This is a genomic window from Acidiphilium cryptum JF-5 (assembly GCF_000016725.1).
In the GTDB taxonomy this organism is placed as follows: Bacteria; Pseudomonadota; Alphaproteobacteria; order Acetobacterales; family Acetobacteraceae; genus Acidiphilium; species Acidiphilium multivorum.
In genome coordinates this window covers 171224-285307 of sequence record NC_009484.1, presented here as the reverse complement: position 1 = coordinate 285307, position 114084 = coordinate 171224, and the positions used below count along the sequence as shown (strand labels likewise).

101 protein-coding genes and 1 tRNA gene (2 of these 102 only partly in view) are annotated in these 114084 nt (G+C 68.4%); 37 read left to right on the top strand and 65 right to left on the bottom strand.

Annotated features, from left to right (window positions below; translation table 11 throughout):
• A protein-coding gene (locus ACRY_RS03690; RefSeq protein ID WP_007422141.1) for a D-alanyl-D-alanine carboxypeptidase family protein crosses the window boundary here: on the top strand, positions 1–315 show its 3' end. Its footprint begins 918 nt before the window's first position; only the last 315 of its 1233 coding nucleotides appear in the window; its start codon lies off the left edge, out of view; its stop codon occupies positions 313–315.
• 46 nt (positions 316–361) lie between these two features.
• Here ACRY_RS03690 and ACRY_RS03685 read toward each other — a convergent pair whose 3' ends face one another.
• Positions 362–652, bottom strand: coding sequence for a PAAR domain-containing protein (locus ACRY_RS03685; protein ID WP_013639273.1), 291 nt, complete (start codon positions 650–652; stop codon positions 362–364).
• A gap of 211 nt (positions 653–863) precedes the next feature.
• Here ACRY_RS03685 and fusA point away from each other — a divergent pair, with 211 nt between their 5' ends.
• On the top strand, positions 864–2951 hold the full coding sequence (gene fusA / locus ACRY_RS03680; protein WP_007422143.1) for an elongation factor G: 2088 nt from the start codon (positions 864–866) through the stop codon (positions 2949–2951).
• A 36-nt stretch (positions 2952–2987) separates the two neighbouring features.
• Positions 2988–3293: a hypothetical protein gene (locus tag ACRY_RS03675; protein WP_007422144.1), complete on the top strand. Its 306-nt coding sequence runs from the start codon at positions 2988–2990 to the stop codon at positions 3291–3293.
• Between the two features lie 9 nt (positions 3294–3302).
• On the opposite strand, the gene ACRY_RS03670 is transcribed toward ACRY_RS03675, so the two are convergent.
• Together ACRY_RS03670 and ACRY_RS03665 are read right to left on the bottom strand one after the other, a co-directional pair.
• A complete protein-coding gene (locus tag ACRY_RS03670; RefSeq protein WP_011941380.1) occupies positions 3303–4157 on the bottom strand; it encodes a class I SAM-dependent methyltransferase in 855 nt (284 codons plus the stop codon).
• A complete protein-coding gene (locus tag ACRY_RS03665) occupies positions 4154–5104 on the bottom strand; it encodes a hypothetical protein (protein WP_007422146.1) in 951 nt (316 codons plus the stop codon). Before ACRY_RS03665 ends, ACRY_RS03670 begins: the two co-directional genes overlap by 4 nt.
• Before the next feature lie 106 nt (positions 5105–5210).
• Between ACRY_RS03665 and ACRY_RS03660 the strand changes: the two genes are divergently transcribed.
• A complete protein-coding gene (locus ACRY_RS03660) occupies positions 5211–6380 on the top strand; it encodes an amidase (protein ID WP_011941379.1) in 1170 nt (389 codons plus the stop codon).
• Between the two features lie 46 nt (positions 6381–6426).
• On the opposite strand, the gene ACRY_RS03655 is transcribed toward ACRY_RS03660, so the two are convergent.
• The 4 genes from ACRY_RS03655 to ACRY_RS03640 are packed head-to-tail and all read right to left on the bottom strand — an operon-like array spanning position 6427 to position 9801.
• Positions 6427–7590, bottom strand: a complete 1164-nt coding sequence (locus ACRY_RS03655) for an iron-containing alcohol dehydrogenase (protein ID WP_011941378.1) — start codon at positions 7588–7590, stop codon at positions 6427–6429.
• A 46-nt stretch (positions 7591–7636) separates the two neighbouring features.
• Positions 7637–8221, bottom strand: coding sequence for a histidine phosphatase family protein (locus tag ACRY_RS03650; protein WP_007422149.1), 585 nt, complete (start codon positions 8219–8221; stop codon positions 7637–7639).
• The gene (locus ACRY_RS03645; RefSeq protein WP_007422150.1) at positions 8221–8841 is read right to left on the bottom strand and encodes a glutathione S-transferase family protein; all 621 of its coding nucleotides are present in this window, start codon (positions 8839–8841) and stop codon (positions 8221–8223) included. Before ACRY_RS03645 ends, ACRY_RS03650 begins: the two co-directional genes overlap by 1 nt.
• 27 nt (positions 8842–8868) lie before the next feature.
• A complete protein-coding gene (locus ACRY_RS03640; RefSeq protein WP_007422151.1) occupies positions 8869–9801 on the bottom strand; it encodes a ribose-phosphate pyrophosphokinase in 933 nt (310 codons plus the stop codon).
• A 158-nt stretch (positions 9802–9959) separates the two neighbouring features.
• On the opposite strand from ACRY_RS03640, the gene ACRY_RS03635 reads away from it, so the two are divergent.
• The 4 genes from ACRY_RS03635 to ACRY_RS03620 all read left to right on the top strand — a co-directional run bounded on the left by ACRY_RS03635 (position 9960) and on the right by ACRY_RS03620 (position 13079).
• A complete protein-coding gene (locus ACRY_RS03635; protein ID WP_011941377.1) occupies positions 9960–10454 on the top strand; it encodes an RDD family protein in 495 nt (164 codons plus the stop codon).
• Entirely contained in the window at positions 10451–11239 is a 789-nt protein-coding gene (locus ACRY_RS03630; protein WP_011941376.1) for an arginyltransferase, read from the top strand. Before ACRY_RS03635 ends, ACRY_RS03630 begins: the two co-directional genes overlap by 4 nt.
• A 97-nt stretch (positions 11240–11336) precedes the next feature.
• Complete coding sequence (locus ACRY_RS03625; protein ID WP_011941375.1) at positions 11337–11852, top strand: cupredoxin domain-containing protein; 516 nt, start codon at positions 11337–11339, stop codon at positions 11850–11852.
• 120 nt (positions 11853–11972) lie between these two features.
• Positions 11973–13079, top strand: a complete 1107-nt coding sequence (locus tag ACRY_RS03620; protein ID WP_011941374.1) for a mechanosensitive ion channel family protein — start codon at positions 11973–11975, stop codon at positions 13077–13079.
• A gap of 15 nt (positions 13080–13094) precedes the next feature.
• Here the strand turns inward: ACRY_RS03620 and proB are convergent, their stop codons facing one another.
• The 4 genes from proB to rplU all read right to left on the bottom strand — a co-directional run bounded on the left by proB (position 13095) and on the right by rplU (position 15903).
• The gene (proB, locus tag ACRY_RS03615; protein ID WP_007422156.1) at positions 13095–14246 is read right to left on the bottom strand and encodes a glutamate 5-kinase; all 1152 of its coding nucleotides are present in this window, start codon (positions 14244–14246) and stop codon (positions 13095–13097) included.
• Positions 14243–15241, bottom strand: coding sequence for a GTPase ObgE (gene obgE / locus ACRY_RS03610; RefSeq protein WP_007422157.1), 999 nt, complete (start codon positions 15239–15241; stop codon positions 14243–14245). Before obgE ends, proB begins: the two co-directional genes overlap by 4 nt.
• A 62-nt stretch (positions 15242–15303) precedes the next feature.
• Positions 15304–15573, bottom strand: coding sequence for a 50S ribosomal protein L27 (rpmA, locus tag ACRY_RS03605; protein ID WP_011941373.1), 270 nt, complete (start codon positions 15571–15573; stop codon positions 15304–15306).
• A 15-nt stretch (positions 15574–15588) separates the two neighbouring features.
• Entirely contained in the window at positions 15589–15903 is a 315-nt protein-coding gene (rplU, locus tag ACRY_RS03600) for a 50S ribosomal protein L21 (protein WP_007422159.1), read from the bottom strand.
• Positions 15904–16101: 198 nt separating this feature from the next.
• On the opposite strand from rplU, the gene ACRY_RS03595 reads away from it, so the two are divergent.
• The 4 genes from ACRY_RS03595 (at position 16102) to ACRY_RS03575 (ending at position 21830) form a co-directional block, all read left to right on the top strand.
• Positions 16102–16191: transfer RNA gene (locus ACRY_RS03595), tRNA-Ser, on the top strand.
• Between the two features lie 352 nt (positions 16192–16543).
• On the top strand, positions 16544–16777 hold the full coding sequence (locus ACRY_RS18915; protein WP_081432867.1) for a sugar ABC transporter permease: 234 nt from the start codon (positions 16544–16546) through the stop codon (positions 16775–16777).
• Positions 16778–17269: 492 nt separating this feature from the next.
• Entirely contained in the window at positions 17270–18232 is a 963-nt protein-coding gene (locus ACRY_RS03580) for an FkbM family methyltransferase (RefSeq protein WP_011941371.1), read from the top strand.
• A gap of 328 nt (positions 18233–18560) precedes the next feature.
• A complete protein-coding gene (locus tag ACRY_RS03575; RefSeq protein WP_011941370.1) occupies positions 18561–21830 on the top strand; it encodes a glycosyltransferase in 3270 nt (1089 codons plus the stop codon).
• Between the two features lie 25 nt (positions 21831–21855).
• Here the strand turns inward: ACRY_RS03575 and ACRY_RS03570 are convergent, their stop codons facing one another.
• The 8 genes from ACRY_RS03570 to ACRY_RS03535 form a co-directional block, all read right to left on the bottom strand.
• Positions 21856–22824, bottom strand: coding sequence for an L-threonylcarbamoyladenylate synthase (locus ACRY_RS03570; protein ID WP_011941369.1), 969 nt, complete (start codon positions 22822–22824; stop codon positions 21856–21858).
• Positions 22821–23243, bottom strand: a complete 423-nt coding sequence (rbfA, locus tag ACRY_RS03565) for a 30S ribosome-binding factor RbfA (protein ID WP_011941368.1) — start codon at positions 23241–23243, stop codon at positions 22821–22823. Before rbfA ends, ACRY_RS03570 begins: the two co-directional genes overlap by 4 nt.
• Positions 23213–25876 carry a translation initiation factor IF-2 gene (gene infB / locus ACRY_RS03560; protein WP_011941367.1) on the bottom strand — a complete coding sequence of 888 codons (2664 nt, stop codon included), beginning with the start codon at positions 25874–25876 and terminating at the stop codon, positions 23213–23215. Before infB ends, rbfA begins: the two co-directional genes overlap by 31 nt.
• Positions 25877–25892: 16 nt before the next feature.
• A complete protein-coding gene (locus tag ACRY_RS18910; protein ID WP_081432866.1) occupies positions 25893–26684 on the bottom strand; it encodes a DUF448 domain-containing protein in 792 nt (263 codons plus the stop codon).
• Complete coding sequence (gene nusA / locus ACRY_RS03550) at positions 26626–28140, bottom strand: transcription termination factor NusA (protein ID WP_035187469.1); 1515 nt, start codon at positions 28138–28140, stop codon at positions 26626–26628. Before nusA ends, ACRY_RS18910 begins: the two co-directional genes overlap by 59 nt.
• A gap of 31 nt (positions 28141–28171) precedes the next feature.
• Positions 28172–28696, bottom strand: coding sequence for a ribosome maturation factor RimP (gene rimP / locus ACRY_RS03545; protein ID WP_007423547.1), 525 nt, complete (start codon positions 28694–28696; stop codon positions 28172–28174).
• 137 nt (positions 28697–28833) lie between these two features.
• Positions 28834–29460, bottom strand: coding sequence for an MlaC/ttg2D family ABC transporter substrate-binding protein (locus tag ACRY_RS03540; RefSeq protein ID WP_007423548.1), 627 nt, complete (start codon positions 29458–29460; stop codon positions 28834–28836).
• 37 nt (positions 29461–29497) lie between these two features.
• The gene (locus ACRY_RS03535; RefSeq protein WP_007423549.1) at positions 29498–30298 is read right to left on the bottom strand and encodes a VacJ family lipoprotein; all 801 of its coding nucleotides are present in this window, start codon (positions 30296–30298) and stop codon (positions 29498–29500) included.
• 226 nt (positions 30299–30524) lie between these two features.
• Here ACRY_RS03535 and metF point away from each other — a divergent pair, with 226 nt between their 5' ends.
• From metF to ACRY_RS03520, 3 genes are read left to right on the top strand one after another with little or no spacing between them, the layout of a single operon-like run.
• Positions 30525–31457 carry a methylenetetrahydrofolate reductase [NAD(P)H] gene (gene metF / locus ACRY_RS03530; protein ID WP_007423550.1) on the top strand — a complete coding sequence of 311 codons (933 nt, stop codon included), beginning with the start codon at positions 30525–30527 and terminating at the stop codon, positions 31455–31457.
• Entirely contained in the window at positions 31454–33640 is a 2187-nt protein-coding gene (locus tag ACRY_RS03525) for an ATP-dependent helicase (protein ID WP_011941362.1), read from the top strand. Before metF ends, ACRY_RS03525 begins: the two co-directional genes overlap by 4 nt.
• Complete coding sequence (locus ACRY_RS03520) at positions 33640–34557, top strand: 50S ribosomal protein L11 methyltransferase (protein ID WP_011941361.1); 918 nt, start codon at positions 33640–33642, stop codon at positions 34555–34557. The genes ACRY_RS03525 and ACRY_RS03520 overlap by 1 nt, the downstream gene beginning before the upstream one ends.
• Before the next feature lie 45 nt (positions 34558–34602).
• On the opposite strand, the gene ACRY_RS03515 is transcribed toward ACRY_RS03520, so the two are convergent.
• Positions 34603–34824, bottom strand: coding sequence for a DUF1127 domain-containing protein (locus ACRY_RS03515; protein WP_007422007.1), 222 nt, complete (start codon positions 34822–34824; stop codon positions 34603–34605).
• Between the two features lie 211 nt (positions 34825–35035).
• Between ACRY_RS03515 and ACRY_RS03510 the strand changes: the two genes are divergently transcribed.
• Positions 35036–36805, top strand: a complete 1770-nt coding sequence (locus ACRY_RS03510) for an aminopeptidase P family protein (protein ID WP_011941359.1) — start codon at positions 35036–35038, stop codon at positions 36803–36805.
• On the opposite strand, the gene ccmB is transcribed toward ACRY_RS03510, so the two are convergent.
• Positions 36798–37451: a heme exporter protein CcmB gene (ccmB, locus tag ACRY_RS03505; RefSeq protein WP_011941358.1), complete on the bottom strand. Its 654-nt coding sequence runs from the start codon at positions 37449–37451 to the stop codon at positions 36798–36800. The genes ACRY_RS03510 and ccmB overlap by 8 nt on opposite strands.
• Positions 37448–38053 carry a heme ABC exporter ATP-binding protein CcmA gene (gene ccmA, locus ACRY_RS03500; RefSeq protein WP_138919157.1) on the bottom strand — a complete coding sequence of 202 codons (606 nt, stop codon included), beginning with the start codon at positions 38051–38053 and terminating at the stop codon, positions 37448–37450. The genes ccmB and ccmA overlap by 4 nt, the downstream gene beginning before the upstream one ends.
• 117 nt (positions 38054–38170) lie before the next feature.
• Between ccmA and acnA the strand changes: the two genes are divergently transcribed.
• Together acnA and ACRY_RS03490 are read left to right on the top strand one after the other, a co-directional pair.
• Positions 38171–40858, top strand: a complete 2688-nt coding sequence (gene acnA, locus ACRY_RS03495; RefSeq protein WP_007422011.1) for an aconitate hydratase AcnA — start codon at positions 38171–38173, stop codon at positions 40856–40858.
• 101 nt (positions 40859–40959) lie between these two features.
• Positions 40960–41661: an SDR family oxidoreductase gene (locus ACRY_RS03490; RefSeq protein ID WP_011941356.1), complete on the top strand. Its 702-nt coding sequence runs from the start codon at positions 40960–40962 to the stop codon at positions 41659–41661.
• Here the strand turns inward: ACRY_RS03490 and ACRY_RS03485 are convergent.
• The 8 genes from ACRY_RS03485 to ACRY_RS03450 all read right to left on the bottom strand — a co-directional run bounded on the left by ACRY_RS03485 (position 41658) and on the right by ACRY_RS03450 (position 51237).
• Positions 41658–43019 (bottom strand): UDP-glucose dehydrogenase family protein, encoded by a 1362-nt coding sequence (locus tag ACRY_RS03485; RefSeq protein ID WP_011941355.1) that lies wholly within the window; start codon positions 43017–43019, stop codon positions 41658–41660. The two genes, ACRY_RS03490 and ACRY_RS03485, sit on opposite strands and share 4 nt — an antisense overlap.
• Before the next feature lie 4 nt (positions 43020–43023).
• The gene (locus ACRY_RS03480) at positions 43024–43680 is read right to left on the bottom strand and encodes a histidine phosphatase family protein (RefSeq protein WP_011941354.1); all 657 of its coding nucleotides are present in this window, start codon (positions 43678–43680) and stop codon (positions 43024–43026) included.
• Complete coding sequence (locus tag ACRY_RS03475) at positions 43637–44479, bottom strand: hypothetical protein (protein WP_011941353.1); 843 nt, start codon at positions 44477–44479, stop codon at positions 43637–43639. Before ACRY_RS03475 ends, ACRY_RS03480 begins: the two co-directional genes overlap by 44 nt.
• Positions 44476–46284: an ABC transporter ATP-binding protein gene (locus tag ACRY_RS03470; RefSeq protein ID WP_011941352.1), complete on the bottom strand. Its 1809-nt coding sequence runs from the start codon at positions 46282–46284 to the stop codon at positions 44476–44478. The genes ACRY_RS03475 and ACRY_RS03470 overlap by 4 nt, the downstream gene beginning before the upstream one ends.
• Complete coding sequence (locus ACRY_RS03465) at positions 46281–47480, bottom strand: glycosyltransferase (protein WP_011941351.1); 1200 nt, start codon at positions 47478–47480, stop codon at positions 46281–46283. The genes ACRY_RS03470 and ACRY_RS03465 overlap by 4 nt, the downstream gene beginning before the upstream one ends.
• Positions 47477–48841 (bottom strand): glycosyltransferase, encoded by a 1365-nt coding sequence (locus ACRY_RS03460; protein ID WP_007422018.1) that lies wholly within the window; start codon positions 48839–48841, stop codon positions 47477–47479. Before ACRY_RS03460 ends, ACRY_RS03465 begins: the two co-directional genes overlap by 4 nt.
• Positions 48841–50265, bottom strand: coding sequence for a glycosyltransferase family protein (locus ACRY_RS03455; protein WP_007422019.1), 1425 nt, complete (start codon positions 50263–50265; stop codon positions 48841–48843). Before ACRY_RS03455 ends, ACRY_RS03460 begins: the two co-directional genes overlap by 1 nt.
• A 159-nt stretch (positions 50266–50424) precedes the next feature.
• Entirely contained in the window at positions 50425–51237 is an 813-nt protein-coding gene (locus tag ACRY_RS03450; RefSeq protein WP_011941350.1) for a hypothetical protein, read from the bottom strand.
• A 177-nt stretch (positions 51238–51414) separates the two neighbouring features.
• On the opposite strand from ACRY_RS03450, the gene ACRY_RS03445 reads away from it, so the two are divergent.
• The 3 genes from ACRY_RS03445 (at position 51415) to ACRY_RS03435 (ending at position 54308) form a co-directional block, all read left to right on the top strand.
• Positions 51415–52248 carry a DUF6502 family protein gene (locus ACRY_RS03445; protein ID WP_007422021.1) on the top strand — a complete coding sequence of 278 codons (834 nt, stop codon included), beginning with the start codon at positions 51415–51417 and terminating at the stop codon, positions 52246–52248.
• Positions 52235–53524: a DUF5666 domain-containing protein gene (locus tag ACRY_RS03440; RefSeq protein WP_011941348.1), complete on the top strand. Its 1290-nt coding sequence runs from the start codon at positions 52235–52237 to the stop codon at positions 53522–53524. The genes ACRY_RS03445 and ACRY_RS03440 overlap by 14 nt, the downstream gene beginning before the upstream one ends.
• A gap of 253 nt (positions 53525–53777) precedes the next feature.
• Entirely contained in the window at positions 53778–54308 is a 531-nt protein-coding gene (locus ACRY_RS03435) for an Hsp20/alpha crystallin family protein (RefSeq protein ID WP_011941347.1), read from the top strand.
• An 81-nt stretch (positions 54309–54389) separates the two neighbouring features.
• Here the strand turns inward: ACRY_RS03435 and ACRY_RS03430 are convergent, their stop codons facing one another.
• Positions 54390–55253: a M48 family metalloprotease gene (locus ACRY_RS03430; protein ID WP_011941346.1), complete on the bottom strand. Its 864-nt coding sequence runs from the start codon at positions 55251–55253 to the stop codon at positions 54390–54392.
• Between the two features lie 483 nt (positions 55254–55736).
• Here ACRY_RS03430 and ACRY_RS03425 point away from each other — a divergent pair, with 483 nt between their 5' ends.
• On the top strand, positions 55737–56450 hold the full coding sequence (locus ACRY_RS03425; RefSeq protein ID WP_011941345.1) for a ribonuclease activity regulator RraA: 714 nt from the start codon (positions 55737–55739) through the stop codon (positions 56448–56450).
• A 28-nt stretch (positions 56451–56478) separates the two neighbouring features.
• Here ACRY_RS03425 and ACRY_RS03420 read toward each other — a convergent pair whose 3' ends face one another.
• Positions 56479–58047 (bottom strand): aldehyde dehydrogenase (NADP(+)), encoded by a 1569-nt coding sequence (locus ACRY_RS03420; protein WP_011941344.1) that lies wholly within the window; start codon positions 58045–58047, stop codon positions 56479–56481.
• Entirely contained in the window at positions 58044–58967 is a 924-nt protein-coding gene (locus ACRY_RS03415) for a dihydrodipicolinate synthase family protein (protein ID WP_011941343.1), read from the bottom strand. The genes ACRY_RS03420 and ACRY_RS03415 overlap by 4 nt, the downstream gene beginning before the upstream one ends.
• A 319-nt stretch (positions 58968–59286) precedes the next feature.
• Here ACRY_RS03415 and ACRY_RS03410 point away from each other — a divergent pair, with 319 nt between their 5' ends.
• From ACRY_RS03410 to ACRY_RS03395, 4 genes are read left to right on the top strand one after another with little or no spacing between them, the layout of a single operon-like run.
• Positions 59287–60684 (top strand): MFS transporter, encoded by a 1398-nt coding sequence (locus ACRY_RS03410; protein WP_011941342.1) that lies wholly within the window; start codon positions 59287–59289, stop codon positions 60682–60684.
• A 10-nt stretch (positions 60685–60694) separates the two neighbouring features.
• A complete protein-coding gene (locus ACRY_RS03405) occupies positions 60695–62434 on the top strand; it encodes a radical SAM protein (protein WP_011941341.1) in 1740 nt (579 codons plus the stop codon).
• Between the two features lie 7 nt (positions 62435–62441).
• The gene (locus ACRY_RS03400) at positions 62442–64559 is read left to right on the top strand and encodes an FAD-dependent oxidoreductase (protein ID WP_007422225.1); all 2118 of its coding nucleotides are present in this window, start codon (positions 62442–62444) and stop codon (positions 64557–64559) included.
• Positions 64556–65179, top strand: a complete 624-nt coding sequence (locus ACRY_RS03395; RefSeq protein WP_231295328.1) for a TIGR04282 family arsenosugar biosynthesis glycosyltransferase — start codon at positions 64556–64558, stop codon at positions 65177–65179. The genes ACRY_RS03400 and ACRY_RS03395 overlap by 4 nt, the downstream gene beginning before the upstream one ends.
• Here the strand turns inward: ACRY_RS03395 and panE are convergent.
• From panE to ptsP, 5 genes are all read right to left on the bottom strand, one after another.
• Complete coding sequence (panE, locus tag ACRY_RS03390) at positions 65152–66069, bottom strand: 2-dehydropantoate 2-reductase (RefSeq protein WP_011941340.1); 918 nt, start codon at positions 66067–66069, stop codon at positions 65152–65154. The two genes, ACRY_RS03395 and panE, sit on opposite strands and share 28 nt — an antisense overlap.
• Positions 66070–66080: 11 nt before the next feature.
• Positions 66081–66521: a PaaI family thioesterase gene (locus ACRY_RS03385; RefSeq protein WP_007422228.1), complete on the bottom strand. Its 441-nt coding sequence runs from the start codon at positions 66519–66521 to the stop codon at positions 66081–66083.
• A gap of 70 nt (positions 66522–66591) precedes the next feature.
• Positions 66592–68286, bottom strand: coding sequence for a PTS fructose transporter subunit IIC (locus ACRY_RS03380; RefSeq protein WP_011941339.1), 1695 nt, complete (start codon positions 68284–68286; stop codon positions 66592–66594).
• Positions 68283–69236, bottom strand: a complete 954-nt coding sequence (gene pfkB / locus ACRY_RS03375) for a 1-phosphofructokinase (RefSeq protein WP_011941338.1) — start codon at positions 69234–69236, stop codon at positions 68283–68285. Before pfkB ends, ACRY_RS03380 begins: the two co-directional genes overlap by 4 nt.
• Positions 69233–71746, bottom strand: coding sequence for a phosphoenolpyruvate--protein phosphotransferase (ptsP, locus tag ACRY_RS03370; RefSeq protein WP_011941337.1), 2514 nt, complete (start codon positions 71744–71746; stop codon positions 69233–69235). Before ptsP ends, pfkB begins: the two co-directional genes overlap by 4 nt.
• A gap of 194 nt (positions 71747–71940) precedes the next feature.
• Here ptsP and ACRY_RS03365 point away from each other — a divergent pair, with 194 nt between their 5' ends.
• A complete protein-coding gene (locus ACRY_RS03365; RefSeq protein WP_007422232.1) occupies positions 71941–72948 on the top strand; it encodes a LacI family DNA-binding transcriptional regulator in 1008 nt (335 codons plus the stop codon).
• Positions 72949–72965: 17 nt separating this feature from the next.
• Here ACRY_RS03365 and ACRY_RS03360 read toward each other — a convergent pair whose 3' ends face one another.
• From ACRY_RS03360 to ACRY_RS03350, 3 genes are all read right to left on the bottom strand, one after another.
• Positions 72966–75251, bottom strand: a complete 2286-nt coding sequence (locus ACRY_RS03360) for an adenosylcobalamin-dependent ribonucleoside-diphosphate reductase (RefSeq protein ID WP_011941336.1) — start codon at positions 75249–75251, stop codon at positions 72966–72968.
• A 99-nt stretch (positions 75252–75350) separates the two neighbouring features.
• A complete protein-coding gene (locus ACRY_RS03355) occupies positions 75351–76238 on the bottom strand; it encodes a CHAD domain-containing protein (protein ID WP_011941335.1) in 888 nt (295 codons plus the stop codon).
• 64 nt (positions 76239–76302) lie between these two features.
• On the bottom strand, positions 76303–77580 hold the full coding sequence (locus ACRY_RS03350; protein WP_231295327.1) for an MgtC/SapB family protein: 1278 nt from the start codon (positions 77578–77580) through the stop codon (positions 76303–76305).
• Between the two features lie 170 nt (positions 77581–77750).
• Between ACRY_RS03350 and ACRY_RS03345 the strand changes: the two genes are divergently transcribed.
• Together ACRY_RS03345 and hemB are read left to right on the top strand one after the other, a co-directional pair.
• The gene (locus tag ACRY_RS03345) at positions 77751–78824 is read left to right on the top strand and encodes a tartrate dehydrogenase (RefSeq protein WP_011941333.1); all 1074 of its coding nucleotides are present in this window, start codon (positions 77751–77753) and stop codon (positions 78822–78824) included.
• 81 nt (positions 78825–78905) lie between these two features.
• Positions 78906–79901: a porphobilinogen synthase gene (gene hemB, locus ACRY_RS03340; RefSeq protein WP_007422237.1), complete on the top strand. Its 996-nt coding sequence runs from the start codon at positions 78906–78908 to the stop codon at positions 79899–79901.
• 49 nt (positions 79902–79950) lie between these two features.
• Here the strand turns inward: hemB and ACRY_RS03335 are convergent, their stop codons facing one another.
• Positions 79951–80226, bottom strand: coding sequence for a DUF2312 domain-containing protein (locus ACRY_RS03335; protein WP_007422238.1), 276 nt, complete (start codon positions 80224–80226; stop codon positions 79951–79953).
• 57 nt (positions 80227–80283) lie between these two features.
• Positions 80284–80598 carry a DUF1244 domain-containing protein gene (locus ACRY_RS03330; protein ID WP_007422239.1) on the bottom strand — a complete coding sequence of 105 codons (315 nt, stop codon included), beginning with the start codon at positions 80596–80598 and terminating at the stop codon, positions 80284–80286.
• A 144-nt stretch (positions 80599–80742) separates the two neighbouring features.
• On the opposite strand from ACRY_RS03330, the gene pyk reads away from it, so the two are divergent.
• The 4 genes from pyk to ACRY_RS03310 all read left to right on the top strand — a co-directional run bounded on the left by pyk (position 80743) and on the right by ACRY_RS03310 (position 83917).
• Complete coding sequence (gene pyk, locus ACRY_RS03325; protein ID WP_011941332.1) at positions 80743–82167, top strand: pyruvate kinase; 1425 nt, start codon at positions 80743–80745, stop codon at positions 82165–82167.
• Positions 82168–82229: 62 nt separating this feature from the next.
• On the top strand, positions 82230–82541 hold the full coding sequence (locus ACRY_RS03320) for an EthD family reductase (RefSeq protein WP_007422241.1): 312 nt from the start codon (positions 82230–82232) through the stop codon (positions 82539–82541).
• 106 nt (positions 82542–82647) lie between these two features.
• Positions 82648–83142 carry a hypothetical protein gene (locus ACRY_RS03315; protein WP_011941331.1) on the top strand — a complete coding sequence of 165 codons (495 nt, stop codon included), beginning with the start codon at positions 82648–82650 and terminating at the stop codon, positions 83140–83142.
• Positions 83143–83149: 7 nt separating this feature from the next.
• On the top strand, positions 83150–83917 hold the full coding sequence (locus ACRY_RS03310) for a tyrosine-protein phosphatase (RefSeq protein ID WP_011941330.1): 768 nt from the start codon (positions 83150–83152) through the stop codon (positions 83915–83917).
• Positions 83918–83969: 52 nt separating this feature from the next.
• Here ACRY_RS03310 and ACRY_RS03305 read toward each other — a convergent pair whose 3' ends face one another.
• The 5 genes from ACRY_RS03305 to ACRY_RS03285 form a co-directional block, all read right to left on the bottom strand.
• Positions 83970–85055 carry an OmpA family protein gene (locus ACRY_RS03305; RefSeq protein WP_011941329.1) on the bottom strand — a complete coding sequence of 362 codons (1086 nt, stop codon included), beginning with the start codon at positions 85053–85055 and terminating at the stop codon, positions 83970–83972.
• A gap of 255 nt (positions 85056–85310) precedes the next feature.
• Entirely contained in the window at positions 85311–86405 is a 1095-nt protein-coding gene (locus ACRY_RS03300) for an OmpA family protein (RefSeq protein WP_011941328.1), read from the bottom strand.
• Positions 86406–86555: 150 nt separating this feature from the next.
• Positions 86556–87137 (bottom strand): DUF2155 domain-containing protein, encoded by a 582-nt coding sequence (locus tag ACRY_RS03295; RefSeq protein ID WP_007422385.1) that lies wholly within the window; start codon positions 87135–87137, stop codon positions 86556–86558.
• Positions 87134–87634 carry an outer membrane lipid asymmetry maintenance protein MlaD gene (gene mlaD, locus ACRY_RS03290; protein ID WP_011941327.1) on the bottom strand — a complete coding sequence of 167 codons (501 nt, stop codon included), beginning with the start codon at positions 87632–87634 and terminating at the stop codon, positions 87134–87136. The genes ACRY_RS03295 and mlaD overlap by 4 nt, the downstream gene beginning before the upstream one ends.
• Before the next feature lie 37 nt (positions 87635–87671).
• Positions 87672–88109 (bottom strand): NADH:ubiquinone oxidoreductase subunit NDUFA12, encoded by a 438-nt coding sequence (locus ACRY_RS03285; RefSeq protein WP_269214168.1) that lies wholly within the window; start codon positions 88107–88109, stop codon positions 87672–87674.
• Between the two features lie 160 nt (positions 88110–88269).
• Between ACRY_RS03285 and ACRY_RS03280 the strand changes: the two genes are divergently transcribed.
• Genes ACRY_RS03280 through eno form a run of 3 tightly spaced genes read left to right on the top strand, consistent with a single transcriptional unit; the run spans position 88270 to position 91596 of the window.
• Positions 88270–89796 carry a hypothetical protein gene (locus tag ACRY_RS03280; RefSeq protein ID WP_011941325.1) on the top strand — a complete coding sequence of 509 codons (1527 nt, stop codon included), beginning with the start codon at positions 88270–88272 and terminating at the stop codon, positions 89794–89796.
• A gap of 3 nt (positions 89797–89799) precedes the next feature.
• Positions 89800–90261, top strand: coding sequence for a RidA family protein (locus ACRY_RS03275; protein WP_007423032.1), 462 nt, complete (start codon positions 89800–89802; stop codon positions 90259–90261).
• Between the two features lie 57 nt (positions 90262–90318).
• Positions 90319–91596 carry a phosphopyruvate hydratase gene (gene eno / locus ACRY_RS03270; protein WP_011941324.1) on the top strand — a complete coding sequence of 426 codons (1278 nt, stop codon included), beginning with the start codon at positions 90319–90321 and terminating at the stop codon, positions 91594–91596.
• Between the two features lie 112 nt (positions 91597–91708).
• On the opposite strand, the gene ACRY_RS20355 is transcribed toward eno, so the two are convergent.
• The 17 genes from ACRY_RS20355 to ACRY_RS03185 form a co-directional block, all read right to left on the bottom strand.
• The gene (locus ACRY_RS20355) at positions 91709–95668 is read right to left on the bottom strand and encodes a translocation/assembly module TamB domain-containing protein (protein ID WP_011941323.1); all 3960 of its coding nucleotides are present in this window, start codon (positions 95666–95668) and stop codon (positions 91709–91711) included.
• Complete coding sequence (locus ACRY_RS03260) at positions 95668–97560, bottom strand: autotransporter assembly complex protein TamA (RefSeq protein WP_231295325.1); 1893 nt, start codon at positions 97558–97560, stop codon at positions 95668–95670. Before ACRY_RS03260 ends, ACRY_RS20355 begins: the two co-directional genes overlap by 1 nt.
• 108 nt (positions 97561–97668) lie before the next feature.
• The gene (locus ACRY_RS03255; protein WP_007423036.1) at positions 97669–98643 is read right to left on the bottom strand and encodes an RluA family pseudouridine synthase; all 975 of its coding nucleotides are present in this window, start codon (positions 98641–98643) and stop codon (positions 97669–97671) included.
• Positions 98640–99974 carry a replication-associated recombination protein A gene (locus tag ACRY_RS03250; protein ID WP_011941321.1) on the bottom strand — a complete coding sequence of 445 codons (1335 nt, stop codon included), beginning with the start codon at positions 99972–99974 and terminating at the stop codon, positions 98640–98642. Before ACRY_RS03250 ends, ACRY_RS03255 begins: the two co-directional genes overlap by 4 nt.
• Positions 99975–99988: 14 nt before the next feature.
• The gene (locus tag ACRY_RS03245; protein ID WP_011941320.1) at positions 99989–100801 is read right to left on the bottom strand and encodes a DUF2272 domain-containing protein; all 813 of its coding nucleotides are present in this window, start codon (positions 100799–100801) and stop codon (positions 99989–99991) included.
• Complete coding sequence (gene mtnA / locus ACRY_RS03240; RefSeq protein ID WP_007423039.1) at positions 100798–101901, bottom strand: S-methyl-5-thioribose-1-phosphate isomerase; 1104 nt, start codon at positions 101899–101901, stop codon at positions 100798–100800. The genes ACRY_RS03245 and mtnA overlap by 4 nt, the downstream gene beginning before the upstream one ends.
• Positions 101902–102024: 123 nt before the next feature.
• Complete coding sequence (locus tag ACRY_RS03235) at positions 102025–102513, bottom strand: UPF0262 family protein (protein WP_007423040.1); 489 nt, start codon at positions 102511–102513, stop codon at positions 102025–102027.
• Positions 102506–102958 (bottom strand): DUF983 domain-containing protein, encoded by a 453-nt coding sequence (locus ACRY_RS03230; RefSeq protein WP_231295403.1) that lies wholly within the window; start codon positions 102956–102958, stop codon positions 102506–102508. Before ACRY_RS03230 ends, ACRY_RS03235 begins: the two co-directional genes overlap by 8 nt.
• A gap of 447 nt (positions 102959–103405) precedes the next feature.
• Entirely contained in the window at positions 103406–104110 is a 705-nt protein-coding gene (locus ACRY_RS20350) for a hypothetical protein (RefSeq protein WP_154653519.1), read from the bottom strand.
• Positions 104111–104298: 188 nt separating this feature from the next.
• Positions 104299–105126 carry a cell envelope integrity EipB family protein gene (locus ACRY_RS03220; RefSeq protein WP_011941317.1) on the bottom strand — a complete coding sequence of 276 codons (828 nt, stop codon included), beginning with the start codon at positions 105124–105126 and terminating at the stop codon, positions 104299–104301.
• On the bottom strand, positions 105123–107309 hold the full coding sequence (uvrB, locus tag ACRY_RS03215) for an excinuclease ABC subunit UvrB (protein ID WP_011941316.1): 2187 nt from the start codon (positions 107307–107309) through the stop codon (positions 105123–105125). Before uvrB ends, ACRY_RS03220 begins: the two co-directional genes overlap by 4 nt.
• 28 nt (positions 107310–107337) lie before the next feature.
• Positions 107338–107811 carry a phasin family protein gene (locus ACRY_RS03210; protein WP_007423045.1) on the bottom strand — a complete coding sequence of 158 codons (474 nt, stop codon included), beginning with the start codon at positions 107809–107811 and terminating at the stop codon, positions 107338–107340.
• Positions 107812–107894: 83 nt separating this feature from the next.
• The gene (locus tag ACRY_RS03205) at positions 107895–108548 is read right to left on the bottom strand and encodes a hypothetical protein (RefSeq protein WP_007423046.1); all 654 of its coding nucleotides are present in this window, start codon (positions 108546–108548) and stop codon (positions 107895–107897) included.
• A 69-nt stretch (positions 108549–108617) separates the two neighbouring features.
• Positions 108618–109166, bottom strand: coding sequence for a demethoxyubiquinone hydroxylase family protein (locus tag ACRY_RS03200; RefSeq protein ID WP_007423047.1), 549 nt, complete (start codon positions 109164–109166; stop codon positions 108618–108620).
• On the bottom strand, positions 109163–109639 hold the full coding sequence (locus ACRY_RS03195; RefSeq protein WP_011941315.1) for a disulfide bond formation protein B: 477 nt from the start codon (positions 109637–109639) through the stop codon (positions 109163–109165). The genes ACRY_RS03200 and ACRY_RS03195 overlap by 4 nt, the downstream gene beginning before the upstream one ends.
• A gap of 95 nt (positions 109640–109734) precedes the next feature.
• Complete coding sequence (locus ACRY_RS03190) at positions 109735–110208, bottom strand: peroxiredoxin (RefSeq protein WP_011941314.1); 474 nt, start codon at positions 110206–110208, stop codon at positions 109735–109737.
• Positions 110205–113114, bottom strand: a complete 2910-nt coding sequence (locus ACRY_RS03185) for a bifunctional [glutamine synthetase] adenylyltransferase/[glutamine synthetase]-adenylyl-L-tyrosine phosphorylase (RefSeq protein WP_011941313.1) — start codon at positions 113112–113114, stop codon at positions 110205–110207. Before ACRY_RS03185 ends, ACRY_RS03190 begins: the two co-directional genes overlap by 4 nt.
• Before the next feature lie 17 nt (positions 113115–113131).
• Between ACRY_RS03185 and ACRY_RS03180 the strand changes: the two genes are divergently transcribed.
• On the top strand, positions 113132–114084 hold the 5' end (the start) of the coding sequence (locus ACRY_RS03180) for a DUF3971 domain-containing protein (protein WP_011941312.1). The gene runs 2122 nt beyond the window's last position; 953 of the gene's 3075 nt are visible here — the first part of the coding sequence; the start codon lies at positions 113132–113134; its stop codon lies off the right edge, out of view.

The window sequence follows — 114084 nt, the reverse complement described above, 5'->3', positions numbered from 1 at the left end:
AATGCCAAGGTCGCGGTTGCCGGCAAGCCGGCGGGCACGCTGAAGGCGCCGCTCTACCGCACGACCGCGGTGGCGGTCGGCCCGGCGCACAGCATCACGATGACGATCCCGGCGCTTGCCGCGAAGACCCTGAAGACCTCCGTGGCGCTGGACCCGCCGCCGGCAGCCGGCGTGCATCGCGGGCAGACGGTCGGCACGATCACCGTCAGCGCCGGCGGCAAGACCCTGGCGACCGTTCCCGCCGTCGCCCTCGCGGACGACCCGCCGGCCGGATTCGTTACAAGGATGATGAGGAAGCTGAAAGCCGCGCTCTGACGGCGACGCTCCGATACAGGCCGCGCCCTGACGGGCGCGGCGCCTCTCAGCCGATCAGGACTGTCGGCATGCCGAGAATGATGGTGCCGCCGTGCGCGGTGGAATCGCCCATCCGCGCCGCGGGCTGGCCGCCGATCAGCACGGTGAACGCGCCGACGACCACCGAGTCGGGGGGGCCCACGCAAACCGCCATGTCGCCCACCCGCGCGGCCGGCATGCCGCCGATCAGCACGGTGGGCGCGCCGGGGCCGATGATCGGCCCGCCGACATGGGGCACAAGCACGTCCACCATCGGGCAGACATGCATGTCGGTCAGGCGTGCGGCAGGTTGTCCCATGGCGAATGGCTAGCGCGAATTCGCCGCGTGCGAAAGGAAAAACCGCCGCCGGGTTGCAAAATGCGGCCCGCCTTGCCATTATGCGGGCGAAGATTGGTCGAAAGCCGGTCGTAATCGGGTGGATTGCCGGGACACTCACCGGCGGTCGCGCCCGTTTTTCGTTGTAATCGCTGTTCGCTGAACCCTGCACAGCCCACCCTGGAGAGACTGCATGTCCGGCACCTCGCTCGCCAAGATCCGGAATATCGGCATCACCGCGCATATCGACGCGGGCAAGACCACGACCACGGAACGTATCCTGTATTACACGGGCGTGTCGCACAAGATTGGCGAGGTGCATGACGGCAACACGACGACCGACTACATGGAGCAGGAGCGCGAGCGCGGCATCACCATCACCTCCGCCGCCGTTACCTGCGAGTGGAAAGACCATCGCATCAACATCATCGACACGCCTGGCCACATCGACTTCAACATCGAGGTGAACCGTTCGCTGCGCGTGCTCGATGGCGCTGTGTTCATCATCGAGGGCGTGGCCGGCGTGCAGCCGCAGTCCGAGACCAACTGGCGCCTGGCGGACCGCTACAACGTTCCCCGCATCATCTTCATCAACAAGCTCGACCGCACCGGCGCCGACTTCTACCGCGCGTTCGACACGCTGAAGGAGAAGCTCGACATCGTGGCGCTGCCGCTGCAGCTGCCGATCGGCATCGAGGACCAGTTCGTCGGCGTGGTCGACCTGGTCGAGATGAAGGCCATCGTGTGGGAAGGCGGCGAACTCGGCGCGAAGTTCCACGATGAGGAAATCCCGGCCGATATGCTGGAAAAGGCCAAGGAATACCGCCAGAACCTGCTCGACACCGCTCTGTCGGTCGACGATGCGGGCATGGAGGAATATTTCGAGAAGGGCGACGTCGCGACCGAGACGCTGAAGCGCGCGATCAAGACCGGTACGATCTCCGGCGCGTTCCGCCCGGTGCTGTGCGGCACCGCCTTCAAGAACAAGGGCGTTCAGCCGCTGCTCGACGCCGTGCTCGACTATCTGCCGAGCCCGGTCGACATCGAAGGCATCAAGGTCGCCCCGCCGGAAGGCGAGGAGGAAGACCCCTCGGCCAACCGCCGCGTGATCCCGGCCAACCCCGACGCGCCCTTCGCCGGCCTCGCCTTCAAGATCATCAACGACAAATACGGCACGCTCACCTTCGTGCGCGTCTATGCCGGTACGCTGCGCTCGGGCGACACGGTGCTCAACACGACCAAGGGCCACAAGGAACGCGTCGGCCGCATGTTCCAGATGCACGCCGACAAGCGTGAGGAGGTCAAGGAAGTCCACGCCGGCGACATCGCCGCCTTCGTTGGCCTGAAGGACACCGGCACGGGTGACACGCTGGCCTCGTCGGACGACCCGGTGGTGCTGGAGCGCATGGCCTTCCCGGTGCCGGTCATCGACATCTCGGTCGAGCCGAAGACCAAGGAAGCCGTCGAGAAGATGACGCTGGCGCTGCAGAAGCTCGCCGGCGAGGACCCCTCGCTCCGCCTCAAGACGGACCAGGAAACCGGCCAGACCATCCTCTCCGGCATGGGCGAGCTGCACCTCGACATCATCATCGACCGGTTGCGGCGCGAATATGGCGTCGAGGCCAATGTCGGCGCGCCGCAGGTGGCCTATCGCGAGACGATCACCCGCGAACACACCGAGACCTACACCCACAAGAAGCAGTCGGGTGGCTCGGGCCAGTTCGCCGAGGTCAAGATCATCTTCGAGCCGCAGGAGCGCAACGAGGGCATCCTGTTCGAGAACAAGGTGGTCGGCGGCGCCGTGCCGAAGGAATACATCCCGGCGGTGGAAAAGGGCATCAAGGTGCAGGCCGATACCGGCGTGCTCGCCGGCTTCCCGACGGTGGACTTCAAGTACACGCTGGTCGACGGCAAGTACCATGACGTCGACTCCTCCGCGCTGGCCTTCGAAATCGCCGCCAAGGCGTGCTTCCGCGAGGGCATGAAGAAGGCCGGCCCGGTCATCCTCGAGCCGATCATGGATGTGGAGATCACCACGCCGCAGGACCATGTCGGCGATGTGGTGGGCGACCTCAACCGCCGGCGCGGCATGATCCAGAACCAGGAAAGCTCGGGTTCGACCGTGATCGTCCGCGCCCAGGTGCCGCTGAAGGAAATGTTCGGCTACATCTCGAACCTGCGTTCGATGACCAAGGGCCGCGCCTCCTTCACCATGCAGTTCCACCATTACGATCCCGTGCCGCGCAACATCGCCGACGAGATCATGACCAAGAGTGCCTGATGGTGTGGCGCCCGCCGGCCTGGCGGAGCTGATGCGATGCGGCTTCGCTGGGTGCGCGGCCGCGACAGCTTCCTGACCGAGACCGGCGCGCGCGCCCGTGAATGGCTGGGACTTGATGACGCGGGCAATGCTGTTGCCCGCGTCATTCATTTGGATGGTCCGATGACGACCGCGCGTGGCCGGTTTCATGCCGTGGCGCTGGATGACGAGGCGCGGCTGATCCGCCTGTTGCCCCGCCCACCCGCCGATGGCGACTGGCTCGCCCTGATCGGCGGGCGTGTCGTTGGCCGCGCCGCCGCCCCGCTTGCGGCGGTCCGCCACGCCGAGGCGGCGCTGCAGTGACCAGCCGGATCAGGCCGGGTTGCGCGCCGTGATCATGTGGATCGTCGCCGGCAGCCAGGCATCGGCGTCGGCATAGCCGGGGAGAGCTTCGCGGAAGGCCACCCGCAGCGCCGCGCGCGTTTCGGCATCGGCCTCCTTCTCGTCGATCAGCGCGCCGGCCGGGCCCATCGTCCCCGCCATTTCGGCCTCGTCGTCGAGTGACCGCCCGGACAGCATGACCCGCTCGGGCTCGATGGCGATCTCGGCAAAGCCCGCCTGCGTCAGCACCGTCCGTGCATGGTCGCGGTCGGCAAAGGCCAGGGGGCCCGGCGCGTGCGGCCGGCGCGGCTTTGGTGGGCCGAGCCGTGCCACGGTGATCTCAAGCGGCACCGACCAATGCGGATTGTCGGCGATCGGCCCCCAGGCGGCGCAGACGAGGCGGCCGCCCGGCACGAGTGAGGCGCGCAGATTGGCGAAGGCGGCCGCCGGATCCTCGAAGAACATCACGCCGAAGCGGGAGGTGACGAGGTCGAACGGCGCTGCGAAGGTCGCGAAGGCGGCATCCGCCTCCATCAGCGTCACTTGCGCCAGGCCGGCAAGCCGGGCGCGCGCCGCCTCAAGCATCGGGCGGGAAACATCGACGGCGGTGACATGCCCGCCCTCACCGACCAGCCCGGCGAGCCGCGCGGTGGTCGTCCCCGTGCCGCAGCCGACCTCCAGCACCCGCTCGCCAGCGCGGGGCGCAGCCCGCTCCAGCAGGCGGTCCTCTACCGCCGTCAGCCTCGATTCCATCGCCGCCTGGACGCGGATCCACTTCGGCCCCGCGACCTCGTTCCAGTAGGCGATCTGCCGTTCGTTGCCGCCGGCCGTGCCGCCGCCGCTCACGCCGCCGCCTTCTGGCGCGGTTTCGGCATGAATTTCAGCGCGATCCGCACCAGGGTCGGCATCGTCGTCGGCCGCAGCAGCCGGCGGTCGTAGCCGGCGAAGCGTCGGTCGTTCTCCTCGAGGCAGATGCGCATCAGTTCCGGCACCGAGATGTCTTCGGCGCTGACCGACTTGCTGCCGGTCACGGTGAAATTGTTGTCCTGCGCCTTGGGTTTGTCCTTGCCCCCGTCGTCCATGCCGCGGGCGATGCCGATCCGCTCCCAGCCGAGGAACGCCCATACCGCCGCGACGCGGAGTTCGAACCAGATCCGCCGGTGCAGCGGCAGCCTCGCGCGGTGCCAGGCGACCCAGTTGGCGAAGAGCAGGATGTGCCGGCACTCCTCCTGCATCACCGGCTCGAAGGTCTCGACCAGTTCGGCCGGGAAGAAGCCGGACCGCTTCGCCAATTCGAACAGGCCGAAGGCGAAGAAACTGTCGACGCACTCGGAATAGCCGGTGACCAGATAGGCCCATTCGGGATCCTTCGGCTGGCGGTATTCCGGCTCCGGTTCGAGCGGAATGTCATAGGCCTCGACCAGCTTGGAGAGCACCTCCTTGTGCCGGTTCTCCTCCCAGCCGTTCAGCTCGATCGTCTTGCTCATGTCCGGATCGGCGATGATCCGCGCATAGGCCGCCATCCGCAGCCGCGCCTTGCCCTCGGTCTGCACCGCGATGTCCCAGATCGGCAGCGAGGTGATCTTGTGCAGGGTTTCGGGGTCGAGCTTCGGCCACTCGATGACCGAGGGTTTGTAAGGGTTGAAGGTTTCGTGGAACATCGCGCAGACGGCGCGCTTGTGTGCTTCCGAGCCCGGTTTCAGTGGTCCGGGATCGGGGCTGACCCAGTGGCGGGCGGCCTTGTCGGCGGCCTCGATCGTCGCGGCATCCGCAGTGATGGCAGTGGCGTTCATCGACCCTCGTCCTTGTCCTCTGCCGGAGATATCGGTGCCGGCCAGTCGATTTTAACCCTGCCGGAAGCCGGTTCAACCCGGCGCCGAACTCTGTTACCCTTTCGCCATGGAAACGCGCCATCCCCTCTCCGAAGCTCCCGATCTCGGCCTGATCAAATCGCTCGACATCCGGGGCAATCCGCACGGCCCGCTTGCGGGGCTCGACGTGGTCGTCAAGGACCTGTTCGACATCGCGGGCGAAGTGACCGCCTTCGGCAACCCCGACTGGGGGCGGCATTTCGGCCCCGCCCTCTCGCATGCCTGGATCGTCTCACAGCTTCTCGAGGCCGGCGCCCGCGTCACCGGCAAGACAACGACGGTCGAACTCGCCTTCGGCCTGGAGGGGCGCAACACCCATTACGGCACGCCGCTCAACCCGGCGGCGCCGGACCGGCTGCCGGGCGGCTCGTCGAGCGGCTCGGTGGCGATGGTCGCGTCCGGCCGCGCCCATGTCGGCGTCGGCTCGGATACCGGCGGCTCGGTGCGGATTCCGGCCAGCTATTGCGGGCTCTACGGGTTGCGCCCGACTCAGGGGCTGCTCAGCCTGGCCGGGGCGGCGCCGCTGGCCCCGAGCTTCGACACGCCTGGCTGGTTCACCCGCGATGCGGAGACCATGCTTCGCGTCGGCGAGGCGCTTTTGCCGCCAGCACCGCCGCTCGCGGCCCAGTTTCTCATGATTCCCGCAGCCTTCGCCAATGCCGATCCCGACGTCGTCACTGCCCTCGAACCCGCGCTCGCCAGGCTGGGCCCGATGGGCGAGGCCGACCCGGTGCCGGAAGGGCTCGACCGGATGCTGGCCTGGCAGAACGCCGTGCGCGGGCGCGAGACGTGGCTGACGCTGGGCGGCTTCATCGAGACGGTCAAGCCGCTGCTCGACCCCGTCACCGCGGGCCGGATCGCGGCGACGCGCGGCTTCACCGCCGAAGCCGCTGCCGAGGGACGCGTGGCGCGCCGCGCGCACACGGCGCGGATGCACGCGCTGCTGGCCGGCGGCGCGGTGCTGGTGATTCCGACCTCGCCCTGCCCGGCCCCGCCGGTTGCGGCGGAGCAGGCGGTCTATGAAGACGTCCGCACGCGAACGCTGCGCGTCGGTATCATCGCCGCCTTCGCCGGCCTGCCGGAACTCACCATTCCGGTCGGCAAGGTGAACGGGGCGCCGGTCGGCCTGTCGCTCATCGCCGGGCCGGGACGCGACCTCGCCCTGCTCGAACTCGCGGCCGACCTCGCACTCGCTTGAGCGCGGGGCCGGAACGCGAATCCAGAAGCGCTTCAGGGACGCGACGTCAAAAGATCTCCTCGTAGATCTTCACGATCTCGGCAGCGTCCGGCACCGCCGGATTGTTGCCGGGGCTGCCGGAGGCCAGCGCCTGTTCCGCCATTTTGGGCAGCAGCGCGTCCCAGTCGGCGCGGGCCACGCCGAAACCCTGCGGTGTGGGCACCTCGAGCTCGGCATTGATCGCCTCCAGCGCCTCGATCAGCCTGGCGCCGGCCAGCTGGTCGGCGTCATCGGCGCGGGCGAAGCCGGCGAGGCGGGCGGATTCGGCGTAGCGCGGCAGCGCGGCATTGAGCGAAAAGCGCGTCACCGCCGGCAGCAGCATCGCGTTCGACATGCCATGCGGCACGTGGAAATGCGCGCCGATCGGCCGCGACATGCCATGCACCAGCGCCACCGAGGCGTTCGAGAAGGCGAGTCCCGCGAGGGTCGCGCCGAGCATCATCGCCTCGCGCGCGTCGCGATCCTGCGGCGTCTGCCAGACCTTGCGCAGGTTGGCGCCGATCAGCCTCATCGCGCTGCGCGCATAGGCGTCGGACACCGGGTTCGCCCGCCGCGAGACATAGGCCTCCAGCGCATGGGTGAAGGCATCGATCCCGGTATCGGCGGTGGTGCGCGGCGGCACGCTCATGGTCAGCTCGTAATCGACCACCGCCGCCAGCGGCAGCGCCCCGAGCCCGGCGATCAGCATCTTCTCGTCGGTTTCGGTATCGGTGATCACGGTAAAGCGGGTCGCTTCCGAGCCGGTGCCGGCGGTCGTCGGCACCGCGATCAGCGGCAGCGCCGCCGTATCGGCGGCGACGGGCACCTTGAAGTCGCGCATGCGCGCACTTGGCGCCGCCGCGAGCAGGATGTTGATCGCCTTCGCCGTGTCGATCGGCGAGCCGCCGCCGAAGCCGATCAGGCAGTCGAACGCGCCGCCCCTGGCGATGGCGACGCCGGCTTCCACCACGGTATCGACCGGCTCGGGCACGGTGTCGCTGAAGATCGTGCAGACGATCCCGGCCGCTTCCAGCGGATCGGTGATGCGGCGGACCAGGCCGAGTTTCACCATGACCGGATCGGTGACGATCAGCGGCCGCGACAGGCCGAAGCGGCCGAGCAGGACCGCAATCCGCGCCGCCGCCCCGCCGCCGATATCCATGTGCCTCGGCGCGAAAAAGCCCATTTCCATGTTACGTTCCCCCACAGGCGATCCGGCCTGGCCGGATGAAGACAATCTACATTGCGCCCGGCGCCACCGCCTCGTCGAGTTCGGCGGCCATCGCCGTCCGCCACCCCTCGCCGTCCGGCGCGCAGAGGATGGGGGCTGCATTGGCGGTGCGGCCTTCCAGACTCACGCCGAGCAGGCCGCGCACCGCGCGGAAGAAGGCGCCGTGCGAGACCAGCAGCAGCGGCCCCGGCCTCGCCAGGATGCTGCGCAGCGCGGTGCCGGCGCGGGCAGTGATGTCGGCGAAGCTTTCGGCGCCGGGCGGCGTCAGCCGTCCCTCGATCCAGTCGCCGAACCAGGGTTCGAGCGGCTGGCCCTCCATGCCGCCGAACACCACCTCGCGCAGGTCCGGTTCGAAGGCGAGCGGCAGGCCGAGGGTCTCGTTGACGATTTCGGCGGTCTCGCGCGCGCGCTGCATTGGCGAGGCGACGATGCCGACGATCCCGCGCCCGAGCAGTAGCGGCGCCGCGGCGCGGGCCTGCGCGCGGCCGGTCTCGTTCAGCGGAATGTCGATCGCCCCCTGCGACAGGCCCTGCGCGTTGTAGTCGGTCTGGCCGTGGCGGAGGAACCAGAACGGGGCGCGCGGCAGCGTCATCAGGACAGCCGCTCCTGCTCCATCGCCCGCGCCACCGCCGGGCGCGCCTTCATCCGCGCATAATGCGCCGAGACATTCGGCGGCAGCGGGATCGTCTGCCGGCCTTCCGCCCAGAAGGAGACGTAGAACAGCGCCGCATCGGCGATCGAGAACGCGCCGAGCAGCCACTCCCGCCCATCGGCCAGCACCGGCTCGATCAGGTCGAATCCTTCGGCGAAGATCTTCCGCCCCTGCTCGCGGACGGCCTCCTTGTCCTCGGGATTCGGCGCGAAACGCTCGGGGCGGAAGATGCGGGCGAACCCCTGCGGATGCATCCAGCCGTTGATGTAGGCGACGAGTTCGTTGCAGCGCGCGGCCTCGACCGGGGAGGACGGCACCAGCTGGGCCGCCGGGTTGGTCGCGGCCAGGTAGTTCGCGATGGCGATCCACTCGGTCAGCACCGTGCCGTCGTCGAGCACGATTGCCGGCACCTTGGCCTTCGGATTGATCGCCTTGTAGTCGTCGCTGAACTGCTGCCCGTCGCGCAGGTTCACCAGCACGCCTTCATGCGGCAGGCCGAGTTCCTCGATCAGGACATGGATGCCGAGCGAGCAGGCGCCTGGCGCATAGAACAGTTTCATTCCGTTTCCTCCCGTTTTCGCGGCCGGTCAGTCGAACAGCGAGCTGACCGAGGTTTCATCCGAGATGCGGCGCATCGCCTCGGCAAGCAAGGGGGCGATGGTCAGCACCTGCAGATTCGACGGCGGATTGCGTGCGGGATCGAGATGGATGCTGTCGGTGATGGTCAGCGTCTCGATCGGGCTGGCGCCGATGCGTTCCAGCGCCTGGCCGGAGAGCACGCCGTGGCTGACATAGGCCGAGGCCGAAGCCGCGCCGTGGCGGATCAGCGCCTCGGCCGCGTTGCAGAGCGAGCCGCCGGAATCCACGATATCGTCGATCATGATGCAGTGCCGTCCCTCGACATCGCCGATCACGTTCATCACTTCCGAAACGCCGGCGCGCGGGCGGCGCTTGTCGATGATCGCGAAGTCGCAGGCAAGGCGGCTCGCCGTGGCGCGGGCGCGGGCGACGCCGCCGGCATCCGGCGACACCACCATGATGTCGCGCCCGGCGAAACGGTCCTGGATGTCGCGCGCGAAGAGCGGCGCGCCGTAGAGATTGTCCACCGGAATGTCGAAGAAACCCTGGATCTGCCCGGCATGCAGGTCGAGCGTGAGCACCCGGTTGGCGCCCGCCTCGGTGATGATGTTGGCGACCAGCTTGGCCGAAATCGGCGTGCGCGGGTTGGTCTTGCGGTCCTGCCTTGCGTAGCCGAAATACGGGATCACCGCGGTCACCCGCCGCGCCGAGCTGCGCCGCAGCGCATCGAGCGTGATCAGCAGCTCCATCAGGTTGTCGTTCGCCGGAAAGCAGGTGGACTGGATGACGAACACATCCTCGCCGCGGACGTTTTCCTGGATCTCGACATGGATCTCCATGTCGGCGAAGCGGCGGATGATGGCGTTGGTCAGCGGCAGATGCAGCGCCTTGCTGACGGCGTCCGCAAGCGGCAGATTCGAGTTACACGCGACGATCTTCATGTGACGGATCCCTGCGGCCGGAACGGGCGGCCCCGATGTCGAAGGAGGTGGACCGGACGATCCGTGGCGCGTGTAGCAACCGCTCCCGCCGCTGTCCATGACGCGCGGGCAGTGCAGGCCATTGCGCGCGCCCCGCCCGGCACACTATCTTGGAGAGCATGAGCCAGTCCCTGCCTTTCGATGCCGAAGCGGCGCGCGACGCCTGGCTGACCCGCGATGTCTGGCCGCGCCGCATCATCGCCTTTCTTGTCGACATGGTGCTTCTCGCCGTGCTGAGCGTCGCTGTCTGGTGGGTGATCGTGGTGCTCGGCATCGCAACGTTCGGCCTCGGTTTCCTGCTGCTGCATTTCACCTGGGCCGTCCCGCCGCTCTATTACATCCTGTGGCTGTGCTCGTCCGCCGCGGCGACGCCGGGGCAGCGCCTGCTGGGTCTCACGCTCCGGCAGGACGATACGCTGGAGGCGAGCGTTGCCCTGCGGCCGAGCTTCGCCCAGGCGCTGGCCTGGACGGTGCTGCTCGGCGTGTCCTTCATGCTCGGCATGGTGCCCTTCCTGCTGGTGCTGGTCACCCGCCGCCGCCGCGCGGGGCATGACCTGCTCTCGGGCCTCACGGTCGTCCACACCTCGGCGCTGGGGCGCCCTGCCGCGCCGTGACCGTCCCTGGCCGCCCGCCGCAGTTCTTCTACGCCACGGCCCCGCTACCCTGCCCTTATGTCGCGGGGCGGACCGAGCGGAAGGTGGTTACCGAACTCACCGGCGCGGATGCCGACGCGCTGCACAACCGGCTCTCGCGCGGCGGGTTCCGGCGCAGCCACAACATCGCCTATGCGCCGGTTTGCGCGGGCTGCCGCTCCTGCATCCCGATCCGCATCGTCAGCGACCGGTTCCGGCAGAGCCGGACCCATCGACGGATCATCGCCGCGAATGCCGGGCTGCGCGCCTATGAGATGCCGCCGCGCGCCACGGCCGAGCAGTTCAAGCTGTTCCAGCGCTACCAGCAGGCCCGCCACGGCGAGGGCGATATGGCTGGCATGAGCTTCTACGACTATCGCGCCATGGTCGAGGATACGCCGATCGAGACCTGGCTTGTGGAGTTTCGCGACGGCGCGGACGAACTGGTCGGCGCCTGCCTGACCGACCGCCTTGCCGACGGGCTTTCCGCCGTATATTCCTTCTTCGCGCCGGATCTCACTCGGCAGTCGCTGGGGACGCGTTCGATCCTGTGGCTGGTGGAGCGCACGCGGGAACTCGGCCTGCCCTATGTCTATCTCGGCTACTGGGTGCCGGAGAGTCCGAAAATGGCCTATAAGGCGCGCTTCCGCCCGGCCGAAATCCTGCTCGGCGGCACCTGGACAGAACTGACGGACAGCCTCGCCGCGGCCGACGATCCCCCATCCTGGCCGCTTCATCTGGCGCCGGTGCAGCAATGCGGCCCCTGAACGCGCCGCTCACGGCGGATTGATGAGCGTGCCCGATCCGGGCCCTTGTTCCGCCATGATGACGATCGAGACTGCCCGCATGCCAAAGGAGAATGCCATGAACAGATCCGCCCTTGCGATCGGCCTCGCCACTGTCACCCTCTTCGGTGCGTCCGCGGCCAGTGCCGCAGCGCCGCCGAAGCCGGTCTACATCCACATGAACGGCGCCAACGAGTTCCTGGAGCGCCTCGTATTCGTCCGTCCGGGCCAGAAAGTGGTCTTCGTCAACGAGGATACCGGGGCGCACGCCATTCTCGGCTACAGCCCGCAGACCGGTGCGGCGAGCAAGACGTTCGACGCCCCGGCGCTGGCGGGCACACCCGGCAAGGGCCACAAGGTTCACACCTACTCGATCAGTTTCCGGCACCAGGGGCCGGAATGGTATTATTGTCCGGTCCATGCGGAACTGGCCAAGGCTCCAGGCGGGGTGTGGCTGCCGAAGGTGCGTCCTGGCGTGCATGGATTCGGCACGCCGATGGCCGGGTTGATCATCGTCACCACCGATCCGGCGCTGCTGAAAGACAATCCCGCAACCAGCGCCTCGAAGATCCTGCCGGGCTATTTCGGCGGCTGAAGCGGCGCGCATTTCCCCGGCGAAGGTTGTATCGCCGGCACGGCGGTCTACCTCCTCACTGAGCCCGGCGGCCGCGATCCCTTGCGGGGGACGCGGCGCGCCACCAGAGGAGGAGGCCGCATGACCCGATCCGCGCCCGGCAACCCCATCGCGCACGCCGCCGGCAACCTTACAATCGTGCTGCACGGCTGGCCGCCTTTGGTCACCACGGCAATCCTGGCCGCCGCCGCGATCCTGGTCGCGATCGTGTTCCACGCGATGCTGTTCCGGCTGCTCCCCCGCCCGTTGCGCGACCGCGGCAGGGCCACGGGGGCGCTGGTCGCCCGCGTGCGGGCCATCGTGCTGGCCTTCCTGATCGTGCTGATGCTGACCACGGTGGTGCCGCAGGCGCCGCTCGGACCGGGCCTGCGCTTCGGCGTGCTGCACGCGCTGAGCGCGGGCCTCGTGATCCTGATCGGCTGGGCCGTGCTGCTCGCGATCGACATCTACACGACGCGCCAGCTTTCCCACCGTCCCGACAACATCCAGGCCGACGCCATCGCCCGCAAGCACGTGACTCAATGGCAGGTGCTGCGCCGGGCCAGCCATGTGCTGACCATCATCATCACCACGGCCGCCGCGCTGATGGTGTTTCCAGCGGTGCGGGATTACGGGGTGTCGCTGCTCGCCTCCGCCGGCGCGGCCGGGCTCGTCGTCGGCCTCGCGGCGCGGCCGGTGCTCTCCAATCTCATCGCCGGCATCCAGATCGCCATCACCCAGCCGCTGCGCGTCGAGGATGCGGTGGTGATCAACGGCCAGTGGGGCTGGGTGGAGGAAATTACCTCGACCTACGTGGTGGTGCGGATCTGGAACTGGCAGCGCATGGTCGTCCCCCTGGCCTGGCTGCTCGAACAGCCGTTCCAGAACTGGACACGCGACTCGTCAGAACTGATCGGCGAGGTGCACTGGAGCCTCGACTATACCGTGCCGATGGACGTGCTGCGCCGCAAGCTCGACGAGATCGTGCACGCGACGCCGCTCTGGAGCGGCAAGGTGGTGGTGCTGCAGGTCACCCACGCGCTGGAGACCACGCTGACACTGCGCGCCCTGGTCTCGGCGCGCAATTCGGGCGAGGCCTGGGATCTGCGCTGCTTCGTGCGCGAGCAGATGATCACGTTCCTGCAGAAGGAATATCCATACGCGCTGCCGCGCCGGCGCGTCGACCTCGAACGGACGGAAGTCGCCTGACGCTTGTGCTCGGGCCTACGACGAAACGGACGGCAACGGGCCGGCGACGAGCACGAGGTCGTCGCGGTGGATCAGCTCATCCCGACCGCGCCAGCCGAGCAGCGCCTCGATCTCGTCGGTCCTGTGGCCGGCGATGAGCATCGCATCCTCGCTCGGATAGGCGGCAAGGCCGCGGGCCAGCGCCGCCCCATCCGGCCCGGCGATCTCGACCGCATCGCCACGCTCGAACCGTCCCTCGACGCGCACCACCCCCGCCGGCAGCAGCGATGAGCCGCGGCGGATCGCCCGCGCCGCGCCGGCATCGACATGCAGCCGCCCGAGCGGCGCGAGCGAGCCGGCGATCCAGCGCTTGCGCGCCGAGCGCCCTCCGGGCTGCGGCAGGAACCAGGTGCAGCGCGCCCCCGCTTCGAGGGACGCGAGCGGATGCGCAACCCCGCCAAGCGCGATCGCCATGGCACAGCCGGCCTGGGTCGCGATCCGCGCGGCGACGAGCTTGGTCCGCATCCCGCCGGAGGAATAGCCCGGCGGCGGCGCGCCGCCCATCGCCTCGATCTCCGGCGTGATCGCGGCGACGACGGGTAGATGCGCCGCCGCCGGGTCGCGCCGCGGATCGGCGGTATAGAGCCCGTCGATATCGGAGAGCAGGACCAGTTGGTCGGCCTCCACCATTTCGGCCACCCGACCGGCGAGCCGGTCGTTGTCGCCGAAGCGGATCTCGCCGGTGGCGACCGAGTCGTTCTCGTTGATCACAGGCACGGCGCCGAGTTCGAGCAGCGTGCGGAGCGTGGCCCGCGCGTTGAGATAGCGCCGCCGGTCCTCGGTATCGTCCATGGTCAGCAACAGTTGCGCCGCGACCAGCCCGTGCGCCGAAAGCGCCTCGCTCCAGGCCTGCGCCAGCCGGATCTGACCCACCGAGGCCGCAGCCTGCTTTTCCTCGAGCCGCAGCCGCTTCTGCGTCAGGCCAAGCTGCCGCCGCGCGAGAGCGATCGCCCCGGAGGACACCACGATAACACCGACGCCGCGCGCCCGGAGGGCCGCGATGTCGGCGGCCACGCTTGCAAGCCAGGCTGTGCGCGGCGCCGCGGCATCGGGATCGACGATGAGGGCGGACCCGATCTTCACCACCAGCAGCCGTGCGCTGCCTGGATCGGGCAGCCCCGGGCTCATTGCCGCTGCTCGCGGATCATCCGCAGGGTTTCGCGCAGCACCGCATCGACCCCCTGATGCGCGGCGGCGGAAATCACCATGACCTTGCAGCCCGAGGCCCGTTCCAGTGCCGAGCGCCGGCCGGCGATCTGGTGCGGCGTCATCGCATCCATCTTGTTCAGCACGATCAGCTCGGGCTTGTCCGCGAGCCCCCCGCCATAGGCTTCGAGCTCGCCACGAATCGTCCGCCAGGCGTCCACCACGTCGCCGGCCGCCCCGTCGATCAGGTGGATCAGCGCGGCGCAACGCTCGACATGGCCGAGAAAGCGGTCGCCAAGCCCCGCGCCGTCATGAGCGCCCTCGATCAGGCCCGGAATGTCGGCGAGGACGAATTCCTCGGTCATCGACAGCCGGACCACGCCGAGCTGCGGGTGCAGCGTGGTGAAGGGATAATCGGCGATCTTGGGCCGCGCCGCCGAGGCCACCGAGAGAAAGGTCGATTTCCCGGCATTCGGCAGCCCGACCAGCCCTGCATCGGCAATCAGCTTGAGCCGCAGCCAGACCCAGCGCTCCTCGCCCGGCCAGCCGGGATCGGCACGGCGCGGCGCGCGGTTGGTCGAGGTCTTGAACATGGCGTTGCCATGGCCGCCATCGCCGCCGCGCAGCAGCACGATGCGCTTGCCCGGTGCATCGAGATCGGCGAGCAGGGTCTCGCGGTCGTCGTCGAGGATCTGGGTGCCGACCGGCACCTTGATCACCACCGGCGGCGCGGCGGCGCCAGTACGGTCCGATCCGGCGCCATTGCCGCCCTTGCGGGCCCGGAAATGCTGGGTATAGCGGAAGTCGATCAGCGTATTGAGGTTCTCGACCGCCTCGAACACGATGTCGCCGCCGCGGCCGCCATTGCCGCCGTCCGGCCCACCGAACTCGATGTATTTCTCGCGCCGGAACGCGACGACGCCGTTGCCGCCATCGCCCGAACGCACATAGATTTTCGCCTGGTCGAGGAACTTCATGGGTGCAGATACGCAAAAGGCCGGCACCGGCCGGCCTTCGCGTCCTTCATGCCGGAGACAGATTACTCCGCGGCGAGCGGCAGCGGCTCGACCGAAACGTGCACGCGGCCTTCGGCCTTGCGGGAGAACTTCACGCGTCCGTCGACGAGGGCGAAGATCGTGTGGTCGCGGCCGACGCCGACATTGGCGCCCGGCTTCACCTTGGTGCCGCGCTGGCGGATGATGATGTTGCCGGCGATCACCTGTTCGTCACCGAACTTCTTGACGCCGAGGCGGCGGCCCTCGGAATCGCGCCCGTTGCGCGACGAACCACCGGCTTTCTTGTGTGCCATGGGATATCCCTCCGATCAGGCGGCGTTGATGCCGGACACGCGCAGCACGGTCACCGGCTGGCGGTGGCCATTCTTGCGACGGCTGTTCTGCCGGCGGCGCTTCTTGAAGATGATGACCGTATCGAGCTTGTCCTGCGCGATCACCGTGGCGGTGACCGTCGCACCCTCGACAACGGGTTTGCCCAAGGTCACGCCCTGTTCACCGCCGATGGCGAGAACGTCGGTGAAGGTGACGGTGCTGCCGGCCTCGGCCTCGAGCTTCTCGACCTTCAGCACCGCGTCCGGCACGACGCGATATTGTTTTCCGCCGGTGCGGATGACTGCGAACATCGATCTGGTCCAATTCTATCTGCAACGCCGCGCGGGCGGACAAAAAAAGCTGCGCGAAACCTTTCGGCATCGCGAGATTGCGGGGTTATAGCGGGATGCGCCCTGCTGTCAATTGATTCGCCCGATGGCAGGGCACCACCAACCGCAAGCCGACTGTTGCCTAGCCGGCGCCAACATGCCTATAAGCCGCGCGGCCGCGGAGAGGTGCCAGAGTGGTCGATTGGGACGGTCTCGAAAACCGTTGTGCCTTCACGGGTACCGTGGGTTCGAATCCCACCCTCTCCGCCAGTTTCGCCTTTTCACACGATCTCAGACGTCTACCTCTTCTATTTCTCCCGTACCGGCGGCCCAATCCGTCTCACGAGACATCGCCTCAAACCTCGGGGCACGAGGGGGCGGACATCGTGTATGGGAATGGGGATATACTTGCGGACGCCGCCATCCGTGAGTCGAAGGCGCTCGACAAGCCTTGCATGATGTTCGATTCCAATGTCTTGTTCCTGCTGTTAACGATGGCAGGAGGAAAGCTCTGACGCTTCCGTTGCCAAAAGATCGGCGGCAAGAAGAGGTTGCTCAGGATCGGTTCCTACCTCGAGGTGACCCTCGCCGCGGCGCAGGCCTGCGCATCCGCGCATGGAATGTGCTGGCCTATGTCATCTCTGGCCCGAAGGGCACCATCGCCGCGATCTTCCTCGCCTCGCGCATTCTCTCCATCGCCCCGCTCGGCAGGCAAGGGCTCAAGCTCGCCGCAATCGCCGCGGCGGTGATCGGCATCGCTAGCCTCTACAGCGGTCACGGCTCGATCATCGGCACGCTGTTCAGCGCTTTCGTCACGATGTTCATCGGCAACGGGCTAAACCTGCTGAACGTCTAGCCCTGCTCGCAGGGCACGGTGATCGGCTCAGCTATTATTATCGCCGTGCTGATCGCGCGCCTGCTGAGCAACGCGCGCCAGAGGGCCTGACCGTCCCTCCAGCTGTGCCTGCTTCCTCGTGCTTGGTCGGATCGGGGATGTCGCCAGACATCCGGGCCAGATCAAGCACGTCGACGGGCATGACCGAGTGTCGCACGCCTCGCCCGGCAACCCGGATCACTCTCCTACACGCTTCGCCCCGCTTCCGTTGGCCAGAATGAGCGCTCATTGCGCTCACCTCCCTCTCACTCGTTCCTTCCCGCCGTTCAGGTGGGTCGATCCTACGAGCGGCGCCGTCCGAATGATGTCCGCCACCGTTCACCCGTAGCCAGGGCCAGCCGTCTGAATTGCGCCGATTGGCTTTCATACCCGGAAGCCGGCTAGAACGACTGCTCCGAAAAGATTATTTCGGAGCCAGCACGTATAGTTCACAGTGATTTCATGTGGGGATTAATGGCGCCTGAAGCCGGCTCCGAACGTCAGTTCATTTCCTATGCCCAGAATTTCGAGGATGTCATGCTCTGGCGCGCGCTCGGGCATGTTTCGCCTGGAACCTATATCGACATCGGCGCACAGGATCCGATCATCGATTCCGTTAGCCTCGCGTTTTACGAGCGCGGATGGCGCGGGGTTCATGTCGAGCCAAACCCGGCTTATGCCGAACGCCTCCGGGTCGCGCGCCCTGACGAGAACGTTATCGAAGCTGCGATCGGGGCGACCAGCGATACGATCGACTTCTACGAAATTGCCGATACCGGGTTGAGCACGGGCGATGCCTTCCTTGCCGATGAGCACCGTCAACGCGGATTTTCCGTCAACCGCATCAAGGTGCCGTGCCGACCGCTATCCGACATTCTCGATGAAATGACGGATCAAGTTATCCATTGGATGAAAATTGACGTGGAAGGGATGGAACGAGAGGTGATTTCCACCTGGGCGCCGTCCGCTGTACGGCCGTGGATAATCGTGATCGAAAGCACCAAACCCAATACGAAAAACCCGACTTTTTCGGATTGGGAAGAAATTATCTCAAAATTAGGCTATAAATTTGTATATTTTGACGGGTTAAACAGATTTTATATCAGTATACGACATCTAGAATTACAATCTTATTTTTGCTACGGCCCAAATATATTTGATAATTTCAGTTTGAGCGGGCTTGCCTCCGCTCCGTTTTGCCGACAAATGCTCGCCGTAATCCAGGCACGAGAGCAGGAAGCTGAGCAGCGGATGGAGCGTGAAAAGGCCCTGCGACATGACGCGGAACAACAGGCGAACCAGGCGGCTTCCAGGCTGCGTGAAGCGGAGCGGCTGATCATGGAGATCCATGCCAGCCGCTCGTGGCGCGTGACGAGTCCGTTTAGAGCCGCAATGAACTTCATACGGCGGATGTCGCGCCAAACTCATGAGGGCTGACCGTGCAACCCGCCTATTTCTTTCGACGTCTTGTGCGTCTTACCCTGAGCGGATTGGCGGATCGGGTACGGGCCATGCCGAGGCTGCGCGCACTCGCAATCAACATCTTGCGACACTTTCCATGGCTGGATCGGGTTCTGCGCGCGGCTTTGCGGCCGACGCCCCCCGGCTCTCCCCGTCCCCGCGGACAGGTGCGGGCCCATGCGGCTCGATCGCGGCTGGCTAGGGCTCGTCATGCGGATCCCGACCTGCCGCTAACGGCGGCGAAGATCTACGCTCAACTCCTTCGCGCCAGCCTCAATGAAGACGAAACGGCCAGGATACGCTGATGCGCATCGTCATTGATGTGCAAGGAGCCCAGACGAGCGGCAGCGCGTTTCGCGGAATCGGGCGCTACACGATGGGTTTGGCCCAAGGCATCGCACGCTGGCGCGGGCCTCATGACGTCATTATCGCTGCCAGCGATGCCTTTCCCGAATCGCCGCCGCTGCTTCGGGCGACCTTCGCGCCACTCCTGCCGCCAGGACATTTTCGCGTCTGGCAATGCCCGAGAGGGATCAGCGCGGCAGATGACACCAATCATGCGCGGAGACGGGCAGCCGCATGCGTCCGGGAAGCCTATCTCGCCGCGCTTCGGCCGGATGTCGTTCTGGTTTCCAGTCTCTTCGAGGGCCTGATCGACGACGCCGTCGCCAGCATCGGCACCTTGCACGACATTCCGACGGCTGCGGTGCTTTATGACCTGATCCCCCTCATCCACCGCGAAACTTATCTTTCGCATCATGCCGTGATAGAAAAATGGTACGAAGCCCAGCTGGACCATCTGCGGCGCGCAGATCTGCTGCTGGCTATTTCAGCATCCAGCTCAAAGGAAGCAAAAGACCACCTCGGCTTTCCGGCGGGTCAAACGGTCAATATCGGCGCAGCTGCGGATCCGCAATTCCATCGGCGAAATCTGCCTCTTTCCACTCTGGATACGGTGCGGGCACGCTACGGTCTCAACCTGCCGTTCGTGATGTACACCGGAGGAATCGATCATCGCAAGAATCTCGATCGGCTCGTTACCGCTTTCGCCCGACTCCCCGCGCACCTACGTGAAGCCCATCAGCTTGCCATCGTCTGCAAGGCGGATGATGACGCACAAGACCGGCTGAGAACTCTCGCTCGACGCGAAGGGCTTGGCGCCTCGACGCTGATGTTCACCGGTTTCGTGCCCGAGGACGACCTCATCCACCTCTATCACGCCTGCACTGCCTTCGTATTTCCGAGTTGGCATGAAGGCTTCGGGTTGCCCGCGCTGGAAGCGATGGCATGTGGCGCGCCGGTGATTGCCAGCAACGCATCGAGCCTGCCGGAAGTCGTCGGCCTGGACGAAGCCCTGTTCGATCCGCTGAATCCGGACTCAATTGCGAACAGTCTCCAACAGGTTCTGGAGGATCGGGGGTTCCGGGAACGACTTGTCTCCCATGGCCTTGGGCAAGCCACCCGTTTTTCCTGGGACATCACGGCGCAACGCGCGGTGAAAGCTCTCGAAGCGCTCCATTTGCGCCATGCGCTGCAGCCGCAAAGACGCCGCGCGCAAACGCCCCGCCCAAAACTGGCCTACGTCTCGCCTCTGCCGCCAGAACAGAGCGGAATCAGCGATTACAGTGCCGAGCTGATTCCCGAACTGTCACGCTTCTATGAAATCGAGATCATCGCCAGTCGGCCGGATATCGGGCCCGAATGGCTCCGCAGCCAATTCCCGATCCGCTCGCCCGACTGGCTGAGCGCCAACCCCTCGTCCTACGACCGGGTCCTGTACCAGTTCGGGAACTCGGCATTTCATCAGCACATGTTCGACCTTCTGCGAGAAGTCCCCGGCGTGGTAACGCTGCACGATTTCTTCCTGTCAGGCGTCGCCTGGTGGATGGAAGGCGATGTCGGCCGCGCCGGCCATCTGGCAAGGGCGCTCTATCGAAGCCACGGTTACGCGGCTGCAGAACAGCGCTACAAGCGCGGGGACATCAATTCGGTCATCTGGGACTTTCCGTGCAACGCGGACGTGCTTTCGGATGCAATCGGGATCATCGTTCACGGCCCCAATGCGGTGCGCCTCGCCAGACAGTGGTACGGCCCCGACACGGCACGAGATTGGGCGATCATCCCCCTCCTCCGTGCACCCGCTTTTGGGTTTCATCGATCGGAGGCACGAAGGCGGATCGGATTGCCCGAAGATGCGATGCTGACCTGCAGCTTCGGCGGCCTTAACGCGACCAAGCTGAACCACGTCACGCTCGAAGCCTGGCTCGCCTCGGCACATGCCGATCGTCCCGACGCCTATCTCGCTTTCGTCGGCGGCCATTCCAACGACGATTATGGCCGCGCCCTGCTTGCGACAGCAAGGAACAGCCGGGCCGCGGAACGGATTCTCATCACCGGCTGGACCGATCAATCGACATATCGCGACTATCTCGCCGCTGCCGATATCGCGGTGCAACTACGCACGTTGTCGCGCGGGGAAACCTCCGCGGCCGTTCTTGACTGCATGAATTATGGTGCGGCCACGATCGTCAACGCAAACGGTTCGATGGCGGACCTCCCGGCGGACACGGTCTGGAAGCTGCCGGACAAATTCGAGCGTGCTCAACTGGCCGCCGTTCTGGACGTTCTGGCGCGTGATACCGGGAAACGCAAAGCCCTGGGCCAGCGCGCGCGCGAACGCATCCTCAGGACGCACGCTCCGCGCGCATGCGCGGCCGCCTATCACGAAGCGATCGAGGTTGCCTATCGGCAGGCAGATGCAACAACCCGCGGTGCGATCAGTTCCATCGGCCGATCCGCTTCGGGACTGACCGCGGCCGACCTCGCGCAGATCTCGGGCTGCCTCGCGCAGAACGGAGCCCAGCCCATCACTCGCCAATTCCTGGTGGATGTGTCCGGTCTCCTGGCACCAGATTCGAAAGACCGAATTCAATCATCCCCCCGGGAACTTCTGCTCGAACTGTTGCGGAGGCCACCGGCGGGATTTCGCGTGGAGCCCGTCCATGCCTCGGTGAAGGTCAACGGCTATCGCTACGCCAGGCGCTGGACAATGAGCCTTCTCGGCGTCCCATCAGAGGGATTCGAGGATGAACCGGTGGACGCGCACGCGGGCGACGTTTTTCTGGCGCTGTATCCGAACCACCGCGCCAGTTCTGGGCAAGCCGACCTATACCGGCGCTGGCGAACGCTCGGCGTCCGGACAGCTTTTATCATCGACGACCAGCCGCCCGCACGCGTGCCCAGGCAGGTTTCGCACGATGGCGAAAAGCCCTGCACCGACTGGCTCGAAATCGTCGCGGAGGCGGATAACGCGCTTTGCGTCTCCCGATCCGTGGCCGACGATTTCCGTGCTTGGCTGGATGAACAAGGAGCGCGGCGGTCCACGCCCATCGAGATCGGCTGTATCCACCGCGGCGGCGATGTCAAGAACACCGCGCCGAGCAGGGACATGCCTGCTGCACGAATAGCCGCGACCTGTCCGCTGACCTTGACGGAAAGCGTCGACATGCTGGTGCAGGCGCTCGGCCTTCCTCCCCGGCAGTCAGCCCTCCCCGGCGGCACAGCAACCGTCTGATCGATGCGTCCCGCGCTCGCCCCTGTCAGGACCGGGGGGCTGCCGCCCGCGCCAGACGGTCGTTGATCGCCGCACCCAGTCCACGTTCCGGAACGCGCGCCACCGCGATGCGTTGAAGCCCGGCCAACTCGGCTGCGGCATCCAACTCATGCAAGGAGTCGAACAGGCGGGCGGCAGCCTCGACCAGATCGCCGGCTGGAGAAAGATTGCGCGACACCGGCGGCAGCGTTGGCGGCTCGATGCCGAAACCAAGCCATGCCTCGCCGTCTTCCGGCGCGGTGGCGCCAAGCCGCATCGGCAACACGGGCGCATAATGCGAGGCGAGCATCCCCGGCGCCTTCACCGCCGCACCCATCTCGGATGCGATCGAGACTGGACCTAGCACGGCCTCCAGCGTCTCGCGGGAAATTCCGCCTGGGCGCAGGAGCACTGGCGTTGCCCCGGTAAGATCGACGATGGCGGATTCGAGTCCGACCTCACAGGCGCCGGATTCGAGGATCGCGGCAATTCGCCCCTCGAGGCCTGCGATAACGTGCGCCGGGCGGGTCGGGCTGAGCCGTCCTGACCGGTTTGCCGATGGCGCTGCCACAGGCCGACCGGTCGCGGCGAGAAGCGCCCGGGCGATCCCGTGGCCAGGCACGCGCACGGCGACAGAGGATAGACCCGCCGTCGCCAGCGCGGCGATATCGCTCTCATCCCGTCGCGGCAAGACCAGCGTCAACGGACCAGGCCAGAAGGCTTGAGCGGCTTCGCGCGCCCGCGCATCTGCGGCAGCGTGGCGGAATGCCGCATCGGCGTCGGGGAAATGGCTGATCAGCGGGTTGAACCGCGGCCGCCCTTTGGCCTCGTAGATCGCGGCGACGGCGCTGGCATTGGTGGCATCTGCACCAAGGCCGTATACCGTCTCGGTTGCGAAGGCCACCAGTTCGCCGGCCCGGAGCAGTTCGGCGGCGTGCGCGATTCCAGCCGCGTCTGCGGCAAGCCGCTCGGTCATTCCTCGTCCGGCTTCAGAAGATCCCGCATTACTTCGGGCCGATGCAGAAGCTCGTTGATCCGCGTCGCTTCATCGAGAGCATGGTCTGGCTGGAAATGCAGATCCGGCACGAACTTCATCCTTAGCCCATGGCCGATCTCGCCGCGCAGGAACGGTGCGATCCGCTTCAAGGCCGGAAGATACCGATCGATATCGGTCGCGCCGAGTCGCGAGACAAACACCGTGGCGTGCTTGAGATCTGGGCTCATCCGGACCTCGGCCACCGTGATATGCACACCGGCAAGCTCGGGATCGCGGAATTCGGTGCGGGCGAAGAGTTCGGCGAGCCGGTGGCGGAGATCCTCCGCCACCCGGCGCTGCCGCTGCGAGGGGCCTTCCGCGCCGCCCCTTACGCCGGAACGGTTTCGGTCTCGTAGCATTCGACCACGTCGCCTTCACGAAGATCCGAGAAGCCGGCGAAGGACAGGCCGCACTCATAGCCGCGCGCAACCTCGCGGACGTCGTCCTTGAACCGCTTCAACTGCGACAGTTCGCCCTGGTGGATGACGACGCCTTCCCGCAGCAGGCGGACGCCGGCGCCGCGCTTGACCAGGCCTTCCGTGACATAGCACCCGGCCACCTTGCCGACCTTGGTGATGTTGAACACCTGGCGGATCTCGGCATAGCCAAGGAACTTCTCGCGCTCGATCGGCGCGAGCTTGCCCTTCACCATCGTCTCGATGTCATCCGACACCTGATAGATGATGCTGTAGTAGCGGATGTCCACGCCGTCGCGGCTGGCCAGCGTGCGGGCCTGGGCATTGGCGCGGACGTTGAACGCGACGATGATCGCATCCGATGCCTTTGCAAGCTGAACATCGCTCTCCGTGATCTGACCGACGCCGGCGAGCAGCACGCGCACGCGCACCTCGTCATTGCCGAGCTTCTGCACGGTCGCCTGGATGGCCTCGGCACTACCCTGCACGTCGGCCTTGATGACAAGCGCCACTTCCTTCTGCTCGCCGGCCTGGATGCGGGCGAGCATCTGGTCGAGCGTGCCACGGGCCGCGGCACCCGCCGCCGCCGCGTGCTCGCGCAGCTTGCGCTGGCGGAACTCGGCGATTTCGCGGGCACGCCCTTCGTTCTCGACGACCACGAACACCTCGCCCGCTCCCGGCACGCCGGAGAGGCCGAGGATCTCGACCGGCGTCGAGGGGCCCGCGTCCTTGAGGGGTTGTCCATGATCGTCGAGCATGGCGCGCACACGGCCCTGCTCTGTGCCGGCCACGACGATGTCGCCCTGGCGCAACGTGCCTTTCTGGACGAGCACGGTCGCCACCGGCCCGCGGCCGCGATCCAGACTCGACTCGATCACGGCACCTTCCGCCGAGCGGTTCGGATTGGCCTTGAGATCAAGCAGTTCGGCCTGCAGCAGGATTGCCTCCTGCAGCGCGTCGAGCCCCTGCCGCTTCAGCGCCGAAACCTCGACATCCTGCGTCTCGCCGCCCATCGCCTCGACGGCGATATCGTATTGCAACAATTCGCTGCGCACACGATTGGGGTTGGCGTCCGGCCGGTCGATCTTGTTGATGGCGACAATGATGGGCACGTTCGCCGCCTTGGCGTGGCGGATCGCCTCGACGGTCTGCGGCATCACGCCGTCATCCGCGGCAACCACGAGGATGACGATATCGGTGACCGACGCGCCGCGGGCGCGCATCGCGGTGAAGGCTTCGTGGCCCGGCGTGTCGATGAACGTCATCTTCGCGCCGGATTCGAGCGTCACCTGATAGGCGCCGATATGCTGGGTAATGCCGCCCGCCTCGCGGGCGGCAACGTCGGTCGAGCGAAGGGCGTCGAGCAGGCTGGTCTTGCCGTGGTCGACATGGCCCATGATGGTGACGACCGGCGGCCTCACCTTCAGATCCGTCTCGGAATCTTCCTGCCCCTCGAGCCCGAGTTCCACATCGGATTCGGAGACGCGCTTCGACCGGTGCCCGAATTCCTCGACCACAAGTTCCGCGGTATCGGCATCGATGGTCTGGGTGGCCGTGGCCATCACGCCGAGTTTCATCAGCGACTTGACGACCTCGGGCACGCGGGCGGCCATGCGGTTCGCCAGTTCCTGCACGGTAATCGTCTCCGGCAGGACCACCTCGCGAACGACACGGACCTGATCCGAGCGCAGACGTTCGAGTTCCGCCTGGCGGCGCTCGCGGTCGCGCTGCCGGCGAACCGACGCCAGCGAGCGAACCCGCTCGTCATCTCCCGACAGGGCGGCCTGGACATCGATGCGGGCGCCGCGGCGGCGATCGTCCCCCACCTTCTTGGGCGCGGGCACGGAGGGCTTGCGACTGGGCGCGGCACCGCTGCCGGGACGGCGCGCGGGGCGGGACGCTTCCTCTTCCTCGTCGCGCCCGGTGCGGGCGGCACGCAGGCGCAGCGTTTCCGATGCCGAGGTGGCGGGGGGTACAGGCGCCGTGCGACGGGCCGGAGCCGCGCCCGGACGAGCCGGAGCCGCGGTCGGGGCAGGCATCGCGGCCCGAGGGGACGCAGCAGCCGCTGGCGCCGGCGGAGCGGCCGTTGCCTGCGAGGCCTCCGCGGCCCTGCGGCGCTCGGCTTCCTCCTCCTCGCGGCGGCGCGCCTCTTCCTCGGCGCGCAGGCGCTCGGCCTCCTCGGCGGCGCGAGCCTCTTCTTCGGCCTTGCGCCGTGCCTCTTCAGCCGCGGACAGGATCGAGATCTTCTCCTGCTCACGCCGCTCGGCCTCGAGGCGCGCGGCCTCACGCTGCTGCTCGACCACCGCCCGCTGGCGCGCGGCCTGCTCGGCTGCGGTCAGGCCACGAGGCGCAGCTGCACCGCCGGAGGCGCGCGACGGCGCCGACGGGCGTCCCGTCTCGGCACCAGCGGCGCCACCCCGCTTCTTCCGCACCTCGACCTGGACAACCTTCGAGCGCCCATGACTGAAGCTCTGCCGGACCGAACCGGCATCGACGGTCCGCCCCAGTTCGCCCCGGTTCACCGGCCGCAGCGAGAGCCGCCCTTTGGTTTCGCCTTGATCCTGCTCGTCGCTCATTCAATCCGGTCCGTAATCAATTCTGTGTCTTCGTCTGAGTCATATCTGCGGGCGGTCGAGCCTCGCGACCACCCAGGTCGGCGTTCTCTCTGCCCGCTCCCTGCGGAGCTTGCAATCGTCTGGCCGAAGGTTCTGCGCCCAGCACCCCTGCGAGGCGGAGGGAATCGGTCTCGATCATGCCGGCCAGGCGCCCAGGCCCGATAGCCACATGCACCACACGGTCACGGCCGAAAACGGCTCCCAGCCGAGCCGCCGAAATCGGCCTCACCACATTTGTCTTGCGGTGCTGGATCAGCCGATCCTGCTCGGCCAGGCTACCATCCGCCGCCTCGACCAGCAGAGCGCATTGCCCGGCGGCTATTCTTTCCTTCACCTTCTCGAACCCGCAAACGGCATCGCCAGCGCGGCGCGCCAGGCCGAGAAGTTCCACAATCCGCTTTTCCAGCGCCCTGCCTGCAATCTCCACGAGACCGGAAGGCAGAGCAATCCGCCGACCGGCAGCGCGGGAAAAGATATTGGCCTTCATCGCCTTTTCTATCACATCCCGCCGCGCACTCAACCACATGCCGCGACCGGGCAGGGTTGCAGCGACATCGAAGACGAGCGCTTCGGCCGCCACCGCCTCCGGCGCGACGACGAAGCGCAGCATCGCCTCGCGCTGCTGGCGCTCGCGCGTCACGAGACACCGGCGCAGCGGGCCGCTTTCGGCCGCCGCGTCATCGTCGGCGAGATCGGCGGAGAAATCCGGATCAGCCAGCGTCTTCCTCTCCCTCGAACCAGTGAGCGCGCGCCGCCATGATGATGGCATTCGCCGCGTCCTCGTCCATCGCATCGGCGCCGACGATCTCGATCAGTTCGTCAGAGGCAAGATCGGCAAGATCGTCCAGCGTCTTCACACCCTTCTCGCCGAGCGCCACCAGCATGGCAGGCGATAGCCCCTCCAGCCCGGCAAGATCATCGGCGACACCCAGCGCGCGCCGCTTGTCCTCAAGTTCGGTGGCCTTGCGCTCGAGCGCCACCTCGGCGCGGCGCTGCAGTTCGGCGGCGATCCCCTCATCGAATCCCTCGATCGCCGCAAGTTCCTCGACCGGCGTCGCGGCGAGATCCTCGACGCCCTCGAACCCTTCGGTGACCAGCAGGCCGGCGATCACGTCATCGACATCGAGCGCCTCGACGAACAGGCCGGAGCGGCGGCGGAACTCTTCCTGGCGCCGTTCGCTTTCCTCGGCCTCGGTCAAGATGTCGATATCCCAGCGGGTAAGCTGGCTGGCAAGGCGGACATTCTGGCCGCGCCGGCCGATCGCGAGCGAGAGCTGGGTGTCGGGCACGACGACCTCGACCTTGCCGGCCTCCTCGTCGAGCACGACCTTCGAGACCTCGGCCGGGGCGAGCGCGTTGACCACGAAGGTCGCCGGATTCGGGCTCCACGGAATGATGTCGATCTTTTCGCCCTGCAGTTCGGCCACCACCGCCTGCACGCGCGAGCCGCGCATGCCGACGCAGGCCCCGACCGGGTCGATGGAGGAATCGCGGCTGATCACCGCCATCTTGGCGCGCGAGCCAGGATCGCGGGCCACCGCCTTGATCTCGATGATCCCCTCGTAGATTTCCGGCACTTCCTGGGCGAAGAGCTTGGCGAGGAAGCCCGGATGGGTGCGTGAGAGAAAGATCTGCGGGCCGCGCGGTTCCTCGCGCACGTCGTAGATGAAGGCACGCACCCGGTCGCCATTGTGCAGGTTCTCGCGGGGAATCGTCTCGTCGCGCCGGAGCAGGGCTTCCGAGCGGCCGAGATCGACCATGAGGTTGCCGTATTCGGTGCGCTTGACCACGCCGGTGATGATCTCGCCGACACGGTCCTTGTATTCGTCGTACTGGCGCTTGCGCTCGTATTCGCGGACGCGCTGGACGATCACCTGCTTCGCCGTCTGCGCCGCGATGCGGCCGAAATCGATCGGCGGCAAAGGATCGACCAGATGCCCGCCGACTTCGATATCGGGCTTGAACTTGCGGGCGATATGGATCGGGATCTGGGTTTCCTCGTTCTCCACAGTCTCGACCGCCTCGGTCCAGCGCGAAAGGCGGACATCGCCGGTCTTGCGATCGATCGTCGCCCGAATGTCCTTCTCGTGGCCATATTTGGCGCGACCGGCCTTCTGGATGGCCTGCTCCATCGCCTCGAGCACTTCCTCGCGATCGATCTGCTTTTCGCGGGCCACCGCATCGGCGACAAGAAGGAGTTCGGGGCGGGCTATGGCGGTGTCCATGGTCATCTCGCTCTGTTCACGGATGGGTTTGTCAGTTGGCGGCCGGCGGCGTTTCCGTCGCCTTGATCAGTTCCTCGGTCAGCACCAGCTTGGCGCGCCGGATATGGGCATGCGGCAAGTCGACCGTCTCGCCGGAATCGAGCTTGACGCGCGCCTGGGCCTCGTCGGCGCCAAGCACCGTGCCGGTCAGGCGCTTGCGGCCCGAGGCGGTCGGAACGTCGAGATCGATGCGGGCAAGATGGCCGGCATAGCGGTTCCAGTCCTTCACCCGGGTCAGCGGCCGGTCGATCCCGGCGGAACTGACTTCCAGCGTCCAGGCCGAGCTGATTGGATCGTCCACGTCGAGCACGGCGGAGACGAGATGGCTGATACGCTCGCAGTCGTCGAGCGAGAGCGGCGTCTGGTCGGCGCGATCGGCCATGATCTGCACCGTCGGCGTCTGCTTGCCCATGATGGCGACACGCACGAGCTCGTAGCCGATCGACTCGAGCCCGGGGGCGATCAGTTCGGCGATGCGGCCTTCAAGGCCGGTATGCTGGGGGCGGGTATCGTTCACGGGGAAACTCTCGGGGTATCCTGGCAACAAAAAAGGTGGCCGGTTAGGGCCACCTCCATCAGTCTGGAGATTTATTTGCACGATATATAGGACGGACGCCGCTGCCGGGCAAGAGCGGCGTCCGCCCCCCGTGTGGGTCAGCCAGCTTCCATCCGGGCGATCTGCTTCTTCATGGCGTCGAGCAGGGCGCTCACCTGGCCGCCATTGTCGTTGATCACGCTCGAATAATCCGATCGTTCGGTAATCCTGAGCGAGGTTCCCTCGACCACGACATCGACGATCCGCGGCTTGCCGCCGACCGTATCAACCACCCACTGCACATCCGCCGGCGACTGGCCGGGCCGGGTGACCGTGGTCGACACCATCTCGCCCTCGGGCCCAGGCTTCGTGCCATCGACGGCGAACTGGACGCCCTTGTAGGCGCGGATCTGGTTGGTGATGTTGTAGGCCAGCGTCTGGTGGAAAAGTCTGAGGTATTCCTGTTGTTGTGCCGGTGTCGCCACCCGCCAGTAGCGGCCGAGCACGAATCGGCCGATCTGGTCGACGGCAACGATACGGTCAACAAGCTCGCGCAGCTTGTCCGCCTTCACCTTGGTCGAGTCGGGACCATTGACGATCGCGACCAGATGGTCACCGGATTGCTTGATGAAACTCTGCGCCACCGAGGCGGCCGGCGCGGCAGCGAGGGCGGTTGCAGGCAGCGCGCCCAGAACCGGCAATACGGCGAACGCGCCGAGCAGAACCCGGCGAACGGAAGAAGCCATCAGAAAATCCTTTCTGCAGTGCGTCGTCTCGAATGCCCTACGGCGAGCCATAGGGGCGCGGTTTCATCGCTTCCCGTTCCTTCGCCGGATACCAGGCCGGTGGCGTCGCGATATCGCGCTCGTTGATTGTCCTCAACTGTGCGGCACGATGTTGGCGATAAAGGCTCCGGAATGTGGCATAGGGATCGAGCGACGACTTTTTGATATTGCTGATCGTGCCCAGCAGGTTTGCCCGTTTGTTCACAACGTCGAGCGCATCCGAGCTGTAGTTGAAGATGGTCAGGCCGGTCGAGGGCGGGGCCGCGACCGTGGGCGTGAGAAAGAAGCCCGCAGGAAGGACGGAGGCATCGCGCACATCCGAGGGGCCGGCGAATGGCAGATAGAGATAGGGGCCCTCGGGCACGCCATACCCGGCGAGGGTCAGGCCGAGATCGGTGTAGACCCGCTTGTAACCTATGGCGCTCGCCGGGTCGAAAATGCCGCCGATCCCGACCGTCGAATTGACGATGAAGCGGACAAGCGTGGTGCCGGCGTCGCGCGGCTTGCCGGCGGCCATGAACTCAAGCAGTTCGGCTGGGCCGTCCATGTTTTGCATGAAATCGCTCACATGCTCCCGAATCGCCGGAGTCGTGATGTGGCTATATCCGACAGCTACCGGGCGCAGCACGTAAGTGTCGAGCACGTTGTCGAAATGATAGAAGACCTTGTTGGCGGGCTTCAGCGGGTCGTTCTGCTGCTGATAGGCCTCGAACGCGGCCTTGTTGGAGCGCGGCGGCGGCGTCGCGCAGCCTGCAAGCAGAACGGACGCCGCAACCAACGGCAGGATCGATGTCTTCACGTTGCCTACAGGCCTCCTTTTTCGGCATCCTCTTACGGATGCCGCGTTGTCTTTTGCCGCAACGGCGCGCACGACGCTCCGGCAGGGCGTGTCCGGACGGAGCACACCCCCTATATCAAGCGGTATGTAGCGCAGCATCCGGAGCGATCAACAGCACGGCCCACCGGAGGCTGCCGGCCTTGCCACCGGCGGCGCTTGCTGCCACGAGACGCCCGAGGAGTTTCCGATGAGTCACACCCCGCCCCGCGCCGTCCTGGAACGCTGGCTGTCCGGTCCGCGCGTTGATCCGCTGCCAACGCCTGCGCTGCGCGCCCCGGCCCCGGCGATCTCGTTCGAATTCTTTCCGCCCAAGACCGAAACACTGGAAGCCCAGCTCTGGGCCTGCATTCGCCGGCTCGAACCGCTGGCGCCGCGCTTCGTCTCGATCACCTACGGCGCCGGCGGCTCGACCCAGGAGCGCACCCACGCCACCGTCACCCGCCTGGTGCGGGAGACCACCCTTGTTCCGGCAGCGCACCTGACCTGCGTCGGCGCCTCGCGCGGCGAGGTCGATGATGTCGCCCGCCGCTACTGGGATGCCGGCGTGCGCCACATCGTCGCCCTGCGCGGCGACCCGCCGGGCGGCACCGCCTATGCGCCGCATCCCGAGGGCTACGCCTATGCGGCCGATCTCGTCGCCGGGCTGCGCCGCGTCGCCGATTTCGAGATCTCGGTCGCCGCCTATCCCGAAACCCACACCCAGGCACCAAGCCCGCAGGCCGATCTCGACAATCTGAAGCGCAAGCTCGATGCCGGGGCGACGCGGGCGATCAGCCAGGTCTTCTTCGAGACCGGCCATTTCCTCGACTTTCTCGACCGCGCGCTGGCCGCCGGCATCACCGCGCCGATCATCCCCGGCATCATGCCGGTCTCCAATTTCGGGCAGGCGAAGCGGATCAGCGAGATGGCCGGCACCCATGTCCCCGCCTGGATGGGCGAGATGTTCGACGGACTCGACGACGATGCCGAAACCCGCAAGATGGTCGCCGCGAGCATCGCCGCCGAGCAGGTCCGCACGCTGCAGGCCAACGGCATCGACGAGTTCCATTTCTACACCCTCAACCGCGCCGACCTCACCTACGCCATCGCGCGCATCCTGGGCGTGAAGCCGGCCAGGTGAGCGACTATCTCGACAGGCTGAACCCCGCCCAGCGCGAAGCCGTCGAGGCGGTGGACGGGCCGGTGCTGGTGCTTGCCGGTGCCGGCACCGGCAAGACCCGCGTGCTGACCACCCGCTTCGCCCATATCCTGCTCACGCGCCGCGCCTTTCCGAACCAGGTGCTCGCCGTCACCTTCACGAACAAGGCGGCGCGGGAGATGCGCGAGCGCGTCTCCGCCCTGCTCGGCGAGCCGGCGGAGGGGCTCTGGCTCGGCACCTTCCACGCCCTCGCGGCACGGATGCTCCGCCGCCATGCCGAACTCGTCGGCCGCACGTCGAATTTCTCGATCCTCGACCCGGACGACCAGCTCCGCCTGCTCAAGCAGGTGATGGAAGCGCGACGGATGGACGTGAAGCGCTTCACCCCGCAGGGGCTGATGGGCACGATCCAGCGCTGGAAGGATCGCGGCCTGCTGCCGGACCAGGTGCCGCGCGAGCTCGATATCGACTGGGGGGCCGAATCCGCGCGCGACCTCTATGCTGCCTACCAGGAACGGCTGCAGGCGCTAAACGCGATGGATTTCGGCGACCTGTTGATGCTCGCGACCGACCTGCTCAAGCGCGAGCCCGAGATCCTCGCGCAGTATCACCGCCGCTTCCGCTACATCCTGGTCGACGAATACCAGGACACCAACCTCGTCCAGTATTACTGGCTGCGCCTGCTCGCCCAGGCCTCGAAGAACATCTGCTGCGTGGGCGACGACGACCAGAGCATCTATTCCTGGCGCGGTGCGGAGATCGAGAACATCCTGCGCTTCGAGCAGGATTTCCCGGGTGCGAAAATCGTCAGGCTGGAGGCGAATTACCGCTCGACCGCGCCGATCCTGCGCGCCGCCTCGGCGCTGATCGCGCATAATGAAGGCCGGCTCGGCAAGACGCTGCATGCCGGGCGGAACGATGCCGAGGGCGAGAAGGTCGAGGTTCTCGCCTTCTGGGATTCGGACGAGGAAAGCCGCGCCGTCGCCAGCCGGATCGAAGGGCTGCGCGCCGACGGCCACAAGCTCGCCGAATGCGCGGTGCTGGTCCGCGCCGGCTTCCAGACCCGCGGCTTCGAGGAGCGCTTCATCACCATCGGCCTGCCCTATCGCATTGTCGGCGGCCTGCGCTTCTACGAGCGGGCGGAAATCCGCGACGCCATCGCCTATCTGCGGCTGCTGGCCCAGCCGGCGGACGACCTCGCTTTCGAGCGCATCGTCAACACGCCGAAACGCGGCCTGGGCGACACCGCGCTGCGCACCCTGCACGAGCGCGCCCGCGCCGATGGCGTCCCGCTCGCCGAGGCCGCGAGCCGCGTGGTCGCCGAAGGCGGGCTGCGCGGCAAGGCGCGGGACGGGCTGCGCACCCTGCTCGCCCAGTTCGCCGAATGGCGCGAGACCCTGCGGCTCGATGGCCATGTCGTCGCCCTTTCCACCCTGCTCGATGCCAGCGGCTACATCGCGATGTGGCAGGAGCAGAAAACCCCCGAGGCGGCCGGCCGGATCGAGAACCTGAAGGAGTTGGTCCGCGCCGTCGCCGAGTTCGAGACGCTCGGCGGCTTTCTCGAACATGTCGCCCTCGTGATGGACAACGACAATGAACCGGACGACGACAAGGTCGTGCTGATGACGCTGCACGCGGCGAAGGGGCTGGAGTTCGACACCGTGTTCCTCCCCGGCTGGGAAGAGGGCGTGTTCCCCAACCAGCGCGCGCTCGACGAGGGCGGCGGCCGCGCGCTGGAGGAGGAACGCCGCCTCGCCTATGTCGGCATCACCAGGGCGAAGCAGCGCGCCATCATCTCACACTGCGCCAACCGCCGGATCTACGCCAACTGGCAAAGCAGCGTGCCGTCCCGCTTCATCGAGGAACTGCCGGAGGATGCGATCCGTACCGGCGGCTCCGCGGCGCTTGAGCAGCGCAACGCACCGCCCGTCTTCGCCACCGCGCGCCCGCTGGTCGCCGCCCGGCGGGCGAGCGGCGAACACGCCGATGCCTGGGCCGCCACCCCGCGCCCGCCCCGCACCGACAGGATCACCGAAGGAACCCGCGTGTTTCACCAGAAATTCGGCTACGGCGTCGTGATCGACGCGGAAGACGACCGGCTCGACATCCGTTTCGACAATGCCGGCGAAAAACGCGTGCTCGACCGTTTCGTGGAGCGGGCGTGATGGCGCGGGGCGGCGTGGAAATGCTCGAGCGCGTCACCGTGACGGTGCCGGAGGAAGCGCTCGAAACCTTCGAGGCGGCGCTGGAGACGTGCTGCCGCAGCGTCGGCTTCTTTCTCGACGAGGCGAACGGCACCTGGATCGTCGAGGGGCTGCGCGAGCCCGGCAGCGCGGATGGCGACCTCGCCGCCGCCCTGCTGCTGGCCGAGGCCGCGAGCGGCGTCAGCCCCGCGGTCGAGCGGGAGCTGGTGCCGGCCGGCGGCTGGCTCGCCCGCAGCTACGAGGGCTTCCCCGAGCAGCTGATCGGTCACCGCTTCGCCATACGCGGTACCCATGTCACTACACCGCTGGCGGCGGGGCGCATCACCATCCTGCTCGATGCCGGCCTCGCCTTCGGCACCGGCGAACACGGCTCGACGCGCGGCTGCCTGCTGGCGTTGGAACGCCTCGCGAAACGGCGCGCGCCTGGCCGCATTCTCGATCTCGGCACCGGCTCGGGCATTCTCGCCATCACGGCAGCGAAAATCTGGGGAAAGCCGGTCCTCGCCACCGATATCGACCAGCGGGCGGTGCGGGTAGCCAGCGCCAACGCGGCGCTCAACGGCGTCGCCCCGCTGCTGCGGGTGATCGGCTCGGATGGCTGGTCGGCGCCGATGCTCGCCCGCCGCGCCCCATACGATCTCGTCTTCGCCAACATCCTCGCCCGGCCGCTGGTCGCCATGGCGCATGAACTCTCAGCGCATCTTGCCCCGGGCGGCACCGCCATTCTCGCCGGCCTGCTCGGCCGCCAGGCGCGCTGGGTGATGTCGGCGCATCGCCGCCACGGCCTCGTCCTCAAGGGCCGGATCGACGATGGCGAATGGACCACCCTCATCCTCGGCAAGGGGCGCGCGACCCCGGATGGCAAAAACCCGGGCTGACGATGATCGTCAGCCCGGGTTCTTCTTGCCATCCACCGTCAGACGTCAGATCGGACGCTGATAGGTTCCGTTCACCACGGCGCGAATATCGGCCCGGCTGATGCCGAGATCGGCGAGTTCGCGATCGCTCAGGCTCTGCAGTTCGCGGTAGGCCTCACGCGCCGCGCGGCGCTCGGCGAACCAGGCGCTAACGCGGGCGAAGCTGTTTGCCGCCCGACGGGCGCTGTCGGCGAGAGCCGCATCGATTGCCGCGGCGTGAGCCGCCATGGAGTTGGCAACCGGGAGGGAATGTTTGTTATGGGTCGTGGAAGACATGATACTTCACCATCGTTTAAGGAGCGAAACCCGATGCGGCTGGTCCTTTAGTGCCATCCATCATCGTCTTTTCGCAGTGCAACATAATCCCGCAACAAAGGTTTGGGGAGCGAGACATTTCTCTGTCAGACATGCAAAAAACGGATGGGTTTTTGGTTAAGATATGATGAAAACGCAATTCGACTCCCTGAGAAATGCGCTTCACGATCAGGGGTTGGATGGCTTCATCCAGCCCCGGAATGACGAGTTTCTCGGCGAATACGTGCCCGAATCGGCGTCCCGTCTTGCCTGGCTCACCGGTTTCACCGGCAGCGCCGGCCTTGCCATCGTGCTCGCCGACCGCGCCGCCGTCTTCTCCGATGGCCGCTACACGCTGCAACTCGTCGAACAGACCGACCCGGCGACCTGGGAACGGCGTCACATCGTCGAGACCCCGCCGGTCGAATGGCTGAAATCGGCCGCGCCCGGCGCGCGGATCGGCTACGACCCCTGGCTAATGACAGCCAACGCCGTCGCCACCTATGCCGATGCCGGGTTCACCATGGTCCCGGTGGACAACCCGATCGACCAGCTCTGGGCCGACCGCCCAGCGCCGCCGGCCTCGCCGGCCCTTGCGCATCCGCCGGAATTTGCCGGGGAATCCGCCGAATCCAAGCGCTCCCGCATCGCCGAAGCCATCGCGCGGGACGGAGCGGACGCGGTGATGCTGACCGATCCGCACGCCGTTGCCTGGCTGTTCAACCTGCGCGGAGCGGACCTGCCGCATACGCCGATCGTGCTCTGCTTCGCCCTGCTCCGGCGCGACGGTTCGGCAATCATCTTCATTGACCCGGCGCGGGTTCCGCCGGCAACGCGCGCGCATCTCGGCGCCGGCGTCGAGATCGTCCCCCGCGCGGCGATGGAACGGAGCCTCGCCACGCTGCGCGGCAAGCGGGTCCTCCTCGATCCGGCAACGGCGCCGATCCGCTTCAGCCAGTTGCTGGGGGATGCCGGGGCGATCACCGTCTCGGGCGGCGATCCCTGCGTGTTGCCGCGCGCGATCAAGAACCCCACCGAGCAGGAAGGCGCTCGCGCCGCGCACCGGCGCGACGGCGTGGCACTGTGCCGCTTCCTCGCCTGGTTCGCCGAAGCTTCGCCCGCGGGCGGCCAGACCGAGCGAAGCGCCGCGGCGCAGTTGTTCGCCTTCCGCAGCACCGCTCCCGAGTTCCATGGCGAAAGCTTCCCTGCCATTTCCGGCGCAGGCGAGCACGGCGCCATCATCCATTACAGCGTCACCGCCGCCTCGGACCGCCCGATCCGCCACGACGAGGTCTACCTGATCGACAGCGGCGGCCAATACCCCGACGGCACGACGGATGTGACCCGCACGCTCTGGACCGGGCCGGGCGAACCGCCGCCCACGTTGCGCGACCGCTTCACCCGCGTGCTCGCGGGCCATATCGCCCTGGCACGCGCGCGCTTCCCGCAAGGCACGTCCGGCCCGCAGCTCGACGCTCTCGCCCGCGCGCCGCTCTGGGACGCCGGCCTCGATTTCGATCACGGCACCGGCCACGGCGTCGGCTCCTATCTCTCGGTGCATGAGGGGCCGGCGAGCTTTCACCGGCTGGCGAAGCCGATCCCGCTCGCGCCGGGCATGATCCTGTCCGACGAACCCGGCTATTACGAACCCGGCGGCTACGGAATCCGGCTGGAAAACCTGCTGCTGGTCGTCCCGTCGCCGGTCGGGGCGGCAAAGCCCTTCCTCGAATTCGAGCCGCTCACCCTCGCCCCGTTCGACCGCCGGCTGATCGACCCTACCCTGCTCGGTCCCGCCGCCCGCGCCTGGCTCGACGCCTACCACGCCCGCGTGCTGACAATGATCGGCCCACATCTGGACGGAGCGACGCGCACCTGGCTCGAAGCCGCTTGCGCGCCGCTACAGGAGGTCAACTGACCGACGCCCTCAGCGCCGCCCCGGCGGCCAGCGGAGCGATCGGCAGGAACAGCGCAAGCAGTCCGCCGAGCATCGCGAATTCGGCGAAGGGCGACTGCGCCACCGCCCCCGCCGCGCCGAAGATCACCGCCGGAATCATCAGCGGCAGGGCGATCAACGGGAGCAGCACCGTTCCGCCGCGGGCGCCGAGCGTCACGGCGGCGCTCATGCCACCCACGAGCGACAACAGCATCGTCCCGGGCAGCAGCGTCGCCAGCAACTGTGGCACTGCGCCGCCGTCGAGACGCAGCATGATCGCGACCGGCCCGGCGATGACCAGCAGCGGTAGCCCCGTCGTCAGCCAGTGCCCGACGATCTTGCCGAGCGCCACGGCGCTGGCCGGAAGGCCGGAGAGCATCAGCTGGTCGAGCGAACCATCCTCGAAATCGGCGGCGAACAGCCGGTTGAGCGGCAGCAGCGCCGCCAGCAGCGCAATCACCCAGACCACCCCCGGCGCGATGCCGGACAGCACATTGGCCGACGGCCCGATCGCGAAGGCGAACAGGCTGGCGGCGATCACGAAGAACAGGAGCGAGGCCACCGAGTCGCCCGCATGGCGGAGAGCGAGAATCAGCTCCCGGCGGATCAGGGAGAAGAAGTGTGTCATGCCGCTGCTTTCGCCAGGTCGAACGGTATGGCCCCCGGCAGGTCGAGGGGAAGATGCGTTGCCGCGATGACCATGCCGCCACGGTCACGATGTGCGGCGATATTGGCCTCGAGCCGCCGAACCGAGGCGGCATCGAGCCCGGTGGTCGGCTCGTCGAGCAGCCAGAGCGGCGCATCGGACAAAGCGAGCCGCGCCAGCGCCAGCCGGCGGCGCTGCCCCGAGGAGAGCAGCCGGGCCGGCAGATCGGCGAACCGCTCGAGATCGACGCTGGCCAGCGCCGTCAGCACGTTCTCGCGCTGGCGCTTCCGATCGAGGCCAAGATTTTCCGCCACGCTCAGCCCCGGCTTGATCGCGTCCATATGGCCGACGAAGCATAGCCTGGTCGCGTGCAGAGGCGGATCGTCGAGCGCGTTTTCGCCATCCCAGACGAATTCGCCGGCCGCCGGCGGCGTCAACCCGGCGAGCAGGCGGATGAGCGAGGACTTCCCCGCCCCGTTCGGCCCGACCAGCACCAGCGCCCCGCCCCGTTCCAGCCGGAACGAGATGTCCCGGAACACGAGACGTTCACCGCGTATCGCAGCGAGGCCCTTCGCTTCCAACATGGCTAGCGACCGGCGCGGGACATGGACGCGGGCGCCGCACCGTGATTTAAGCGGCGCGAAACCGGGTTTTGCTGCGGCGCAACGCACCGCAGTGGCGCGCGAAGAGGAGCGAACGCGATGAGCATGATCGGACGGGACAGTCTGCAAGTGGAAAAGACGCTGAGCGTCGATGGAAAGGACTACGCCTATTTCGCACTCAATGCCGCCGCTGAAAAGCTCGGCGACATTTCCCGCCTGCCGCGGACACTGAAAATCCTGCTGGAGAACGTCCTGCGCTTCGAGGACGGTTCGGCCTGCACGGTCGATGACGCGAAGGCGCTGGTCGAGTGGACCGCCCAGGCCCATTCCGACAAGGACGTGCCGTTCCGCCCAGCCCGCATCCTGATGCAGGACTTCACCGGCGTGCCGGCGGTGGTCGACCTCGCGGCGATGCGCGACGGCATTCTTCGCCTCGGCGGCAAGGCCGAGAAGGTCAACCCGCTGGTCCCCGTGGATCTCGTCATCGACCACTCGGTGATGGTCGACGTGTACGGCCGCAAGGACGCCCTGGAAAAGAACGTCGACATCGAGTTCGAGCGCAACGGCGAGCGCTATGAATTCCTCCGCTGGGGCCAGGAGGCGTTCGACAATTTCCGCGTCGTCCCGCCCGGCACCGGCATCTGCCACCAGGTCAACCTCGAATATCTCGCCCAGACCGTCTGGACGTCCGCGGCCAACGGCAAGAACTATGCCTATCCGGACACGCTGTTCGGCACCGACAGCCACACCACGATGGTCAACGGCCTCGGCGTGCTCGGCTGGGGCGTCGGCGGCATCGAGGCCGAGGCAGCCATGCTCGGCCAGCCGATCGCCATGCTGATCCCGGACGTGATCGGCTTCCGCCTCACCGGCAGCCTGCGCGAGGGCATCACCGCGACCGACCTGGTGCTGACCGTCACCCAGATGCTGCGCAAGAAAGGCGTTGTCGGCAAGTTCGTCGAATTCTACGGCGAGGGCCTCGACCACCTGCCGCTGGCCGACCGCGCGACGATCGCCAACATGGCGCCGGAATACGGGGCGACCTGCGGCTTCTTCCCGGTCGATGGCATCACGCTCGACTACATGCGCCTCTCCGGCCGCGACGAGCACCGCATCAAGCTGGTCGAGGCCTACGCCAAGGCCCAGGGCCTGTGGCGCGAGGGCGCCGATCCAGTGTTCTCCGACACGCTGGAACTCGATCTCTCCACCGTCGAGCCGTCGCTCGCCGGGCCGAAGCGCCCGCAGGACCGGGTCGCGCTGTCGCAGGCGTCCTCCGCCTTCGAGGCCGAGCTGACCAAAGGTCTCGGCGTCCCGGCGGACAAGGCCGGCGTCACCGCCGAGGTGAAGGGGAAGAATTTCTCGCTCACCCATGGCGACGTTGTGATCGCCGCGATCACCTCCTGCACCAACACGTCCAACCCCTCGGTGCTGATCGCCGCCGGCCTCGTCGCCCGCAAGGCCCGCGCCCTCGGCCTCACGCCGAAGCCCTGGGTCAAGACCTCCCTCGCCCCCGGCTCGCAGGTCGTCACCGAATATCTCAACCGCGCCGGCCTGCAGGACGATCTCGACGCGCTGGGCTTCGAGACGGTGGGCTATGGCTGCACCACCTGCATCGGCAATTCCGGCCCGCTGGATGACGCGATCGCCGATGCGATCGAGGACAACAAGCTGGTCGCCGTCTCGGTGCTGTCGGGCAACCGCAATTTCGAGGGCCGCGTGCATCCGAACGTGCGGGCGAACTACCTCGCTTCGCCGCCGCTGGTCGTCGCCTACGCGCTGCTCGGCACCATGCGCAAGGACATCACCAAGGACCCGATCGGCAAGGACAAGAACGGCAACGACGTCTTCCTGAAGGACATCTGGCCGACCACCGCCGAGATCGCGGCGATGGTGCAGTCCTCGCTCACCCGGGAGATGTTCCTCGATCGCTATGGCGACGTGTTCAAGGGGCCGAAGCAGTGGCAGGCGATCGCCGTTGAGGGCGAGTCGGACACCTATCGCTGGTCGGACAGTTCGACCTACGTCAAGAACCCGCCCTATTTCGAGGGCATGACGAAGGAGCCGGCGCCGGTAAAGGACATCACGGGCGCGCGCATCCTCGCCCTGCTCGGCGACTCGATCACCACCGACCACATCTCCCCGGCCGGTTCCTTCCGCAAGACGACGCCGGCCGGCGAATACCTGCTCGAGCGCCAGATCCAGCAGAAGGACTTCAACTCCTACGGCTCGCGCCGCGGCAATCATGAAATCATGATGCGCGGCACCTTCGCCAACATCCGCATCCGCAACGAGATGCTGGACAATGTCGAGGGCGGCTACTCGAAGCACTTCCCCTCGGGCGAGCAGCTGTCGATCTACGACGCGGCGATGCGCTACAAGAAGGAGGGCGTGCCGCTGGTGGTCTTCGCCGGCCGCGAATACGGCACCGGCTCCTCGCGCGACTGGGCGGCGAAGGGCACCGTGCTGCTCGGCGTCAAGGCGGTCATCGCCGAGAGCTTCGAGCGCATCCACCGCTCGAACCTGGTCGGCATGGGCGTGCTGCCGCTGGTCTTCAAGGACGGCACGACCCGCAAGACGCTGGCGCTGAAGGGCGACGAGACGATCGACATCGTCGGCCTCGAAAACCTCTCGCCACGCATGGATCTCGACATGGTGATCCGCCGCGCCAACGGCACGACCGACAAGGTCTCGCTGCTCTGCCGCGTCGATACCCGCGACGAGGTGCTCTACTACCAGAACGGCGGCATCCTGCACTTCGTGCTGCGCAACATGGCGAAGGCCGCCTGAGCGCACCCGCGCCGCCCCTTGACGGGGGCGGCGGCATGACGGCTTGAAGAGAGGCCGGCGCCGGATCCACGGCGCCGGCCTTTTGTCTGTCGGGAGGAACAATGGCCAAGGAACGGGTGCTGGTCACGGGCGGGGCTGCGGGCATCGGCGCGGCGAGCGTCGCGCGCTGCCGCGAGGAGGGCTACGAGGTCGTGGTGATCGACCGGATCGGCGATGGCATCGTCGCCGACCTGTCGGACCCGGCGGCGACCGAGGCCGCCCTAGCCGAGGCGCTGCGCGGCGGGCCGATCACCCGGCTGGTCAACAATGTCGGCACTGTCCGCCCCGCCCCGGTCGAGGCGCAGACCGTGGCCGATCTCGACGCCGTGGTCTCGCTCAACCTGCGCTGCAGCCTGCAATGCGTGCAGGCGCTGCTGCCCGGCATGAAGGCGGCCGGGTTCGGCCGCATCGTCAACATCGCCTCGCGCGCCGCCCTCGGCAAGGAAGACCGCACCGCCTACGCCGCGACCAAGGCCGGGCTGATCGGCATGGCGAAGGTCTGGGCGCTGGAACTCGGCCGCTTCGGCATCACCGCCAACGCCATCGGCCCCGGCCCGATCCGCACCGAGCTGTTCGACCGGGTAAACCCGCCGGACGATCCGCGCACCACGGCGATCATCGAGGGCATCCCGGTCCGCCGGATCGGCACCCCGGCGGACGTGGCGCACGCAATCGCCTATCTGCTCGACCAGCGCAGCGGCTTCGTCACCGGCCAGGTGCTCTATGTCTGCGGCGGCATGACCGTCGGCGCCGCCGGGGCCTAATCCGCAGCGGCGAGCGCCAGCTCCGCCTCGCCGGCAAGTGCTCGATGCGGCGCCGGCCGGCCGATCGCGTGATGGTCGAGCCCCGCCGCGCGCATCGCCGCCGGGTCGAATACGTTGCGCAGATCGACGACGACGCGCCCGCGCATCGTCGCGCGCAGCCAGTCCGGCGCCAGGGCGCGGAACTCGTTCCATTCGGTCACCAGCACCGCGCCATCCGCCCCGGCAAGCGCCGAAGCGGCACCCGACGCATAGACCACCTCCGCCGGCAGGTCCCGCCGCGCCTGCTCCATCCCGGCCGGATCGTAGGCCACCACCTCGGCGCCAAGCTCGACCAGCCGATGCACGATCGGGATCGCCGGGGAGTCGCGCATGTCGTCGGTCTCCGGCTTGAAGGTCAGGCCGAGCACGGCGATCCGCCGCCGCCGCACCGTGCCGCCGAAGGCTGCGAGGATCCGCCCAGCCATCGCGGCCTTGCGCGCCTCGTTCACGCTCACCACGGTCTCGACCAGCCGCGCCGGCGCATGCGCATCCTGGGCGATCCGCATCAGAGCCTGGGTGTCCTTCGGGAAGCACGAGCCGCCGAAACCGGGGCCGGGATGCAGGAATTTCGGGCCGATCCGCCGGTCGAGCCCCATGCCGCGGGCCAGTTCGTGAACATCCGCCCCGACCTGCTCGCACAGATCCGCCATCTCGTTGATGAAGGTGATCTTCATCGCGAGGAAGGCGTTGGTCGCGTATTTGATCAGCTCCGCCGTCTCCAGCCCGGTGCAGAGCAGCGTCACCCCGGCCGGGTTGAGCGGTCGGTAGAGCGCGCGCAGCACCGCCTCGGCCTGCACGCTGTCGGTGCCGACGACGATCCGGTCCGGCCGCATGAAATCCTCGATCGCGCTGCCCTCGCGCAGGAATTCCGGGTTCGAGGCCACAGGCACGTCGAGATCCGGCCGGATCTCGCGCATCAGCGCGGCGAGCCGCCGCCCGGTGCCCACCGGCACGGTCGATTTCGTCACCAGCACGGTCGGCGCCGGCAAGGCTGCGGCCAGCTCGGCGGCGGCGGCGAACACATGGGACAGATCGGCATGGCCATCGCCCCGGCGCGACGGCGTGCCGACGGCGAGAAATACGGCGTCGGCGCCGGGCAGCGCGCGGTCGAGCGCGGCCTCGAAGCGAAGCCGCCCCGCCCGCACGGAGTCGGCGACCAGCCGCTCCAGCCCGGGCTCATAGATCGGAATCCGCCCCGCCTGCAGCGCCGCGACGCGGCACGGGTCCTTTTCCACGACGATCACCTCGGTGCCCATGCTGGCGAAGCAGGCGCCGGAGACGAGCCCCACATAGCCGGCGCCGATCATGACGATGCGCATCGGTTCACTCCACGGTTTCATGTTGGAAAGGCGGCGCCACAACAGCCGCGCCGCCTAGGGAGAAGCGCCGCACCGCGCAGGGTGCGATCCTGATGCCGCGAAACCCGTCATCGCCACGCCCCTCGGCGCAGAGACAGGCGAGGCGGATCATGCCGGCATGGGTCACGGCCAGAACGGCCCCACCCCGCTGCGGCAGATCGGCGAAAAATCCATGCAACCGCGCCCGCGCCTCGGCCAGCGTCTCGCCGCCGGGAAAGCGCATCCCGCCGGGATCGCGCTTCCAGCACCGCAGCGCCTCGGGTGTTGCGGCGCGGATTTCGGTCTGGGTGCGTCCCTCCCAGTCGCCGAAAGCGATCTCGGCCAGCCGGTCATCGACGATCACCGCGACGTCGCCACGCCGCGCGGCGATGCAGCCGGCCGTCTGCCGCGCCCGCAGCAGCGGGCTGGTATAGATCGAAACGAGCGGCTCGTCGCTCAGCGCGGCGGCAAGGCCGGCGGCATCCGCCCAGCCCTCGGGCGAGAGCGGCAGGTCGCTGCGGCCCTGATAGCGGCCCTCGCCGGTCCACGCCGTCCGTCCATGCCGTGCGAGCAGCAGCGCCCGGCCGCCGGCGCGCGGGTCAGTAATGCACTGCAACGCCCAGCTCCAGCCGGCTGCCGGCATGAATTCCCTCCCCCGCCACGTTCACCTCGTAGAGCAGGAACGGCCGTATCACCTTGGTCAACCGCCAGGTCAGGCCGACCGCCGGCCGCACCAGATTGTAAATCTCGCCCTGCGCGCCGGGCGGAATCGTGCCGCTCTGCCGGATCGTCTTCACCGCGAACACCTCGCCGGTCAGCGCGAGCCGGCGGGTGAGATGGAGCGATAGATCGATCGTCGCGCGCAGCTGCGTCGCCGCCCCGTCGAGGAACATGCGCGCCCCCGCGACCATCGTCAGGCTGCCCCAGGGCCGCGAGATCCCGGCCTGGAAATCCGGCTCCACCGACCATCGCCCGGTGCCGAGCGCGGGCGAAGGCTTTGTCCGCCCCGCCGGGACGATGACATTCAGCGTGATGGAGTCCGCGAAACGCGCCGTCTGGATCAGCCCGTAATTCAGGCCGATTTCCTCGTCCTGCAGGCCGGACGAAACGCTCGCCGTCGGGATATGATGGCGGTCGGCGAAGCTGCGCACCCGGCCGCCGCGCAGATCGTATTCGATCGACAGATCATGCCCGATCCCCTGTACCCCGGTGACGCGATACTGCTTCGAACTCTCGCTCGACCCGCGCAGCGCATTGGTGGTGAAGCCGCCGGCGGGAAACGCCTGGTTGCCGTGAAACAGCCGCACCATCGGCTTGACGACGCCATCCCCCGCCGCCGGAATCCATGGATCGGCGCGAGCGGCGCGCAGCGGCACGGCAAGAGCGGCACCGGCGACGATGCCCGCGAGCAGACGTGGAACAGCGGGAACGGAACGGGTCATTGAGCCACCAGGCGAAGTTGGGGAGAAGGAGAATCGTCGCGCAGCGCCTGCCAGAGCGCTTTATATCGGCCGCCCTCGGCCAGCAGCGCCTCATGCGTGCCGCGCTGGACGATGCGGCCATCGTCGAGCACCAGGATTTCGTCGGCGGCGCGCACGGTGGAGAGCCGGTGCGCGATCACCAGGGCGGCGCGGTTCGCCGCCAGCCGGTCGAGCGCCGCCATCACCCGCCGCTCGGTGCCGGCATCGAGGCTGCTGCTCGGCTCGTCGAGAATGACGATCGGCGCGTCGCACAGCATGGCGCGGGCGATGGCGATGCACTGCCGCTGCCCGCCGGACAGGCTCTGCCCGCGCTCGGCGACCATGGTGTCGAACCCATCGGGCAGGCCCTCGACCATCGCATCGATCCCGACCGCACGCGCCGCCGCGATCGCCTCGTCCCGCCCCGCGCCCTCGCGCCCATAGGCGATGTTCTCCCACACACTCGCCTGGAACAGCACCGGGTCCTGCAGCACGAGGGCCACCTGTCGGCGCAGATCCGCGAGGCGCAACCCGCGAATATCCTGCCCGTCGAGCAGCACGGCACCGGATGTCGCGTCGTAGAAGCGCGGGATCAGGCTCGCGATCGTGCTCTTGCCCGAGCCGGTCGCGCCCACCAGTGCGATGGTGCGCCCGGCCTCCAGCGCGAAGGAAACGCCGTGCAGCACCTCGTGATCGTCGCGGTAGCCGAAGCCGACCTCGCGGAATTCGATCCGCGACGCCCGCCCGGCGAAGGGCAGCGCCTCCGGCGCCTCCGCGACACTCGACCGCTCGGCCCGGTATTCGCCGATCCGCTCGATCGCGACGGACGCCCGGCCGAACACCCGCCCGGTCTTGGCGAGCTGCCGCGCCGGGGTGGCGATGCCGCGCAGATAGGCGAGGAAGATCAGCAATTCCCCCGGCGTCAGCGTGCCGCGAATCACCGTCGCCGCGCCATACCAGGCGATCGCTCCGGTCGCGACCGCGATGGCGAGGTTCATCACCGGGCTGAACTGCGCCTGCACCGCATTGGCGTGCAGCCCGGCTTCGAGGCTGCGGCCGGCATGGGCGCCGAACCGCCCGTCCTCGTGCGGTTCGCGGCCGAAGGCCTGCACCACCTGCACGCTGCCGAGGATTTCCTGCATCACCCCGCTCAGCGTCGTCTCGTGCCGCCGCACCTGGCGCAGCGCGTGGCGCAGCCGCCCCGCATAGACCCGCGCGATCCAGAACAGCAGCGGTGCCACCGACAGCGCGATCAGCGCATACCGCCAGTCGATCAGCAGCATGACCGTCGCCATGCCGAGAATGGTCAGCCCGTGCGGCAGCAGGTCGATCCCCACCGCGACGATGAAATCCTGCAATTGCCGCACATCGCCGGTCAGCCGCGCCATCAGCTCGCCGGCGCGCTGGCGGCGGTGAAAGGCGAGCGACAGGCGTTGCAGATGCGCGAACAGGTCGGCGCGGATGGCGAAGACGATCCGCTGCCCGGCATCGAGAAACAGCCGGTTGCCGAGATAGACCAGCAGCGCGTCGGCGATGCCGAGCCCGAGCATGGCGAGGCCGAGCGTGTCGAGCAGCGCCATCCGATGGGTGAGCGGATCGGGCAGCACCCCGTGCAGCCAGGGCGCCAGCCGGCGCTGGAAGATCACGTTGTCGATGATGAATTTCAGCGGCCAGGGAAGCATCAGCAAAACGCCGGCCCGCGCCGCCATCACCGCGGCACCAGCCGAAAGCGCCCGCCATTCCGAGCGGAGATAGGCGCGGAGCCAGGCCCCGCCCGGCCCGGTCATGCGGGCAGCCGGACCGGTGCGAGGGCGAGGCAGAGCCGCACCACGTCACGCCAGTCGCGCCCGGCCAACCGTTGCCGGCCACGCCAACCCATCGTCTGGCAGGCGGCCTGATCGGCAAGCAGGCGCGACAGCGCCGCCTGCAGCGCAATACCATCGCCGGCCGGATAGAGCAGCCCCGTTTCGCCATGGGCGACGATGCCGTCGATCTCGCCGATCTCCGGCGCAACCACCGCGCGCCCGGCCGCCAGCGACTCAAAAATCTTCAGCGGCGAGAAATAGAAATCCGGCTGCGGCAGATAGGGGGCAACGGTGAAGTCCATCGCCCCGAGCCAGCCTGGAATCTCGCCATGCGGGATGCGTCCCGGCAGCGTCACCCGGTTGGCGAGGCCGAGTTTCGCCACAAGTGCCGCCACGGCCTCGCGCTCCGGCCCGTCACCGACCGCAAGAAGGTGCAGGTCAGGATGCCACGCCGCAGCGGCCGCAATCGCCTCGATCAGGAACGGCACGCCATGCCAGGTCTTGAAACTGCCGATGAAGCCGGCAATCCGCCGGCCGGCGAGCCCGAGCCGGGCACGGATCACCGCCCCGATGGCATCAACATTGGCGAACCGCGCCAGATCGACACCGTTCGGCACGACATGAATGCGATCGGTCCGGCCGATCACGCCGGCGACCTGCGCCGCCACCTGCCGCGAGACGGCGATGATTGCATCCGCCCCGCGATACGAGGCTTCCTCGGCCTCCAGCGCCTCATCGACGAGATACAGGCCACGGAATCGCCGCTGCTCCTCGACCAGCGGCGCATTGACCTCGAGAATCCGCGGCACGCCGAGCCGCGCAGCGATGGAAACGCCAGCGCGATGGAACAGCGCGTGCCGCTCGTAGACCAGATCCGGCTCGATGCCGAGGCGGGCAAGCGTCGAGCAGATCCGGTCCGCGACCAACCCGTCATGATCGAGACGCACACGCTCGCGCCGCTCGATCTCGTTGCCGATCGACATGTCGGCCGGCGGCGCGCCGAATTGCAGGATCCGCGCCGGCGGCGGCGGGTTACCGACGCCGCGCGTGGTGCAGGCGAGCGTCACCTCATGGCCGAGCGCCGCCGCGGCCGTGACGAATTCGCGCACATGCACCGAAGCACCCTTGTCACCCTCGACCGGAATGCCGCGGTCGAGATTGAGATACAGGATCTTCATGGCGCGACCTCCGCCAGGGAGGGCTGCGCCGCCAGACCCTCGGCGCGGAACCGCGAACCGCCTTTCGGCGGCGCCTCCTCGCACTCGGCGCAGCCGAAGAGCGCGTGCAGCCGACGCGTCGTCTTCCACAGGTCGAACTCGCCCTCGAGCCGCGCCCGACCTGCCGCCGCCAGGCGCCGCGCCTGCGCGCGATCGGCCAGCGTTGCCTCGATCGCCGTGGCCAGCGCCGCGGGGTCGCGCGGTGGCACCAGCCGCCCGGTCTCGCCGTCGCGCACCAGTTCGGGAATCCCCGATACGCTGGTCGAGACCACCGGCACGCCGATCGCCATCGCTTCGGCAATCACATTCGGAATCCCGTCCCGGTCACCATCCTCGGTGATGCGCGGCGCCAGCGCGAAGGCATCGGCGGTGCCATAGAGCGTGATCAGGTCGGCATGGGTCATCGCGCCGTCGAGCGTCACGATGCCCTCCAGCCCGCTCGCCGTGATCTGCGCCTGCAGTTCCGCCCGCAGCGGCCCCTCGCCGACGATCCGGCAGCGGAACGCAATCCCGCGATCACGCAGCAGGGCGCAGGCGGCGATCAGGTCATCATGGCCCTTCTTGGGCACGAGCCGGCCCACCGAGAGAATCAGCCGGCCTTCCGCCGGCTTCGCCTCGGCCACCTTGCGGGCGCCGAACAGGCCGAGATCGATACCGTGATAGACAAGATGGATCTTGTCGGCCTGGTCACCGAGCAGCGAAGCCAGATACCGCACATTGTAGCCCGTGCAGGTGGCCACGAAGCGCGCGGCCTGGCCGCGCTTGCGGATCACCTCCGGCGGCGTGAGATAGAGATCCTTGGCATGCGCCGTGAAGCTGAACGGCAGCCCGGTCATCATGCTGGCGAACCAGGCCGAGGCTGCCGGCGCATTGGCGAAATGGGCGTGGATATGGCGGATGCCGTGGGTCCGGCACAAGGTCGCGATCACGCCGCCGCGCAGGAACTGCTTCCAGACCGAAAGCGGCGTAGGCGACCGCGTGCACCACAGCGCGGCACGGGCGACGGCGCCAAGATAGCGCAGCGGCGCGGCAGCGATAGCGCGGGCATGGGCGTGGGCAATCTCCCGCCGTCCTGCCCGGGCGCTTGCCGCCGGCACAGGATGCAGCGGCGCCTCCACCTCGGCGACCATCGGATGATGCGGAGGTGGTTCCGGCGGCAGCAGCGAGACGATGTGCAGCTTCGTCCCGAGCCGCTCCATCGCGCGGATCTCGTTGAGGATGAAGGTCTCGGTCAGGCGCGGATAACGCTTCATGACATAGGCGATCGGCGCATCCGCGAGGTCCGGCTCTCCGGCGAGATCGAGATAGGCAAAGGCAGGCATCAGGCAAACTCCCCGGCAATGCCGGAGGCGGCCGAACGCGCCTCGATGGCGGTTGCAAGATGGGCGGCGACGCGTTCGGCGCCGTTGAGGTCGAGTTGCGCCCAGGCAACGGACGAAGGCGGCGGCGCGGCGAGGGCGGCCGGAATCTCCCGCGCGAGACGGTCGGCGAGATCCGGCCCCTGCTCGATGGCGCGCACAAGGCCGAGACGGGCCAGCAGATGCGCCCGTAGACGTTGTTCCGCCCGCGGCGCTGGCCGCGGCACCAGGATCGTCCGCTTGCGCGCGGCGATCAGTTCTGCGCTGGTATTGTAGCCCGCCATCGCGATCACGAGATCGGCGGCACGCAGGCTCGGCAGCGGGTCGGTGATGTAATCGACGAGATCGATGTCCTCCCGCCCCGCCGCCGTGGCGGTGAGCGCCGCACGCTGGTCGACCGACATCAGCGGACCGGTGACGATCACCGAATGGCAGGCTCCCGGCGCCATTCGCGACAGGCCGTGCAGATAGGCCTCCATCAGCGCGAACCCGTCGCCGCCGCCACCCGCCGTCACCAGCACGACCTTGCGCCCCGCAGCTCGCGCGGCGGACCAGCACGGCGTGCCTTCCTCGGCATCCGGCCGCAGCAGATCGGCAGCAACGACATGGCCGCAATAGCGCACCCGCGCAGCCGTCTCGCCCGCGATTCCGTAGGCATCGACGACGTCGAACAGCTTGCGCGACCCATAGACGAGGATGTCGTCATACGCCTGCTCGAGCAGCGGCAGGATCTCCTGCTCGGCCCAGGTGGCGCGCACCGTGTCCGGACTGTCGAGAATGTCGCGCAGCCCGAGCATCACCCGCGTGTCCGGCAGGTCGCGGCGCATCATCGCGAGCGTGGGCAGGATTTCCCCGTTCATCCCCGCCGGCGCGTGGTCGACAAGGAAGATATCCGGCCGGTAGCGCAGCGCGAGCGTGAGGATCAGCGCGGCGCGATACCCCTTGACCAGACCGAAACTATGCCCGGCTTCGCGGGCCGCATAGGTTTCCGCGCCGGTCTTCACCACCGGCGGCAGCGGATGCACATGCAGTCCCGAGGGCAGCCGCCACTGGGCGATGACCGGCGAGCCGGTCAGCAGATGGACCGAGAATTGACCGGCCTCCAGCAGGCGCTCGGCGATCGCGAGGTTCCGCCGCAGATGCCCGAGGCCGAACGTGTCGTGAGAATACAGGAAAACCACCGCCGGCCCGACCCGTCCGGCACACGGAATGAGCGGGCGCAGCCTGGCCCTGCGGGCATTGCCCTGATGACGGCGCTCGGAAGGCGCCGGATCCCGGTCTCCCGCCTCGGCGTCCCGCGGATCACGCCCCGGCATCCACCCCTGCCGCCAGACCGCCCCTGCGCCTCCCGGACCATTGTCCAGTTCGACAACCTGAACGTCACGCATTTCGGGCTCCTTTCTGACGGCCTCGGCGCGGATTATTGTGGGAGAAAGTTCCACGGTCAAGAAGTAAAGCAAGCGTGATCGTGCGCAGCCAGTCGCGCCGAGTGCAGGCGTCAGCTCCGGCCCTCGTTCGATGAACTTTTACAAGTTATTGAAAACGCCTCAGAAATGCGCCATCACGCCGAAGCCGGCGCCGAACGCCGCGCTTTGCGAAGTCAGCCCGCGGGTCGCATAAACCTGCAATTCCCAACGGAAATTCATCCGCAGGTTATATGCCAGTATGGCAGAAGCCACCGCAGTCCGCCGCTTCTGGATCGGCGTGTGGCCGATCACGATCACGCTGAGGAACTGGCGCGGCGCCACCGCCACGGCCACGCCAGGCTCGAACGTCACAACGTTCTGCAGGTGAAGTGCCGGCAACCGGCCGACAATGCGGTACCCCAGTTGCAGGTAGGGAAACACCCGCGTACCCGCCCGCCAGACCATCCGCAGCCCGGCCTCCTCGTCGAAGCGGCCGGTGCCGAGCCCCTTGGCATAGGAGGCCACCGGCACCTTGACCTTCACATAAGGCTCGAACGATGGCCGGACACCCCGCGCCCGATCGAGCCGGTACTCCGCCTTGAGCCACATGTCGCCGGGCCCGCTGCGCACCGCGCCGGACCCGGTGCTGGCGATGATCGATTGCCCGGCAACGATACCGGCGCCGGTGACCGCAATGTAGGGAAGCTCGACCCGTAATCGAAGGTTCCGATGGCGATAGGTGATCGAAAGCGGCAGATCGTAGATGTGAATCGTGTGCCTGGTGCCGAAACGTCCGGTGAAATAGGACGGCTCGAGTCCAATGGTGAATCCCGCCGGTGATGCCGCATGCACCAGCACCGGCCATTGTGCCGTAGCGAGAGCGGCCAGCGCGGGCAGCAGAACACCCCTACCCCTGCCCCTGCCCTTCGCTCGCACGCCGGCTCCGGTGGTCATCCTACCCCCCTGTCACGCGGTTCCATTAACATAGCGGAATATGGCGATCCAAGGCGCCATGCCGCTGTCATGGAATTGCAATTTTCATATCTTGCATTATGTGGGATATTATCACACAGTTTGATGGGTCAGGGTGCCGGATCCGCTGACCGACAGGCATGCGACGGACGTGCAGGAATGGAATCTGATATCGAACACATGCTGCGCCGGCTGCTGCGCCCCCTCGTCGCCTATCTCATGCGGCGGGGGCTGGGTTACATCGCGTTCCGCGACCTGCTCAAGCGCGTCTATGTGGACGAGGCGCTGCGCGGGCACGAGGGCGATGAAGCCCCGACCGACAGCCAGATCAGCGTCGTCACCGGTATCAACCGCCGCGAGGTCAAGCGGCTCCGCGAAATCGCCACGCACCCCGACACGGCCGAACCGCGCGACCGGATGGCCGGGGTCAACGCCGCCGCGCGTGTGGTCGGCACTTGGGTCTCGGCCGCCGCCTTCCGCGGCCCGGACGGCGCGCCCCTGCCCCTGACGACCCGCGGCGAGGGGGACGACCCCGGTTTCGACGCCCTCCTGCGGGCGGCCAAGGTCGATGTGCGGGCCCGCACCGTCATCGAGGAACTTGAACGCGCCGGCGTCGTCGAACGCCTGGCGGACGACCGGCTGCGCCTCCTGCGCACCGCCTTCACCCCCACCGAACCGCGAGAAAAGCTTCTCTTCCTCGGCGCCAATGTCGGCGACCACATGCGCAGCGCCTTCCATAATCTCGCCGGTGAAACGCCGGTCTTCATCGAGCGCGCCCTGTTTCATAACGGCATCGGCGCCAGCCGCCTGAACGCCGCCCGTCCGGTGTTGTCCGACATGGCGGACCGGCTGCTGCGCCAGTGCAACGAGCAACTGCTCGAAGGCAATCTCGCCAGCACGGACGCCGCAGGCGGTGATCCGGAACGCGAAGCCCTGCGCCGCCTCCGCCTCGGCGTCTATTATTACGAGACCGACGCCGATGACCGCCCCTGACAGCCACACTGCGCGCGCGCCCCGCGTCGTCGCCCTGCTGATCGCAGCACTTCTCTCTCTTGGCCTGCCCGTCGCCAGGGCCCAGGGCGCGGGCGGCATCGGCGGCACCGGCATTGAACAGGAAGCCGGCGGCATCGGCGGCACCGGGATCGGCGAGGAGACCGGCGGCATCGGCGGCACCGGCATCCAGCGCGCCCCCGGCGGCATCGGCGGCACCGGCGCCCCGATCGTCGGCTATGGCCCCATCCAGCGATTCGGCAGCGTCTTCGTCAATGGCCGCGAATACCGGATCGACGCGGACACGCTGGTGACGATCGACGGTCATCCGGCAACCGTGGCGAGCCTGCGGGTCGGCGACATCGCCCTCGTGCGCGGCGTCGCCATCGGAGCGCATGGCGGGTTCGCCCGCAGCATCGCCACCTGGCAGGCGATCATCGGGCCGGTCTCGCACGTGGCGGATGGCGGGCATGTCATCACCGTGCTGCGGCAGACGGTCACCCTCGGCGCCAGCGTGCGGCCGCCGCGGCTTCGCCCCGGGCAGGTGGTCGGACTCTCGGCACAGCGCCTGGCGAATGGCGAATGGGTTGCACACCGGGTTACGGTCCTGCCGCCGACGCACGCCTTCCGGCTCGAAGCCGCGGTGAACACTGCCGGGGCAGGCCACGTAACGATAGGCCGCCTCACCCTGCGCGCCGACCCGGCACAAATCGCTGGGCTCCATGCCGGCGAGCGTGTCGTTGCCTCTGGCATCATCGTCAACGGCCACCCTGTACTGACCACGCTCGAACCGCGACCGATCCAGCTCGGCGCGCCGGGAACGCGGGTCGAGGTCCGGAACTATTTCCGCTCGACCGGCAATGGCCGGCTGCTGGCCGCCGACGGAATGGAAGCGACCGAGCGGGCCGGCCGGCAACGACTCTCCGGCCTCTACCCCGTCGAAGTCGTCGGCGAGATCGCGGAAAACGGCGAGATCTCGGCCACGGAAGTCACGCCCGAAGTCCCGTCGCTGCCGCAATCCGAACCGCCCGCGACCAAGGCGGGCCCAAGCGGCAGCACCACGAAATCCTCCGCCGCTGCAGAGGTCCGCACGAATGAGGGCCCGGCCGGAAATCCCGGCACCGCCCACGCTTCGGGCGACGTCGAACCCCCAGAGGTGGGTGAAACGCCCGATACCGAAGCCGCGGAGGTCGAGGCGCCGGAGATCGAGGTGCCAAGCCCGCAAACACCAGAGCCGGATATCGACGCACCGGAAATCGAACCGCCGGCCGACCAGTAGGCGACGGCGGTTCATCCGATAAGCCCCGCGGCATCGCCCGAAAGGCCGATGCCGCCCGAAGCTTGCCGGAACCCGTCCCGTACGTTCCGAAATCTGCTGCAAAATCCATGATCCGGTCGAACCGGCCGAGACATTGCACCTGGTATCACCGCCATCACCGTTGACCCAGATCAATGCCGGAGCACCAGCCAAAGCTAACGTCTCAAGCCGTCGACGGTTTTTGAAAAATCGTCTTCAGGAAAGGAGAATCGCCATGCCGAGTACCCAGGTCGAACCCCGGCCGAAAGCGGCGGAACCCGAACGCCGCCCGCAGGCGGCGCCCGAGTTCTGGCGCCCGTTCGAGTCCCTGCGCCGCGAAGTGAACCGGCTCTTCGAGGATTTCGACGGTGGCCTGTTGCGTCGCGCCCTGCCCACCAGCCTGCCCTTCGAACCGTTCCTCTCGCGCGGCCTTGGCGCTCCCGCGGTGGATATCGTCGAACAGGAAAAAGCCTTCGTCATCACGGCAGAGTTGCCCGGACTGACGGAAAAGGATGTCGAGATCAAGGCCACCGACGACACGCTCGCGATCACCGGCGAAAAACGGACCGAGCAGGAAACCTCAGAAGCGGACTACCAACTCTGCGAACGGCGTTACGGCAAGTTCGAGCGTCGCTTCAGCCTACCTGCCGGCGCCGACGCATCGAAGATCGAGGCACGCTTTGCGAACGGCGTGCTCACGATCACGCTGCCCAAGCGCCCCGAGGCCATCCGCGCCGAGCGCAAGATCGAGATCAAGGCGGGCTGATCCCGCACGGGCGTGCCGCTCGCTCGGCACGCCCGCCTTCCTCGTGTACCAATTCCCTCACCCCAACAAATTGACGCTTCGTTAGTTCTTCGAAACGTCGAACTGCGCCATGTGCCGCAGCCTGGCCACGCGCTCGCGGATGGGTGGATGGGTGGCAAACAACGTGTCGAACGTGGTGCCGGAGAGCGGGTTGACGATGAACAGCGAAGCGGTCGCGGGGTTGCGTTCGGCATCGTCATTCGGAACCCAGCGCGCCATCTCGTCGATGCGCATCAGCGCGCGGGCAAGAGCCAGCGGCTGGCCCGTGAGAGAAGCGGCGCGGGCATCCGCCGCATATTCGCGGGTGCGGGAAATGGCAAGCTGCACCAGCGTGGCTGTCAGCGGCGCAAGAAGCAGAAGGAGCAGTCCGGCAATGCCGGCGAAGGGTGAACTCCGTCGCTCGTCGCTGCCGCCGAAGAAAATGGCAAGGTTCGAAATCATCCCGATCGCGCCGGCCAGCGTCGCCGTGACCGTCATCGTCAGCGTGTCGCGGTGCCGGATATGCGACAGTTCATGGGCGATCACGCCGGCAAGTTCGGCCTCATCCAGCGCCCCGAGCAGTCCGGTCGTGACGGCTATGGCGGCATGTTGCGGGTTCCGCCCCGTGGCGAAGGCGTTCGGCTGATCGTTGTCGATGACATAAACGCGCGGCGGCGGCAGTCCCGCCTTGCTCGCCAGCCGATCCACCTGCGCAACGAGGCGCGGAAACGCGGCCTGATTCGCCGGCTGCGCACCGTACATCGCCAGCACCGCCCGGTCGGACACCCAATATGCCACGAAGTTCCCTGCCGCGGCGAATGCGAGCGCGATGGCTGCCCCCGCTCCTCGCCCGATCCAGTAGCCGATCGCCACGAACAGCGCGGTCAATGCCGCCATCAGAAGGCCGGTACGGATCAGGTTCGGCATCGCGGGCCGCCTTTCATCCAGGGGAATCCGAAGCAGTGCTCTATCATATTGATAATCATGGCATCTTTATTTGATCAGATGACTCTATCCGATCGGATGATGCTTTAGTGTCCTGCCCCTGAAATTCGTGGGTGAATTTCAGGGACAAGTAGGTCACTAAAATATTGTTTTTTCCAGTGTCCACTTTGAATCTGAAATCCGATGGATTTCAGATTCGGGATACTAGGCGGCAAAGGGGATCACGGCATTGAGATGAGTCAATTGCCGTTGATCGGCAGTGCGAACGATCGACCGCAGCCCGCGCCATGGTCGCATCAGGTCTCCCGGCCGGCGCATTGACCCGACAGCGCCATGCATGGTCAATCCCGGACTGTCTTACGCACCCACCACCACGACACGCGGGCGGCAATCCCGCCAGCCGGCGCTGTCGTCCAGCAACATGGGCCGGGAAACCTGCACCTTCCGGCCGGCAGCGAGGAACCGATGCTCAAGCCGGATACGCGCGAAAAACTCACCCGTGTCAGCACGGCGACCCTGGCCACCGCGCTCTACAAGCGCGGCCTGCGCCAGCAGTTCATCCAGGGCGCGCTGCCGCTGAGCCCGCCGGAACGGAGCATGGTCGGCGAGGCCTTTACCCTGCGCTACATTCCAGCGCGCGAAGACCTCAACCCGATCACCGTCTTCCGCGATCGCGATCACAAGCAGCGCCAGGCGATCGAGACCTGCCCGCCCGGCGCGGTGATGGTAATCGACAGCCGCAAGGATGCCCGCGCCGCCTCGGCCGGCGGCATTCTCGTCACCAGGCTGATGCAGCGGGGCGCTGCCGGCATCGTCACCGATGGCGGCTTTCGCGACAGCGCCGAAATCGCCGCGCTCGGCTTCCCTGCCTATCACGTGCGTCCCAGCGCGCCGACCAATCTCACCCTGCACCAGGCCATCGCCATCAACGACCCGATCAGCTGCGGCGACGCGCCGGTCTTCCCTGGCGACGTGATCGTGGGCGACGCCGACGGCGCCATCGTGATTCCCGCCCACCTCGCCGACGAACTCGCCGACGAGGCTACGGAGATGACGGTCTTCGAGGATTTCGTGACCGAGCAGGTGAAGGCCGGCGCGACGATCCTCGGCCTCTATCCGCCGACCGATCCGGAAACCGAAACCCGTTTCGCCGCCTGGCGCGCCCGCACGGGCCGCTGACCGCGGCCCGGTGGACGGTAGGTATGCCTCAGTCCCGCATCACGCCGTCGACAAGCCGCGGCATGGCGAGCGGATTGCCGTCCGCCAGCGCCGTCGGCAGCAGGTCCGCCGGCAGGTCCTGGTAGCAGACCGGGCGCAGGAACCGCTCGATCGCCTTGGAGCCCACCGATGTCGTCCGCGAATCGGTCGTCGCCGGGAACGGTCCGCCATGCACCATGGCCTCGCAGACCTCGACGCCGGTCGGCCATCCATTGGCCAGGATGCGCCCGGCCTTGCGCTCCAGCAGCGGCAGCAGGTCGCGCGCCGCGGCATGATCCTCGGGTTCGAGATGCAGCGTCGCGGTCAGCTGCCCTTCGAGACCGACGATGACCTGCCGCAGCTCGGCCGCGTCGCGGCAGCGGACGAGTATCCCGGCTGCGCCGAAGATCTCCTCGGCGAGCGAGGGGGTAGCCAGGAATGTCGCGGCATCCGTGGCGAACAGCGCCCCGCCCGGCCCGCGCGCCACCTCTTCCACACCGCGCTCAGCGGCCCTCGCCTCGATCCCCCGTTCACAGGCACTGCGAATGGCGCCGGTGAGCATGGTCTGCGCCGCCGCCGCCGCAAGACCCGCGCGTGCCGCGTCGAGAAAGGCCTGCAATCCCTCGCCCTCGATGGCGAGCAGCAGGCCAGGATTGGTGCAGAACTGGCCGGCACCGAGCGTGAGCGACCCCACGAAAGCGGTGCCGAGTCCTGCACCGCGCCGTGCCAGCGCGCCAGGCATGAGCAGGACGGGATTGATGCTGCTCATCTCGGCGTACACCGGAATCGGTTCCTTCCGCCGCGCTGCGATCGCCGCGAGAGCGAGCCCGCCGCCGCGCGAGCCGGTGAACCCGACCGCCTTGATGCGTGGATCGGCCACAAGCGCCCCGCCAAGCTCGTTGCCCGCGCCGAACAGCACCGTGAACACGCCCTCCGGCAATCCGCAGGACGCGACGGCGTCCGCCACAGCATGCCCCACCAGCGCCGAGGTCAGCGGATGCGCCGGATGCGCCTTCACCACCACTGGGCATCCCGCCGCGAGGGCAGACGCCGTATCCCCGCCAGCCACGGAGAACGCCAGCGGGAAATTGCTGGCCCCGAACACCGCGACCGGGCCAAGCGGAATGTTCCGCAGCCGCAGATCCGGCCGCGGCAGGGGCTGGCGCGCCGGCTGCGCGGTATCGATCCGCAGGTCGGCGAAGCGCCCGGCGCGCAGCACGCCGGCGAACATCCGCAACTGCCCGCAGGTGCGGCCACGCTCCCCCTCGATCCGCCCGCGCGGCAGCCCGCTTTCGGCACAGGCCGCCTCCACCAGCCGGTCGCCCAGCGCCATGATGTTGGCCGCAGCCGCCTCGAGAAAGGCGGCGCGGGCCTCCGGTGTGCTGTCCGCGAACGCGACCGACGCCGCTTCGGCCCGCGCGCAGGCCAGTGCCACCTCGGCAGCGCCAGCCTCGCCGAAACCGGGCGCGCGTGGCTCGCCGGTCGCCGCCGTCCTGCCGTGAAACGCGACACCCCCCGTCTTCACGAGGCCCGCGCCGAGAAGGGTGATCCCTTCCGCAATATCGATTTCCGCTGTCATGCCGCGTGCTCCTTCAGCAAACCCCAGGTCACAAGATTCCGATGCAGTTCCGCCTGCTGCCGCTCGGCAAGCGGCCAGGCGCCCGGCGGGCGCACCGCCCCGCAATCCTCGCCCATCAGCGCCAGCGCCGCCTTGACTACCGACACGTTGGTGCCGTTGCCCTCCTCGGCGCGCAGCGCCTCGAACGGCTCCATCACCTCGATTAGCGCGCGCGCCTTCGCATAGTCGCCATCTTCCAGCGCGGCATGAATGGCGAGCGAATGCGCCGGCCAGACATTGATCAGCCCCGAGGTGAAGCCCCGCGCGCCGACCGCGTAGAACGCGGGTGCCCAGGTCTCCGCGAGCCCGCCGACCCAGATCAGTGCCGGATCGGCCCGCTTCATCGCCGCGGCCAGGCGCATCGGCGCCGGCGTCGCCCATTTCACGCTGACGACCTCGGGGATGGCGCAGAGATCGCCGATCGCATCGAGGCCGATCCCGTCATTGCGCAGATAGATCACCACCGGCAGCCCCTGCCCGGCCTCGGCAACCCGGCGCACATACTCGACCACGCCGCGCGGCGCGACGAACGGATCGGGCGGCTGGTGAACCATCAGCGCCGAGGCACCGGCGGCGCGGGAAGCGCGGGTCAGCGCCAGCGCGTCGCCGATCGATCGCCCGATGCCCGCGATCAGCGGCACCCGGCCGGCGACCAGTTCCGCCGCCGCATGCACCGCGCGCTCGGCCTCATCGGTCGTTAGCGCGTAGAATTCGCCGGTATTTCCGTTTGCGGTGAGGATATGCACCCCGGCGGCCACCGCCCGTTCCACCACCGGCCTGAGCCGGGCGGTGTCGAGACGGTCATTTCCGTCGAAGGGCGTGGCCAGAATCCCTGAAATGCCCGCAAGCCGGGCACGGAAGGTATCGCGGTCGAATGTCATGGGCGCTCCTGTCATTGGCGCGTCAAGGGCCATCCGCCGCCCCGCCGGTCCGGTTGACGAACGGACTGAAGTCGGCAGTCGGATCCCCCGGCGGGCGGGCCAGACCTTAGTCCCGCCCCTTCCGGGAGGCAACAAATTGATCTTTATATTTTACGGATCGATCCATCCGCCCATCAGCCCGAGGGCCGGATGGCGGAATGAAGGCGTCAGGCTGTAACCATTGTGTTCTGGCGGACGTAAGGCACCTTACCGGAAGGCATTCCGTCCTCCGGAAGCGGGATATCTCGATGCCGGAACCCGTCAGCACAGAGGATCGTTCATGACCAGGCGCCCTTCCGCCCCTCCCTCGGACAGTCATCTCCTGCACACGCTGTCGGAGCTGAGCTGGAACCGTTTCCACACGACGGCGGTGCTGCTGTTCGGCCTCGGCTGGGCGCTGGATGCGTTCGAGGTGACGCTGATCGGCAATGTGCTGGGGGCGTTGCGGCAGCATTTCGGGCTCGGCAGCAACGCGATGTCGGTGATTCTCGCGGCATGGTTCGTCGGGCTGATGATCGGGGCTGCGGGGTTTGGCGCGCTGTCCGACCGCCTCGGGCGGCGGCGTGTGTTTCTGGCCAGCCTCGTTTTGTATGGCGTGGCGACGCTGGCCACCGCCTTCGCGCCAAATCTCGCCGCCCTGCTGGTGCTGCGGCTGCTCGGCGGCATCGGCGTCGGCGCGGAATATTCGGCGATCAACGCCGCGATCGCCGAGCTGGTGCCGAGCCGCTCGCGCGGGCGGGCGGCGGCGATCGTGCTGAATTTCTGGCCGCTGGGCAGTTTCATCGCCGCCTTGCTGGCCTGGCTGGTGCTGTCTTCCCTGCCGCCGGATCTGGGCTGGCGGGTTGTGTTTGGCCTGGGCGGCGTAGTCGCCCTTTCGGCAGCATGGTTCCGCCGGCATCTGCCCGAGAGCCCGCGCTGGCTGATCGATGCCGACCGGGCGGAGGATGCGCGCGCCATCGTCGCCGGGATCGAGGCGGGGCTGACGACGCTGCCGCCGGCGTCCGCGGTGCCGGTCGTGCACCGGATCCGCCGCGAGGCGGGGCAGTTCGGCCGGCTGGTGCGGCAATATCCGGGCCGGTTGCTGCTGGGGGCGGCGCTCGATTTCGCCGAGGCCGCGGGATATTACGGGTTGTTCGCCTTCCTGCCGATCGTGGTGCTGCCGGTGCTGCATCTGCCGGCGGACCGGCTGCCGCTGTTCTACCTCGCCGGCAGTGTCGGCGCCGCCGTGGGCGGGCTCGCCGCGGCGTCGCTGCTCGACCGGATCGGGCGGAGCTGGACGGTCGGCGGGTTCTATCTTGCCACCGCACTCGGCCTCGTGCTGTTCGCCCTGGTGACCGGGCTCGGTGCCGGGCCGATCATGCTCGGCTTCGCGCTGGTGAACCTGCTGGCGACGGGAAGCTGGATCGCCGCCTATCCGACCTTCTCGGAGCTGTTCCCGACCGCGCTGCGGGCGACGGGGATCGGCGCCTCGGTCGCGGTGGGGCGGGTGGGCGCGGCGCTCTCGCCCTTCCTGGTCGGCTATGTCGGCGCGCGCTCGATGCCGGCGGCACTCGTCATGCTCGCTGGCTTCTGGGCGCTGGGGGCGGTTGCCATCCTGATCTGGCGGCTGCGCGGGGGGATCGAGGCGCGGGGGCTCGCCCTTGAGCAGCTCAGCGCCGCATCGGCGCGCGGCGTGTAGGGGGCGGGCAATGCTCGACATGGCGGGAAGCGCGCCGGCGATTGGGCCAGAGACCGTACCGGTGATCGAGGCGGATGGGCCGGTGCTGGTGTTTGGCGGCTGCTACAGCAATCTGCAGGCGACGCGGGCGCTGCTGGAGGCGGCGCGGGCGCACGGGATTCCGCCGGAGCGGATGATCTGCACCGGCGACGTCGTCGCCTATGGCGCCGATCCGCAAGCCTGCGCCGCGCTGATCCGCGACCACGGGATCGCGACGGTGATGGGTAATTGCGAGGAGCAGCTCGGCGCGGGGGCTGCCGATTGCGGCTGCGGCTTTACCGAAGGCTCGTCCTGTGACCGGCTCGCCGCCGCCTGGTTCGCCTATGCCGTTGCGCGGATCGACGACGCGACGCGGCGCTGGATGGCCGCCCTGCCCCGGCGGATCGACCTCGTGATCGGCGGGCGGCGTCTGGCGGTGGTGCATGGCGCGCCGAGCCGGATCAACCGCTTCCTCTTCGCCTCCGACCCCGATCTCGTGCTGGAAAGGGAGATCGGCATCACCGGCTGCGACGGGGTGATCGCCGGGCATTGCGGCATCGGCTTCACCCGGCGGATCGGCGATCTGGTCTGGCACAATGCCGGGGCGATCGGCATGCCGGCGAATGACGGCACGCCGCGCTGCTGGTATTCGATCGTCACTCCCACCGACGCCGGGCTGGAGATCGTGCTGCATCCGCTCGACTACGATCATCACGCGGCGGCGGCGGCGATGCGCAGCGCCGGGCTGCCGGAGGAGTATGCCGGGACGCTGGAAAGCGGGATCTGGCCCAATCTCGACATCCTGCCGCATGCCGAGCGGGCGGCGACGGCGACGCGGCTGGAATGCGCGCCGGCGGCGGATGCCACGGTCGCGCTCGAAGGGCTGGAGACGCTCTGGTTCAACACCGGCACGCTCTGCAATCTCGCCTGCGAGGGCTGCTACATCGAAAGTTCGCCACGCAACGACCGACTCGCCTGGCTGCGGCTCGACGGGTTCCGGCGGGTGCTGGACGAGGCGGCGGACCGCCATCCCGAGCTGCGGGAGATCGGCTTGACCGGCGGCGAGCCGTTCATGAACCCGGATATCGAGGCGCTGATCGGCATGGCACTCGACAGGGGCTATCGGGTGCTGGTGCTGACCAACGCGATGACGCCGATGCGCCACCACATGGCGGCGATCGCGGGGTGGCGGGGGCGGGATTTGCATCTGCGCGTCTCGCTCGATCATCATACCGAGGCCGGCCACGCGGCGCTGCGCGGCGAACGCGCCTGGGGGCCGGCGCTGGAGGGGATCGGCGCGCTGTTCGCTTCCGGGTTCCAGCCCTCGATCGCGGCACGGTTCGACCCGGCGGTGGAGGACGAGGCGGCGACGCGGGCGGGGTTCGCCCGGCTGTTCGCGGCGCAAGGCTGGGAGATCGACGCGTTCGACCCCGAACATCTCGTGCTGTTCCCGGAGATGGACGTGCCGGCGGCGGCGGCGGGCGTGAGCGCTTCCGCCTGGGCGGCGCTGCGGCCGCGCGGGGCGGATGCGATGTGCCGCACCTCGCGCATGGTGGTGCAGCGCAAGGGGGCGGAGGCGCTTTCCATCGTCGCCTGCACGCTGCTGCCCTATGAAGCGCGATTCGATCTCGGCGCCACGCTGGAGGACGCATCGCGGGCGGTCACGCTCGATCATCCGCATTGCGCGCGGTTCTGCGTGTTTGGCGCATCCTCCTGCATGAGTGCGAGGTAAGACGGACATGAGCACGACGACGGTCGGCCGCGCGGGGCGGCGGGGCACTGCGCGGGCGCTCGGCTTCGCAGCACTGGCGCTGGCGCTGGTCGCATTGGTGGTGGCGTTGCAGCGCCAGGGGCTGGGCATCGCGCGGCTGGAGGGCGATCTCGCCGGGCTGCGCGGCATGGTGGCGGCGCATCCGCTCGCCGGGTTCCTCCTCTATTTCGGGCTCTACGTGGCGGCGACTTCGCTCTCGGTGCCGGGGGCGGCGGTGCTGACGCTCGGCGCCGGCGCGTTGTTCGGCGTGGCGGAGGGGGCGGTGCTGGTCTCCTTCGCCTCGTCGATCGGCGCGAGTCTTGCGTTTCTCGCCGCCCGCTTCCTGCTGCGGGATTTCGCCCTCGCCCGCTTCCCCGCGCTGTTCGAGCGGATCGAGCGGGGCATCGCCCGCGACGGGGCATTCTATCTCGTCTCGCTCAGGCTGGCGCCGGTGGTGCCGTTCTTCGCGGTCAACCTGCTGGCGGGGCTGACAAGCCTGCGGCTGCGCAGCTTCTACCTCGCGAGCCAGATCGGCATGCTGCCGGCGACATTGATCTATGTGAATGCCGGCGCCTCGCTCGCGACACTCGGCGGGCACGGTCCGATCCTCACGCAGCGCCTCGTCATCGGCCTGCTGCTGCTCGCCGCCCTGCCGCTCGCGGCCCCGCGCCTGCGCGACGCGCTAGCCACCCGCAGGCTTTATGCGCGGTTTCGCCGGCCGAAGCGGTTCGACCGCAACCTCGTGGTGATCGGCGCCGGCGCCGGCGGGCTCGTCGCCGCCTATGTCGCCAGCGCGGTGAAGGCAAAGGTGACGCTGGTCGAGGCCGGCGAGATGGGCGGGGACTGCCTCAATTCCGGCTGCGTGCCGTCCAAGGCGCTGCTCCACGCCGCGCGCGCGGGCAAGGATTTTCGCGCCGCGATCGCCGATGTCCGCGCCGCGATCGCGGGGATCGCGCCGCATGATTCGGTCGCCCGCTACGAGGGGCTCGGCGTCGAGGTCAGGCGGGGACGGGCCGTGATCGAATCGCCCTGGTGCGTCGCCGTCGACGGGGTGCCGATCACGACACGCGCCATCGTGATTGCGGCCGGAGCAGAACCCTTCGTGCCGCCCATTCCCGGCCTTGCCGAGGCGCCCCATGCCACTTCGGAGACGCTGTGGGATATCGAGGACCTGCCGCGGCGGCTCGTCATTCTCGGCGGCGGGCCGATCGGCTGCGAGATGGCGCAGGCCTTTGCCCGCCTCGGCAGCGCGGTGACGCTGGTGGAGATGTCGGAGCGGCTGCTGGTGCGCGAGGACGACGAGGTTTCGGCGGCAATGGCGGCGGCGCTGGCGCGCGATGGCGTCGCGATCCGCACCGGCCACAGGGCCGAGGCGGTGACGCGCACGGAGGCGGGGTTCGCGCTCGTCGCGGCCAGCGGGGTCCAGACCATCGAGCTGCCGTTCGACCGGCTGCTGGTTGCCATCGGTCGCCGCCCGCGGGTGAGCGGCTACGGGCTGGAGGCGCTCGGCATTCCGCTCACCCCGGCGAGGACGATCGAGACCGATGACGGGCTGCGCACGCTCTATCCCAACATCTTTGCCTGCGGCGACGTCGCCGGGCCCTACCAGTTCACCCATATGGCCGGGTATCAGGGCGGATATGCCGCGCTGGGCGCGCTGTTCGCCCCGTTCTGGCGGTTTCGCCCGAGCTACCGGGCGGTGCCGGCGGTGACCTATACCAGCCCGGAGATCGCCCGCGTCGGGCTGAACGCGCGCGAGGCGGCGGCGCGGGGCATCGAAGCCGAGATCACCCGCTACGATTTCGCGGAGCTCGACCGCGCCATCGCCGAGGGCGATACCGAAGGCTTCGTCACCGTGCTGACAAGGAAGGGCAGCGACCGCATCCTCGGCGCGACCATCGTCGGCCCCCAGGCCGGCGAGTTGCTCACGGGCTTCACCCTCGCGATGCAGCACGGGCTCGGGCTGAAGAAGCTGATGGGCACGATCTTCCCCTATCCGACCCGTTCGGAGGCGATCCGCGCCGTCGCCGGGCAGTGGCGGCAGGCGCATGCCTCGGCGCGCGGGCTTGCGATCCTCGAGCGGTTCCACCGATGGCGACGCGGGTGAGCCTCCCCGTCATCGTCGTCTTCAGCCGCATCCCCCGCCTCGGCGTCGGCAAGCGGCGGCTCGCCCGCACGGTGGGGGACCGCGCGGCTTGGCGCCTGTCGCGAATCATGCTGTCCGGCCTGCTGCGCGAAATGCGGCGTCTTCGCGGTGTCGTCCGCCATCTCGCCGCCACCCCGGACCACCACGCGCGCCTCGCTACCCCCGGCTTCATTCGCACCGGGCAGGGACGGGGTGATCTCGGCGCGCGAATGCTGCGCGTGTTCCGCCGCCACCCGCGCCGGCCCGTCATCATCATCGGCAGCGACATTCCGGGCATCACCGCCGCCGACCTGCGGGGCACGCTGCGCCGGCTCCGCGGCGCGCAGGCCGTGTTCGGCCCGGCGACCGATGGCGGCTACTGGCTGATCGGACTCGCCGGACGGCGTCCCGCCGCGCCGTTCCGCGACGTTCGCTGGTCCTCGCCGCACGCCCTGGCAGACACGCTGCGCAACTTTCCCCGCCACCGAGTCGCCCTGCTGCGCCCGCTCACCGATCTCGACGATGCAGAGTCGCTCGGCGTCCACGCCCGCCCGGCCGCAAGCCGGGCTATCCGTCAGGCGCCGGCGCGGCGAATCTCGTAGGCGCGCAGATGGGTGTTGGCGACCGCCAGCAACGGGCACGACGCCGTCTCGCCCCGCCGCAGCAGGTCGCCGATGATGTGCTCGCCCTCGATCCGCCCGCCCTGTTCCATGTCCCGCAGCATCGAGGCGGTCATCGGCGATCCCTCTGTCGCCAGCCACTCCTTCAGCCGCGCCGCGGCGGCCGGCCGCAGTTCGAACCCGTGGCGCGCGGCAATGCCGGCGCATTCGGCGGCCAGGTCCAGCGCGATCCCGGCGCCGCCCGCCGCGACGATGGCGCCGACCGAGGCGCGCATCAGGCAGGTGATGCCAGCGAGCGAGGCAATGAACACCCATTTCTCCCACATGTCCTGCATGATCGCGTCGCTCAGCCGGGTGGTGAAGGCCGCCTGGCCGAACAGCTCGGCGATCGCCCGCGCCCGCGCCTCCTGCCCGGCGGACCGCGGCCCGAAGGTCAGCATATGGGCGTCGTTCAGGTGCAGCACGCGCCCGTCGGCATCCAGCACCGAGGAAATCACGCATTGCCCGCCGAGCACGGATTCGGCGCCGAACCGCGCGTCCAGTACATCGAGGTGCCGCATGCCGTTGAGTAGGGGCAGGATCAGCGTCCGCTGGCTCACCGCCGGCGCGAGCGCGGCCACCGCCTCCTCGAGGTCATAGGCCTTGCAGCTCAGCAGCACGAGGTCGAACGCGGGTCCCAGCCGGTCGGCGGTGACGAGCTTCGGCGCCGGTTCGTGGAAATCCCCCTTCGCGCTGCGGATCGCGAGGCCGGTCTCCGCCAGCGCCGCGGCCCGCGCCGGACGGACTAGGAAGGTCACATCCGCCCCCGCCTCGATCAGCCGCCCGCCGAAATATCCGCCGATGCTTCCGGCGCCGACAACGAGAATGCGCATGATGCTGCTCCTCAGCGCTGCATGATGATGAGGGTCGAGGTGGCCGAGGCGTAGAGCCGGCCGCTCGCATCGGTCAGTCTCGCCTCCGAGAAGCCGGCGCGGCGGCCGAGCGAGATCACCGTGCCGACCGCCCGCACCGTGCCGGTCTCCGCCGTCATCGCGCGGTGGTAGGACACCTTGAGTTCCAGCGTCGAATAGGCCTGCTCGGCGGTGAGCATGGTATGGACCGCGCAGCCGCAGGCGGAGTCGAGCAACGTCGCGGCATAGCCGCCATGCACCGTGCCGAGCGGATTATATACCTCGCGCCCCGGCGTACCCTCGAACACCACCCGCCCCTCGCCGATCTCGACCAGGTGGAACCCGAGCGTCCGCCCCATCGCGAGCGTGACGTCCGACTCCATGAGGGCGCGAAGCTGGTCGATGCCGGGAAGCGGCGGTGTCGTATCGGGCATGGGCGGTCCTGTCTTCGGCGGGCAGTGCCATGCCTACCCCGCGCTGCCGCATGCGGCAATCCCGCGCGGCTTACCCGTCGGCCTCGCCCGCCGGCTTCTTGACCAGCCCGAGCATCACCGCCGTCAGCATCGATCCGGCGACGATGGCGACAACATAGAGCCCGAGATGCGTCACCGCGTTCGGGATCGGCAGCACGAATACCCCGCCATGCGGCACGCGGAGCTTCACATCGGCCACCATGGAAATCGCCCCGGCGATCGCCGATCCGGTCATGGTGCAGGGAATGACCCGGAACGGATCCTCGGCCGCGTAGGGAATCGCCCCCTCGGTGATGAAGGAAAGGCCCAGCACGCCGGTCGACAGTCCCGACTCACGTTCGAGCGTGTTGAACCGGCTGGCGAACAGCCGGGTCGCCAGCGCGATGCCGAGCGGCGGCGTCATCCCCGCCGCCATCACCGCGGCCATCGGCGTGTAGACCTGCGCCGACAGCAGGCCGACCGAGAACGTATAGGCCGCCTTGTTCACGGGCCCGCCCATGTCGAACGCCATCATCGCGCCAAGAAGCAGGCCGAGCGCCAACGCGCTCGATCCCTGCATCGAGCGCAGGACATGCGTCATCAGGTGGAGCAATTCGGCCACCGGACGGCCGATGACGTAGATCATCAGCAGCCCGGTGAAGAGCGTGCCGAGCACCGGCAACAGCAGCACCGGTTTCAGCCCCTGCAGGCCGCGCGGCAGGCGCAGAATCTCGTTCAGCCAGCGCGTCGCATAGCCGCCGATGAAGCCGGCCAGGATCGCGCCGAGAAACCCCGCCCCGGTCAGCGAGGCGAGCAGCCCGCCAATCATCCCCGGCGCGAGGCCCGGACGGTCGGCGATCGAATAGGCGATGTAACCGCCGAGCACCGGCACGAACAGCGTGAAGGCCGATTTCGCACCGATCTCGAACAAGGCGCCGGCGAAACTGTGCGCCTGAGCGGCATCGGTCGCATGAATGCCGCCGAAGGCGAAGGCCAGCGCGATCAGCAGCCCGCCCGCGGTGACGAACGGAATCATGAACGACACGCCCGTCATCAGGTGCTTGTAGGGCCCGGTCCTCGGCTTCCGCGCGCCGGTGCGGGCCGCCGGCCGAGCCGTGCCACCCTGCAATTCCGCCTCGTCCAGCGCGCGGGCGATCAGCGCCTTGCCGTCGTTGATCGCCGGCTTGGTGCCGCTCTGGAACACGCGCTTGCCGCCGAACCGCCCGAGATCGACCTGCCGATCGGCGGCGATCAGAACGATATCCGCCGCCGCGATCTCGTCTTCCGTCAATGGCGTTCCCGCCCCGACCGACCCCTGGGTCTCGACGCGGATCTCGTGGCCGAGCGCCTTCGCCGCCTGCAACAGCCCCTCGGCCGCCATGAACGTATGGGCGATGCCGGTCGGACAGGAGGTGATCGCGACGATCCTCCGCCCGCCGGGCGGAGTCGTCCCCGCCGCGCGGCCGAGCACGGCGGCGGCATCCGCCAGCACGTCGGCCAGCGTCGCGCGGATCGTTGCCTTTCCGGCGAAGCGCGGATCGCCCGCTTCACTCCCGCCGACCTCTATCGCTACCCCCGCCACAGCGATCCGGCTCGCGGCGAGCGGATCGAGCACACCCTCGCCGGTCCGCACCTCGATCTCGATATCGTGTCCCGCCTCCCGCGCCGCCCGGCGCAGCGCCTCGGCCGCGAGGGCGCGGGTGACGGTGCCCTCCCCGCCGGCGATGATCGCGACGATGTCGCTCATGCTGCGTTCACTCCCTCGTATTGAATGATCACCGCGCCGGCCAGCGCCTCGACCACGGCGCGCTCCGGCAGGTTCGCCCCCGGTGCGCGCAGCTTGGCGGCGGCAAAGGCCGTGCCCAGCCGGGCGACCCCTTCGATCCCCTCGCCCGCGTGAATTCCGGCGATGATCCCGGCGACCATCGCATCCCCGGCGCCGACGGTGCTGGCGGCCCGCATCGGCGGCAGTGCCGCGTGCAGGCAGTCCTCGCCGGTGACGAACAGCGCTCCCTCGGCACCGAGCGAGACAGCGACCAGCGCCACCCCTCGCCCGAGCAGCCCGCGCGCCGCATCGCGCACCGTTACCGCATCCGGCAGGCGCCGCCCGGCCAGCGCCTCGAGCTCGGCGCGGTTCGGCTTGATGCACCAGGGCGGCGTGCCGCCCGCCAGCGCGCGGGCGAGTGGCGGGCCGGAACTGTCCAGCAGCACGCGCGCGCCGCGCGCCGCGAGGGAAGCGGTCAACTCGGCGTAAAGCCCCTCGTCGACCCCCGCCGGCAGGCTGCCGGCGAGAAGCACGACCGATCCCGGCGCCGCGAGACCGAGCAGCCGTTCCCTGACCGCGCGCACCGATTCCGCCGTCACCTCAAGCCCCGGCAGGTTGATGTCGGTGGTCTCGCCTGCATGCGCGAGCTTGACGTTGGTGCGCGTCTCGCCCGGCACGCGAAGGCATTCGTCGCGGATCGCCTTCGACGCGAACAGCCGGGCGAACGGCGCCTCGTTGGCGCGGCCGAGCAGCCCGGCGGCGATGACCGGAATCCCGCCCCAGTCGGCCAGGCAGCTCGCGACATTCACGCCCTTGCCCCCGGCATGGAAGGCAACCGACCGCGCCCGGTGGACCGTGCCGGGGGACAGCCGGTCGAGCAGGATCGTCTCGTCGATCGCCGGGTTCAGCGTCAGCGTGATCACCGGGCTCATCGCTGCGCTCCCGCATCCAGCGCGCGCACCTCGTCCGCCGTCGCGGCATCGAGCGCGCGCCCCGCCAGCGCCCGCAGCTCGTCGAAGCGCGAGCCCCGCAATCGCGCCTTGACGGCAGCGATGTCGCGCGGCGTCATCGACAGCTCGTTCACCCCGAGTCCAGCGAGCAGCGCCGCGCCGAACGGATCACCTGCAATGCCGCCGCACACGCCGACCCAGCGACCGTGCTTCGCCGCCCCCGCCACCGTCTGCGCGATCAGGCGCAGCACGGCGGGATGCAGGCTGTCCGCCTCGGCGGCGAGCTCGGGGTTCTGCCGGTCGATTGCGAGCGCGTACTGCGTCAGGTCGTTGGTGCCGATCGAAAGGAAATCGCACTGTGCGGCGAGCCGGTCCGCCGCGACCGCCGCCGCGGGCACCTCGATCATGATCCCCACCGGCAGCACCGGCGCGCCAAGCTCGGCGCGGATCCGCTCACAGGCGGCGCGAAGCCGGACGATCTCGCTCGCCGACGTCACCATCGGGAACATGACGGACACATCCCCGCCCGCCATCGCCGCGCGATAGATCGCCCGCAGCTGCGGCTCCAGAAGGTCAGTCCGGCGTAGCAGCAGCCGCGCCCCGCGCACGCCGAGAAAGGGGTTCTCCTCGCGCGGCAGGCCGAGATGCGCCACCTGCTTGTCGCCGCCGATATCGAGCGCGCGGATGATCAGGGGCCGTCCTTCCAACGCCGCGATCATCGCGCGGTAGACCGCCTCCTGCTCGTCCTCGTCCGGCGTCGCGCCGCGTTCGAGGAACAGGAACTCGGTGCGCATCAGCCCGACGCCCTCGCCGCCGGCCTCGAGGGCTGTCCGCACCTGGTCGGGCCGGTTGACATTGGCGGCAATCTCGATGCGGTGCCCATCCCGCGTCACCGCCGGCGCGCCGCGCTGCTGCGCCGCCTCCGCCTGCCGGGCGCGCATCGCCTCGCGCCAGGCGATCGCCGAGGCAATCGCCGGCTCCGGCGGATCGAGATAAAGCCGCCCCGCCGCGCCATCGAGAATCGCCATCTGGCCGGAGGCTGCTGCCAGCAGCGCGCCGCCGCCGGCAACTAGCGCCGGCAGGCCGAGCGTGCGGGCGAGGATGGCGGTGTGTGAGGTTGGCCCGCCCTGCGCCGTCACCAGCCCGACCACAAGCGTCAGATCGAGCCCCGCAGTGTCCGAGGGCGACAGTTCCTCGGCGACGACGATGCACGGGGCCGCCGGCAGATCCCGCAGCGAGCCGGGCACGGCCGACGGATCAAGCAAGGCCAGCACACGCCGGCCGACATCCCGCAGATCGGCGGCCCGCCCGGCCAGCACCGGGTTGCCCAGCGCCGACAGGCTCGCCGCCATCCGCTCGATCGCCTGGTTCCACGCCCAGGCCGGGCCATGCCCCTCGACCATCAGCTGGCAGGCCAGAGTGATCAGGTCGCTGTCGTTCAGTAGTTCCGCCTGGGCGCGGAAAATCGCCGCATCCGCGGCGCCGAGCCGGCGGGCGGTATCGTCGACCAGGGCGGCAAGCTGCTGGCGCGTCGCCGCGAGTGCCGCCTCCAGCCGCGCCCCGCCCTCGGCCAGCGACACCGGCACATCGGCAACCTCCACCGCGCCGCCGGCGACGACATGCAGCCGGCCGATGGCGATGCCCGGACTGGCGCCGATACCCTCGATTGCCGCGAGAGGGCCGGGTGGCGTCCAACCCCGCGTCGCGTCCGTGCCGCGCGCCGCCGCCTTCGCCGCATCCGCCACTTCCTGCGCGGTGAGGCTGTCCATCCGCGCGCGTAGCCGCGCCAGCCCGGCTGCGGCGTCATCCCCCTCGGCGGAAACCACCACACGGTCGCCGGCGCGCAGGCCAAGCTGCAGCAGCGCCACCAGGTTGCGCCCGTCCGCCACCTCGTCGCCATGCCGCACCTGTACTCTGAGGCCGCTCTGCCGTACCGCCTCCACCCAGGCAGTCGCCGGCCGCGCGTGCAGCCCGGCGGGATAGTCCACCACGAAGTCGAACCGGTGCGCCAGATCGGCCGCCGGCGCGGCGGGAGCGGCGCGCGGTGCCTCGCCCGCGAGGGCGGCGACGATCTCGTCCACGTCCTCCGCGACTGCCAGCGCGGCGAGTTTTTCTCCGTCCTGCATCAGCGCGGTAAGGCGGCGCAGGATGGCGATATGCGCGTCGCCCCGCGCAGCGATGGCGACGATGAGCCATGCCATCTGCCCCGTCCCCCATTCCACACCGCCCGGTACCTGCACTACCGCTATGCCGTCGCGCCGGACCATGTGCCGGTCCTCGCCCATCCCGTGCGGAATGACGACACCGTGACCAAGGAACGTGTTGGCGACCGCTTCACGGCGCAACATGCTCTGCGCATATCCCGGCTCGACGCAGCCGGACGCGATCAGCAACTGCGCGGCCTCCTCGATCGCCGCTGCCTTCGAAGAGGGCGTGGCGCCGAGCCTAACCCGTTCGCGGCGGAGCAGATCATCCTGCGTGGAGACTGGCATTGACGGCTTCCTCGTTTGCTGCGCGCCGGACTGAAAACGTTTTCATGTTTTTATGTCAACAAAATTCTCGGATATTCCGGAAAATTTTCGGTGACCTGCTGATTTTTCCTTGCGGAAACAGCCAGTTTCATGCTCAGTTTCTGAGAACGATTTCCAGAATTTTTTCTCTGGCAGGCACGAAAGACAACGCCCCGATGGCCGTCAGTATCAAGGATGTGGCCCGTGCCGCAGGGGTTTCGCCCGCCACGGTCTCGCGCACGCTCGGCGGCGGCCCCGTCAGTGCGGCGCTGCGCGACAAGGTCGAGGAGGCAGTGCGCCGCACCGGCTACCGGCCCAACCTGTCCGCCCGCCGCCTTCGCTCGCAGGAGTCGCAGACGGTCGGGCTGATTGTCGCCGATATCTCGAACCCCTTCTTCACCGCCGTCGCCCGCGCCGTCGAGCACGCCGCCTACCGCGCCGGCCTGCGCGTCATCCTGTGCAATACCGACGAGAACCCCGAGAAGGAAGCGATGTATCTCCAGCTCATGGAGCAGGAGCGCGTCACCGGGGTGATCTTCGCGCCGACCCGCGCCTCGGTGGAGCGGCTCGACCAGGGGCCGCGCCCGTCCTTTCCGATGGTGCTGATCGACCGCGCCGGCCGCGCCAGCGCGCAGGATGCCGTGGTGCTCGACAATTTCGCCGCCGGCTCGATGCTGGTCGAACACCTTGCCGGCCAGGGCTACCGGCGCATCGCCGGGCTGTTCGGCAATGCCAGCACCACCGGCGTGGAACGGCGCGACGGCTACGAGGCGGCGATGCTCCGCGCCGGGCTCTCGCCGTCGTCGCGCTTCATCGCCCCCAGCATCGAGGCTGCCGAGCAGGAAATCGCCCGCTGGTTCGCAAAGGGCAACCTGCCCGAGGCGGTGATCGCCAGCAATGGCCTGCTGCTGATGGGCGTGGTCCGCGCCCTGCGCGCCACCGGCCGGCGCATGCCGGAGGATCTCGCGATCGCCGGTTTCGACAATGAAAGCTGGACCGACCTCGTCGGTCCGGGCATCACCGTCATCGAACAGCCGGTGGCACAGATCGGCGAGGAGGCGATGCGCCTTCTGCTCGAAAGGCTCGATGCGCCCGAAGCCCCGGTGCGCAAGACCGTGCTCGGCGGGCGCTGCGTCATCCGCGGCTCAACCGCCCGCCGCGCTCTGGACGAAGCCGCCGAATAAGGCTTACGCCCGGCCCGTCAGCCGCATTTCGACCAGCCGCAATGCAGGCAGCTCAGGCAGCCCGCCTCGCGCACCAGGCCGGGCTGGCTGCATTTCGGGCAGAGCGCGCCGAGCGGGGTTGTGGCCGGCGCTTCCGCCACGCGCTGCTGGCTCGATGGCGGCACCAGGAACCCGGTCTCGACCATGTGCCGCTCGATCACGTCGCCGATCGCCGCGACCAGCGAGGGCACGTAGCGCCCGCCGCTCCACTGCCCGCCGCGCGGGTCGAACACCTGCTTCAGCTCCTCGGCCACGAAAGCGACCTCGCCGCCCCGGCGGAACACCGCCGAGATCATCCGCGTCAGCGCCACCACCCAGGCGTAATGTTCGAGATTCTTCGAGTTGACGAACACCTCGAATGGCCGGCGCACCCCGTCCTGCTCGATGTCGTTGATCGTGACGTACATCGCGTGCTCGCTATCCGGCCAGCGCAGCTTGTAGGTGGCACCGATCAGCTTGTCGGCGCGCACCAGCAGCCCGGCGGCGGTGGTCGCGGGCGCGGCTACCGCCGGCTTTGCATCCGCGGGTGGTGCGACCTCCAGCACCGAGCCGGTCACCGCGTTCGGTCGATAGGTGGTGCAACCCTTGCAGCCGCTGCGATAGGCGTCGAGATAGACCTCCTGGAACGCCTCGAAGCCGATATCCTCCGGCACGTTCACCGTCTTGGAGATCGCGCTGTCGACATGGCGCTGCACTGCCGCCTGCATCCGCACATGTTCGGCCGGGGTCAGCTCCTGCGCGGTGACGAAATGCGCGGGCAGCGGCGCCCCCTCGCCGAACTTCGCGCGGAACAGCCGCAGCGCGTAGTCGGTGACCTCCTCCTCGCGCCGGCTGCCATCGCGTTGCAGCACCTTGCGGGTATAGGCCAGGGCGAAGACCGGCTCGACCCCGCTCGACACGTTGTCCGACAGCAGCGAGATCGTCCCCGTCGGCGCGACCGAGGTAAGCAGCGCGTTGCGGATTCCGTGCGCGGCGATGGCGGCGCGGACATCCTCGTCGAGCCCGGCGATGGTCTCGCCGGCGAGGTATTGCGCGGCGTCGTAGAGCGGGAACGCGCCTTTCTCGGCGGCGAGTGCGGCGGAGGCGAGATAGGCGGCGCGCTCGATCTGCCGCGCCCAGTCGCCGGCCCGCGCGGCGGCCTCCGGCGTGCCGTAGCGCAGGCCGCACATCATCAGCGCATCGGCGAGCCCGGTCATGCCGAGGCCGACGCGCCGCTTGGCCACCGCCTCCTCGCGCTGCGCCTCCAGCGGGAAGCCGGAGGCGTCGATCGTGTCGTCCAGCATGCGGACCGCAATGGTGACGAGTTCGGCAAGCTCCGCCTCGTCGATCCGCGCGCCGGAGCCGAACGGATCGCGCACCAGCCGCGCGAGGTTGATCGAGCCGAGCAGGCAGGCGCCATAGGGCGGCAGCGGCTGCTCGCCGCAGGGATTGGTCGCGTGGATCGTCTCGCAGTAATAGAGGTTGTTGCGCTTGTTGATCCGGTCGATGAAGATCACGCCCGGCTCGGCGTAATCATAGGTCGCACGGGTGATCGCCTCCCACAGCGCCCGCGCCTGCAGCGTGCGATAGACCTTGCCCTCGAACACGAGATCCCACGCCGCATCCGCCTCGACCGCGCGCATGAAATCGTCGGTGACGAGCACCGAGAGGTTGAAGTTGCGCAGCCGCCCAGGCTCGCGCTTGGCGGCAATGAAGGCCTCGATGTCGGGATGGTCGCAGCGCATTGTCGCCATCATCGCGCCGCGCCGCGCCCCGGCGGACATAATGGTGCGGCACATCGAATCCCACACATCCATGAACGAGAGCGGACCCGACGCATCGGCGCCGACCCCGCGCACCGCAGCGCCCTTGGGCCGGATCGAGGAGAAATCGTAGCCGATGCCGCCGCCCTGTTGCATGGTCAGCGCCGCCTCGCGCAGATGGGCGAAGATCCGGCCGAGATCGTCCTCGATGTCGCCCATCACGAAGCAGTTGAACAGCGTTACCCGCCGCGCCGTGCCGGCGCCGGAAATGATCCGCCCGGCGGGGACGAAGCGGAAATCGCGCAGCGCCTCGTAGAACGGCGCCTCCCAGCTTGAGGGCTCGCGCTCGGTTTCCGCCAGGGCGCGGGCGACACGCCGCCATGTGTCCTCGACGGTGCGGTCGACCGGCTCGCCGGCCTCGTCCTTCAGCCGGTATTTTGCATCCCAGATCTGCGCCGAGATCGGCGCCATCGTGTCGATCACGGAGGAAAGGGAAGCGGAAAAGTCTGCCGGGATATCCATGTCGATCACTCCGATCTGGCGTTCGGGCGCGCAAGCGGCGCCGACTCGGGCCGGCGCATCATACCAGTGCTGCGCCCCCCACCGCCACCTCGGCGCGGCTCACTTCCAGGGACGGGAGGCGGCGCGATAGTCCCGCCATGCCGGTTCCAGACGGCGTTTCGCCTTCCGCGCGCGGCGTGTCGCCCAGCGCCGCACAAGGGACGCCACAGGCACATCGTCAGCCGCAAGCTCTTCCGCAAGGTCATGCGCGACCCCGGCATCGTTGAACCGGCCGAGCTGGTCGAGCACCGCGGCGGCGGCGGCGCGGAAATCCCCGAGTGCGAGGCCGGGCGCCACACCCTCCAGCGCCTCGGCGGCGTAGTTCGCCCGCTTCAGCGCCTTGCGCAGCGCGTGCAACTCCTTGTCCGACAGGCGGGCGATCCGCCGCCCGCGCCGTCGCACCCGCCGGTCGAGCCGGCGGAGCAGTTCAGGCGCCAGCACGTCGATCGGCCGGCTCGTCGCGTCCGGCGCGATGATGGACGGCCCGGCTGCCCAGCGCGCGATGTCCCGGGCGAGATCCGCGCATTCCGACGCCGCCCCGCTCGCTGCCAGACGCTCATGCGCCTGTCGCCGCGCCGCGTCCGACGCCGCGAGCACCGCCGCCGCCGCCGCCGCATCAACCTCCCCCTTCATCGCCGCGGGGAAGGATCTCAGGCACGCCACGTCCCAGTCCCGCGCCGGGCTGTATGCGCGGCCGAGTTCGCGCAGCGCGGCGTCGAACCGCCGCCGTTCGGCGCGGTCGAGACAGGGGGCGAAAAGAGCGAGCACGCTGCGCAGCCGACGGATCGCCACCCGGCGCCGGTGCACCGATTCGACATCGTCCACATCGTCCCGGCCGAGCTCGGCGCAACGCGCGGCAACGATCCGCCGCCAGGCCGTGCGCGTCCGCAGCCGCGGCGGATGCGCCTTTGCCGCCGCGGCGGCATGCCGGGTTCCGCTCTCAGCCATCACATCCCTCCGCGGTCGCGGTTGGAACGCCTCACCACACCCTGCGCCCGGGCGATAAACGGCGTCAATGCACCAGAATGGCCGCGCCGAGGCTCGCCGCCGCCATCAGCACCATGAACGCCACCAGCGGCGCGCCGGTCCTGAAGCGGGAATAGGCGCTGGCATAGATCGCCTGGAAGATGTGGTTCGAGCCGGTCGCGATCAGCACGGCTTCCATCTCCACCGGGTCCGGCGCCGCGCCCGCGCCATGCGTCGCGAGGCTGATGATGAACGGGTTGATGTCGGTCACGCCGACGATCCCGGCCAGGGTGTAGAGGCCGGAACTGCCATAGGCCCGCATCGTCACCGAGGCGAGGATGGAAACGACGACGAACAGCACCCCGAACGTCGCCGCCGTGCCGAGGCCGAGCGGGTTGGAGACATCGGCGATCGCCGGCGGCGCCGTCGCCGCGTGGTTGCGCAGGCGATACCAGACGAGTGCGATCAGCCCGCCGAGCGCGCCCACCCCGAGCATCCACGGCGCGAGCGATAGCGCCATCGCCGGATCGAACAGCAGGATCACCACGAGCAGGCGCGGATACATCACCGCATTCGCCAGCACGATGCCGCTCTGCGCCTCGACCACCGCCGCCGCCTCGGCGGCGGCGCGGCGGGCGAGCACCACGGTGGTCACGGTCGAGGAATAGATGCCGCCGAGAAAGGCGACCAAGAGCCCCGAGCCGCGCGGCACCACATAGCGGCGCAGCAGATAGCTGGCATAGGAAATTGACGAGACCGCCACCATCGCGAGCCACGCCTCGTACGGGGTCACGCTGGTGATCGTCGTCACCGGCCGGTCGGGCAGCAGCGGCAGCACGAGGCCGGTGATCAGCAGGAATCGCCCGGCATTGACGATCTCGGCGAGGTCGATCCCGCGCGCCAGCGAATGCAGCGTCTCGCGCGCCGTCAGCAGCAGCGTCGCCGCGACGGTAAGCCCCACCGCCATCCAGAACGGCCCGGCCAGCGCCAGCGGGCCGATCAGGAAGGCGAGCACGTTCGACAGCGGTGCCATCAGCCCGACATTGCGCGAGCCGTCCGGGGCGAGTTCCTCCATGCCGCGCCAGTAATAGAGGCCAAGCCAGAGACCGAGCACGGCGAGCCCGACGCCGAGCAGCAGCGGCGGCGCGGGGTCGAGCGCGTAGAGCACGCCGCCAGCCAGCGCCAGCAACGGGAAGCTGCGCACCCCGCCCGGCCTGCTTCTGCCAGCGCGGGCGTTGAAATCCTCGTAGGCCAGACCGAAGAAGAAGCCGAGCCCGACAAGGATGAGCCAGGCGGCAAACCCCGTATGCCCGAGGGCGATCATGCCCGCATCCGTCTTCATCCTGCCCGCGTCATCGCCGCACGCCCTCCGCTGCCACCGGTTTTGCCCCGGCGCGAGACATGTTACCGCAGCCGACGATGCGCCGCGCCCGCCCTTCGGGCAAGCCGGCCCGGCGCGCAACGGTTCACCCACGGGCAGAGGAGCAAGCGCCCATGAAGACCTACCGGATCGCCTCGATTCCCGGCGACGGCATCGGCCCCGAAGTGATCGGTGCCGGGCTCGACGTGCTCGACGCCCTCGCCCGCCGCGACAGCGGCTTCGCGCTCGACGTCACGGCGTTCGACTACGGCTCGGATTACTACCGCCGCCACGGGGTGATGATGCCGGACGGCGCGCTGGAACGGCTGAAGGCCTTCGACGCAATCTATTTCGGCGCGGTCGGCGCGCCGGACATCCCCGACCATGTCACCCTCTGGGGTCTGCGCCTCGCGATCTGCCAGGGGTTCGACCAGTATGCCAATGTCCGCCCGACCCGGGTGCTGCGCGGCCTCGACTCGCCGCTGCGCGCCTGCGCCCCGGCGGATCTCGACTGGGTGATCGTGCGCGAGAACAGCGAGGGCGAATATGCCGGCCAGGGCGGCCGCTCGCATCGCGGCCACGCCGAGGAGGTCGCGACCGAGGTGGCGATCTTCACGCGCGCCGGCGTCGCGCGGATCATGCGCTTCGCCTTCGCCCTCGCCGCGTCGCGCCCGCGCAGGCACCTCACCGTCGTCACCAAGTCGAACGCGCAGCGCCACGGCATGGTGCTGTGGGACGAGGTCGCCGCCGAGACAGCGCGCGATTTCCCGGAGGTGACGTGGGACAAGATGCTGGTCGATGCGATGACCGTCCGCATGGTGCACGCCCCGGCGAGCATCGACACGGTGGTGGCGACCAACCTGCACGCCGACATCCTCTCCGACCTCGCCGCCGCACTCGCCGGCTCGATCGGCATTGCACCGACGGCGAACGTCAACCCGGAGCGGAACTACCCCTCGATGTTCGAGCCGATCCACGGCTCCGCCTTCGACATCACCGGCAAGGGCATCGCCAATCCGGTCGGCGCGTTCTGGACGGCGTCGCAGATGCTGGAGCATCTCGGCGAGGCGGATGCGGCGCGGCGGCTGATGGCGGCGGTGGAACGGGTGACGGCGGCCGGCATCCGCACCCGCGATCTCGGCGGCGATGCCACCACGGCCGAGGTAACGGCGGCGGTGATCGACGCGATCGAGGGCGGCAACGCATAGGCGCAGCGCAGCCTGCGCCCCTTGCGCCGGCCCCTTCCATGCGCAATTCGACTAGGTGTGTAACGAGCACGAGGAGCAGCAATGATCACCGGCAGCTTTCCGACCACCCGCCTGCGCCGCAACCGCCGCGATGGCTGGACGCGGCGCATGGTCGCCGAGACCACGCTGTCGGTGGACAATCTGATCTGGCCGATCTTCGTCCGCGCCGGCGATGGCGAGCCGACGCCGGTCGCCACCATGCCGGGTGTCGTGCGGGTCGGGCTCGACCGCCTCGCCGCCCATGTCGAGCCGGCGGCGCGGCTCGGTATTCCGGCCATCGCCCTGTTTCCCGCCACCCCGCCCGAGCTCAAGAACCCCGAGGGCACCGAGGCGCTGAACCCGGACAACCTGATCTGCCAGGCCGCCCGGCTGCTCAAGCGCGAATTCCCCGAGCTCGGCCTGATCGGCGATGTGGCGCTCGATCCCTATACCGATCACGGGCATGACGGCGTGCTGCGCGAAGGCTATGTCGCCAACGACGAATCGGTCGAGATCCTCGAACGCCAGGCGGTGAACCAGGCGCTCGCCGGGATCGACGTGATCGCGCCCTCGGACATGATGGACGGGCGGATCGGCAGCATCCGCGCCGCCCTCGATTCCGAGGGGCTGATCGACACGCGGATCATGAGCTACGCCGCCAAATACGCCTCCGCCTTCTACGGCCCGTTCCGCGAGGCGCTCGGCTCCAACGCGGCGCTGAAGGGCGACAAGAAGACCTACCAAATGGACCCCGCCAACACCGACGAGGCGCTGCGCGAGGTGGCGATGGACATCGACGAGGGCGCCGACATGGTGATGGTCAAGCCGGGCATGCCCTATCTCGACATCATCCGCCGCGTGCACGAGCGCTTCGCGGTGCCGACCTTCGCCTATCAGGTGAGCGGCGAATACGCGATGCTCGCCACCGCGATGGAACACGGGCTGCTCGACCGCGAGCGCGGCATTCTCGAAACGCTGATGGGCTTCCGCCGCGCCGGCGCCGCCGGGGTGCTCACCTATTTCGCGGTGGAAGCGGCAACCCTGCTGCGCCGGGGCTGAGCCGGCGATCACAGGTCGGGCGGCGCCAGGTGCGCGCCGCCCCCTCAACTCACATGCCGAGCGCGCGGCGATAGACGTCGATCAGCATTTCCTGCTCCTCGACCTCGGCCGGCTCCTGCTTGCGCAGGCGGATGAGCTGACGCAGCACCTTGACATCGAAGCCGGCCGATTTCGCCTCGGCATAGATGTCCTTGATGTCCGAGCCCAGCGCCTTGCGCTCCTCCTCGAGCCGCTCGATGCGCTCGACGATGCTGCGCAGCCGGTCGGCCGCGATATTGCCGTGGCTCGCATTGTCTTCCTGGGTCTCTGCCGCATCGAACGCCATCTGTGCTCCTCCGTCGGATCGGTCGGACGCGCGGGATAGAGCGCGCGCCCGCGCCGGTCAATGCCCCTGCCGGCTCGCGACCTCGAAGGCCGCCTTCTGCGCGTCGCTGGCCGGGGTCTGGTGGCGCGCCTGCCATTCCTTGTAGGGCATGCCGTACACGATTTCGCGCGCATCCGGATCGCTCAGCTCCAGGCCGCGCGCCTCCGCCGCCTCGCGGTACCAGCGCGAAAGGCAGTTCCGGCAGAAGCCGGCAAGGTTCATCATGTCGATATTCTGCACATCCGTCCGCTCGCGCAGATGCGCGACCAGACGTCGGAAAGCCGCTGCCTCGAGTTCGGTGCGGGTGGCATCGTCGAATCGGTCGTTGTCCATTGAAACGGTCTCCTTACGCGTGCGGCAGGTGGTCATCGCCGCGCATGTTTGCCATAGAGACGTTTATCACGACGCCGGTCACGGCGCGACACGATAACCCGGTCATCGGGACCTGGCAGGCGGACAGATTCAGAGGGGACCAGCATGGCATCCAGGCTGCGGCGTCATCGGCGCACGAAAATCGTTGCAACCATCGGGCCGGCAAGTTCGACGCCGGAGATACTGTCGCAGCTCTTCGAGACCGGCGCCGACGTGTTCCGGCTCAATTTCAGCCACGGCACGCATGAGGATCACCTTGCGCGCCTGCAGATGATCCGCGCGCTGGAGCGGAAGTTCGACCGGCCGATCGGCATCCTCGCCGACGTGCAGGGGCCGAAGCTGCGCGTCGGCCAGTTTCGCGGCGGACGCGTGCAGTTGCAGACCGGCGCCGAATTCCAGCTCGACCTCAACCCCGCCCCCGGCGATACCCGCCGCGTCAACCTGCCGCATCCCGAGATCATCGAGGCCGCCAGCATCGGCGCCACCCTGCTGCTCGATGACGGCAAGCTGCGCCTGCGGGTGCTGCGCAAGCGCGAGGACCACCTGCTGACCGAGGTCGTCACCGGCGGCCCGCTCTCCGACCGCAAGGGCGTCAACGTGCCCGACGTGGTGCTGCCGATCCCGGCGCTGACGAAGAAGGACCGCGCCGATCTCGCCTTCGCGCTCGAACACGGCATCGACTATATCGGCCTGTCCTTCGTCCAGCGCGCCGCCGACGTGCTGGAGGCGAAGGAGATCGCCGCCGGCCGCGCCCTGGTGATGACCAAGATGGAAAAGCCCCAGGCGCTCGACAATCTCGACGAGATCATGGACGCGACGGATGCCGTCATGGTCGCGCGCGGCGATCTCGGCGTCGAGCTGCCGCCCGAGGAAGTGCCGATCGTGCAGAAGCGCATCATCCGCGCCGCCCAGCAGCGCGGCCTGCCGGTGGTCGTCGCGACGCAGATGCTGGAGAGCATGATCTCCGCCCCCGCCCCCACCCGCGCCGAGGCATCGGACGTGGCGACCGCGGTGTTCGACGGCGCCGATGCGGTGATGCTCTCGGCCGAGAGTGCCGCCGGCCAGTATCCGCGCGAGGCGGTGAACATGATGGACCGCATCGTCGCCCGGGTGGAGCGGGACGATGACTGGCGGCGGACGATCGACGCCAAGCGGCCGGACCCCGAACCTTCCTCGGCCGATGCCATCGCCCGTGCCGCCGAACAGGTCGCGCACACGATCGGCGCGCGCGCCATCGTCGCCTTCACCAGTTCCGGCGCCAGCGCGCTGCGCGTCGCCCGCGAGCGGCCGGACTGCCCCGTGATCGGCCTGACACCCAGTCTGGACACCGCCCGCCGCCTCGCGGCGGTCTGGGGCGTGCATGCCGTGGTCACGCAGGACGTGGGCTCGATGACCGAGGCTGTCGCCCTTTCGGCGAAGGTCGCGCGGCAGGAGGGCTTCGCCCAGCCGGGCGAAGAAATCGTCGTCGTCGCCGGCGTCCCCTTCGGCCAGAGCGGCACGACCAACGCGCTGCGCGTGGCCAGGGTGTAACCCGCACGCCCCTTGCATTGCCGCCGTGCCCGGGCAAGACTGAAGCCTAGGGAGGACATCATATGATCGCGATTACCGTTCTGTATCCGAAGACCGCCACCTCGACCTTCGACACCACCTATTACCACGACAAGCACATGAAGCTGGTCGGCGACCGCTGGGGATCGATGGGCCTCAAGGGCGCCACCGTGCTGCATGGCGTCAACGGGCCGGATGGCGCGGCTCCGCCCTACGCCGTCATCACCACGCTCCAGTTCGAAAGCCTTGAGGCCTTCGGCAAGGCCGTGCAGGCGCATGGCCCCGAGGTAATGGGCGACATCGCCAACTTCACCAACGTCCAGCCGGTCCTGCAATTCAGCGAGATCGCCGCCTGACACGGAATTTAACCTGAACTTTCTTTACTTCCCGAGGCTTCCGGGCCTATCTGAAGGCGGTCGCGATCTTGTGCGGCCGCCTTTTGTTGTTCCGTTGGGAGGTTGCATGCGCCGGATCGCCCCGCTCCTGTTCGCCGCCGCGTTCATTACCGGCAATGCGTCCGCCTGCGTCACGCCGCAGAACCAGGAAGCGCTCGACATCATCGGCCTGAAAAGCACGCTGATGGTCTCGGCCCTCACCTGTGGCCAGCGCAGCCAGTACGATCAGTTCATGACGCGCTTTCATCCCTACATCCTGCGCGAGCAGCATGTTCTGGACGCTTATTTCCGGGCCCGGCACGGGCGCGCCTATCAGCATTACGAAGACAGCTACGTGACCAATCTCGCGAACGCGCAGTCCACCGCCGGCATCCATCAGGGTTCCGATTTCTGCGCCGCGAGCCAGCATTTGTTCGATCAGGTGCTCGGCCAGCCCGACCAGACGGCGCTGGTCACCTTCGCCCGCCAGAATCCGGCGGCGCAGCCGATCGTCGTGCTGACCTGCGGCATCGTCGAGTCGGACGAGTTCCGCCGGATGGAGCAATACACGCCGCGGCACTGATCCCAGCGTGACGACCCTCGCCAACGCGCCGAATTTCCGCGATGTAGGCCCACTGCCACTGACCGGGGGCGGCACGCTGCGGCCGGGCCGGCTGTTCCGCTCCGGCCAGCTGTCCGGCCTCGACGAGGCCGACCTGAAGCGCCTCGAAGCGCTCGGCATCCGCCTGGTCTGCGACCTTCGCAGCAGCGGCGAACGCAAGCGCTTCGCCTCGCGCTGGCCCACACTCGCCCCGGCGCGGATCATCGAGATGCCCGCCAGCACCGATAGCGCCGCCGGCATGCAGACGCTGATCCTGCGCCTTGCCGGCCAACCCGGTGCGGCGGGCGCGCGGCGGGCGATGCTCGATCTCTATGCCAGCCTGCCCGCCCTGCTCGCCGCGACGATTTCCGCCGCGACAGAAGCGATGGCCAGCGGCTGGGGCGTGCCGGTCCTGCTGCACTGCCATGTCGGCAAGGACCGAACCGGCGTCGCCACCGCGCTGCTGCTCACCGCTCTCGGCGTGCGGCGGGAGGCGATCCTCGCCGATTATGAGGAAACCGGCCGGCGCATCGATATCGTCGAGGAAACCAGGCACATCGCGCGCAGCCTCAACAAGCTGCTCGGCCACACGGTCGATCCCGGCGCGCTCGACGCGCTCGGCCGGACCGATCCCGCCTATCTCGACAGCGCCTTCACCGCGATCGACCGGGATTGGGGCGGTATCGACGCCTACCTGGCCGCCTCCGGCATCACGACCAGCCGGCGCGAGCGCCTCGCGACCTTGTTCCACGCATGAAAAAACCCCGGCGTTTCCGCCGGGGTTTCCTGATCCGATCCGCAGGCCTTGCTCAGTGGAGGATGATTTCCACGCGGCGGTTCTGCGGCTCGCGAACATTCGGGCCGGTCGGCACCAGAAGGTGCGTCTCGCCATAGCCCTTGATCACGATGTCGTTCTTCGACACGCCATCCGCAACCAGCTGGGCCGCCACGTTGTGCGCGCGGCGCAGCGACAGCTTCATGTTGTAGGCCGGCGCACCCGAGGTATCGGTATAGCCGTTCACGTTCAGACGCGTCACCTTCGTGGTCTGCGACGCCTTCGCCGCCTCGGAGACGATCTGCTGCGCCCGCGGCGTCAGGTTCGCCTTGTCCCAGTTGAAGAACACCAGGTAAGTGCGGGCCGGAGCCGGAGCCGGAGCCGCAACCGGCGTCGGCGCGGGAGCCGCGGCCGGAGCCGGCGGCGCAGGCGGGAACAGCTCGTAGCGCAGGCCGACCATCAGCATATTGTTGCCTTCGTCGCCCACCTTCATCGTCACCGGTGTAGCACCGACGGTGGCGCGATAGTTGTCGCTGCCCATGGTGCGCATGTAGCGATATTCGACGGTGGCGGACAGGCCCGGCGCGGCCGGGATCGGGAAGGCCAGACCGGCGATCGCCTGGTAGGCGAAGGCGCCGGGCGTGCCGTTGAAGCGCGCGCCCGTCACGCCGGCGTTGCGCCACTGCAGCCACTGATAGCCGACGCCGGCGCCGACATACGGATAGACATAGGGAACGCCGACATCGAAATCATACAGGGCGTTCGCCATGAAGCCGTATTTCTGCTCGGTGCCGGATACCACCGCCTGCGCGCCGTTCCCGTCGACCTTCGCGGCCTGATTGTGGAAATAGTCGCCCTCGAGTTCGACGCGGAAGCCGTTGCCGAAGCCGTAGCCGACCGAAGCCTCGCCGGTGAACCCGTTGTGGAAGAGGGTACGCGCCCCCGAGGCAAAATCCCCGTACGGCGTCGAGATGCTTTTCACCTTGCGGCTGCCCATGATGTTGTAGCCGAGGCCAAGGCTGACATAGGGGCCGGTGACCGGCTGAGCCATCGCCGCCGCCGGAACCAGGGCGGGAGCCGCGATGATCGTCGCCGCCAGAAGTGTCGTGCGCAATTTCATTTTCGTCTCTCCTCGTGCGCCGGAGCCTGTTTGCTGATCGAACGGTTAAGCTTCCGTCGACGGACATTTAGCATCGCCCCTGCCGATGCAGGAGGGCTTGAACGTTGACGCCCCGTATTTCCGGATTGGTGTTGCTCCAAAACCACAGACCGGAACGCGATGTGACAATATCACGACGTTTCCCAGATCCTTGGCCAATGACAAAAAAACCCCGGCTTTCCGCCGGGGTTTCCTGATCCGATCCGCAGGCCTTGCTCAGTGGAGGATGATTTCCACGCGGCGGTTCTGCGGCTCGCGAACATTCGGGCCGGTCGGCACCAGAAGGTGCGTCTCGCCATAGCCCTTGATCACGATGTCGTTCTTCGACACGCCATCCGCAACCAGCTGGGCCGCCACGTTGTGCGCGCGGCGCAGCGACAGCTTCATGTTGTAGGCCGGCGCACCCGAGGTATCGGTATAGCCGTTCACGTTCAGACGCGTCACCTTCGTGGTCTGCGACGCCTTCGCCGCCTCGGAGACGATCTGCTGCGCCCGCGGCGTCAGGTTCGCCTTGTCCCAGTTGAAGAACACCAGGTAAGTGCGGGCCGGAGCCGGAGCCGGAGCCGCAACCGGCGTCGGCGCGGGAGCCGCGGCCGGAGCCGGCGGCGCAGGCGGGAACAGCTCGTAGCGCAGGCCGATCAGGAACGTGTGATTGCCCGACTGGCCGACATTGATCTGGGTATTCGGCACGGCACCGGTATCATTGTATTTCCGATTATGGACCAGCGACATGTACTGGTATTGCGCCGTTACCGCGAGTCCCGGAACCTGCGGCAGGTCATAGGCGACGCCGGCGCTGAGATCATAGGCCAGGCTGCCATACGTGCCGCCATAAACATCGCCGGACGGGTCCGCCACGCCGATATGCTGGAACTTCTGCCACTGATACCCGAGGCCCGCGCCGATGAAGGGCACGAAATTGGTCCCGGTCGGGATGTCGTAATACCCGTTGACCATGAAGCCGTAGGTGTTGACCCCGCCATAGGCGCGGTTCTTGCCCTCGACATTGTCGTCGGCCTTCACGGCGTTGTTACGGAAGAAATTGGTGTCGAGCTCGACCCGGAACCCGTTGCCGAGGCCGTAGCCGACGCCGAGCTGCCCGGCATAATCGGGGCGAAACAGCAGATTGCCGCCCCGCGCCCCGTTCGGCTGGGCAAAATCGTATTTCTGGTTCTGCATCAGGTTGGTGCCGATGCCGAGATCGACATAGGGTCCGGTCACGGGCGGCGGATTCGCGGCCCGCGCCGCCTGCATGCCAAGCGCGAGCGCGGCAGCGCAGCACGCGGTGCAGAGGATCGAGCGATGGGTCATGTGGCCTCCATGCGGTTGTGTAATCGCTGGGAAGGTTGGTGCGGAATTATGTCGTTACAATGACGGATCCTGCCGGCGTGACCGCCGAAACGGTTAACAATCGGTCATTGCGATTTAAGTTACCAATCCGGAACGGACAAATATCCGCGATCAGCCAGCGGAACAACCGATGAGGCGGAATGTCACCGCAGCGTCACCCACCACGGTGGCGCCGGGCTCGGAGCGGATCAGCCAGCCGCGGAACAGGTCGGGGGCAGCCATGCCGTGCCGCACGGTCATGTATACCGCAGCGTCCGGCGGCATGTCGGCCGGGCGGACGACACAGGCGCCGATCGTCACCCGCAGCGCGCCTTCGGTGAAACTCGACCCGACGGGCGCGATGATCCGGTTCACCGCGCCATCGGCCTTCTCAAGCACGTCGAGAATCGCGGCCTGGCGCGGATCCCAGATCGGCTTGACCTGTTTCGGCGGCGCAGGCGGCGTCGCCTGCGACCCTTTCGGGGTTGCAGGTCCTGCAAAGGCGCCGCCCTGGTCACCCGGCAAGGTGGGCGCGTTCGGTAGGTCCGGCGCCGGCAGCGCGCCATCCGGCATGGCTGGGCTCGGCGCCGAGGCGACGGGCGGGGCCTCCGGCACTGTCACCACCGATTGACCGGACTGCGCAAGTCCGCGGCCCGGCAGCGCCGCGAACATCGCGACCACCAGAACGACGGCGCCGGCGCGACGGAGGCTCATTTCGGGGCCGGTGCCGAAGTGCCGCCGCCGTTCGCCTTCGCTGTCGAGGTCGCCAGGTTTGCGGCGCTGAAGACGAACTTGCCGAGCAGCGATTCGATGTTGATGGCCGACTGCGTTGCGGTGATTGCCTGGCCGGGCTTCAACATGGTTTCGGAACCGCCGGGCGAGATCGAAAGATAATCGCTGCCCAGCAGCGACGCGCTCTCGATCGCCGCGCTGCTATCCTTCGGAATCTTGACGTCCGGCTGGATGCGGAACTGTACGATCGCGGCATAGGTCTGCGGGTCGAGCGAGGTGCGGGTCACCTCGCCGATCGTGACGCCGGCGATCTTGACCGGAGAGCCGACGGTGAGCGGACCGATGCTGCCGAAACTCGCGCGCAAGTCATATCCCGTGCCGCCGACGGTGCGCGTTCGCGACGCCGCATAGGCGAGAAAGACGGCGGCCGCGACGATCACGACCAGGCCCGCGATGATTTCCGATACCCGATTCTTCATCTCACCCTTTCCGGCTTCCGGCGCAGCAGCTTGCCGCTCAGCCTTCCGGCGTCCAGGATTCGTAATCGCCCGTGGCCATCCCCCGCGTGCCGCCGCGATAATCGTGGCCGCGCGGCCGGTAGGAACCAGGCGTTCCCGTCAGATTCGGCTGGTGCGGCTTCTGCCAGGGGCGGCGCGAAGCCTCGGAGAGCGGGGCGTCGGTCGTGAAATGCAGCCAGGCATGCCATTCGGGCGGCACTAGCGAGGCTTCCCGCGCGCCGCAGGCATAGATCACCCAGCGGCGCTTGCGGCCGTCGGGCCTGCTGGCCCTGCGTTCCTCGAAATAGCGATTGCCGAAACTGTCCTGCCCTACCATCAGGCCGTGGCGAAGCGTGTGCAACGTCAGCCCGGGATTGGCGATCAGCCGGCGCAGACCGCCGAGCGAAGCCAGCGTCGGAACCGTTGACGCATCTGCCGTATCACGGTGTTCGTTCATGCCGCCTGCTATACAGGAGACGGTCGGATCGGTCCATCCGCGCGCCGGCACATGTGCCCCCCGGCTTATCCACAAGATTTTGTGGCCGTGACCTGAATTTTCCACAAGATGACGCCGACCGCCGCTGGAAACCCCATGAGGAACACGTTAGGCTGAGGGCATGAGGAAGGATCCCGCCAGCAGGCATCGCCCGACACCGCACCGCGCGTGGCGCGGCATCCGGCTCAAACGGGTCGAGATCGGGATCGATCCCGATGCCGCACCCGAACCCGCCATCATTCCCGCCGACTGGAGCGATCAGGCCGCCGCCGGGCTGGTGGCGCTACGCGCCGATCGCTCGATGATCGGGGTCGACCAGGCGGCCGATGCCTGGATCGCGCCGCTTGCCGCCGCCGCGGAGCGTCTGGGTCGCGGCGAGGATGTCGCGTCCACGCTGCACCGGCTGGTCGCAACGCGCCGCGCCGCGCCGAGCCCTGGCATCTGGCAGGGCCGTGCCGAGCCGGTGCCTGGCTTCGTCTTCAACCTGCCCCAGTTCCTCGACGAGAGCGGCATGTTCGACGCCGCCGCGTTCGGCGAGGCGGTCGAACACGCGGTGCTCGCCCTCTCGCTGGCGCAACCTTCGGCCCAGCGCCTCGCACTCGGCATGGCCGACCTCGCCCTGCTGCTGGCGCGCCTCGATATCGATTACGCGAGCCCCACGGCGCGCGACGTGGCCGCGACGATCGGCGCGCTGCTCGCCGCCCATGCGGATATCACCTCGGCCGGGCTGCTGGCGCGGGGCATCGCGCCGGGATGCGCCATCACGCCGGTTCCGGTTCCCGCCAGTTGCGCCCAGCCCGGCCTGCGCGCCGCCTTGCTCGACGCGCGCGAGCGGGCCCTGGCGTGCGGCCTGCGCCAGCATCGCAGCCTGACCGGGCTGCTGCCGCCGGGGCCGGTGGAGATGCTGCTCGACGTCGAGACGGTTGGGATCGCAGCACCGCTCTCGGCGCTGGACTCCGAGGGCGGGCTCGCCCGCTGGGCGCGGGCGCGGCTTGCCGCCTCCGGCCGTACGGCCGAGTCGGCGCTGGCCGCGAGCCTGGCCGGCGCCGATCCGTTCGGCGTGACCGATGCCGCCGGCATCGCCGCAATGCGCGAGGCCATCGCACCGGTCTGCGCCATCCTGCCCGAGGTGCCGTCCCTCCCCGCGCCGCGCGCGGCCTCCGCCGGGCGCGGCAAGCTGCCGGCGCGCCGCGGCGGCTACACCCAGAAGGTTTCGGTGGGCGGGCACCGGCTATTCCTGCGCACCGGTGAATATCCGGACGGGCGGCTGGGCGAGATCATGATCTCGCTACCGAAGGACTCCGCAACGCTGCGCGGCATGGCCGAGGCGTTCGCCGGCGCGGTCAGCATCGGGTTGCAGCATGGCGTGCCTCTGGATGAATTCGTCGATGAATTTGCCTTCACCCGCTTCGCGCCCGCCGGCGCGGTGGAAGGCGACGCAATGATCAGCCAGGCGACCTCGCTCCTCGACTATGTGTTCCGGCACCTGGCCGCGACCTATTCGCAGCGGCCCGATCTCGCGGCGCTCGACCTTGCCGACGATGCGGCTGGTGTCGATGCCGCCGCTCCGCTGCTGCCGCTGGACCTGCCGGAGACCGGAACCGGCCGGCCGAAGCGCCAGCGTCCCGTCCTGAAACTCGTGAGCTGATCCATGGATATACGCGCGCGCCTCGCCGAGAACGGCATAACCCTTCCGCCCGCGGCGAAGGCCGTGGCGAATTACGTGCCGGTGGTGGTCGCCGGTGGAATGGCGATCGTCAGCGGGCAGTTGCCGCTCGCGGGCGGCAAGCTCGCGGTGACGGGAAAGCTCGGCGACGGAGTGACGGTCGAGGACGGGACTGCGGCAGCGCGGGCCTGCTTTATCAACGTGCTCGCGCAGATCGAGGCGCATGTCGAGGGCGGACTCGATGCCGTTGCCCAGGTGGTGCGGCTCGGCGGGTTCATTGCGGCGACGGCGGATTTCGCCGAGCACGCGAAAGTGATGAACGGGGCATCGGACCTCGCGGTGGCGATTTTCGGCGAGGCGGGGCGGCATGCGCGCTCGACCGTGGGCGTCGCCTCGCTGCCGCTCAACGCGGCGGTCGAGGTCGAGGGGATGTTTTTGCTCCGCTGATTGCGCCGGGCCGCCCTTGCGCGTATGCCCCGGTTGCACTGCAAAAGGGGAGATCAGATGAGCGCCATCGCCGATATCACCGCACGGGAAATTCTCGACAGCCGCGGCAATCCGACCGTCGAGGTCGATGTCATCCTGGATTCGGGCGCGATGGGACGCGCCGCTGTGCCCTCCGGTGCCTCGACCGGGGCGCATGAGGCCGTCGAGTTGCGCGATGGTGAGCCGGCGCGGTTCGGCGGCAAGGGCGTGCAACGCGCGGTCGAGGCGGTCGAGGGCGAGATCTTCGATGCGATCGGCGGGATGGATGCCAGCGAGCAGGTCGCAATCGACGAGACGATGATTGATCTCGACGGGACGCCCAACAAGGCCCGCCTGGGGGCGAATGCGATTCTCGGCGTTTCGCTCGCCGTCGCCAAGGCGGCGGCGGACGAGATCGGGCTGCCGCTCTACCGCTATCTCGGCGGAGTCTATGCCCGCACCCTGCCAGTGCCGATGATGAACATCATCAATGGTGGCAAGCACGCGGACAACCCGATCGACATCCAGGAATTCATGATCCAGCCGGTGGGGGCCGCGAGCATCGCCGAGGCGGTGCGGATGGGCTCGGAAGTATTCCAGGCGCTGAAGAAGATCCTGCACGATGCCGGGCACAACACCAATGTCGGTGATGAGGGCGGGTTCGCGCCTGGGCTGAAATCGGCCGAGGAGGCGCTGGGCTTCATGACGCGCGCCGTCGAGGCTGCTGGATACCGGGCCGGCGAGGACATTGCCTTCGCGCTCGATTGCGCGGCGACCGAATTCTACAAGGACGGCAGGTATCACCTTGAGGGCGAGGGCAAGGTGCTCGATGCCGGGGGGATGACCGACTATATCGCGGCACTAGCGAAGAGCTTTCCGATCATCTCGGTCGAGGATCCGCTTTCAGAGGATGACTGGGAGGGCTGGGCGCATTTCACAAGCACACTCGGCGGCGCCATGCAGGTGGTGGGCGACGATCTGTTCGTCACCAACCCGACACGGCTGCGGCGCGGGATCGCGGCGAAGTCGGCCAATTCGATCCTGATCAAGGTGAACCAGATCGGCACGCTGAGCGAGACGCTGGAAGCGGTGGAACTGGCGCAGCGGGCGGGGATGACGGCGGTGATCAGCCATCGTTCGGGCGAGACCGAGGATGCGACCATCGCCGATATCGCGGTGGCGACCAATGCCGGGCAGATCAAGACCGGGTCGCTGGCGCGGTCGGACCGGGTGGCGAAGTATAACCAGCTGATCCGCATCGAGGCGGAACTCGACATCGCGGGTCGCTTCGCCGGGCGGACCATTCTGCGCGGCTAAAGTATCATCCGATCGGATGGAATCATCTGATCGGATAAAGATGCTCAATTTATCAATTGGATGGAGCACTTTCCGATCCCGGAGGATCGGGAAGTGCTCTGGGCGCACCCGTTCAGTAATCGAACTGATAGGTCAGGCCGACCGACTCGCCGGGGCCGGTGGTGCCGCCGGTGCCGCTGTTCGACTGCACTTCGGTTTTCAGTTTCAGGCCCTTGTAGAGATTGATCTCGACTTTCGCGCCGGTGCCGCCGCCGGTCGCGGATTGCTGGGCGCCGACATAGACGCCGGGGGCGACGTAACGGCCGGCATTGATCGTCGGCGCGCTGGTGCCGCCGCCGATCGAAAGCTGGTCGAGCCCGAGCGCACTGCGCAGTCCGCCGACCACATCCGGCCCGCCGCCGCCGATTCCGGCGAGTTCGGCCAGCGAGGCTGCGAGCGAAGCCGCCTGCAGCGCCGAGAGATTCTGCGTGCTGGAACCGTAGAGCAGATGCGCCAGCACCTCGTCCGATGGCAGCGAGGGTGTGCTGGAGAGGGTGATCTTCGGCGCGCTCGCCTCGCCGGTGAGCGCCAGGGTTGAGACGGTGCCGTCCGAGGCGGTGCCGCTCACCTCGAGGTCGATCACCGGCATCACGCCGTTGCCATTGAACCGGACGGTGCCACGGCTGAGGTTCAGCGTCTGGCCACCGAGATTGAAATAGCCGCGGATCAGGTGGAAGCCGCCCGTCGGCTGGGGCGAGGCGAGCGTGCCGCCGACATGCAGCCGCCCGCCGAGATTGGCGAACAGGCCCTTGCCGCGCACGAACACCTCGTTGCGGGCATCGACCGTGAGGTCGAGCGCCACGGGGGGCGCGGGCGCGGCGGGAGGCGGAGGACGTGCGCCCTTGCGCCGGATGTCGAGCTTGACCACCGAGGGCGGCAGGCCTTGCGGGATCTGAATATTCGCCGTCTCGATCGCGATGGTGCCGGCGAGCCTGGTGCCGGTGTCGATGTCGCCGGTGAGGCTGAGCGCGCCGCCGAGGCGCTCGGTCAGGATGTCGCTCGCGATCGGACTCGCGTGATGGAAGGCGATCCGCAGATCGACCGGCATCGGCTTCGCGAGGCCGAACGTGCCGGAACCGTCGATCGTGCCGACTCCGGCCTTGGCCGAGAGACGGTCGAGCCGGATGGTGCGGCCAGCAGCGGTGATCGTGGCGTCGATCGCCGACAGGTCGAGCCCGCTGGCAATGTTCTGCACCCGGCCGCCGGCAAGGGTGAGCGTGCCGGCGGCGCCTGGCGCGGCTAGCGTGCCGGTGACCCGGAGATCGGGTGTCAGGATGCCACCGACCACGGTGCCGCCGGCGGCGGTAAGCGGGTCGACCAGGCGGAGATCAGTACGGCCGTTCAGGGCGAGGTCGATCTTCCCCGCCGCCGAGAGCGGCGCAGTGCCAGCGAGTGTGAGGTCGGCCCGGTTGCCGAGGGCAAGGCGCGCGGTGCCGCGGACGCTCTGGCCGAGCAGGGTTTCATGGACGGTGAGATCGGCAGGCGGCAGCGACGAGGCCGGGCCGGTGAGCAGGCGCATGGACTTCGCCGCAAGATCGACCGTGCCGCGCGGCGCGCGCGGCGTGCCGGTGAGACGGGCGCGGGCGGTGATGATGCCGGAGGCGGCGAGTTTCGGGTCGGCCGCATGGAGCAAAGAGGCCGAGAGATTGTCGAGCCGGAACGACAGGTCCATCGGGCCGGTGAGCGCGAGCGGGGCGGTGCCGTGAAGGCTGAGGCGGGCGGAGCCGAGGGTTGCGGCGATGGTGCCGCGCAGGGCGTGACCGAGCAGGGTCTCGCGGGCGGCGAGGGTTGCGCGGGGCAGCTTCGCGCCGGGGCCGGTGGCGAGGCCGAGCCCCCTGCCCTGCAGCGCGATCGTGCCGGTGGGGGCGGCGAGCGTGCCGGTGAGATGGGCGGTGGCGTCGAGCAGGCCGGTGGCGGCGAGTTTCGGATCGGCGGCGCGGGCGATGCCGGCGGGGAGGTTGGTGATTTTCGCGGCAAGGTCGAGTGCCGGACGGATGGTGCCGTCAGCGGTGATCCGCGCCGCACCGCCGAGGCCGCCCAGGGCCAAGGCGAGATGGCGGATCGAGGTGGTCGTACCGGCGCTGATGGTGGCCGGGCCAAGCAGGCGAGCGGTGACGCCGCGGGCGGCGGCGTCGAGTTTCGCTAGGCGGATGGTGCGGGTCTTGCCATCGAGCATGGCACCGAGATCGAGCTGCGCTGGCTTGCCGGCGAGGCGCGCGAAGCGGCCCGCGGCGGTGACGGCGAGCGCGGTCTCGCTGCCCTTGGCGGTGAGGGTGAGGTTGCCGGCTGCCGCCTTGGTATCGACGCCGGTGAGGGTCGCGGTGGCGTCGATCGCGGGGGTCTGGGCAAGATGGTCGATCGTTGCGTCGATCCGCGCGGCGCGGAGCGAGGCGGTCCTGCCGTCGGTCAGGTGGCTGGCGGTGAGCGCGATGGCAGCGGGCTGGCCGGATTTGTGGGTGAAATCGGCGGTGAACGCGCCGGCGAGCTTCATGTGCAGCAGCGGGGCGAGATCGGCGAGACGGGCCATGGCGAGGTGCATCGCGCCGTCCGGCAGCATCGCGCCCGGGGCGCGGGTGATGCGCCCCTGCCCGCGCAGCGATTTCCAGGACAGGGTCTTCAGGTCAAGATCGACCGCGCCGGCGGCGCTGCGGGCGAAGGCGGCGCTGAGCGAGAGCGGGGAATCGTAGAGCGAGCCAGTGCCCGTGAGGTTTCCCTGCGGCGCGCCGGGCAAATGGGTGGCGTCGATGGTGACATGGAACGGGCCGGATTTCACGCCCTTCGCGGTCACGAGACCGTCGACCGTACCGTGCAGGGCGAGATTGTCGGTCGGGCCGTCGATGGCGAGGTTTTCGGTGACGTGGCCGGCGAGTTGCGGATCGACCAGACCAATATCAGGCTGGATGAGCGTGCCCTTGAGGGCGACATGCAACCTTGTTGCGGTGCCGGCGAGTTTCACCTTCAGGGCGGCCATGTCGAGCGTCAGGCTGTGGATGGTGGTTTTGCCGCCGGCAAGGGTGAAATCGCCCGCGAGCATGGCGCGTTTGCCGACCAGGACGGGGACCGGTTTCGTCGCCTTCGTGATCTCGACCGTGTCGTCGAAGTGAAGTGTCGTGGCGCCGCGCTGATGCTTCGCGACGACGTGCAGGACGGTGCGGCCGCCGAGCGTCTGCTTGCCGAGGGCGGCATAGGGCGCGAGTTCGGGAATGGTGATGGTGAGATCGCCGCCGGGGGCGGTTTGCGAGAGGTCGACCGTGCCGGTGCCGCGCGCCTTGAGGTCGCCGAGGGCGCTGGCGAACCGGAGGGCGGCATGGTCGCGCGGACCGGCGATGGTCAGCGAGAGATCGACCGGCTTCTTCGCGAGATCGGGCTGGCTGGCGATGCCGGCGAAGGCGGCGATGGGGCCGCCAGGCGGTTCGTGGACGGTGAGATGCGCGTTCACCCTGTTGGCATCGAGGGTCGCGGCGAGGCGGTAGGTGCCGGGGCCGGCAAGTGAGGTGGCGTCAATCTCGGCGGCGATGGTCTCAAGCGACTTCGCCCGGGCGTGGCCCGTGATCTTCAGCGCCAGCGCGTGGCCGAGCACGGGTTTCGCGATGGCAAGGCGGCCGATTTCAAGATGGCCAAGAACCAGCGCGACTTTCGGGATGCCGCTCGCGGCGGATGGTTTCGGCTTCGGTTTCGCGGCCGCGGGGACCGGCTGGCGCAGGATGTCGATGCGCTTCGCGGTGAGGTCGCTGATGTCGATCATGCGGTGCAAGAGCGAAAATGGCGACCAGCGAAGGACGGCATCGTCGATCACGAGATACCGGCCTTTGCGGTCAGCGATCGCGATGCGCCGTGCCGCGATATATTTCGGGAAATGGCCGGCGAGGCCGGTGATCCTGACCGTGCCGCCGGAGAGCGCGTTGATTTCGTGCGTGGCGAAGTTGCGGCCGGCGCCGGTGTTCAGCGCGATGTCGAGCGCGAGGACGGCAAGGACCGGCAGGGCGATCAGGATGGCGACGATCCACAGGATGACTTTGAAGACCCGGCGCATCAGAAGGCCTGTCCGAGACCGATATAGACGGCGAAGGAGGAACTGCCGGGTGCGCGGTTGAGCGGGACGCCGACATCGACGCGCAGCGGGCCGATGCCGGTGTAGTAGAGCAGGCCGAGACCGGCACCGACGCGCAGCGTGCCGGTGAAGGGTGTGCCGTTGGCCGAGACCTGGCCGGCATCGATGAAGGGGGCGACGCCGAAATGCTTGCCGATGCGCTGACGGAATTCGGTCTCCAGTGCGTCGATCGCGGTGCCGCCCTCGGGAATGCCATCGGGGAAGAGCGGGCCGACGGTCTGGTAGGTGAAGCCGCGCACGGTGCCGGTGCCGCCGGCGTAGAAGCGCTGGTCGGGCGGAATCTGGAATTGCGAGGCGCCGAAGATGCGGCCGAGCACGCCGTGCAGCGCCAGCACGCCGCGGCCGGGAGCTTCGAGATTGATGTAGGTGCTGCCAGTAAGTTCGGTGATGACGAAGGGTTTTGCGCCGGCACCGAGGGCGAGCGTTGGGGTGACGTGCAGTGCGAGCTTCACACCGCGTGTGGGATTGAGGAGCGAATTCGCCGTGTTGTAGGACAGGGTCACGGGAAGCTGGAGCAGGCGGTAGGTACGGCTGACTCCCTGCTGGTTCACCTTCTCGAAAACGAAGCCGGCGCCGTAGTCGAGCGTCAGATGCGGGGCGAGCGGATGGGCGATGGCGGCGCTGCCAAGAAAGGCGGTGCGGCTGTAGGCGGGCAGGTATTGTTTCAGCGCCTCGATCGTGGCAACGAGCGACTGGCCGGGCCGGATGAAATCGGGCACGCGGTAGGTCGCCTTCGCATCGTAGCCAGGGGCGACGACGTAAGTATGCTTGCCGAAAGTCGCTGTCTGGCTGCGGCCGCTGCCGGCGATGCCGGTGGCGCCGAGCGACAAGGTGAGGCTCTGCGCCTCGCCGAACAGGTCGCGGTCGGTCCAGGAGACATTGGCATCGATGCCGAGATCGGAGGAATATGAAGCGCCGAGGGCGACGGTGTGGCGCTTGCGCTCGCGCACCGTGAAGGTGACCGGCACCTGGCCGGCGGGACGCGGCGCGGCGGCCGTGCTGGCGGTGACGGAGGAAAACACGCCGAGGCCGAGCAACTGGTCGCGCGAGGCGTCCAGCGCCTTCTGGCTGTAGCGCTGGCCAGGCTTGAGCGCGATGTGCCGGGCCATGAAGCGGCCGTTCATCCGTTGCATGCCGGTGAAGGTGATGCTGCCGACATCGACGCGCGGACCCATCGAGACCGGATAGGTGACAGAAAGCGTGTGCGTCGCGTCATCGGCCTCGGCCACGGGCGGGGAGACCTTCGCGAAGGCGTAACCAAGATTGCGCAGCCTCGTTTCCAGCCGGACGGCAGCGCCGACGAGGGGGGCTGCGGTGGCGGGTTCGCCCGGACTCACGCCGAGTGCGGCGGCGGCGGCGGGATCGGCGAGGCCGGGCGTACTGACCGCGCCGACATGGTAGAGCGGGCCTTTCGCGATCGCCACGCGGACGCGCGCGGGCGGGCTGGCCGGCGCCTTGCGCAGCAGGTCGGGCAGGGCGGGATCGGACAGGGTATGGCCGTCGATCGTGATGGTCACCTTGCCGGAATCGTAGCCCTCGCTTTCCAGCACAGTGAGGAAAGTCTTGCGGTCGGCACGGGCACGGGCGATCAGCGCGAAGGGACCGACCTCGAGCTTGCGGCGCAGGGTTTCGAGGCTCGAGCTCTGGCGGATCAGCTTGTCGAGCGGCGCGTCGCCGGTGGGGACGAAGGTCACGTCGTAGGGTTGCGGATCGGCGGCGCGGACGGTGGGCACGGGGACCAGCGCGCCGGCGGCGACGGCAAGCCCCATGACATGCACAAAACCGGGCGGAATACGCGGAAAGCCGCGCTTCACGCTGCGAAATCGTCGCTCCTCCATCATTTCAGGAGATAGGGGCATGTGCATGGATGCGCCATGCCGCCAAAGGAACGACGAGACTCACGATCTCGTGATATCTCTCCGTCAGCCGCGCCGGGCCGGGGTGGCGTGCGGCGCGGTGAACCCGAGTGTCGCGAAGGTGGTTTTCATGTGCGCCGGCAGTTCCGCCTCGACGCTGAGCCGGCCGCCGCGCGGATGCGGCAGGACCAGGCGGCGGGCGTGCAGATGCAGCTGGCGGGGGAACCCCTCGGCGAAGGCGAGGTGCTCGCCATAGGGGGCATCGCCGAGGATCGGCGTGCCGATTGCGGCGCAATGGGCGCGCAACTGGTGGGTGCGGCCGGTGAGCGGATGCAGTTCGAGCCAGGAGAATTTCCGCCCGGCATGGTCGAGGGTGCGGTAGTCGGTGATTGCTTTCGCGGCATCCTCGTCGTCGCGGTCGGCGGGGCGGGTGCGCGCGCCCTGCGCGCCGCCGATGCGGGCGAGCGGCAGGTCGATCTGGCCTTCCATCGGGATCGGCAGGCCGACGACGATGGCCCAATAGGTCTTTTCCATGTCGCGGCCGCGGAAGGCCGCGGCGAGGCGGTTGGCGGCGAAGGCGTTGCGGGCGAGGACGAGCACGCCGGACGTGTCGCGGTCGAGCCGGTGGACGAGGCGGGGGCGTTCGGCGGCGTCGAAGCGGAGCGCGTCGAGCATGCCGTCGAGATGCCTGGCGATACCCTTGCCGCCCTGGGTGGCGAGGCCGGCGGGCTTGTCGATCACCAGCACGTCGGCATCGCGGTGCAGGATGCGGGCGTTCAGCTCCTTGACGTCCCATTCATTGGCCACGACCGTCTGGCGCGGTTTCGGCGCCGGGGTTTCGGGCACCGGCGGAATCCGCACCGCCTGGCCGGCGGCGAGATGGGTCGAGGCCTCGGCGCGCTTGCCGTCCACCCTCACCTGCCCGGTCCGGCAGAATTTCTGGATCGCCCCCTGGGTGAGGCCTGGATGCAGGCTACGAAGAAAGCGGTCGAGCCGCATGTCGGCCTGGTCGGGCCCAACGGTGACGATGCGGACGCTCATTCGCGGTCCTCCCTGAGTTTGGCCCAGTGCAGCAGGCGGCGCTTGATCTCCTGTTCGGCGCCGCGTCCGGCGGGGCGGTAGAAGGTTTCGCGGCTCATGCCGTCGGGGAAATAGGTCTGGCCGGAAAAGGCCTCTTCGCTGTCGTGGTCGTATTCGTAGCCGGCGCCGTAGCCGAGGTTTTTCATGAGCTTCGTGGGAGCGTTGAGGATATGGGCGGGCGGCATCAGGCTGCCGGTGGCCTGGGCGGCGCGGCGGGCGGCGCCGAAGGCACGGTAGGCGGCGTTCGATTTCGGAGCCGTCGCGAGGTAGAGCACGAGCTGGGCGATGGCAAGATCGCCCTCCGGGCTGCCGAGCCGCTCATAGGCCTCCCAGGCGGCGATGGCCTGGGTGAGCGCACCCGGATCGGCGAGGCCGATATCCTCGACGGCGAAGCGGGTCAGGCGGCGGGCGATGTAGCGCGGGTCCTCGCCGCCGGCGAGCATGCGGGCATACCAGTAGAGCGCGGCGTCGGGGTCGGAGCCGCGCATCGATTTGTGCAGGGCGGAAATGAGGTTGTAGTGCTCCTCGCGGTCGCGATCGTAGAGGGCGGCGCGGCGGGCGATGATGGTGGCGAGTGCCGCTTCGTCGAGCGGTGCCGACGGATTCGCGGCGAAGAGCTGCTCGGCCATGTTGAGGATGGCGCGGCCATCGCCATCCGCCATCGCACGGAGTGCCGCGCGGGCGGCATCGGTGAGGGCGAGCTTGCGCGCCGTCACTGCTTCGGCCCGGCGCAGCAGCTGTTCCAGCGCATCGTCGTCGAGGCGGCGGAGGACGAGGACCTGGCAGCGGGAGAGCAGCGCGCCGTTCAGCTCGAAGGACGGGTTTTCGGTGGTCGCGCCGACAAGCGTGATGGTGCCCTCTTCGACCACGGGCAGGAACCCGTCCTGCTGGGCGCGGTTGAAGCGGTGGATCTCGTCGACGAAGAGCAGCGTGCGCGCGCCGGTGCGGCGGCGGCGGGCGGCCTCCTCGAAGACGCGCTTGAGATCGGCGACACCGGAGAACACGGCGGAGATCTGGACGAAGACGAGGCCGGCGCGGTCGGCCAGCAGGCGGGCGATGGTCGTCTTGCCGACGCCGGGCGGGCCCCAGAGGATGAGCGAGGCGAGGCTGCCGCGTTCGAGCATGCGGGTGAGCGTGCCGTCCGGCCCGACGAGATGCGGCTGGCCGATCACCTCGGCGAGTTCGTGCGGGCGCAGGCGCTCGGCCAGCGGCACCGCGCCGCGCGGGGCGGATGTCTGCGCGGTCGCGGCCTCGCCGAAAAGATCGCCGTCGGGGGATGGGGTGCGGGCCATCGCGCCTCTATAGTTCAATCGCGCCGGTACAGCACGCGCAGCACGACGAACCAGTCATACCGCGGATCGACGATCGTGCCGTCGCGGTGCAGGAGGGTGCCGCTCGCGGTGAGCGGGACATGGGTAAGTGCCACCGTGTTGTCGACATTGCCGCCGATGACGGAAAGTTCCGACGGTGTGGCGGCGACGACGATGGCGCAATGTGCGGGAAAATATCCCCTGGTGGGAAGATCGGCATAAGTGATGTGGGCAGCGCTGGCGCGGCCGGCGCAGATGAGGTCACCGGGCGCGGGCGCGTGGGTTTCGGGATTTTCGGCGAGGAGTTCGGGATGTTTCGCGCCGTCATGGGCGGCACGCCAGGCGGCGTCGATATAACGTGCATGGTCCGCCGCGTAGGGGAAGCGCGGGCCGGCACCGGCCATGCGCATGACATAGGAGATGAAGGCGGCGGACCAGGCGTAGCTTCCGTTCACCGCGCGGGGAAAGACGCGCCCCGCCGCGTCGTGCTTGCCGGTCCAGCGATCTTCGGGATGGCCAGCGTTCATGCCGATCCACCAGTAGAGCCCGACTTCCTGCCAGCCGGCATTGTCGCGCTCCTGCAGCGCGGGGGGCGATAACACGGGTTCGTCATCGGCGGGGCCGTCGATGACGGGGCTGCCCCAGTAGCGCCATTCGCCTTCGGCGATGCGGATGGCGGCACCGCGGGAGAACGCGGCATAGGGCTTGTTGGCGAAGGGCGGCGCGTGCGCGTCCGGCCGCGCCGCACAACCCGCCAGCGCGGCGAGGATCGCGACGAGACCGAGACGGCGAAGCGCCGCCGTGCTCACGCCGCCGTCTGCAGCGCCTGGTCGGGGAACATCGCGGCCAGTGCCCGCTCGTTCGCCGCACAGATGCCGCGCTCGGTGATGAGGCCGGAGACGAGGCGCGCGGGGGTAACGTCGAAGGCGGGGTTGGCGGCAGTGCTGTCCTTGGGGACGATGCGGACCGTCAGCATCGAACCGTCGAGCGCGCGGCCGGTGATGGTGGTGACCTCTGCCGGGGCGCGTTCCTCGATCGGGATCGAGCCGAGCCCATCGGCGATCGTCCAGTCGATCGTCGAGGAGGGCAGCGCCACGTAGAATGGCACGCCATTGTCGCGCGCGGCGAGCGCCTTCAGGTAGGTGCCGATCTTGTTGGCGACATCGCCGGCGCGGGTGACACGGTCGGTGCCGACGATGACCATGTCGACCTCGCCGCGCTGCATGAAATGGCCGCCGGCATTGTCGACGATCACCGTGTGCGGCACGCCATGCTTGCCGAGTTCCCAGGCGGTGAGCGAGAAACCCTGGTTGCGCGGGCGGGTTTCATCGACGAGGACGTGAACATCGATGCCGGCGTCGTGCGCCATGTAGATCGGCGCGAGCGCGGTGCCCCAGTCGACCGTCGCGATCCAGCCGGCATTGCAATGGGTGAGAATGTTGACGCGGCGGCGGCCCTGCGCGCGGGCGCGGATGAGGCCGAGACCGTGCTCGCCGATGGCGCGGTTGGTCGCCACATCCTCGTCGCAGATCGCGGCGGCCTCGGCATAAGCGGCATCGGCGCGCTCGGCGGGCGGATGCGCGGAGAGCGCGCGCTGCATCCGCATCAGCGCCCAGCGGAGATTGATCGCGGTCGGCCGCGTCGCGGCGAGCATGGGCACGACCGTCTCCAGCGCTTCGTCCGACGGATCGGCGCGCATGGCCAGTGCGACGCCATAGGCGGCGGTGGCGCCGATCAACGGGGCGCCGCGCACGAGCATCGCGCTGATCGCATGCGCGATCTGCTCGGGCGTGGTCAGCCGGGGAATCTCGATGGCCCAAGGAAGCTTGGTCTGGTCGATGATCCGGACCGACCAGCGGTCGGCGTCGTCGACCCAGATCGAACGATAGGGCGTGCCGTCGATTTTCATCTCTCACCTCGAGTCTGCTTCTGCCGATCTGGCGCGAGGCGGGTTGCCGCGTCAATCGCCATGCACGCATGACGCGCTCATGCACGATGATTCCGCGCGCTTATGCGCGATGGTTTGGCGCGCTTACGCGCGACGATGCAGCGCACAGATGAGGGTGAAGAGGCGGCGGGCGGTGTCGAAATCGAGCAGCACCTTGCCGTCGAGCCGCGCCATCACGAGTTCGGCGCCCTCGTTGTGCAGGCCGCGACGGCCCATGTCGATCGCCTGGATGCGTGCCTCGCGGCCTTCAGCGACCGCGGTCGCGTAGCTGTCGAGCAGCATCTGGTAGTCGCGGATCATCGAGCGGAATGGGCCGGGTGCGAGGACGAGGGTTTGCAACGTTTCATCGGCCTCGTCGCGCACGTCGAAGACGAGGCGGCCATCCTGCACGGAAAGGTGAAGGATCGTGACGGCGTCGGGATGTGTGCCGAGGGCGAAACGGTTGTCAGCGGCTAGATCGGCGATCGCCTGGTTGCGGTCGGCCTCCTGCATCGGCGAGAGCGCGCCGCCGATATCCTCGTCGAGCACGACGCGACGCAGGCGGCCGCGGATTTCCGCCGCGCCGTCAGCCATTGCCCGGCGTCGCCCGGATTGCTGCAGGACGCAGGAGATTGACCTTGAGCATGATCGCAAGCGTCGCTCCCTTCACTGGCCGCAACAGCAGAAGAAGAAGAGCGAGCGCGAGCGGCACGAAGATGACGAGCGACTCCACCCAACTCATGCCGCCATCCTCGTCTGCCAGCACCATCGACAGGATCACGATGTGCAGGGCGATGACAAGCGTAAGATAGATCGGCGCGTCGTCGCACGGCACCCGGCCGAGCGGCGCGGCGCAGATCGGGCATTCGCGACGGACCCTGAGATATCCTTCAAAAGCGGAAACCTTGCCGCATGACGGGCAACGCATGCGGATGCCGCGACCGATGGCCGTGCGCCACCCCGGCATGGCAACCGCAGATCTCGTCCGCTGACGCGATGCGATCCAGTTGATCTCGGTGTCTTCGACCACGGCCGGCATTCCCACGGCAAGGTCTGGAACCATCTCCAGACGGCTGCATGATCGGACTGATCCGGCCGCGGCGCAAGTGTTTCGCGCAGTTGGTCCGACAGACGTGGCGCGCGCACGGAACCGGCACGATAATGCGCTCGACAGTCAAGGCGGATGCACGAAACGTGTTGCGCGGATGACGACAGAAAAAAAAATCGGTCAGTCTATGGAATTCGCGATGCTTTTTGTTGACATTTCACATTCATACGGTGGATAGCGGAAATTGCGTGCGCCGCGCGATTCGCGTCGCAATTCTGTCAATAGCCGATCGGTCAAATCGAGTATCGCACGCGAAAGGGAAGGACGGTCGCTGGCAGCGAACCAGCGAAGCCAGGCCTCGAAGCGAAGGACAGACTGCCGGCAGAATGATGAAGACCACGATGGCGTCAGTTGAGCTAACAACATATGGAGATCCTATCAAAGCTCCATCCCTGTCACAGCGCATGCTGTGGCATCGTGTTTTCCGGTTTTCGTTTCCATTTCGCATCCGGTCGATCGCGTCCCCTGTAACCCCGAGCGAAGGAGTAATCTCGTGACCAGACAAACCGAAGACCGCGCACAGGCCCTGGCCGTGCGCGCCAGCACAAAGACGGCCAAACCGAAGGCTGCTGCCAAGCCGGCGGCAAAAGCTGTGGCAGCGAAGCCTGCGGCGAAGGCAAAGCCGAAGGCGGTGCCTGCAAAAATGACGACAGTAAAGGCCGTCGCAAAGAAGCCGACGGCGACCAAGGCTGCCGCCAAGCCGCCCGCGAAGGCCGCGAAGCCGGCAGCGAAGACTGCCGCGCCGAAGGCCGCCGCAAAGCCGGCCACGAAAACAGCGACTGCGAAGGCTGCGCCGAAGAAGGCGGCCGCCGCCAAGGCCGCACCTGCCAAGACTCCGGCCAAGACCGCCGCGAAGGCAGCGCCGAAGAAGGCCGCCACCGCCAAGGCCGCGGCAAAGCCTGCAGCGAAGGCAACCGCCGTGAAGGCTGCACCGAAGAAGGCCTCCGCTGCGAAGTCCACTACGGCTGCCGCGCCGAAGGCGAAGCGGACCGCGGCAACGACCCGCAAGACAGCAAACGGGAAGCCGACCAGCGCCGCGCGGCCGACACCGACCCGCCGCACCGCGAAGCCTGTTGTCGCCAAGACGCCGGCACGGCGCACCCGCAAGAGCGCCGAACCGGCACCTGCGCCAGTGCCGACGGCGACGGAGGGTGGCGAGGGCAGCAACTGACGCCCTCGCTGGTCTTCAACCACGAAAGCACGGGTTCGCCCAAACGAGACCGCCGGCCAGGAACACTGACCGGCGGTTCGGCATTTACGGGTTCGCTGTCTCAGCCTTTCGGCGTTGGCGCCGACGGGACGGCTTTGCCGGACGGACAGGTATCCTTCAGGATGGTCAGCGCGGTCAGCTTGCCGTCCATCACGAAATTACCGAAATCGAGCCGCACGTCACGCGAGACGCCGTTGGTGAAATAGCGCATCTGCGTGCGGAAATCCGGTTCGTCATCTTTTTCGGTGCGCGGCCAGAAGCCGATATCGACGAGGGTCGAGGGCAGTTTTGACAGATGCGCGAAGCGGTCGTGATGCGCCGCCTGCCGCTCGAGAATGGCGACGAAGGTATGCTCGGCGCCATGGGTCGAGGTGCCATCGAACAGCGGCGGATCGATATAGGGCTTTCCGGCTTCGGCGGCCTCAAGGATCGCCCTGGTGTGGGCCATCGGGAACAGCGTGCCGGGCGGAAGCTTTTCGGTGCGGCCTTTCGGGACGAGATAGGTAACCTCCCCGCCTTTCGGCCCCATCACCGCAGTACCCTGATCCTGCACCTCCATCTTCTTGCCGTCGCCCTGGCGGAGCAGAAAGGTGAAGCGGTGGCCGTTCTTCGCTTCCCAGGTATCGTAGTCGCTGGTGGTGCGGCTCAGGGTGCCATCCTGGTTGCGGATCAGCAACGTCATCTTCTGGGTGACGGTATAGGCGTCGCAGGTATTGCGCACGTCGAATTCGAGGCGGCCGGTGGCGCCGGTGACGGAATGGCCGCGCACTTTCGAAAGGGCGAGCGTGTAGGTGGCATTCTGCCCGACAAGGTGGATCGGCGAGGCAGCGGCCGCAACGGCGGGGAGTGCCAGGGCGGCAAGCAGGGCTGCCGTGAGGACGGGTTTCATGGGCCGCGCTTCCGGCGGCCGCCGCGCCGCTTGTCGGGGTCGTATCCACCGCCGCCGGGGCCGAGCGGTTCGGGCGTGCGGTTGCGAGGCCTGCGCTGCGGTGACGAACTCGGTGCAGGCGGCGGCGTCAGCCCGAGTTCGAGCGCCTCGAGCCGCTTGATTTCGTCGCGCAGCCGCGCGGCTTCCTCGAATTCCAGATCGGCCGCGGCGTTACGCATGCGTTTCTCCAGTTCTGCGATGGTCGACTTCAGATCCTTGCCGACGAATTCGGTAGCGCCGCTGTCGCGGATCGGCGCGACGGTGACGTAATCCTGTTCATACACCGAATGCATGATCTCGCCGATCTGCTTTTTCACGCTTTGCGGCGTGATGCCGTGCGCCTCGTTCCACGCGGTCTGCTTGGCGCGGCGGCGCTCGGTTTCGTCGATCGCGTATTTGAGGCTGCGGGTCATCGTGTCGGCATAAAGGATGACCCGGCCATCGACATTGCGGGCGGCGCGGCCGATCGTCTGCACCAGCGAGGTCGCGGAGCGGAGGAAGCCCTCCTTGTCGGCATCGAGAATGGCGACGAGCATGCATTCGGGAATGTCGAGCCCCTCGCGCAGCAGGTTGATGCCGACCAGAACGTCATAGGCGCCGAGCCGGAGATCGCGGATGATCTCGATGCGTTCGAGCGTGTCGACATCCGAATGCAGGTAGCGCACGCGAACACCGTTTTCGGTGAGGTATTCGGTGAGGTCCTCGGCCATGCGCTTGGTGAGCGTGGTCACCAGCACGCGGCCGCCGGCCTGCGAGGTGGCGCGGCATTCGGCGAGAAGATCGTCCACCTGATGCTCGACGGGGCGGACATCGATGACGGGATCGACCAGGCCGGTCGGGCGGATAACCTGCTCGGCGAAGACGCCGCCTGTGCGCTCCATCTCCCACGGCCCAGGCGTGGCGGAGACGAACACGGTCTGCGGCCGGAAGCTCTCCCATTCCTCGAATTTCAGCGGCCGGTTGTCGATGCAGGAGGGCAGGCGGAAGCCGAATTCGGAGAGGATCGACTTGCGCGCGAAGTCACCCTTGAACATGCCGCCGATCTGCGGAACGGTGACATGGCTCTCATCGACGATGAGCAGCGCGTTATCGGGCAGGTATTCGAACAGAGTGGGCGGCGGATCGCCCGGATTGCGGCCGGAGAGATAGCGCGAATAGTTTTCGATTCCCTTGCAGGAACCTGTGGTTTCCATCATCTCGATGTCGAAGGTGGTGCGCTGCTGCAGCCGCTCGGCCTCGAGCAGCTTGCCAGTTTCGGTGAATTCGTGCAGCCGCTGCTGGAGTTCCACCTTGATCTTGCCGATCGCCTGGGTGAGCGTCGGGCGCGGGGTGACGTAGTGGCTGTTGGCGTAGATCGCGATGGCCGGCAGGTCGGTCACCTTCTCGCCGGTCAGCGGGTCGAATTCGGCGATGCTCTCGATCTCGTCGCCGAACAGGGTGACACGCCAGGCGCGGTCCTCGTACTGGCTCGGGAAGATGTCCACCGTTTCACCGCGCAGGCGGAAGGTGCCGCGCTGAAAAGCGGCGTCGTTGCGGCGGTATTGTAGTTCGACCAGCGCCTTGGCGAGACGGTCGCGGTCGATCGAGCCGCCGACTTCGAGGCGGACGACCATCTGGCTGTAGGTCTCGACCGAGCCGATGCCGTAGATGCAGGAGACGGAGGCGACGATGATGACATCGCCGCGCTCGAGCAGCGCCTGGGTGGCGGCGTGGCGCATGCGGTCGATCGCCTCGTTGATCTGCGCGTCCTTCTCTATGTAGGTGTCGGTGCGCGGGACATAGGCTTCGGGCTGGTAGTAATCGTAGTAGGAGACGAAGTATTCCACCGCGTTTTCCGGGAAGAACGACTTCATCTCGGCATAGAGCTGGGCGGCAAGGGTCTTGTTGGGGGCGAGGATCAGCGCCGGGCGCTGCACCTGCTCGATCACCTTCGCCATCGTGAAGGTCTTGCCCGAACCGGTGACGCCGAGCAGGACCTGGTCGCGCTCGCCCTGCCGCACGCCGCGGACGAGATCGGCGATCGCGCCCGGCTGGTCGCCGGAGGGTTCGTATTCGGAGACGACGCGGAGCGGCTTGTGCATCGGCCGCGCCCCCTGGCGTTCGGGAATGAACGGGAGGCGGGGCGCGGCGATCGTGGCGGTCATGCGGGACGGGTCAGGCGGAGCGGAGCGGTCACGATTTCTTCTTGGGTTCGACGAGATGTTTCATCTCGTCCATCGCCTCGGAGAAGCGCTTGTTGAGGGTTTCCACTGCGTCGTGGCTGGAGCGCTGGATGAGGTCGCCAAGGTCGCGCATGTTGGCCACCGCGCTCTCATAGGCGTGCTTGAGCAGTTCGGCCTGTTGCGCCGCACGGTCCTGCGGGGTGGAAACGGAGGACAGGTTGCGGAGTTGTTCGGAGAGGTCGGCCATGGTTTTCTGCATGATTTCCATGTGCCGGCGCGCTACCGCCTGGGCCCCCTCGAGGGCGACGCGGTTGGCCTCCGACAGCGCCTCGAGATTGCGGCGATAGGCGGCGAGCACAACCTCCGCATCCGCCATCGCAGGGACCTTGATGGAACTGAACGCCTTGGTGAAGTCGAAATCCGGCATGAAGGCCGACATCGGGTTATGCTCGGCGCCATGCTTGGATTTGGGGGATTCGGCCATGGAATGACTCCTCTCATGGGGCTGTGGGGCAGTACTTTCTACCCCGCGCAAGTCTAGACCCGGCACTGTGAAATCGCGAGGGGCTATGCGTTGTCCGCCGCTTCGTCAGAAAGGTCAGGGTCGGGGGTGAACGGCGCGTCGCCGGCGGGATCGGCTGCCACCGGCGCGCGGGGGAGCCCAGCGAATTGCAGGGCGGCCTGCTCGGCACGCATCAGCGCGACATCGAGCGCGGCCATGGTGGCGGACAGGTCCTCGGACTCGTCGCGCAGCCAGGCGCGTAGCGTCCAGGCCCAGACGGCGAGCAGGCCGCGCTTGCGGATGGCGCCGCGCAAGCCGGCGGAGGAAATGCCCGCGCCTTCCAGCATCCAGCCCATCGCGGCGAGATTGGCGCGGGTGAGCCAGCAGGCGAGCAGCGGGTCCGTGGGGGCGTGGCGCATCAGGGCGATCACGCCGGCGCGATGCTGCTGAAGAAAGTCGATCCGGCGCATGATGAGATCGAACAATCGGTCGCGCACCGCTCCATCCGTCGCGGCCCCGTGAAGGGCGTGCATGTCGGCAAGGCGGCCGAAGCGGGCGAGGATCATGCCGGTGCAGGCGAAGCTGCGGCGGGCGCGGTCGAGATCCAGCCCGCCATGGCGCGCGGCGGCGGCGACGGAGACGCGGCGCCACCCCTGTGCGGCGCCCAGCTCGAAGGCGGCCCTGACGAGATCCTGCTCGAAGCGTTCCGTGCTGCTCATGCATCGAGATGTAGGACGGCCGGGCGCCGCTGCCAACCGCCTTGCCCTTTCGTTGGGGCGCGCGGCTGCTCAGATCCGTTCGCTGATCGCGATGGCAGCGCGGCAGCCGGCGCGGATGGTGCCCGAGAGCAAACGGTAGAACGGCGCCTGCTCGGCCTCGTTGGCAAGGCCGATATCGCGGTGTTCCAGCTCCTCCTGGCGGAAGGTCTCAATCGTCGCGGAAAGCTCGGGCTCCGCATCGCCTAGGCGGTCGCGCTGGGCGGCGTAATGCGCATCGATGGTTTCCTCGACGGCGACGGTGCAGGCCATGGCAGCGCGCGGGCCCATCGCCGCGGTGGCGGCGCCGAGGGCGAAGCCGGCGATGCGCCAAAGCGGCAGCAGCGCCGTCGGGCGCACCCGGCGCTCGCCGATCAGGCGCGAGAACGTGTCGAGATGGACCTGCTCCTGCGCCTTCATATGGCGCAACGTGTCGCCGTGGCGCCCGCGGCCGAGCACGGCGAGCTGGCCGGCATAGATCTGCTTGGCACCGAACTCGCCGGCATGGTCAACCCGGATCATGCGGGCGATTTCCGCGCGCGGCGGACGATCGCCGGGGAGATAGTCGATGTCTTTGCTCATGCGTTGCTCCGTCTATCGCGGAAGATATGCGCACTTGCCGCCAGCGCCACTACCAGCGACCAGATCAGGTCCATCGTCGCGAAGGAGATCGGCAGGCCGGGGATGAGGAAGACCGGCGCGTCGCACGAGGCGGAAGGGCGGAGCGGCAGGTTGGCGCCGAAGGAGGGCGGCGGCGCGTTGCATTCCGGCAGCGGGCTCTTCCACCAGTGCTGCTCGGCGCCGACATGGACGAAGGCGATCGCCACGTTGACGAAGAGCGCCAGCGCAGCGAGGCTGATCAGCACTCGTGCCGGCAGGCGCGGCAGGATCGCCGCGAGAATGCCGAGGGCGGCGGCGATGCGCCAGGGCCAGCGCTCGATATAGCAGAGCGGACATGGGATCATCCGCAGCACGTCCTGGGCGAAATAAGCGGTGCCGAGGGCGGCGAAAGCGGCAAGGGCGAGAAAGAGACCGTAACGCCGGTGCGATGTCATGCTGCGGATATGCCGGAGCGGTTGGCGACGCGCAATGCGGCGGGGCGCAAGCCGGGCATCACGATCCGTGGCGCCGGTGGCCCCGCCAGGCGGGGTCATGCCTTCTGAAGTGCGGCGGCGGCGTCCATCACCGCCTTGGCGTGGCCGGGCACCTTCACGCCGCGCCATGCTTTCGCGATGCGGCCATCCGCCCCGACGAGGAAGGTCGAGCGGTCGATCCCCATGTATTTGCGGCCATACATCGACTTCTCGACCCAGGCGCCGAAGGCCTCGACCACGGCACCGGATTCGTCGGAGGCGAGCGGGAAGGCAAGATTGTATTTGGCGGCGAATTTCTCCAGCGCCGGCATCTTGTCCTTCGAGACGCCGATGACGTCGATACCGATGCCGCCGAGTGCCGGCAGCGCCTCCTGGAAGGCGCAGGCCTCCTTGGTGCAGCCGGGCGTGTCGGCCTTCGGATAGAAATAGAGAATGAAGGGCCTGCCCTTGTATCCGGCCCGCGAAACGGTGCGCCCGCCGGTCGCGGGCAGGGTGAAATCCGGCGCCTGGTCGCCTTCGGCAACGCTCATGCTGTGTCTCCTCGTGGATTGGTGATGCCGCGCGGATCGCCGAGATGGCGCACGAAGGACGTGCGGACGACGGCGGCCTGCGCCTCCATCGTGGCGATGATCCCGTCGAAATCAAGCGCGCCGGCGGCGGCGAGAATGGGGGCAAGGGCGGATTTCGGAGAGTCCGGGCGGGGATCGGCGAGGCCGGTGATGCGGCGCATGGCCTGCACGGCGCGATACCATCGGTCTGCCGCCGCGAGCGCGCCGGCCTCGGCGGGGTCGAGCGCGCCGCAGGCCTCAAGTTCCGCCAGCGCCTCGGCGGTGCGCTGGCGGAACCGCGAGGGCGCGCCGCGGAAATGGACGAGTTGCAGCGCCTCGGCGATGAAGCCGAGCTCCATCATGCCGCCGGCGCGGTGCTTGAGGTCGAACGGGCCGGCGGGCGGCGCATCGCGCGCGAGGCGGGCGCGCATCGCCACCGTGTCGGCGCACGTGGTCGCGGGCGGGATATCGCGCGCAAGGGCGGCGCGGATTTCGGCATCGACCACCGGCGCGAAGCCGCGAGTGGCGGCGAGCACGCGCGCACGGGTCAGCGCCAGGCGTTCCCACGTCCAGGCTTCCTCGGCGTGGTAGCGGCGGAAGGCGGCGAGCGAGACGGCGACCGGCCCCTTGTTGCCGGAGGGGCGGAGCCGCATGTCGACCGCGTAGATCGCCCCCTCGGCACCGGGAGCGGTGATGGCAGCGACCAGCGCATGGGCGAGACGCAGGAAATACTGGCTGGGCGGCAGGCGGGCGGCGGCGGCTTCGGGCGGGTGGTCGTAGATCAGCATCAGGTCAAGATCGGAGCCGGGCTGCATCTCGCGCGCGCCGACGCGGCCGAGGGCGACGATGGCGAAGCGCCCGCCCCGCACCCGGCCGTGGCGGGCGGCGAAATCGGCCATCACCCGCGGCAGCAGCGCGGCCAGCGCGGCATCGGCGAGGTCGGTGCGCCAGAGCGAGGCCTGGTCGGCGCCGATGCGGCGCTCCAGCGTCGCGACCGCGAGGTGGAACTCCTCGCGCCGGACGAAGCGGCGCAGCGTGTCGAGCGCGGTTTCGAGATCGGCGGCGTCGCGCAGCAGGCGGCGCAGCGCCGGGCCGGGGCGGGTGAAGCGGGCAACCGGGGCGAGCAGCGCATCGAGCGCGCCGGGATGGCTGGCGAGATGGTCGGCGAGCGGCGGGGCAGCGCCGAGGACGGTCGCCAGCCGGTCGAGCAGTGCGGGGTTGTGCTGAAACAGCGAGAGCAGGCTGACGCCGGCGCTCTGGCGTTCCAGCATCCGGTCGAACCGGCGGAAGGCGAGATCGGGGTCGGTCTGGCGGCCGAGGGCGCGCAGGAGCGCGGGCATGATCGAATCGAGCAGTTCGCGGGCGCGGGCGGTGCGCAGCGCTGGCAGCGTGCCGTTGCGCCAGAGGCGGAGCCTGACCGCGAGATGTTGCGGATCGGCGAAGCCGAGCGACTGCGCCTGGCCGGCGAACGCGTCGGGAGCGGCGCCGGACTCGCCGGGATCGGGCGCGCCGTCTTTGCCACTGCCGGGATCGGTATCGAAGAAATCGGCGAAGATGGCGTTCACCGTCTCGCAGACCGCATCGAGCCATGCTGCGAAGCGCGCGGCATCTGGCATGTTCATGAAGGTGGCGAAGCGGGCGAGGCCGGCCTCGGTTTCGGGCAGGGTATGGGTCTGGCGGTCCTCGACCATCTGTAACCGGTGCTCGACCTGGCGGAGCGCGCGATAGGCGGCGGCGAGGTCGCGCGCGGCGGCGCGCGGCAGATGGCCGGCGGCGGCGAGCGCGCGCAGGGCCGGCAGCGTCGCCGGGATGCGCAGCGCCGGCTCGTGCCCACCCCAGACCAGTTCCAGCGTCTGCACGATGAACTCGATCTCGCGGATGCCGCCGCGGCCGAGCTTGACGTCGCGCCCGGCGATGCGGCCGGGGGCGTCGCGCCGGCGCTGGTCGATCCGCCGCTTCATCTCGTGGATTTCGGCGACGGCGGCAAAATCGAGATTGCGGCGCCAGATGAAGGGGCGAATCTGCTCGAGGAAGGATGCGCCGAAATCGCGGTCACCGGCGACCGGCCTTGCCTTGGAAAACGCGGCGCGCTCCCAGGTGCGGCCCTGGCTTTCGTAGTAGCTGAGCGCGGCGGCGAGGCTGACGACCGGCGGGGTGGCGGCGGGGTCGGGGCGCAGGCGCAGATCGACGCGGAAGACCATGCCATCCGCATCGCGCTCGGTGAGCAGCGGAACGAGATCGCGCGCGAGGCGCGCCATGGCGGATTGCGAATCGTCCCGGTAAACGGAAGATGAAGGATCGAACAGCAGCACGAGGTCGATATCGCTCGAATAGTTCAGCTCGCGCGCGCCGAGCTTGCCCATGCCCAGCACGGCGAAGCGGCTAGCCCGTTCGGGGTCCGCCGGATCGGGCAGGCTTATGGTGCCGCGCTCGTGCAGATGACGCAGCAGATGCCGCAGTGCGAGGCCGATGCTGGCATCCGCAAGGTCGGACAGCGCGGCGGTGACCTGCTCGACGCCCCAGGCGCCCGACAGGTCGGCCAGCGCGATGGCCAGTGCTGCGCGGCGCTTGACCTCGCGCAGGATGCGGCCGATCGCGGCGCGGGTGGCGAGCGGGTCGGCTTCGCGCAGCAAGGCCAGCGCCTCGTCCATCACCGGGCCGGCGCCCTCGGCGAGCACGCGCGGCGGAATATCGGACTCGCGCAGGGCGAGATTGGCGAGATGCGGGGCATTGCCGCCGAGACAGTCGAGCAGGGCGCGGCCCGGCGCCGCATCGGCGAAGCGCCGCGCGGCGGCGCCGATGGCGGCGAAATCCGCGACGAACGACGCGGCGGCCCGCGTGTCGGCGGGGGGCGGAAATCCGGAAGCCGGCGCCAGGAACTCGTTCATGCCGCCGGAAGTGTTCGATGAGGCGGCGGCTGCGTCAAGCCGGGCGGGTCGCCGGGCATGTCGGGCACCACGGCGCGCGGCTGGCGGGCACGCTGGTGCTGGTCGCGCTGCTGCTGCTGGGGGGCGCGGCCTGGCGGCTCGGCCAGGGGCCGGTGGACCTGCCGCCACTCGCCGCGCGGATCGGGGCGGCGGTAAGTGCCGCCGAGCCGGGGCTGACGGTCACGGTTGGGCGGGCCGGGCTGGCCTGGGAAGGGTTCCGGCGCGGCGGCGCGCCGATCGACCTGCGTCTCGCCGACATCGCTATCCGCAACCGCTCGGGGGTCGTCGCGGCGCGGATCTCGACGCTGCGGGTGACGCTGTCGCTCGCGGCACTGATCAAGGGCGCGATCACGCCGATCCGGATCATCGCGCATGATCCCGCCATCGTGCTGCGCCCCGCGCTACAGGCGCCCGGCGGGCTGGCCGCGCCGCCCGAGGCGGTGGGCGAACTGCTCGCGCTGATTTCTCAATCGCCGCGCACCGGCTTGCTCGATCTTTCGGCGCTCCGGGCGATCCGCATTGCCGACGCGCATGTGGCAATCGAGCCCGTCGGCGCGCTACCGGAGCTGGTGGCGACCGATGGCGCGCTGGTCTTTACCCGCCATCCGGGCGGGCGGATGGGGGGGGCTGCAAGCGCCGATTTCCACAATGGCGGCGAGGTGATCCCGCTCGGCCTGACGATCGCGGGGGATGCCGGCGCGGGACGGGTGACCGCATTGCTCGGCCCGTTCGATCCGGGGCGGCTGATGAAACCCGGCAGCCCGTTCACCGCGGTCGACCTGCCGGTGATGCTGGCGGCATCGTGGCCGGTGGGCCGGTTCACGACACCGGAGCTCGATCTCGGCGTCAGCGCAGCCGCCGGCGGCATTGCGGCGGGTACCGGGCAGGTGCCGATCGCCGGCCTGCAGGCCCACGCGGTGGCGACGCGGAA

Bases quoted from the DNA above. Each gene is read 5' to 3' on its own strand.
- uvrB (WP_011941316.1), bottom strand. From the start codon at position 107,309: ATGACCGCCACGATCGCCGCGCCCCGCCTCCCGTTCATTCCCGAACGC.
- obgE (WP_007422157.1), bottom strand. From the start codon at position 15,241: ATGAAGTTCCTCGACCAGGCGAAAATCTATGTGCGTTCGGGCGATGGC.
- ACRY_RS03235 (WP_007423040.1), bottom strand. From the start codon at position 102,513: ATGGCTGACGGCGCGGCGGAAATCCGCGGCCGCCTGCGTCGCGTCGTG.
- pyk (WP_011941332.1), top strand. From the start codon at position 80,743: ATGGCATCCAGGCTGCGGCGTCATCGGCGCACGAAAATCGTTGCAACC.
- ACRY_RS03470 (WP_011941352.1), bottom strand. From the start codon at position 46,284: ATGACCGGGCCGGGCGGGGCCTGGCTCCGCGCCTATCTCCGCTCGGAA.
- ACRY_RS03580 (WP_011941371.1), top strand. From the start codon at position 17,270: ATGGCGCCTGAAGCCGGCTCCGAACGTCAGTTCATTTCCTATGCCCAG.
- ACRY_RS03490 (WP_011941356.1), top strand. From the start codon at position 40,960: ATGGCCAAGGAACGGGTGCTGGTCACGGGCGGGGCTGCGGGCATCGGC.
- ACRY_RS03220 (WP_011941317.1), bottom strand. From the start codon at position 105,126: ATGAAACCCGTCCTCACGGCAGCCCTGCTTGCCGCCCTGGCACTCCCC.
- ACRY_RS03200 (WP_007423047.1), bottom strand. From the start codon at position 109,166: ATGAGCAAAGACATCGACTATCTCCCCGGCGATCGTCCGCCGCGCGCG.
- acnA (WP_007422011.1), top strand. From the start codon at position 38,171: ATGAGCATGATCGGACGGGACAGTCTGCAAGTGGAAAAGACGCTGAGC.
- ACRY_RS03440 (WP_011941348.1), top strand. From the start codon at position 52,235: ATGACCGCCCCTGACAGCCACACTGCGCGCGCGCCCCGCGTCGTCGCC.
- hemB (WP_007422237.1), top strand. From the start codon at position 78,906: ATGATCACCGGCAGCTTTCCGACCACCCGCCTGCGCCGCAACCGCCGC.
- ACRY_RS03510 (WP_011941359.1), top strand. From the start codon at position 35,036: ATGATGAAAACGCAATTCGACTCCCTGAGAAATGCGCTTCACGATCAG.
- rpmA (WP_011941373.1), bottom strand. From the start codon at position 15,573: ATGGCACACAAGAAAGCCGGTGGTTCGTCGCGCAACGGGCGCGATTCC.
- ACRY_RS03365 (WP_007422232.1), top strand. From the start codon at position 71,941: ATGGCCGTCAGTATCAAGGATGTGGCCCGTGCCGCAGGGGTTTCGCCC.
- ACRY_RS20355 (WP_011941323.1), bottom strand. From the start codon at position 95,668: ATGCGCCGGGTCTTCAAAGTCATCCTGTGGATCGTCGCCATCCTGATC.
- ACRY_RS03640 (WP_007422151.1), bottom strand. From the start codon at position 9,801: ATGAAGATCGTCGCGTGTAACTCGAATCTGCCGCTTGCGGACGCCGTC.
- ACRY_RS03475 (WP_011941353.1), bottom strand. From the start codon at position 44,479: ATGACCCGTTCCGTTCCCGCTGTTCCACGTCTGCTCGCGGGCATCGTC.
- ACRY_RS03480 (WP_011941354.1), bottom strand. From the start codon at position 43,680: ATGCCGGCAGCCGGCTGGAGCTGGGCGTTGCAGTGCATTACTGACCCG.
- ACRY_RS03385 (WP_007422228.1), bottom strand. From the start codon at position 66,521: ATGCCCGATACGACACCGCCGCTTCCCGGCATCGACCAGCTTCGCGCC.
- panE (WP_011941340.1), bottom strand. From the start codon at position 66,069: ATGCGCATTCTCGTTGTCGGCGCCGGAAGCATCGGCGGATATTTCGGC.
- ACRY_RS03415 (WP_011941343.1), bottom strand. From the start codon at position 58,967: ATGACATTCGACCGCGATACCTTCCGTGCCCGGCTTGCGGGCATTTCA.
- ACRY_RS03330 (WP_007422239.1), bottom strand. From the start codon at position 80,598: ATGGACAACGACCGATTCGACGATGCCACCCGCACCGAACTCGAGGCA.
- ACRY_RS03430 (WP_011941346.1), bottom strand. From the start codon at position 55,253: ATGCCGAACCTGATCCGTACCGGCCTTCTGATGGCGGCATTGACCGCG.
- ACRY_RS03250 (WP_011941321.1), bottom strand. From the start codon at position 99,974: ATGGCCCGCACCCCATCCCCCGACGGCGATCTTTTCGGCGAGGCCGCG.
- mlaD (WP_011941327.1), bottom strand. From the start codon at position 87,634: ATGAAGAATCGGGTATCGGAAATCATCGCGGGCCTGGTCGTGATCGTC.
- ccmB (WP_011941358.1), bottom strand. From the start codon at position 37,451: ATGACACACTTCTTCTCCCTGATCCGCCGGGAGCTGATTCTCGCTCTC.
- ACRY_RS03355 (WP_011941335.1), bottom strand. From the start codon at position 76,238: ATGGCTGAGAGCGGAACCCGGCATGCCGCCGCGGCGGCAAAGGCGCAT.
- pfkB (WP_011941338.1), bottom strand. From the start codon at position 69,236: ATGAGCCCGGTGATCACGCTGACGCTGAACCCGGCGATCGACGAGACG.
- ACRY_RS03420 (WP_011941344.1), bottom strand. From the start codon at position 58,047: ATGACAGCGGAAATCGATATTGCGGAAGGGATCACCCTTCTCGGCGCG.
- ACRY_RS03300 (WP_011941328.1), bottom strand. From the start codon at position 86,405: ATGACCCATCGCTCGATCCTCTGCACCGCGTGCTGCGCTGCCGCGCTC.
- ACRY_RS03345 (WP_011941333.1), top strand. From the start codon at position 77,751: ATGAAGACCTACCGGATCGCCTCGATTCCCGGCGACGGCATCGGCCCC.
- rplU (WP_007422159.1), bottom strand. From the start codon at position 15,903: ATGTTCGCAGTCATCCGCACCGGCGGAAAACAATATCGCGTCGTGCCG.
- ACRY_RS18910 (WP_081432866.1), bottom strand. From the start codon at position 26,684: ATGCCATCATCATGGCGGCGCGCGCTCACTGGTTCGAGGGAGAGGAAG.
- ACRY_RS03660 (WP_011941379.1), top strand. From the start codon at position 5,211: ATGGAAACGCGCCATCCCCTCTCCGAAGCTCCCGATCTCGGCCTGATC.
- mtnA (WP_007423039.1), bottom strand. From the start codon at position 101,901: ATGAAAATCGACGGCACGCCCTATCGTTCGATCTGGGTCGACGACGCC.
- ACRY_RS03460 (WP_007422018.1), bottom strand. From the start codon at position 48,841: ATGCCTGCCTTTGCCTATCTCGATCTCGCCGGAGAGCCGGACCTCGCG.
- ACRY_RS03465 (WP_011941351.1), bottom strand. From the start codon at position 47,480: ATGAAGATCCTGTATCTCAATCTCGACCGCGGCATTCCGGTCGAGGGT.
- ACRY_RS03185 (WP_011941313.1), bottom strand. From the start codon at position 113,114: ATGAACGAGTTCCTGGCGCCGGCTTCCGGATTTCCGCCCCCCGCCGAC.
- ACRY_RS03450 (WP_011941350.1), bottom strand. From the start codon at position 51,237: ATGACCACCGGAGCCGGCGTGCGAGCGAAGGGCAGGGGCAGGGGTAGG.
- ACRY_RS03190 (WP_011941314.1), bottom strand. From the start codon at position 110,208: ATGAGCGTTGCCGAAGGCGACCAGGCGCCGGATTTCACCCTGCCCGCG.
- ACRY_RS03275 (WP_007423032.1), top strand. From the start codon at position 89,800: ATGGATATACGCGCGCGCCTCGCCGAGAACGGCATAACCCTTCCGCCC.
- ACRY_RS03280 (WP_011941325.1), top strand. From the start codon at position 88,270: ATGAGGAAGGATCCCGCCAGCAGGCATCGCCCGACACCGCACCGCGCG.
- ptsP (WP_011941337.1), bottom strand. From the start codon at position 71,746: ATGCCAGTCTCCACGCAGGATGATCTGCTCCGCCGCGAACGGGTTAGG.
- ACRY_RS03380 (WP_011941339.1), bottom strand. From the start codon at position 68,286: ATGAGCGACATCGTCGCGATCATCGCCGGCGGGGAGGGCACCGTCACC.
- ACRY_RS03405 (WP_011941341.1), top strand. From the start codon at position 60,695: ATGCTCGACATGGCGGGAAGCGCGCCGGCGATTGGGCCAGAGACCGTA.
- ACRY_RS03675 (WP_007422144.1), top strand. From the start codon at position 2,988: ATGCGGCTTCGCTGGGTGCGCGGCCGCGACAGCTTCCTGACCGAGACC.
- eno (WP_011941324.1), top strand. From the start codon at position 90,319: ATGAGCGCCATCGCCGATATCACCGCACGGGAAATTCTCGACAGCCGC.
- proB (WP_007422156.1), bottom strand. From the start codon at position 14,246: ATGAGCCCGGGGCTGCCCGATCCAGGCAGCGCACGGCTGCTGGTGGTG.
- ACRY_RS03435 (WP_011941347.1), top strand. From the start codon at position 53,778: ATGCCGAGTACCCAGGTCGAACCCCGGCCGAAAGCGGCGGAACCCGAA.
- ACRY_RS03305 (WP_011941329.1), bottom strand. From the start codon at position 85,055: ATGAAATTGCGCACGACACTTCTGGCGGCGACGATCATCGCGGCTCCC.
- ACRY_RS03540 (WP_007423548.1), bottom strand. From the start codon at position 29,460: ATGGCTTCTTCCGTTCGCCGGGTTCTGCTCGGCGCGTTCGCCGTATTG.
- ACRY_RS03255 (WP_007423036.1), bottom strand. From the start codon at position 98,643: ATGAGCGTCCGCATCGTCACCGTTGGGCCCGACCAGGCCGACATGCGG.
- ACRY_RS03625 (WP_011941375.1), top strand. From the start codon at position 11,337: ATGAACAGATCCGCCCTTGCGATCGGCCTCGCCACTGTCACCCTCTTC.
- ACRY_RS03655 (WP_011941378.1), bottom strand. From the start codon at position 7,590: ATGGAAATGGGCTTTTTCGCGCCGAGGCACATGGATATCGGCGGCGGG.
- ACRY_RS03650 (WP_007422149.1), bottom strand. From the start codon at position 8,221: ATGACGCTGCCGCGCGCCCCGTTCTGGTTCCTCCGCCACGGCCAGACC.
- ACRY_RS03230 (WP_231295403.1), bottom strand. From the start codon at position 102,958: ATGCCGGCCGTGGTCGAAGACACCGAGATCAACTGGATCGCATCGCGT.
- ACRY_RS03285 (WP_269214168.1), bottom strand. From the start codon at position 88,109: ATGAACGAACACCGTGATACGGCAGATGCGTCAACGGTTCCGACGCTG.
- ACRY_RS03425 (WP_011941345.1), top strand. From the start codon at position 55,737: ATGCTCAAGCCGGATACGCGCGAAAAACTCACCCGTGTCAGCACGGCG.
- ACRY_RS03350 (WP_231295327.1), bottom strand. From the start codon at position 77,580: ATGATCGCCCTCGGGCATACGGGGTTTGCCGCCTGGCTCATCCTTGTC.
- ACRY_RS03515 (WP_007422007.1), bottom strand. From the start codon at position 34,824: ATGGCGGCTCACGCCGCGGCAATCGATGCGGCTCTCGCCGACAGCGCC.
- ACRY_RS03570 (WP_011941369.1), bottom strand. From the start codon at position 22,824: ATGACCGAGCGGCTTGCCGCAGACGCGGCTGGAATCGCGCACGCCGCC.
- ACRY_RS03205 (WP_007423046.1), bottom strand. From the start codon at position 108,548: ATGAGCAGCACGGAACGCTTCGAGCAGGATCTCGTCAGGGCCGCCTTC.
- ACRY_RS03485 (WP_011941355.1), bottom strand. From the start codon at position 43,019: ATGCGCATCGTCATGATCGGCGCCGGCTATGTGGGGCTCGTCTCCGGC.
- ACRY_RS03210 (WP_007423045.1), bottom strand. From the start codon at position 107,811: ATGGCCGAATCCCCCAAATCCAAGCATGGCGCCGAGCATAACCCGATG.
- ACRY_RS03520 (WP_011941361.1), top strand. From the start codon at position 33,640: ATGGCGCGGGGCGGCGTGGAAATGCTCGAGCGCGTCACCGTGACGGTG.
- ACRY_RS03455 (WP_007422019.1), bottom strand. From the start codon at position 50,265: ATGCGTGACGTTCAGGTTGTCGAACTGGACAATGGTCCGGGAGGCGCA.
- ACRY_RS03335 (WP_007422238.1), bottom strand. From the start codon at position 80,226: ATGGCGTTCGATGCGGCAGAGACCCAGGAAGACAATGCGAGCCACGGC.
- ACRY_RS03685 (WP_013639273.1), bottom strand. From the start codon at position 652: ATGGGACAACCTGCCGCACGCCTGACCGACATGCATGTCTGCCCGATG.
- ACRY_RS03195 (WP_011941315.1), bottom strand. From the start codon at position 109,639: ATGACATCGCACCGGCGTTACGGTCTCTTTCTCGCCCTTGCCGCTTTC.
- ACRY_RS03665 (WP_007422146.1), bottom strand. From the start codon at position 5,104: ATGAACGCCACTGCCATCACTGCGGATGCCGCGACGATCGAGGCCGCC.
- ACRY_RS03320 (WP_007422241.1), top strand. From the start codon at position 82,230: ATGATCGCGATTACCGTTCTGTATCCGAAGACCGCCACCTCGACCTTC.
- nusA (WP_035187469.1), bottom strand. From the start codon at position 28,140: ATGGACACCGCCATAGCCCGCCCCGAACTCCTTCTTGTCGCCGATGCG.
- ACRY_RS03360 (WP_011941336.1), bottom strand. From the start codon at position 75,251: ATGGATATCCCGGCAGACTTTTCCGCTTCCCTTTCCTCCGTGATCGAC.
- infB (WP_011941367.1), bottom strand. From the start codon at position 25,876: ATGAGCGACGAGCAGGATCAAGGCGAAACCAAAGGGCGGCTCTCGCTG.
- ACRY_RS03400 (WP_007422225.1), top strand. From the start codon at position 62,442: ATGAGCACGACGACGGTCGGCCGCGCGGGGCGGCGGGGCACTGCGCGG.
- metF (WP_007423550.1), top strand. From the start codon at position 30,525: ATGAGTCACACCCCGCCCCGCGCCGTCCTGGAACGCTGGCTGTCCGGT.
- ACRY_RS03575 (WP_011941370.1), top strand. From the start codon at position 18,561: ATGCGCATCGTCATTGATGTGCAAGGAGCCCAGACGAGCGGCAGCGCG.
- ACRY_RS03445 (WP_007422021.1), top strand. From the start codon at position 51,415: ATGGAATCTGATATCGAACACATGCTGCGCCGGCTGCTGCGCCCCCTC.
- ACRY_RS03645 (WP_007422150.1), bottom strand. From the start codon at position 8,841: ATGAAACTGTTCTATGCGCCAGGCGCCTGCTCGCTCGGCATCCATGTC.
- ACRY_RS03635 (WP_011941377.1), top strand. From the start codon at position 9,960: ATGAGCCAGTCCCTGCCTTTCGATGCCGAAGCGGCGCGCGACGCCTGG.
- ACRY_RS03295 (WP_007422385.1), bottom strand. From the start codon at position 87,137: ATGAGCCTCCGTCGCGCCGGCGCCGTCGTTCTGGTGGTCGCGATGTTC.
- ccmA (WP_138919157.1), bottom strand. From the start codon at position 38,053: ATGTTGGAAGCGAAGGGCCTCGCTGCGATACGCGGTGAACGTCTCGTG.
- ACRY_RS03315 (WP_011941331.1), top strand. From the start codon at position 82,648: ATGCGCCGGATCGCCCCGCTCCTGTTCGCCGCCGCGTTCATTACCGGC.
- ACRY_RS03620 (WP_011941374.1), top strand. From the start codon at position 11,973: ATGACCCGATCCGCGCCCGGCAACCCCATCGCGCACGCCGCCGGCAAC.
- rbfA (WP_011941368.1), bottom strand. From the start codon at position 23,243: ATGCTACGAGACCGAAACCGTTCCGGCGTAAGGGGCGGCGCGGAAGGC.
- ACRY_RS03410 (WP_011941342.1), top strand. From the start codon at position 59,287: ATGACCAGGCGCCCTTCCGCCCCTCCCTCGGACAGTCATCTCCTGCAC.
- fusA (WP_007422143.1), top strand. From the start codon at position 864: ATGTCCGGCACCTCGCTCGCCAAGATCCGGAATATCGGCATCACCGCG.